This window comes from Streptomyces sp. NBC_01296, from assembly GCF_035984415.1.
Taxonomy (GTDB): domain Bacteria; phylum Actinomycetota; class Actinomycetes; order Streptomycetales; family Streptomycetaceae; genus Streptomyces.
The window spans coordinates 7,669,545-7,782,628 of the sequence record NZ_CP130720.1 but is presented as its reverse complement, the minus strand read 5'-3'; the positions used below and the strand labels follow the sequence as shown (position 1 = coordinate 7,782,628).

The following is a 113,084-nucleotide window of genomic DNA, read 5'->3' as shown; positions in this document are numbered from 1 at the left end:
CGCGGCGTCGGTTGACGGGGCGGCCGGGTGAGAGTGATCTGGCGGACGAGCTGTTGGAAGCAGGCGAGCGCGGCGACGGCGGGAAGGGTCGCCGCGGCCTCGGCGGCGAACGTTCTCGGCGCCTGGGCCACGCACAGGAGCGTGGCCAAGGTGGAGAACAACAGGACGATGGACCAGGAGTGGATGGCGCGGCGCTGATGCAGGGCTGCCCTGAGGATGGACAGGGAGGCGACCATCCAGGGTCCGTAGATGAGCAGCGGCCACCAGCCGACCACGTCGTGGGCGGTGCGGGGCGCGGCACTGTGCTGAAGGGCATCGCAGATGGCAAGGCCGCTGAGGACGCTCACGACGGCGGCGATGAGTGCGACCAACACGGCTGTGCACAGGCTGCCCGTTCGCAGCAGGGCCACTGCCGGCGCCTTCGCCGCGACGGTCCGGCGGTGCGCGCCGGGCGGTGCTGCCGCCGGCAGCCCGATGACGCCCGGAGGTCCGGCTGCCAGCCCGGTGGTGCTCATCATGTCGTTCGCTTCGTCGAAGATGCCCCGGTCGAAGGGCTCCGCCTGGCCGGCGGCCATGCTCCCTTGGAGGAGGCAGGCGAGCTCCTCCGCCGGATCCCATGTGCTGTTCCCGTGGTCAAGTCCGAACGGCGGGTGCCCCGTGGCGACGTGCTGTTCGGGTTCCGGTACCGGCCGAAAGATGTGGGCATCCGGCTGGGTGGGGAAGCCGTTCCAGTCGTGATGACCGTACGGTTCATACACGGGGGCCCTGCCTCACTTGGCCGTCGGTGCACATTCCGGACGTCCCGGATGCAGCCACGTCTTGCGACCGTCGGTTGAACTCGTGATGGATCTTGCTGATCGCCTTCAGGAAATCCTCAAAGATTGAGGACGAGTAATTCAGCTCGATTTTCCGACCTTCATGATGCAGGGACGCGTTCTCACCCTGGGTGCGATCGGATGAAGCCGGTGTGAATGTCCACTTACCCATCCGGGCGACGCCGGGGCGAACGGGGAGAGCCTCCTCGTTGGTATGCCGACGGAAGATTGCGTCGATGTTTGCTGTTGTCATAGTCCAACCAACGCTCCCGACCCCGGGCGGGGTGTGAGCCATGCGGGTGATGGTGGTGAGGCGAACGAGTGGTGACTGTTTCCGTTCATCATTTCTGCACTCGCGTCGAACCCGTCAGGACCGCTTGGCGCATCTCGCCAGCGGCACATCCCCGCAGCTCAGATGGGTGACGGCACGGTTTGGGCCGGATGCTGCAGAGGAGGCGACCACGCCGCCCGGACTCCTGCTCGAGTGGGCTGCGGCACGCCCCGGGCGGGGTCGGCGATCCGCCGTTCGGTCGGGCCGCCACGCGCCCGTGCGCCCCGCCGGGGCGCCGGGCGCCTGATGTTAATCGGAAATTACTGCAACCCGACAGACTGCTGCACATGGCTGCAATGAGACGGCTGGGCATAACTCTGCATATGCCGCTGCGTTATGTCGAAATGTTGCTGAGGGCTCGACCGAGGGCCCGCTGTGTGAATCCGTCACCCTAAAGGACCCGCTGTGGCAGACGTGTTGATTAAGTTTGTGCTGATCTGTGCAGTACTAGGTGCGTTCTGGAGCGCATTGGCATCGTCGGGGGTGGGCCGAATGCGACAGAGGGACGTCCTCGAACTGAGGCGCCAGCAACATTTCAAGTACGTCCTGGCCCGGAATGCGAATGCACCCTGGCTCTCCCACCAGGAAGTCCCGGCGGTTGCCGCGCCCGTGCGAGGACCCGCCGGCAGTGCGGCGTGCGCCGCCTGCGGAGCCCTGTCCGGTTGGGAAGGCAGTGTTCCCGGCTGAGCGCCTTCGCTGCCCACCGCTCACGAGGATCGGGTGTGGAGCCGCATGGTGTCGCGGATGAACCGGCGGCTCTGTTCGAGGCTGAGCGCTTGCGCTTGGAGGTGGTCGTACATGAGGTGGTAGGGCAGGCGGTCCGCGGGCTTCTCCAGGTAGAGGTTGCTGGTGAAGCGCTCCAAATACACGACTCCCGCGTCACTGTCGGGGAACGTGAGGATGCAGAACTGCCCCGAGGCACCGGGGTGGGCTCCTGCGGTGTGGGGAAGGACCTGCACGGTGATGTGCGGCTGGGCACCGAGGCGGTTCAGATGTTCGAGCTGTTCGCACATGACGTCGGCGGTGCCGACGGCGCGGTGTAATGCCGATTCGTCCAGGACGACCCATAAACGGAACGGACGGGCGGGGTGGTGGGCGCGATGCTGGCGCCGTAGCCGCACCTCCAGACGGGTGGCGGCCTGCTCGGCTGTGATGTGAGGGTGCCTCGATGACCGCGGCGGCGTAGGCGGGGGTCTGCAGCAGGCCCGGGATCACCAGCGGATCGTACGAGTGGATGGAGGCGGCCTCCGTCTCCATCCCGATGAACACGCTGTAGGGGGACGTCGCCGCAGGCGACCCACCAGCCCTGCCGGCCCGACTCCTTCGCCATCCGCATCAGCGAGGCGACGAGCGACTGGTCGGTGACCTCGTAGAGCTCACACAGATCACGCACGTCACGGGGGTTGATGGCGCGACGGCCCTCTCCAGAAGGCTGATCTTGGACTGCGACACCAGTAGCCGACCCGCCACCGGTTGGGACGTCATGCCCGCGGCACGGCGCATCTGGCGAAGCTCCGCGCCCAGCCGGCGCCTTCTGACGGTGGGGCTTCCGCTCTCCGCCATGGGTGGTGCTACCTCCAACTGCCGGACGTCACACGGAAATACACAACCCCAGGCAAGCGGCAAAAGCATTCTGCATAGCCGAACCGACGAGGAGAACAACCAGATCTCGAAGATCACCTGTCCGGCTCAAGGGGCCCGGCCGCAGTGATGCCCTCGAGGTCAGGCGGCCCGGCGGGCCCGCGCCGAGCGCCGCCGGGTGTCCGGGACACGGACGCTGATGCCCACGGCGACCCGGCCCGTCCGAGTCTGCGCCGCGATGAAGATCGGGCAAGGGCCCCGGTAGGCCGTAGGGGGTATGCACGCATCCGTACAGCCCGCCCTCATGGGTGTTGGGCAGGCACGGGCGGATGACGGCGTTAGCGTCGGCTGCGGCGATCATCAGCGCCGCGGAGGACCCGGACATGCCTGGCAGGGCATCGCTCGTGGCCCATGGAAACGCCACTTCGGTGTCGTGTACTGCAGGAGGTCGTGATGTCGGGTAGCTCGGTACCGGCGGCGCCGGAACAGGGGAACACGGTGCGAGGTCGAGGGGGCGGGGGTTCCTGGTGGGCGCTGCTGCGGTCCTGGGTGACGGGGCTGGCGGTACTGGCCGGGGTGATCGTCCCCCTCGCCGCGGCAACACCCGCCACCGCGCAAACCAGAACCCTCGCCTACGTCACCAACAACGCCGCGGACACCGTGTCGGTGATCGACACCGCCACCAACACCGTCACCGCCACCATCAACGTCGGCAGCGACCCCGAGGGCGTGGCGGTCACGCCGGACGGCACCCGCGCCTACGTCACCAACTCCGGCGGCTCCACCGTGTCGGTGATCGACACCGCCACCAACACCGTCACCACCACCATCAACGTCGGCACCTTCCCCCAAGGTGTGGCGGTCACCCCGGACGGCACCCGCGCCTACGTCACCAACTCCGGCGGCGGCACCGTGTCGGTGATCGAGACCGCCACCAACACCGTCACCGCCACCGTCGACGTCGGCGAGGACCCTCGTGGTGTGGCGGTGGGATCCAGCGTCTACGTCGCCAATCCCGGCTCGGACACCGTGTCGGTGATCGACATCGCGGCCAACACCGTCACCGCCACCATCGACGTCGGCACCTTCCCCCAAGGTGTGGCGGTCAATCCGGACTCCGCCTACGTCACCAACATGAACGACGCCACCGTGTCGGTGATCGACACCGCCGGCAACACCGTCGACGCCACCATCGACGTCGGCGACTCCCCCCTGGGGGTGGCGGCAGCCCTGGTCGGCGGCGCCAACGTCTACGTCACCAACGCCACCTCGCCGGGCACCGTTTCGGTGATCGACTCCGCCACCAACACCGTCACCGCCACCATCCCCGTCGGCTCCCTACCCCAGGGGGTGGCGGTCACCCCGGACACGACCCGCGTCTACGTCACCAACGTCGGCTCGGACACGGTGTCGGTGATCGACACCGCCACCAATGCCGTCACCGCCACCATCGATGTCGGCGAAAGCCCCGTCGGCGTGGCGATCGGGACCGTCCCCGAGCTGGAGCAGCCGCGGACCCCGACCACACTGACGCTGAAGGCGGAGAAGAAGGAGGGCAAGGGCAAGGACAGGCCGGGTGTCCTGGGCGTTGGCGACTTCACCCTGAAGGCCAGGCTGACCGCCGGAGGCGAGCCCGTGGAGGGCAAGCGGATCGAGTTCACCACCGACTCCACCCCGCTGTGCACCGACACGACGGACAGCAGGGGCCATGCCATCTGCAACGTCCCGCGCAGGTATGACAGCGAAGCCTGCTACACCGCCACCTTCGCCGGCGATGACACCCACGGCCCGTCCACCGTCACCGCCTGCGCGAAGAACCAGTACGGCAAACCCCACCACGACGGGGACCAGCTCGACCACAGCAGCATGCATGGTCTGACGCAGGCCCCCGCTGCCTCAACAGCCCATCCCACCATCCGGCACGACCACTGAGCTTGTCGTTCCATCCGGAATGAACACCCGCCATGCCTCCATGGCCGCGTCAGCGGTCGTGGAGGCATGGGGACGGTTGAGGTGCGGGTCACAGGAGGTGTGGTCTGATGGCGTCGGCCCCGGCTGCCCTGCGCACCAACCCGCTGCAGACCCAGTACACCGGGGACTGGCGGATCGTCGGCTTCTACGTGATCGGGAACCTGTTCCTCCTGGCGTGCTCAACGAGGCCCAGGCGCGAAGGCTGACCGGTTTGGCCGCGCCACGGCTCGGAACATGACGATCGGCCGGCACCGCGAGCGGGGCGTGGCCATGGGTCTCAGCCGGACGACGCCGCACGTGCTCCAGCTGCCGCTCCACGCATGCTTGGCGGGGAATGCACTGCGAAGCTGACCGGCAAGCTGCTCGTCCCCGCCCGCGGTGCGCTCGAGTATGAGTGCGGATCTGGCGTCGGGACGAGCTAGGGGTGCAATGGCGGGCACAGAAGTGGAACGGGAGCGGTCCGTCTCCGTCTCCGTCTCCACCAACAGCGTCAGCGCGCGGGACGGCTTCGAGTGGTGGAGCGGGATGGTCAGCGAGGCGGTCATGCCGGTGTCCATCACCAGCGAGTACACCGACCGCTTCAGAGGAGCGGCGACGTCGCTTCGGCTGCCGCAGGCCGAGGTGTCCTCGTTCTCGTTCTCGCCGATGTCGGCCGAACGAACACCCGCGCACGTCCGGCGTTCCGATCCGGAGTGCTACTTCCTCTTCCTGGTCCACGGCAGCCCGATCGGGCTGGAACAGCGCCGCAGCAATACCCTGCTCGAGGCGGGGGACATGGCCCTGTTCGATACGTCTCACCCTCTGGCCTGCGAGTTCGAGGATCACCGCCGGCAGTCGCGGGTCACCCTGCTCCGGCTCTCGAGGACCGACCTGCCGCTGCCGCATGACCGGGCCGACAGGCTGCTGGGCACCCGTCTGTCCTCCCGAACCGGATCGGGTGCGCTCCTCGCCGGCTACCTGAGCGGTCTGCGCGAGAACGCTGACCACTGCGACGCCGAGGAGCTGCAACGTCTGGGCTCCGTAGGGGTCGATCTGGCCACCGTCTTCCTCGCCGGGCAGCTGGATCGTCCCCCCGTCCTCCCCGCCGAGACGCGCCAACAAGCCCTGCTCGCCAGGATTCAGGCCTTCATCGACCACAACCTGGCCGATCCCGACTTGGCCCCGGCCACCATCGCGGCTCACCACCACATCTCTGTACGCCTCCTGCACCGGTTGTTCCAGCAGGAGCCGAAGACCGTCAGGGCCACGATCCGCCGAAGCCGCCTCGAACGCAGCCGGGCGGACCTCGCCGACGTGCGGCTCGGTCACCGGAGCATCGGCGAGACCGCTGCCCGGTGGGGTTTCCGCGACCAGGCGGACTTCTCCCGCGCGTTTCGCCTTGCGTACGGAACGACTCCCAGCGACTTCCGGCGGACAGCACGCTTCGGCCAGTGCCCCCGCGGTGGTCCAGCATCCGGGAGCCCGCCGAATCGTTCACAGGACTGAGAACGGACAACAGCCGGACGAAGGGAACCACCGTGGAGAAGAACGCCTGGGACGTCACCGGGGAGCTTGCCGTCTTCCTCGACGAGGCAGCCGCCCATGTCCCCGCCGAGCAGCGCCGGGTCTTGCAGGTGCTCAAGATCGGGGAGGAGTTCGGCGAAGCCGCCCAGGCCGTCATCGGTGCCACCGGCACCAACCCGCGCAAGGGCCGGTCGCACACGTGGCGGGACGTGGAGTCGGAGGTGTGCGACGTACTGGTGACAGCGATGGTCGCGCTGCACCGACTCGGCGTTGCGGACCCGGCCGCGCTGTTCACCGCGCACCTGGAGAAGACCGCCGCCCGGACCCTGGCTGCCCGGGAGGCCTGAGCATGTGGATTCCCCGGGAGGAGTGGATCAAGACGCTGCCGCGGACGATCGTGGCCTCGTGCGTCGTGATGCTGGACCGGGACGGCCGTGTCTTCCTCCTGCGATACGGCCCCGGCCGGCCGGCCGCGGGGCAGTGGTGGCTCCCGGGCGGGATGCTCGACCACGGCGAGGACCCGTGGGCGGCTGCCCGGCGGGAGATGAGCGAGGAGACCGGGGCCGAGCTGGACGAGGTACCCCGGCTGATCGGCACTGACCATCGCGCCGATGTCGAGAACACCGGCCCCGTGATCGACTACTTCTTCCACGGCGGCGTCTACACCGGCGAGCAGCCCATCCGCCTGAGCCCCGAGCACGACCTCCACGCCTTCAGGCACCTGGACGAGCTGCAGGACACGCCTCTCGCCGCTCGCCTCCAGACGCTGACCGCCCTCCACACCGCCGCCCGGTCCGGCACTGCGGTCTACCTCCGTGAGGGGAGCCCGCTACGACCGTGATCCGGACCAGGACCGGGGCGACCATCCCGAGCCGCGCTCGTGGTGGCCGCCCGGCGCAGGCGCGCCGACTTCGTGTGCAGACAAAAGTCCGCCGCTCCGCGTTCGAGATCGTGGCAGCATGTGCCGCATGACGACGACCAGAAAGGCCCGTGCCGCGTAGACGGCCGGGACACCTCCGCCAGCGCGGGACACACGCTGCGAGGCCGTGCATCGACGGTCTCTCCCGGCGCGCGGTGGCGGAGATCGCCCGCCTCGAAGACACCCGGAACTACCTGCAGCCAGGAGACACAGCCCTGGCCCTGGGCCGGTGGAAGCAGTACGTGCGCAGCCCCAAGCAGCAGCTGTGGGACGAATGCGAGTGGGGCAATGTGCACTGGTACTGCTGCGGCAACCCCCTGGAAGGCCGCGCTCTCCTCGACCGCGTGCTCCTGGCCATGACACCCCGGAACGCCCGCGAACTCCGGGCAGTCCTCGGCAAGTACGACGCACTCTGGATCACCCCCTACCCCCGTCTCGCGGATCGAGGTTGAGGAGGCGCTCCCCCTCGGCGCACCAACGGTACGGGTGAAGACGTTGAGTTCGCCGTGGTTGTTGCGCACGACGCCTGGGGACGTGGGCACCCTCCTTCCCGCTCCATCCCCGTCGTTGGGGGTGTGGCGGACCTGGCAGGGTGTCCGTCATGAGCTCAGAGCCCGCGCATCCCGAACCGGTACGCCACCACGACCACGGCATGTGGCTCGTCCAGTTCACCGACCGGGTGCTCGTGGTCTGCCCGAGGTGCGGTGGCCGCGCGCTCGTCGCGCCTCGGCCCGACCTTCCCGCGCCGAAGTACTTCAGCGCTCTGCTCTTCCAGCCCCGCCGCCTGACCTGTGGCGGCTGCGGTGCGGTCGCCGACTGGACGGCCGAGCAGCGGGGCACCGGGCTGGTCGGCGCGGTGCCCGGGGGTACCGAAGACCCCTTCTTCCGGCGGCCGCTCTGGCTGCAGACCCGCTGTGCGGGACGGATTCTCTGGGCCTACAACGAGGAGCACGTCGACGCCCTCGCCGCCTACGTGGGCGCCCGGCTGCGCGAGCGCCATGCCTCCCCCACGATGGCGATGTTCGCCCGTCTGCCGGCCTGGATGAAGTCCGCGTCGCGCCGTGACGAGGTGCTGGCCGGCCTGGCGTCCCTCCGGGCCCTCGCCGATCCGTCGGCCCCCGCCGACCGCTCCGACGCTGCGCACGAACGTGGCGACCGGCCGCGCCACCACGGCAGCCTGCTCTTCCGCGGCGGCCCGTACTAGAGGTGCATCCTCCGGATCGCCCCGCCCTTCACACCGGGTCGGCGTCGGTCGGCCGCCCGCAGTTGCCTCATGCGGGAGCGTTGCCTCGGATGGCAACGACCCGGTGGGGCCGGTCCAGCCCGCTGGTCTGGACCCAACCCCGGCCGACCGCATGACCGGCAGCGATCAGGCTCTCCGGCTGTCCCTTCGGTGCCAGATTCTGGTTGTAGCTCTGGCACAAGCCCTCTCCGGTGTCGGCGAACAAGTACCGGCGTGCGTAGAGCTGTCCGGCGTGTTCCCACTCGTGGCGCACGATCGGCTTGCGCAGGATGGCCTCGAACCAGGCGGCCGCGCACTCGCCGAGTTCCTGGGGGGAGCCGGTCGCCTCCATCGCCAAGCCGGTCGGCCGGTCGGGGAGGAAGTAGAGCTGGTTGTGGAGGTCACCGCGGACGGTGGAGCCGCCCAGGTGCACGCCGACGTCCACCAGCGACACCCGAGCATGGTCATCACTCAGCGCTACAACCGCCAGAAGCCTCGAGTCGTCGTCAGGGCGACCGATCCAGCTGTGGGCATACGGGACGGTCCACGATGCGGCCGACGTGCGGAGCGCTGCGGCGAAGGCGCGCTCGGTCTCGTCGAAACCGAACTCGTCGTCAGGGTCGTCGATCTCGAACCACGGGTTTTCAGCGGGATCTAACGAGGAACCCCGGGCCTTCAGGCCCGGGAGGAATCGCTTCTCTGGATTGCTCTGACGTGCAGGTTACATCGGACGTTTCTGCTGCTCGATGTACTCCTTGATGACGGACAGGGGCGCTCCGCCGCAGGAAGCTGCGAAGTATGAGGGTGACCAGAAGTGTGCTCCCCACAGGTACTTGCGGATGTGTTCGGGGTGCTCCTGGCGGAGCCTGCGGGCGGAGACGCCCTTGAGGGAGCCGACCAGTTTGGAGATGGAGACTTTCGGCGGGTAGTGCACCAGCAGGTGCACGTGGTCGCGTTCGCCGTTGAACTCGACCAGCTCGGTTTCGAAGTCGGCGCAGACGGACCGCATGACTTCTTCACAGCGTCGAAGGATCTCGTCGGTGAAGGGTCCACGCCGGTACTTGGGTGTGAAGACCAAGTGGGCGTGGAGGGTGTGGGTGACCGTACGGCCCCTGCGAATATTGGGATTTGGCTCCCAGCGTGGGGACATAGATCAATGGTAGTAGGATGTCCGCGATGTCCGCATGAAGATCGTCGTGCAGGTGAAGCTGATGCCGGATGCCTTACAGGCAACGGCCATCGGTGCGACCCTGCGCGTGGTCAACGAACGGGCCAACTGGGTGTCCGCCGTGGCGTTCGAGCACGGCGTGCCGCGTGAGTACGAACTGCGGAAGCACACCTACGCGGAGCTGAAAGCTTCCGGTCTTGGGGCGCAGGCTGCCCAGCACGTGATCAAGAAGACCCGCGACGCTTACACCACGTTGAAGGCGAACATCCGGGCGGGGAATCTCGGCAGGCCCGGATCGAAGCGCAGGGTCAAAGCGGAGTCGAAGCCGGTCACGTTCCGTCCGGATTCGGCTCAGCCGTATGACGACCGGTGTCTGTCGTGGCAGTACGACGCGCGGACCGTCAGTATCTGGACCACAGCGGGACGGCTCAAAAGCGTCCGCTTTACCTGCTCCGCAGGCGCACTCAAGACGCTTCGCGAGTACCGCAATGGCGAGTCGGACCTGATCGAACGCGACGGCGCGTTCTACCTGATCGCCGTGTGCGAGGTCCCCGAGGCCCAGGTCAACGAGAATCCGTCCGGGTTTATCGGTGTGGACCTCGGCATCGTCAACATCGCCACCACATCCACCGGCTACCGGGCCGCCGGGCGCGGCCTGAACCGGCACCGCAACCGGCAGCTCGAACTACGCCGCAAGCTCCAGGCCAAAGGCACCAAGTCTGCCAAACGCCGGCTCAAGCACCGCAGCCGCAAAGAGGCCCGGCACGCGGCGAACATCAATCACGTCATCTCGAAGAAGATCGTCTCCGCCGCTGAACGCACCGGCCGCGGTATTGCCCTGGAAGACCTCACGGGCATCCGCGACCGGGTACGGCTCCGCAAGGACCAGCGGGCACCACTGCACTCGTGGAGCTTCCACCAGCTCGGCCGGTTCATCGCCTACAAGGCGCTGCGGGCCGGGGTGCCGCTGGTGTACGTCGACCCGGCGTACACCAGCCAGCAGTGCTCCGAGTGCGGCCACATCGACCGGAAAAACCGAGTCGACCAGGCAACGTTCGCCTGCCGGTCCTGCGGGATCGTGCTGAACGCGGACGACAACGCGTCCCACAACATCGACCGCAAAGGCGAAGCTGCGTGGACCGCGGGGCGTGAGTCACGCGTCCCGGCCACCTCATAGGTGGTCTGGACGGAGGAGACAACCCGGCAGCCAGTCGGCCTCTACCTCCAAGCCCGGTCGTTTACGGCCGGGTCAAGTTGACGCACGGTGGTCACTGTAGGACGCGCCTGCCTCCCACGGACTGGCTGGCCCTGCGAACGCCGCCCTGGTCCACGATGGCGTCGACTCCGACGGAATGCGTCCCGACGTGCGCACCGCGCGATGGTTGCGCACGATGGGTTACGGGACCGGTGCGTCATGGAGACCTGGTCCCACAGCCGAGAGAGAGGCGGCGCAATGAGCAGCACGCCGAGTACTACGCCGAGCGCTACCAGCAGAGCCTGGGCATCGGGCGGTACGACGTTCGCAGGCGTCGTGATGATCGTCACCGGTATCTTCGGCATCATCGAAGGCATCGTCGCCATCGCCAACGACGAGGTGTACCAGCGCGTCGGGAACTACACCTTCAAGTTCGACCTGACGGCCTGGGGCTGGATCCATCTCATCGTGGGCATCCTCGTGGTCTGCGCCGGCGCGGCGATCCTCAAGGGCTGGGAGGCCGGCCGGTACGCCGGTATCGCTCTGACCAGCCTGTACGTGATCCTGCACTTCATGTGGCTGCCGTACCAGCCACTCTGGTCGATCATCGCCATCGCCATCGGCGTGTTCGTCATCTGGGCCCTGTGCACCGACGTCCCGCGGACGGCGAAGCCCTGACGGTGTGACGGCGCCAGCCGAACTCGGGCGCCCCGGCGCCCCGCTGACTGCCGCTACGATCCTGCCGGTACGCGTGTGTCGAACCGGCAAGGGGAGCAGAGACAGCATGACGATTCACCGGCCGGGCCGGCCCGGAGACCTGCCCGCGGCGGAACTGCTCTGGGCGCGGTGGGCGTTCGTCGCCGTACTCGAGGCGACCACCGAGGCGGAGAGCCGAGGAATCCACCGCACCGGCCACTGGATCGACGGCGCCGGGCTCCGTCTCGACGACGCCGGCTGCACGTGGTGGACCCTGGCCCGGATGGGCCAGGGTCGTTTCGTGCTCTACGGCGAGGACGAGTCGAGCGGCGTCAAGTGGCACGAGCCCCCCGTCGACATGCTGGCGCAGGCCCCGGACTGGCTCCCGTACGAAACCCTGCGCGACCTGCTCGAGGGCTGGGAGCTGGGCTGCGTCTACTGGTACGAGAACGGCGCCTGGGCCCGCGCACCGTACCCCGAGAGCCTCGAGGACGACGGCCTGGACTGCGGGATGAGCCGTTTCGTGGATCGCGAGGAGGTCCTCTGGCTGCTGGCCGGCCACGGGCCGGCCGTGAAGGGGCTCCTGGAGGCCGCGGAGGACTACCGGCTGACGCCCGAGGCGCTGGATCAGCTGGTCGCCGAGACCGGGAACGCCCGGCGCGACGAGGACTGGGACCTGCCCGCCGTGCACCGCGCACTGGACCTCGCCGGCCTCACGGCCGGCGCCGTCCCGGCCTCGTAGAGCCGGCCTCGCCGTCACCCGAACGGCCCAGTCCGCACGGCGTGCAGGACGTCCTGCGATCCCGCACCCTTGACGGGAGAGGTGAGAACAGTGACCAGTCCGACTCCGGCCCAGTTCCGGGCCCTCCACGGAGACATGGGGCGGTGGCAGGCCGTCGACTTCGACATCTACGAGCACCTCGTCGAGAACCAGTACGCCGTCGGCCCGAAGACCCCGCCGGAACCCTCCGACCAGGCTGCGGCCCGCCGGGACCCCCACCCGCCGACCGGGTTCAGGCCGGCCTAACCCGGCCAGCGCGCCCTCAGGGCGCGGGGTTGACCGGTAGGCGCGGGGCGGCGAGCCGCCGGACGCCGCGGACCAGCCCGTACGTCCCGAGGGCCGCCCCCGGGACGGCCGTGACGGCGACCAGGGCCCACTCCACCGCGTAGTGCACGGCCTGCGTGGGCGTCCGGTCGAAAGTGATCATCGGGCCCCAGGTGTAGTAACCCCAGATCATCAGCAACTGAGAGAGCACGGCACGGACCACGGCGTGCACCGCCGTGGGGGCGGTGGCCGCCACGGCGACCACGATGAGGGCGTACGGCACGTACCCGGATGCGAAGCGGCTCGCCGCGGTCACGTTCAGCCCGTCGCCGTCACCCGCGACGGCGATCCACGCGGACAGGGCTCCCGCGGCCAGGCCGACGGCCACCGTGACGGCCGTCCGCTGCACGCCCCTCTTCATCCGCTTCTCCTCAGCTGCCGCCCGCGTTCCCGTTCGCCTCCACCTTCGGTTCCGCGTATGCGCGCAGAATGACCGGACTATGACCGTTTCGTCACGACGGGAAGGGTCAGGCCGCCAGCTGGTCCGCGCGCTTCGCCTCACGGCGCCGCAGCGCATCCTCGTCCGTGTCCGCGTCGTACGTCACCAGCTTCGGCAGCAGTACGGACAGGGCCGCCACCGCCGCCACGCACATCAGGCCGCCGCTCCAGAACGCCGGCCGGGTGCCCGTCCAGCCGGCCACGCTGCCCGCGCGGACCTGGCCCAGCTGCGGGCCCACGCTGTACGACAGCACCTCGATGCCGGCCAGCCGCCCGCGCAGCTCCTCGGGGATGGTCTGGTTCCAGATCGTCGCCCGGCCCAGGCCGCTCAGCATGTCGCCGGCCCCGGCCACCGCGAGGCACACCAGCACCACCCGGATGTCGGTGAACCAGCCGGCCCCCGCGATCGCCGCGCCCCAGACCACGGCTCCGAACACCACGAAGAGGCCGTGCCGCCGCACCCGCGAGGTCCAGCCGCTCGTCATCCCGAGGACCAGGGAGCCCACGGCGCCCGCGGAGTACATCAGGCCCAGCGCCCACACCGCGTCGAGCTCGTCCGCGAGGAAGGGGAAGATCGTGTTCGGGAAGGCGAAGAACATCGCCGCGAGGTCCACGGCGTACGTGCCCAGCAGCACCGGCCGGCTCCACGCGTAGCGCGCCCCCTCGGCGATCCCGCGCAGCGAGGGCCGTTCCGCGTCGGGCGACGGCGGCGCCGGGGTCAGCCGGGTGCACAGCACGACGGACAGCCCGAAGCCGCCGACCGTGATGGCATAGGCCGCCGGGTAGCCGGCGTAGGCGACGACCAGCCCGGCGAGCGCCGGTCCGGCGATCGCGCCGATCTGGTAGCGCAGCGCGTTGAGGGCGGCGGCCGCGGTCTGCTGCTCGTGCGGCACGATCCGAGCCATCATCGAGTCCAGGGCCGGGCGCTGCAGCCCGGCCAGCGCCGAGACACCGGCCGCGACCACGTACAGGGGCCACAGCAGCGGGTGCGGCAGCAGGGCGTTCACGAGCAGGACGAGGGCCAGCACCCCGAGCCCGGCCTCGCTCAGCAGGATCATCCGGCGCCGGTCGATCGCGTCGGCGAGGGCCCCGCCGTACAGGCCGAAGACCACCAGCGGGACGAGTTCCACCGCGCCCATCGCGCCGACCGCGAGCGGCGAGTCCGTCAGGTGCTTGATCTGGAGGGGAAGGGCGATCATCGCCATGAAGGACGTGAAGAACGTGACGGCGCCCTGGAAGAACAGCAGACGGAAATCGCGGCTGGAACGCCACGGGGCGAGGTCGGGAAGCAAGCCGGACAAACGGGTGGTACTCACAACGGATCATCGTGCGTGACCGGCCCGCACCCGGGCAACGGTTTTTCCCGCGCCCGGGCCCCTGTCACGTCACATCACGTCACCTCACCTCGCATCACATCGTTCCTGCTCCCAGGTGCTGCCACAGGAAGGTGTAAGCGAGCGCCTGGTTGGCGGCGGCCTGTTCGTTGTCGCTCGCTCCGCCGTGACCGCCGCCGGTGTTCTCGTGGAACAGCACCCGGTGGCCCAGTTCCCGCAGCCGGGCGGCCGTCTTGCGGGCGTGGCCGGGGTGGACCCGGTCGTCGCGGGTGGAGGTCATCAGGAGCAGGGGCGGGTACGGCCGGTCCGCGGACAGGTTGTGGTACGGGGAAAGGGCTTCGAGGTGGGGCCGGTCGGCTTCGCTCTCGGGGTCCCCGTACTCGGCGATCCAGGACGCCCCGGCGAGCAGCCGGTGGTAGCGGAGCATGTCGAGCAGGGGCACCTTGGCGACGACCGCGCCGAACAGCTCCGGGTGGCGGACGAGCATGGCGCCCATGAGCAGGCCGCCGTTGCTGGCGCCCGTGATGCCGAGCCGGTCGGGGGTGGTGATGCCCCGGGCGGTGAGGTCGGCGGCGACGGCGGCGAAGTCCTCGAAGGCCCGGACCCGGTTCGCACCGAGGGCGGCCCGGTGCCACGCGGGGCCGTATTCGGCGCCGCCGCGGATGTTGGCGACCGCGTACGTACCGCCGCGGGCGAGCCAGGCCCGGCCGGTGAGCGGGCTGTAGTACGGGGTCTGCTGGTCCCGGAAGCCGCCGTACCCGTAGAGCAGCGCGGGCCCCGGCCGCTCCTGGCCGGCCGGGCCGACGACGAAGTACGGGACCTGCGTGCCGTCGGCGGAGGTCGCGAAGAACTGCCGGACCGACAGGCCGCGGGCGTCGAAGCGGGTGGGGGCCTGCTTGAGCGGCTCGGTGTCGGCGCCGATGTGCCCGTACGTGAGGGTGGAGGGCTGCAGGAAGCCGTCGACGTTGAGGAAGTACTCGTCGCTGACGTCCGGGTCGGTGTCGGTGACGGTCGCCGAGGACAGCGCCGGTACGTCGGCCAGCGGCCGTCTGCTCCAGCCGTCCGGGCCGGGGGTGAGGACCTCGATGCGGGTCGCGACGTCGGCGAGCGTCTCCAGGATCAGGTGGTGGCGGGTCCAGCTGTGCCCGGCCAGCGCGGTGCGCTCGTCCGGCGCGAACAGCACGTGCGCGGTGCGGTCCCCGGCGAGGAAGGCCTCGAAGTCGAAGGCGAGGAGCGAGCCGGCCGGATGCCCCAGCCACGAGGACTTCGGGGTGACGATCAGCCACTGCCGGTACGCGTACTTCCCGGCGTCGTCCGGCACGTCGATCCTGACGAGCCGGTCGCCGTCGGCGAGGAGGTGGAGCTCGTCGTGGAAGAAGTCGGTGGAGCGGGAGACGAAGGCGCGCTCGTGGCCGGGGGTCGCGTCGTGCCAGCCGGAGGCGGACACGTCCCCCGCCTCGGCCTCGAAGACGAGCTCGGCGTCCGCCGGGGCGGTGCCCCTGCGCCAGCGCCGGACCGTACGGGGATAGCCGGAGGCGGTCAGCGAGCCCGGTCCGCAGTCGGTGCCGAGGAAGACGGTGTCCTCGTCGATCCAACCGATCCGGGTCTTCGCCTCCGCGACCTCGAAGCCGCCGTCGACGAAGGTGCGGTCCTCGAGGTCGAACTCGCGGACCACGACGGCGTCGGAGCCGTCCCGGGACAGCTGGACCAGCGCCCGCCGGTAGTCGGGGTGGCGCACCCGGGCGCCAGCCCACACCCACTCCTCGCCCTCCTGTGCGGCGAGGGCGTCGATGTCGAGGAGCACCTCCCAGGCGGGGTCGTCCTTGCGGTACTGCTCCAGCGTCGTACGCCGCCACACGCCCTTCGGGCGGTCCGCGTCCCGCCAGAAGTTGTAGAGGTGCGCCGCGCGGCGGACGGTGTACGGGATGCGGTCGGCGTCGTCGAGGGCCTCGCGCAGCTCGGCGCGCAGCGCCTCGAAGCGCGGGTCTGTGGTGAGCGCGGCGGCGGTCTCCGCGTTCCGCTCCCCCACCCAGGCCAGCGCGGCCTCGCCCTCGACGTCTTCCAGCCACAGGAAACGATCTTCAACAGTCACCCCATGATTGTGCAGCCCCGCCGGGCCGTCCAAAGCCGCGGCCCGGAGGACGGGGGCGCCGCAGCGGGGTGGCGGCGGGGCCGGTCATGCCGACAGGGGCCGGTCGTGGGCGCCGACGGGGGCGGGCAGGGCCGTCGAGCCGGTGAGGTAGCGGTCCACGGCGGCGGCCGCCGCCCGGCCCTCCGCGATGGCCCACACCACCAGGGACTGGCCGCGTCCCGCGTCACCCGCCACGAAGACCCCGTCGGGCAGGCGGGAGGGCCGCTCCGGGGGCTTGCCCCACGCCGGCGGCACGCCCGGGGCCGGCGCCTCGGCCCACGGCGGCGTCCTGACGTGCGGGGCTGCCCCGCCCGGCGACGGGGATCCGTCCGAGGGCGAGGTCGAGGTGGAGGGCGAGGGCGACGGCTCGCCGAGGGCCGCGAAATCCGCGTCCCGCGCGAAGTTGCCCCGGCCGTCCCGGGTGAGCCCGAGCTGCTCGGCGAGCCCGCAGGCCCGCTCGGGACCCGAGAACCCGAGCGCCAGCAGGACCAGCCCGGCCTCCAGCACCCGCTCGGTGCCCGGCATCGGCCTCCTCCCGGCGGGCTCGACGGCGGTCAGGTGCAGGGCGCGTACCCGGCCCTCCGCATCGCCTTCGAAGTGCATGGTCGCGCTGGAGAAGACCCGGGGATCGGTGCCGTGGCGTCCGCGCGCCTCCTCGTGGGCGTGGGAGATCCGGTACACCTGCGGGTGCACCAGCGGCCAGGGCTCGGCGTCGGTCCGGTCCGGGCCGGGCTCGGGGCGGATGTCGAGCTGGACCACCGACAGCGCTCCCTGCCGCAGGGCGGTGCCCAGGCAGTCCGAGCCGGTGTCCCCGCCGCCGACGATCACCACGTGCCGGCCCTCGGCCGTGATCGCGGGCGTTGCCAGGTCGCCCTCGCCGACCCGGTTGGCGCAGGTCAGGTAGTCCATGGCCTGGTGGATGCCGTGCAGCTCGCGGCCCGGCGCGGCCAGTTCCCGGCGCTCCGCGGCCCCGACGGCGACGACGACCGCGTCATGGCGCCGTCGTATTTCGGCCGCCGATGTCCGGCCGCCGATGTCCGCGTCCGTACGGAAGACCGTGCCCTCGGCCCGCATCTGGGCGATCCGCCGGTCCAGGTGCGTCTTCTCCATCTTGAACGCGGGGATGCCGTAGCGGAGCAGACCCCCGAGGCGGTCGTCCCGTTCGTAGACGACGACGGTGTGCCCGGCCCGGGTCAGCTGCTGGGCCGTGGCGAGCCCGGCCGGGCCGGAGCCGATGACGGCGACGGTCTGCCCGCTGAGCCTGCCGGGCGGCGCCGGCGGGGTGTATCCGAGCTCCCAGGCCTGGTCGGCGATGGTCTGCTCGACGTTCTTGATGGTCACCGGGTCGGCGTTGATCGCCAGTACGCAGGCGTCCTCGCAGGGGGCCGGGCAGAGCCGGCCGGTGAACTCGGGGAAGTTGTTGGTGGCGTGCAGCCGCTCGGCCGCGGCCCGCCAGTCGCCGTGCGCCGCGTACGCGTTCCACTCGGGGATGAGGTTGCCCAGCGGGCAGCCGCCGTGGCAGAAGGGCACCCCGCAGTCCATGCAGCGGTTGGCCTGCTCGGACACCAGGGGCAGCAGCGTCTGCCCGGCGTGCACCTCGCGCCAGTCGTCGAGCCGCTGGTCGGCGGGGCGTGACGGGACGGGGTTCCGGGGGGTCCGGAGGAACCCGTACGGGTCGGTCATACGCCGCCTCCCTGGTCACAGGCGGATACGGCGGTCAGACCAGGTTACGCCGGGTTCCGGGCTCCCGTGGTGGCGAGGAATTCCGTGGTGGCCGCCAGGAACCGCTCGGGGTCGTCGAGCCACGGGGCGTGTCCGGCTCCGGGCTGGACGAGGAGCCGGGCGTGCGGGAACAGGGCGGCGTATTCGACGGCGGCGGACTGCGGCAGCGATACGTCGAACTCGCCCGCGAGGACGAGCACGGGGGCGTCGAGCCCTGCGAGTGCCTTACGGGTGGTGTCGGGGTCGAAGGCGCCTTCGCCGGCGTAGGCGGCCGTGGCCTCGGCGTTCTTCTGGACCTCGTCGGCGGCATCGTAGGCGCGGGCTGCGTCGTCCCAACGGCCGTGCAGGAACGGTGCGATCGCCTGCCAGCTGTCCGCACTCCCCTGGCCTGCGACGACGGCCTCCAGGGCCGCGTACGCCGCCGGGTACCAGGGCTCGTCCCGGCGCAGGCGGGCGGTCGCGATCCGGCTCTCGCCGGTGATCGTGATGCCGACGCCCATGACGCTCGGGGTGAGCATGACGAGCCTCCCGACCCGCTCGGGGTGTCGGCCGGTGTACAGGGCCGCCAGGTTCGCGCCGGCCGAGTGCGCGAGGAGGTCCATCCGGTCGAGGCCGAGGTGCGCGCGCAAGGCCTCGACGTCCTCGACCTGCCGGTCGCAGCGGTAGGAGCCGGTGTCGGCGGGCACCTCGGAGCGGCCGGTGCCCCGGAGATCGAGCATGATCAGCTGTCGGTGCGCGGGGAGCCCGCCGAGCTGTCCGAGGTACGCGGAGTCCCGCATCGGCCCGCCGGGAAGGCAGACGAGCGGGGGCCCGTCCCCGAAGACGTGGTAGGCGAGCAGCGTTCCGTCAGGGGCGGTGAAAGTAGGCATGGGGCCAGACCCTGCCAGCGCCCACGGCACCCGGCAACCGGGTTTCCCCTGCGGCGGACCGGGCCCAGCCGGTCGAGCCGGTCGAGCCGTCCCGTGGTGCCCGCCGAGTCGAGCCCCGGTGCCTGGCCGAGCCGCCCCGGGGCGATAATCGCCCGACGAGACGATGCCCAGGGGGCCACCGTGTCCACATCCCGTCAATTCTTCGCCGCTTACGATGCGCTGCTCGCCCGCTGGCCGAACGGCGCCGCCGATATCGACGTTCCGACCCCGTACGGCACGACCCGCGTCCACGCGTACGGGCCCGCCGAGGCCGCTCCGCTTCTCCTCCTGCACGGCGGCGGCTCCACCGGCGCCGTGTGGTTCGCCAACGCCGCGGCGCTCGGCGCGCACCACCGGGTGCTCGCCGTCGACATCCTCGGCGACGCCGGCCGCAGCGTGCGCGCGGGCCGCCCGCTGCGCACCACCGCCGACCTGATGGCCTGGCTGGACGCGCTCCTCGACGGACTCGGCGCCCGGCGCGTCAGCCTGCTGGGCCATTCGTACGGTGCCTGGATCGCCCTGACGTACGCCCTGCACGCGGCGCAGCGGGTCGACCGGCTGGTGCTCCTCGACCCGACCCAGTGCTTCGCCGGCTACCGGCCCGGTTTCCTGCTCCGCTCACTGCCCGTCCTGGTACGCCCGACGGAGGCGCGCGTGCTCGGCTACCTCGACCGCGAGACGGCCGGCACGGACACGGACCCGGACTGGAAGCGGCTCTTCGCGCTGGCGGCCTCGGATTTCGCGGACCGCAAGCTGATCGTCGGCCGGCGCCCGGACCCCAGGGCGCTCGCCGCCCCGCTGCTGGTCCTCCTCGCAGGCCGCAGCGGCGCCCACGATCCGGAGAAGGTCGCGGCCCGCGCCCGCGCGGCCGTACCGCACGCCCGGATCGAGACGCTCCCGCACCTCAGCCACTACGCGCTGCCCACGGCGGCGCCGACGCAGACGAACCGCCTGATCTCCGAGTTCCTCACGGCAGCCGGCCGGCCTTGACCGGCCCGGAGCTCAGTCCAGGTCGAGGTGGTAGGCCCCGGCCGCGGCATCGGCGAACAGGGTGAACTGGACCCGGGGGCCCGGCTCGCCGCCGTGGCCGGCCTCGCCCTCGCCCTCGCCGTCGAGGTCCACCTCGACCGGCTCGGCGTCCACGAGGACGTACTCCCCGTAGCCCTCGAAGTCCCCGGGGCCGTCCGCGACACCGATGTGGATCGGCGTCTCGTCGGGCAGCGCCGCCAGCACCTCGCGGAGCCGGCCAGCGGTCCACACCTGCGGATTGTGATCGAACATCTCAGCCATGCGGCGACATTAGAGCGCGAAGGGTGCACCGGGGCCACGGCGCGCCGAATCGTTTCCCGCATCCGCGGCGACCGTCACCCGGAGTGCCTCCAGAGGCCGCCCAGGTGCGCGTGGAGGACGTCCTGCGCCTCGTACGGGGTGAGGTGGCCGATGAGGACGTGCGCGGTGAGGCCGTCCGCGAGGGCGAGGAGGGTACGGGCCTCGCGCTGCGCATCGAGGGACGCGGCGCGGCCGGCGTCCTCCGCCGCCTCCGCGATGAGCTGCGCGAACGACTGCTGCAGGGCTGCGTAGTTCGCCTTCAGCGTCCCGGCGAGCGGCTCGCTGACCGCCGCCTGCGCGACGAAGGCCAGCCAGACCCTGGCCTCGGCCCGGTGCTCCTCCCGCAGCAGCGAGACCTCGGTGGCCGCGTGGCCCAGGGCGGTGCCGGCCGACTGGGCCGGGCTCCTGACGAGCCGGGCCCGTACCCGCTCGCGGACACGTTCGCCGACGTACCCGAGGGCGAACACGAGCATCTCGTCCTTGGTGCGGAAGCACCGCTGCACGGCGCCCATCGACACCTGCGCGCGGGCGGCGACATCGCGCAGGGTCACGCCTTCGAGCCCGCTTTCGTCGGCAAGGCGGCAGACGGCCTCGGCGATGAGGCGTCGTCGGCCCTCGTGATCCACCTGTCTGGGCATGCCCGGTCTCCTCACACCCGCCGCATTGTCGTACGGCCGACTTTATTCGATGCGGCCGCATCGGTTCCCGGGCTACTGTTCCGATGCAACTGCATCGGAACATGAACAGAGAGGGTTCACGCCATGCCGGATCCCTTGTGGAAGCTGTCGGCCGCAGCTCAGGCGGAGGCCGTTCGCCGTGCGGACGTGTCGGCCGTGGAGCTGGTCGACAGCCATCTGGACCGCATCGCCGAGGTCAACCCGCAGGTGAACGCGGTCACTCAGCTCCTGGCCGAGCGCGCACGCGCGGCCGCGGCGCACACCGACCGGCTGCGGGCCGAGGGTGTGGCGCTGGGCCCGCTCGCGGGTGTGCCGTTCACGGTGAAGGAGACCACCGCCGTCGAAGGCGCGGCGACCACCTTCGGCACCCCGCGCTTCCGCGATCTGGTGGCCCCGGCCGACGCACTCCCGGTGGCCCGGCTGCGCGCGGCGGGGGCCATCCCGATCGGGCACGCCAACGTACCCACCCTGATCCTGGCCGGGATGCACACGCGCAGCGAGCTGTTCGGAGACACGGTCAACCCGTGGGACCGCACCCGGACCCCGGGCGGCAGCAGCGGGGGCGATGCGGTGGCCGTCGCCACGGGCATGGCGGCGCTCGGCCTCGGCAACGACTCGGGCGGATCGGTGCGCATCCCGGCCCAGTTCTGCGGTGTGGCGGGGCTGAAGCCGTCCACGGGCCGGTTCCCGGCGGACCAGCGCGTCCTCGGCCCGGACGACCCCGGCCCGGCGTCCCAGATGCTCGTCACCGACGGGCCGCTCGCGCGGTCGGTGGGCGACCTGCGGTTGGCGTACGGGGTTCTGGCCGGGACCGATCCGCGCGATCCGCGGGCCGTGCCGGTACCCCTCCACGGGGAACCGCTGCCCGGGCCGGTGAAGGTCGCCGTGGTGGCGGACCCGGGCGGGCAGGGCGTGCACCCCGCGGTGCGCGCAGCCGTGGCGGCCGCCGCCGGCGCGCTGCGCGATGCCGGGTACGACGTGCGCGAAGTGGCGGACGTACCGCGCATGGCCGAGGCCCTCGAGGCGTACGGCCGGATCGCCGTGACCGAGTTCGCCCCGAGCTGGCCGGTGGTGCGCACGCTGCTCGGCGCAGGCGGGGACCGGTACATCGCGATGATGATGGAGCGGACCCCGCCCGCGAGCGCGGAAGAGCTCGTGGAACTGATGGGCAGGTGGCTGAACATCCGCCGCTCATGGGCGGAATTCCTGTACGAGTACCCGCTGCTGCTCGGCCCCGTGTTCACCGAACCGCCGGTCGAGCCGGGGCTGGAGTCGCGCGACAGGCCGGGCCGCGACCGGGTCGGGACGGGCATGCGCCTGTGCACCGTGACCAGCTTCGTGGGCGTGCCGGCCGTGGCCGTGCCGACGGGGGTGGTCGACGGGCTCCCGTGCGGGGTCCAGATCGTCGGGCGCGCGTTCCGGGAGGACCTGTGCCTGGACGCCGCCCAGGCGGTCGAGGACCGGCTCGGCGTGCTCACGCCCGTGGACCCGCGGGGGTGACGGCGGTCCCGGGGGCGTCAGAGGCCTCCGGTGTGGAGCAGGCGGTTCGGGGTTTCGGCCGGGACGCCGGTCAGGACGTCGCGTGCGGCCTGCTCGGTGAGCCAGGTGCGGACCTGGGCGGGCGTCGCGGTGGGGTGCGCGGAGAGGTAGAGGGCGGCGACGCCGGCGACGTGCGGGGCGGCCCATGAGGTGGCGGCGGAGTCACTGGTGGCGGTGGCGCCGCCCGCGACCGCGGAGGTGATCTTCTCGGCGGGGGCGTAGAGGTCCACGCAGCGGCCGTAGTCGGAGCCGAAGCCGTCCCCGTCGGTCCAGTGGCGGTCGTCGGCGGTCGCGGCGGCGACGACGATGGCGCCGTGGGCGCCTGCCGGGGAGTGGCCGCAGGCGTCGGCGTTGAAGTTGCCGGCGGCGACGACCGTGGTGATCCCCGCCTCGACCATGTGCTGAACGGCGGTGTCGACGGCCGCGGAACGGGTCTTGAGGTTGAGGGACATGTTCACCACGGCCGGGCGCTGGGCGTGGGCGGTCACCCATTCCACGGCCTTCACGATGGACTCCTCCGGCGTGGTGCCCGCGCCCGTGCCCGGGGAGACGTCCTTGGTGTGAGGGCCGCTGCCCTCCTCGCAGGCGATCCCCTGGACGCGCACGATGCTCGACTTCGGGGCGACGCCGTACGTACTGCCGCCGATGATGCCCGCGACGAACGTGCCGTGGCCCAGTCCCTCGCCGTCGAAGCAGTCACCGGCGTCCGGATCCCCGACGAAGTCGGCGCCGAGGGCCGCGCGGCCGCCGAACTCCGCGTGCTTGACCTCCAGCCCGGTGTCGATCACGTACACGTGCACTCCGCTGCCCTCGGAGCCCACGGTGAACTTCCCGTCGAGCGGGCGGGTGCGCTGGTCGATCCGGTCGAGGTTCCACGGGACTCCGGTGCGTACGACGGGTTGCGCCGTCGCCGAGCCGGACGGGCCGGGACTGCCCTTGGGGGGAGCGGCCGTGGGCAGCGGCGTACCGGACGGGGCCCCGGACGGCTTGGCCGCGCCGGACCCCGGGCCGCCGCCGGGCACGGGCCCCTCGTCCGGCGAGCACGCCGAGAGCCCCAGCGCCGCAACCGCCACGGCTCCTGCGAGCATCGCCCTGCTCCTGTGCCCACGCCTACGCCCACGCCTCATGACCAGCCCCCTGTCTCCCTGCGGCTTCACGCCGTCGAGGGCGGAGACGTACGCTACGCCCGCGCCGGTTGCCGCGCCGCGGGATTCCGTTTTCGGCCGTGCACGCCCCCGCCTGTCAGCCGTTCAGGGTCTTCATCAGCTCCGGCGCGTAGCGGTCGCCGCAGACCACTCCGTGCGGGGCCACCGCATCGATGGCGGCCAGGTCCGCGTCCGTGATCGTCACCGCGGTGGCGGCGATGTTCTCCTCCAGGTACCGGCGGCGCTTGGTGCCCGGGATCGGGACGGCGCCCCGGTTCAGGGTCCAGGCCAGGGCCAGCTGCGAGGGGGTGACGCCCTTCTCCGAGGCGAGGCGGCGCACTTGGTCGACGACGGCCAGGTTGCGGCCGAAGTTCTCGCCCTGGAAGCGGGGGTCCGTACGGCGGAAGTCGTCCGCCGCGAAATCGTCCGGGGTGGTGATCGCGCCCGACAGGAAGCCCCGGCCGAGCGGCGAGTACGCGACCAGCCCGATGCCGAGCTCGCGCAGGGTGTCGAGGACGCCGTCGTACTCGATGCCGCGCTCGAAGAGGCTGTACTCGGTCTGCACTGCGGCGAGCGGGTGGACGGCGTGGGCGCGGGCGATGGTGGCGGGCGCGGCCTCGCACAGGCCGATGTGGCGGACCTTGCCGGCGGCGACGAGCTCGGCCATGGCTCCGACGCTCTCCTCGATCGGGACGTCCGGGTCGACGCGGTGCAGGTAGTACAGGTCGATGTGATCGGTGCCGAGGTGGCGCAGGGAGCGGTCGGCCGAGCGGCGGATGTACTCGGGGGTCGCGTTGTGGCCGCGGAGCGCGCCCTCGTCGGTGAACTCGATGCCCGTCTTCGTGGCGACCACGGCGGCGTCGCGGCGGCCGGCGAGGGCCTTGCCGAGGAGCTGTTCGTTCAGGAAGGGGCCGTAGCCCTCGGCGGTGTCGAGCAGGGTGACGCCCAGCTCCAGAGCGCGGTCGATGGTGGCGAGCGACTCGGTCTCGTCGGTGGCTCCGTAGTGGGCGCTCATGCCCATCAGGCCGAGGCCTTCGGCGCCGACCTCAAGTCCCTGACCGCCCAATGCGCGGATCTCCATGGTGATTCCTCTTCCGAAGTAAGTAACTAACCGGATAGTTCGACTATGGACCCGGCTCGCGCCGTATGTCAATAACCAGATAGTTACTTGCTAGGCTGCGCCCATGGCACGGGATTCCAGCGCGACCAAGGCACGCCTGCTCGACGCGGCCTTCTCCGAATTCGCCGCGTACGGCATCGCCGGCGCGCGCGTCGACCGCATCGCCGAGGCCGCGCAGGCGAACAAGCGGCTCATCTACGTCTACTACGGCAACAAGGAGCAGCTCTTCGACGCCGTGCTCCAGCGGGCACTGGAGACGGGTGCGGAGTCCGTCCCCTTCGACGCCGGGGACCTCCCGGGTTACGCGGGCGCCGTCTTCGACCACCTCGTCGCGCAGCCCTCGCTGATGCGGCTCGTGCTGTGGAAGCAGCTGGAGCGGCCCGGCGCCACGGACACGGAGGCGGAGTCGTACCGCGGCAAGATCGCGGTGGTGGAAGAGGCGCAGAAGGCGGGGCGCGTCGACGCCTCGCTGGACCCTGCCGACGTCCTCACCCTGGTGATGGGCCTGTCCCAGGCCTGGTTCGCCGCGGTGGGCGGCCCCGCGGCGGGTGGCTCGGACACCGGCTGGGCGCCCGAGCGGCTCGCCGGCCACCGCGCGGCGGTGGTCGAGTCCGTACGCCGCATCACGACTGCGCCGTAGGCCCCGTAGTAGGCCTTGCGCCAGGCCCCGTCGCAGGCCCTGCCGCCGAAGCAGCGCCGGCAGGGCGCCGCCGCCTCGCCGCCGTTCGAGGCCGGGGCGGCAGCCCGCGGCCTCGCGGCGGACCCGTCGGCACGGTGGCCTGCGCCGGCCCGCCCGGCACCGGCCCCGAGGGCGGCCCGGACCCCGCGGCGATCGGCCGCGACGGGAGCCGCCGGGCCCCCCGGCTGTCTACGCCGGCGGCGGTGTCAGGATCATGCCGATGAGGTGGTCGAGGGCCGCCTCCGCGTCCGGGCCCTCCAGCTGGACCTCGGGGGCCGCGCCGGGGGCCGTCCGGCGCAGTTCCAGCCAGCCCAGGTAGGCCGCGTACCCGGCGAGGGCGCGATGACGGGCCTCCCGGGGCCCGAAACCCAGTCCGCCGAAGATCTCCGCCAGGAAGTCCAGCCGGGTCCGGGTGACCCGGGCGACGACCTCGGCGACCGCAGGGTGGGCGGTGTGCGCGACGAGGGCCGGTTCCAGTCCGGCGATCTCCTCGGTGCCCAGCGCGAGGGCGAACAGCATCCGCGCCCGGGTCCACTGATCGCCCTCGTCCCGGACGGCGGTGATGACCTCCGCAGTGGCGCGCCGCTCCCACGTCTCCAGGGCGGCCACGAGCAGGGCCTCCCGGTTCTCGAAGTGCCAGTAGAAACTGCCGCGAGTGACCGCGAGTTCGCGGGCGAGCACGTCCACCGCCACCGCCGCGAGACCGCCCCGGGCCAGCGCGCGGAGCGCCGCCGCCGTCCACTCCTCCTTGGTCACTCTCCCCTTGGCCATGTTCCGTACAGTACTGTACGGAACATCCATACAGAGATGTACGGAACTGGGGAGAGGGTGCCGGCATGAGCTCCATGACCAGGCAGGACGATGCGGAGCACACGGGAGCCGGGGTGCGGGGTGCGGCGGTGGCGGCGGCCGGGGGGCTGCTCGCCGCGGGCGCCCTGCATGTGGTGTGGGTGTTCTCCCCGTGGCCGCTGGACTCGCGGGCCGAGTTCGCGGCCGCGGTGGTCGGGGTGGAGGAGGCGCAGCTGCCGTCCGGGCCGCTGACGCTCGCGGTGGCGGGCGCACTGGGCGCCGCGGCCGGGCTGGTGGCGACCGGGGCCCGGCCGGCGAGCCGGTTCGGCCGGTCCCGGCCGGTACGGGCCGGGCTGTGGGCGGTGTCCGGAGCAATGGCGGCGCGCGGGCTCGGCGGACTGGCGGGCTCCGGGCTCGGACTGTGGTCCAAGCCGGACGAGTTCCGCCACTGGGACCTGCGGCTGTATTCGCCGCTGTGCGTCGCGCTGGGCGGGCTCACCGGGTACGTGGCCCTGCGCACCCGGCGCCGCCGCGCCTGACCGGGGAGCGGCGCGGCCGCGCACGACCGCCGGACCGGGCGGCGAACCCGCCGCGGCAGGACCGCGCGGCGGCCGGTCCCGCCGCGCCGGGCCGCGAACGGGTCTGGAGCCGTTCGCGGCTCCGCCCACAGCCGGACCGGCCGCCGCGCGGCGGCGAAGCAACTGCGGGGCGGACTGCGAACGTCCCCGACCAGGCGCCCCGGACCGGGAGCCGGAAGGCCGCGAGGCCACTGCGCCGGGGCCACCACGGCGGGGCCACGGACAGCCCGCGGACCGGCTGTGGGCGGGGCCGCGGCCGGCAGCAGCGCGCCCGCGGACCGGCTGCGGCGGGGCCTGCTCGTCCGGCAGGCCACGCCCGCGCGGCAGCGCCCGTCTGCGCGCCTGCGTCAGACGGTCGGCACGGCCGCCGTCCGCGCCCGGGCCAGGATGGCCTCCGTGTCCACGCCCGTCGGGAGGGTGCCGTACGCGCCGCCGTGTTCGCCGCCCAGGCGGGAGGCGCAGAAGGCCTCGGCGACGGCGCCCGGGGCGTGGCGCAGCAGCAGCGACGCCTGGAAGGTCAGGGCCATCGTCTCCGTGAGCTGCCGGGCCCGGTACTCGGCTTCGGCGGGGTCGGCCAGCTGCTTCTGGAGACCGGCCACCGCCGCGTCCAGATGCCGGTCGGCGCCCGCCGCCCGGCCGACCTCCTCGAAGAAGGCCTCGACGGTCTCGGGCTGCCGGGCCATGGCCCGCAGCGAGTCCAGGGCCGCGACGTTCCCGGAGCCCTCCCAGATCGACGACAGCGGGGCCTCCCGGTAGAGCCGGGGCATGCCGGAGTCCTCGATGTAGCCGTTGCCGCCCAGGCATTCGAGGGCCTCGGCGGCATGCCCGGGGGCGCGCTTGCAGACCCAGTACTTGGTGACGGCCAGCCCCAGCCGGCGCAGCAGCGCCTCGTCCTGGTTGCCCTGGGCGACCCGGTCCGTGGCGCCCGCGAGGCGCAGGGCGACGGCGGTCGCCGCCTCGGATTCGAGGGCGAGGTCCGCGAGGACGTTGCGCATCAGCGGCTGGTCGATGAGCGCCTTGCCGAACGCCCGCCGGTGGGTGGCGTGGTGGACGGCGCGGATGACTCCGAGCCGCATGCCGGACGCCCCGCCGAGCACACAGTCGAGGCGGGTCATGTTGACCATCTCGATGATGGTCGCGACGCCGCGCCCCTCCTCCCCCACCAGCCAGCCGAAGGCCTCGTCGTACTCGATCTCGGCGGAGGCGTTGGACCGGTTGCCGAGCTTGTCCTTGAGGCGCTGGAGCAGCAGCCGGTTCCGGCTGCCGTCCGGCAGCACCCGCGGCAGCAGGAAGCAGGACAGCCCTCCCGGGGCCTGAGCCAGCGTCAGGAAGACGTCCGACATGGGCGCGGAGGTGAACCACTTGTGCCCGGTCAGCCGGTAGGTGCCGTCCGGGGCCGGGACCGCCGTCGTGGTGTTGGCGCGTACGTCGGAGCCGCCCTGCTTCTCGGTCATCGACATGCCCGCGATCAGGCCCTGCTTGGTGTCCGGCCGGCGCAGTCCGAAGTCGTACGTGCGGGAGGCGAGCAGCGGCTCCAGCCATGCGGCGAGCTCCGGGGTCGCTCGCAGCGCGGGTACGGCGGCGTACGTCATGGACACCGGGCAGGAGTGTCCCGCCTCGACCTGGCCCCAGACGAGGAACTTCGCGGCCCGCGCGACATGCGCTCCGGCCCGGTCGTCCGCCCAGGGCGCGGCGTGCAGCCCGTGGGAGACCGCGGTGCCCATCAGCTCGTGCCAGTACGGGTGGAACTCCACCTCGTCGATGCGGTGGCCGTAGCGGTCGTGGGTGCGCAGCACCGGCGGGTTCTCGTTCACCACGCGGCCCCACTCCGCGGCCTGCTCGGAACCGGCCAGGGCGCCGAGGCGGTGGATCTCGGGTATCGCCCATGCGGCGCCCTCGCGGGCGACCGCCTCCAGCAGGGCCGGGTCTGCGGCGGCGTCGTAACCGTGATGCGGGGGCACCTGGTTGGTGACCTCATGCGTCTGCGGCATCGTGTCCTCCAAGGGCACGCAGGGTGAAGGTGATCAGGCCGGGGATGACGTCCCCCGGGGCCGCGTCCCCGTCGGCCAGCGGGCCGACGAGCGCTTCGGCGATCGCTCCGACGAGTGCGGCAGCCGTCAACTCGGGTGACTGCGGCGGGAGTTCTCCGCAGGCCACCCCCGCGGCGATCTGCTGCGCGTACACGTCGCGGAACGCCCGGCGGAAGACGAGGCGTTCGGTGTCGACGGCGGGGTCGGCGGGCTCCGCGAGCAGGGCGAAGGCCCGGCGCGGGGCCTGCAGCGCGCGGTACGCGAAGGTCTCGACGGCGGCGGCCACCCGCTGCGCCGCGCTGCCCGGGCGGTCGGTAGCGGCTGCCACCGCCTCCAGCTCGCGGGCCACCAGGGTCCGGAAGAGGGCGGCGGCCAGCTCGGACTTGCCGGAGAACGACTGGTACACGCTGCCGGTGGAGATTCCGGCTTCGGCCGCGATGGCGGCGACCGAGCAGCCGCCGTACCCCTCACGGGAGAGCAGGTGAACGGCGGCCTCGAGCACCCGGTCGCGCCGGGCGTCGAGGCGGGCCTGTACGGCTGGGGGGCGACGGTAGGGCATGGAAGGATTGAAGCACCGATTCATTGCTTCACGCCAGACCTGGACGGGGCGGGATGGGGACTGCGATCTAGCGGGCGAGGGTCGCCGGGGTGGGCCCGTCCGGGCGGACCGTGATGCCGTACGCGGCCTTGGTCGGGACGGAGTGGAAGCTCGGGGTGTGGGCGGGCAGCAGGTGCTCGAGGAGGACGGTCGACTCGCGGAGCGCGAACTGCAGGCCGAGGCAGGCGCGGGGGCCGATGCCGAAGGGGAGGTACGAGCCCGGGTGGGTGGGCCGGCCGTCGGGGGCGGTGAAGCGCCGGGGGTCGAAGTGCTCGGGGTCCGGCCACAGTTCGGGGTCGCGGTGCGTGAGGTACGGGCAGACCACCACGTCGGAGCCCGCTTCGACGGCGTGCCCGGCCAGGGTGTCGGCCTCGGCCGCGTACCGGGGCAGGATCCAGGCGGACGGGTACAGCCGGAGCGTCTCGTGGACCAGGGCCTGGACGGCCCGGCGGCGTTCCGCCGAGCCCGGGGCGCCTGCGGCGAGGGCCTGTTCGCGCGCCGCGGGGTGCCGGTCGAGAAGCAGGTAGAGCCAGGTCAGGGTGGTGGCGGTGGTCTCGTGGCCGGCGACGAGCAGCGTGATCAGCTCGTCGCGGATCAGGCGGTCGGTGTACTCGGGCCGCTCGGCCGCCGCGCCGAGCAGGATGTGCAGGAGACCCGGGCCGTCCGGTCCGTACGCGCCGCCGCGGGCGGCCTCGATGGCGCGGTGCGCCACGGCGTCGATCCTGGCGAGGTCCCCGGCGACGGCCTCCCGGGCGTCGCCGGCGTCGGCCGGCAGCGTCGGCAGGGCGGCCACCACGGTGGCCACCGAGTTCAGTTCGTGCTCGGTGGCGGAGTCGAGGGGGTGTCCGGTGAGGGAGCGCCAGATGGTGTCCAGGGCGAAGCTGCGCATCTCCCGGCCGACGTCGAGCGTCTGCCCCGTCCGGGCGTACCCGGCCCAGCGCGCGGCGGTGGCCCGGGCGGCCTCCGCGATCCGCTGCTCGTAGCGGCGCATCCCGGTGCCGGTGAACTGGGATTGCAGCAGCCGCCGTTGGCTCTTCCAGGCCGCGCCGGTGGCGGCGAGCACGCCGTCGCCGATCAGCAGGCGGGCCCGATGGGAGCGTTTGACGTACCGGTCCGGGTGCAGGGCCAGGACGTGCTGGACCGCCTGGGGATCGGTGACCAGGACGGTGGGGTCGGGCCCGAGGCGGAACGCGGCGACGCCGCCGAGCCGTTCGCGCACCACGGCCAGCAGATCGACCAGTTCGGCCCCGTCGGAGCGCCACTGCTCCACGACCGCCGGGTCCAGCTCGGGGACCGGCCGCAGTCCCGTACGGGCAGCGGGCGGGCGGGGGTTGAAGCCGGCTTCGGTGGCCACGGGTCTTCTCCTGTTGACGGAGCATTGACCTCACGGACTGTACGGGAGTGGAAGCGTCTCGTGACAGTCCGCCTGCGGTGGCCGTGGGGCGGCCGGTAAGATCACCTGCTCATGGACACCGGTGCAGGACACGAGTTGACCGCCGTCCCGCCCGGGCAGGTGACGCTGTCGGACCGGCGGACACGGCGCAGCTGGTCCGTCGAGCTCCTGCCGTACGAGCTCGGGGCCCTCCCCGTCACGCAGGCGCTGTACGCGGAGGTCACCGGCCTGCGGCCGAGCAGCTCCCGCGGGGACCGGCTGCCCGTCGAGGGCGTGTCCTGGTGGGAGGCGGTGCGGTTCTGCAACGCCCTGTCCGAGCGTGACGGGCTGGCCCCGGCGTACCGCCTCGACGACGACGGCGACGCCGTCGACTGGGACACCTCCGCCGACGGTTACCGGCTGCCGACCGAGGCCGAGTGGGAGCACGCCTGCCGGGCCGGTACGGCCGGGCCCCGCTACGGAGCGCTCGACGAGATCGCCTGGTACCGCGGCAACTCGGACGAGCGCATCCACACCGTGGGCGGCAAACGGCCCAACCCGTGGGGCCTCCACGACATGCTAGGCAATGTCTGGGACTGGTGCTGGGACGTCTACGACGCCGAGGTCTACGGCAGTTACCGGGTGTTGCGCGGCGGCGGCTGGTTCGACGAGCACTGGAGCTGCCGGGCCTCCGCCCGCCGGCGCAGCCATCCGACGTTCCGGGTGGACGACGTGGGCTTCCGCCTCGCCCGCTCCGTCACCGGCTGATCCGCCCCTGCCGAGCGGCCCGCGGCACGCGGGTCACCGTACGACCCTCGGCAGGCGCAGGCTCAGCAGCACCGTCAGGGCGACCATGCCGAGCTGCACCAGCAGCGTGACGGCGAGTGCGTCCCGCATGCCCATCGACGGGGCGAGTGCCAGGAACAGGCTGCCCAGGGTCGCGACGCCGAGGGCGAGCGCGGACTGCTGGGTGGTGATCATGACACCGCCGCCCACGCCGGCCCGGTCGGCCGGTACGTCCGAGAGCATCAGCCGCATCAGCACGGGCAGTTGGAGTCCCTGGCCGAGGCCTGCGACGGCCACGCCCGGGGCGAGCGAAGCCGGCCCGAGGTCCGGCCAGCCGCGCAGGAACGTGAGGAGGATCAGGGCGACACCGACGGCCTGGAGGACGCCGCCCGCGGTGACGACCCGGCTGCCGAACCGGCCGACCAGCCGCGGCCCGGCGAGGGAGGCCGCGAAGAAGGCCACCGCCATGGGCACGAGCGCGAGCCCCGCGGCCACCGGCCCCATCCGCAGGCCCTGTTGGAGCACCACCGCGATGACGAACATGAATCCGCTGAAGCCGATCGAGAACGGCACCACGAGGATCAGGCCCCTGCGCAGCGACTGCAGGCGCAGCAGGCTCGGCGGCACGAGCGGGGTGCGTCCGAGCCGGTCGGCGCGGCGTTCGGTGAGGTAGAACGCCGTGGCGGCGAACGGGAAGACCGCGAGCGACACCCACGTCCACAGCGGCCAGCCGGCGGCCCGGCCCTCGGTCAGCGGCAGCAGCAGGGACACCAGGGACAGGGCGAGCAGCAGCGTTCCCGGGACGTCGACCGAGGCCGGGCGGTCCGAGCGGGTCTCCGGAACGGCCCGGACGGCGAGCACCAGCCCGAGGATCACCACCGGCACGTTGACCAGGAACACCGAGCGCCAGCCGGAGCCGGCGACGTCGGCGGCGACCAGGACGCCGCCCAGGATCTGCCCGGCGACCATGGACAGCCCGGCGGTGGCCCCGTACAGGCTCATCGCCCGCGCCCGCCGCGGGCCCTGGGTGGTGGCCTGGATGGTGGCCAGCACCTGCGGCAGCATCAGCGCGGCCGCCGCGCCCTGTGCCACGCGCGCCGCGACCAGGGTCCACGCCGTGGGTGCGATCCCGCAGGCGAGCGAGGTGACGCCGAAGGCCGCCATGCCGATCAGGAAGAGCCGGCGCCGTCCGGCCATGTCGCCGAGGCGGCCGCCGAGGACGAGGAGGACGGCGTACGCGACGCCGTAGCCGCCGACGATCAGTTCCAGCGTGGCGGGGCCGGCCGCGAGGTCGCTGTCGATGGCGGGGAGCGCCACGTTGACGATGAAGAAGTCGATCAGGGGCAGGGCTGCGCCCAGCAGCACGGTGAACAGCCCGAGCGGGCCCATCGCCGCGTGGGCGGGGCCGGGGGCCGGACCGGAGGCCGGACCGGAGGCCGGGCGGCCCGTCGGGGCGGACGGGGAGGGACGGAGGGTGCGTACGGTTGCTTCGCTCACACCGGAAACGATCGCCCCGTACTCAGCCTGGTACCAGAGTCTCCTTATCCTGGTACAAGGACTACCTGGCAACGGGATGAGCGGTGCGGCACCCTGGTTGCATGACCACTGTGGCACCGGAGAGCGACGTACGCCGGCACGAGCTGGCCGAATTCCTGCGCAGCCGCCGGGAGCGGATCACCCCCGAGCAGGTGGGGCTGCCGCGCGGCCGCCGCCGGCGCACCCCGGGGCTGCGCCGCGAGGAGGTCGCCCAGCTGTCCGCCGTCGGTGTCACCTGGTACACCTGGCTGGAGCAGGCCCGCGAGATCCAGGTCTCCCCGCAGGTCCTGGACGCGCTGGCGCGCGCCCTGCTGCTGGACTCCAGTGAGCGTACGCATCTGTTCGCGCTGGCCGGCAGCCTCGATCCGGCCCCGCACGCGCCGTGCCCGAGCGTGACCCCGGCGCTGCGGGCGATGCTCGACCGGCTCGGGCCGATCCCGGCCTGCATCCAGAACAGCCGGTACGACATCCTCGCGTACAACGCCACGTACGGACGGCTGCTGTGCGACCTGGACGCGCTGCCGCCCGAGGACCGCAACTGCCTGTGGCTGACCTTCACCCACGCGGACTGGCGGGCGTCCCTCGTCGACGTCGGCGAGGTGAACCGCAACATCGCCGCCAAGTTCCGGGCGGCGATGGCGGAGCACCTCGCCGAGCCGGCCTGGAAGGCCCTGCTGGCGCGGCTGGAGGCGGGGTCGGCGGAGTTCCGGGAGGTGTGGGCCCGGCACGAGGTGGTGGGCCAGGGCGGCAGGACGAAGTACATCCGCAACGCGCACGTCGGTCTGCTGCACCTGGAGCACACCAATCTGTGGCTCGGGCCGGGGGCGGGCCCGCGCCTGGTGACGATGGTGCCGGTCGACGAGGAGAGCCGCGCCCGCCTGGAGCGCCTGGAGCGGCTGGAACACCTCGAGCCCGCCGCGGTCTGAGGCACCCCGCCCGCCCTCGCGCCCGCCCGCCCCGAGCCCGCCCGCTCTCGCGCCCGCGGCTACGGCTGCTCGGCCAGCCCCTCGGGCAGCCGGCCCGTGTGGACCACGCCGAGGGTCTGGGTGGCGCGGGTCAGGGCGACGTAGAGGTCGCTCGGCTCGTGGTCCGCGGGCTCCACGACGATCACCGAGTCGAACTCCAGCCCCTTGGCCTGGCGCGGGTCCAGCAGGACGACCGTACGGGTGAGGTCCGGCTCCTCCCCCGCCCGTACGCCGGGCAGCGCAGCGGCGAGGGCCTCGTGGAGCGGGCGCGGCGCGATCACTGCCAGCCGGCCGCCCCGGCCCTCGGCCGGGGCGCCGCTGCGCACCGCTTCCGCGACCGTGCGGGCGAGGTCGTCCGTCGCCCGCACCCAGGGCCGCTGCCCCGTGGAGCGCACCGAGCGCGGCGGCTCGAATCCGGGGTGGCGGGCCCGGAGCACGGCGGCCGCGAGGTCCATGATCTCCGCGGGTGTACGGTAGTTGACGCCGAGGCGAACGAGCTCGAAGCGGTCCCCGACGTACGGCTCCAGGATCCGCTTCCACGATCCGCAGCCGGCCTCGTCACCGGTCTGGGCCGGGTCGCCCACCAGTGTCATGGAGCGGGTGGGGCAGCGCCGCATCAGCAACCGCCAGGCCATCTGGGACAGTTCCTGCGCCTCGTCCACGATGACGTGCCCGAAGGCCCAGGTGCGGTCGGCGGCGGCCCGCTCGGCCGCGCTGCGGTGGTCGGCCTCCTCGTGCCGCTCCGCCATCCGCTCGGCGTCGATGATGTCGTGCGCGGCGAGGAACTCGTTCTCCATGTCCTCGAATTCGTACGACTCGGAGCCCTGCGACAGGTCCAGGACGCCCTGCGCGTACGCGATGCGTTCCAGCCGCTCCCGCTCCTCGGCGGCGCGCTGCGCGCTGTCGTCGATGCCGAGCAGCTCGGCGGCCTCGTCGAGCAGCGGAATGTCGGCGGGCGTCCAGTCGTCCGTCGTGCGCCGGATCAACTCGGCGTCACGGGTGGGAAGATGGGTGGGGTCGGCGAGGAAGTCGGCGATCAACTGCCGGGGCGTGAGGGGCGGCCAGAGGCCGTCGATCGCGGCGTGCACCCCGGCGCTGGTGGCGATCTCCTTGCCGAGCTGTGCGATGTCGTCGGGTCCCAGCAGGTTGGGGCCGCCGTACGGATCGGCGCCGAGCCGGTCGGCGAGCTGCTCCGTGAGGGCGTCGATGACGCGGAACGCGAAGTACGGGCGGGCCAGGTTGTGGGGCAGCCCGGTGGCGCGCGCCCGGTCCCTGGCCTCGTGCGCCATGGTCCGGTCCAGCAGCAGGGTGCCGTAGTCGTCGTGGTCGATCTCCACGGCCGGTTCCGGGAGCACCGCGCTGTCCTCGCCGCTGCCCGCGGGCACGGTCTCCGGCAGCGCCTGCCGGTCGCGTACGACGCGCGCGAGGACCTCGGCCATCTCCGCGCGACCCTTCACGGCGGCGGCGCCGGGCCGGTCGCTGCCGGTCGCCCGGACGCCGGGGAACAGCTCGCCGAGGGTCGAGAGGAGGACGCCGGTCTCGCCGAGGGCGGGGAGCACCTCGCCGATGTAGCCGAGGAACGCCGGGCCCGGGCCGACGATCAGCACGCCGCGCTTGGCGAGCAGCTCCCGGTGCTCGTAGAGGAGGTAGGCGGCCCGGTGCAGGGCGACGGCCGTCTTGCCGGTTCCCGGGCCGCCCTCCACCACGAGGACTCCGCGGTGGGGCGAGCGGATGATGTGGTCCTGCTCGGCCTGGATGGTCTGCACGATGTCGTGCATGCGGCCGGTGCGGGCGGCGTCGAGCGCGGCGAGCAGGACGGCGTCCGCGTCGGCCCCCTCGTGGCCCGTGCGCGCGGTGTCGGCGAGGTCGAGGATCTCGTCGTGGAGGGCCGTGACCTCCCGTCCGCGGGTGGTGATGTGGCGGCGCCGGCGCAGGCCCATGGGGAAGTGCCCGGTGGCGAGGTAGAACGGACGCGCGACCTCGGCCCGCCAATCGAGGACGAGAGGTGTGCGGTCCGCGTCGTCCTGCCGGATTCCGATTCGGCCGATGTGGTGGTCCTCTCCGTCGGAGAACTCGAGCCGGCCGAAACACAGACCGTTCTCGCCCGCGTTCAGCGCGGAAAGCAGACCGGACTGCTCGGCGACGAGAACATCCCGCTCCAGGCGCGCCTGAAGTCCGTTCCCCGTCGCGGCCAGCGCCCGCCGGACGGCATGTTCGGCCTGGTCACGCAGGTCGTCGAGGCGCGCATAGAGCTCGTCGATGAATTGCTGCTCATTACGGAATTCCACGGTTGACAATTCCACTCCCGACCCGATACGATGTCCTCGTAAAGCTTCTTCACGCACTGCTGTCATCAGGGCGTGAAACATCAAATATACGCAGGCGAATACCCCGGCCGTCAATTGGTCCGGGGTATTTTTCGTATCGCGGCCACCGCGGCACTCGGGCGCTCGCTATCGTGCGGGTGCGCCGCCCATCATGCGGAGCATCGACCGCCCGCCGGTACGGAAGAACCTCCACAGCAGTGCCGCGGCGAGCAGCAGGAACACGATGTTCAGCCAGGTCGTGTAGTTCCAGCTCACGCCCTCCATCGGGATCTGCGCGTCCTCCCGGTCGGGAATCAGGCCGAGTGCGCCGAAGCCGAGCTCCACCGCGTAGCCCGCGAGCACCATGGCCGGGTAGAAGGTGCCGAGCAGGAAGAGGGCCATCCGCCGCCCGTAGTACTTCCGGTAGATGTTGAGGATCGGCAGGATCAGCAGGTCGGCGAAGATGAAGGCGACGACACCGCCGAAACTGATGCCGCCCTTCCACAGCACCACGGCGAGCGGGACGTTGCCGATGGAGCAGACGAACGAGGCGATCGCGACCAGCGGGCCGATGATCGGGCCCCACACCTTCGACGCGAGCGGATGCCCCTCGAAGAAGAACGACTGCCAGAAGGAGTCCGGGACCCAGGCGGCGATCGCCCCGGCGATGAGCAGGCCGATCACCAGGTCCCGCAGGATCGCGGCCCACTCCATGACGAAGATGTGCGCGGTCGAGGTGTAGCCCTCCCCGGACAGCAGCCGCCGGGTGAAGGAGCCCTCGCGCTGCACGGACATGTCCATCGCCGCATGGCCCTCCATCGATCCGGAGAGCCCCCGCTCCGCCTGCTCGCGCGCTTGGCGCAGCAGCCCCTCGCGCAGGAACAGCCGGAAGAGCACCGCCAGCACGATGATCATGATGGGGCCGCCGACGAACTCCGCCAGGGTGAACTGCCAGCCCAGCAGCAGGGCCAGGATGACTCCGAGTTCGACGACCAGGTTGGTGGAGGCGATCTCGAAGGCCATCGCGGCGGTGAAGTCGGCGCCCTTGCGCAACAGCGACCGCGCGAGCGCGACGGCGGCGTAGGAGCAGGAGGACGACGCCGCGCCGAGCCCGGCCGCGACGGCGAGGGTCCGCGGATGATCGTCACCGAGCAGGGAGACGATGGTGGACTTGTGCACCACGGCCTGGACGACCGCGGACAGGCCGAACCCCAGGATCAGCGCCCAGGTGATCTCCCAGGTCATCGCACCGGTGATCGACAGTGCGTGCAGGATCGCGTCCATGCCCCTCGGCCCTCCTTCCGTGGCTGCGGGGCGCCACCCTAGGCCGGACCCCCGGCGCTCCTGCGCGCGACAGCGTGGAGGGCGGCCCCTGTCACCCGGACGGCTCACCCGTCAGGCTTTCGGCGCCGTGCACTGCTTTGGTGGACACAAGAGCTGTCCACCACATGGAGCACTCTCATGTATGAAATGCAGGTCGGTGAGGCGGCCACAGGGCCTGGCCTCGTATGGCACGTCGTCGCCCGTGACCGCCGGGCCACCCTGTGCGGACGCCCCCTCCAGCCGGGCGGCAACGCCGAAACGGACCACCACTGCGGGCCGTGCATGACGGCCTTCCAACACGTCATGCAGGAAGGCTCCGCCGAGTCCTGACAGTGGGGGTGATCAACCGCCGCACACCACGCTTCCGCCGCGGGCGCCGGACCGATGGGAGGTCCACACGCCGGCGGCGGCGGCATCCGACGCCCCGGGGCGCGAACCGCCCCGGAGCACGACACCGGGCTCCGGGGAGTGTCTTGCCCTCCCCACACACCGCCTCAAAGCGATCCTTATGGGCCAACCGGCCTGCTACGGTACCCACTTATAGATGCGGCGGCGTCGCAGCCTCAGCGGGCCGCCCGAACTGCTCAGGGGTGCCGCCATGAAGACGATCGGACTGCTCGGAGGAATGAGCTGGGAATCGACGGCCGAGTACTACCGGCTGTTGAACGAGCTCACCCGTGACCGCCTCGGGGGGCTGCACTCGGCCCGCTGCGTGCTGTACTCGGTGGACTTCGCGGAGATCGAGCAGCTGCAGGCCGAGGGCCGGTGGGCGGAGGCCGGCGAGGTGCTGGCAGCAGCCGCCCAGCGGCTGGAAGCCGCCGGTGCGGACCTCGTGCTCATCTGCACGAACACCATGCACAAGGTCGCCGACCGCGTCCAGGAGGGCATCTCGGTGCCCCTGCTGCACCTCGCCGACGCCACCGCCGACGCCGTGAAGGCGGCGGGCCTGTCCCGGGTCGGCCTGCTGGGGACCGCGTTCACGATGGAGCAGGACTTCTACCGCGGCCGACTCGCGGCGGGCGGACTCGAGGTGTGCGTCCCGGATGCCGACGGGCGGGCGCTCGTGCACCGGGTGATCTACGAGGAGCTGTGCCTGGGCCTCGTCCGCGAGGAGTCGCGGGCCGCCTACCAGCAGGTCATCAAGGACCTCGTGGCCGCCGGCGCCCAGGGGATCATCCTGGGCTGCACCGAGATCGAGCTGCTCATCGGCGCCGCGGACAGCCCCGTACCGGTCTTCCCCACCGCGCGGATCCACGCCGAAGCCGCCGTCGAGGCGGCTTTGTCGACGTGAACCCATCCTGCGGGCCATGCGGCGCCGCTCGCTGCGGTACGGCTACGACGGCGGCTGCCTGCGACCATCCTCGACCGGTCATACCGTGATCTGATACGAGGATGCAGGCCGCGAAGGCGGCGGTACGGACCCGGGCGGACCCATGGGCACACCTCAGACGGGCGCGAACGCGGTCCCGGACGGCCACGCGGCCGAAGGCCGCCACGCCGACTGGCTGGAACTCTTCTTCGACCTCGTCTTCGTCGCGCTCGCCGCCCAGCTCTCGCACCGGCTGCACGGCGATCCCGGCCTGCGCGACTTCGCCGTGTTCCTGGCGCTCTACTTCCCGCCCTGGTGGCTGTGGATCAACCTCACGGTCTCGGCGAACATCTTCGTGGACAACGGCCCCCGCCGCAGGCTGCTGATGCTGTCCGCCATGCTCTGCATCGCCGTCATGGCCGCCTCCGTGCCCGAGGCCGACACGGACCGCGGATCCGTCTACGCCCTCGGGTACGCCGGCACCCGGCTGGTGCTGCTCGCGCTGTGGTGGCCGGCCACCAAGTACCCCGAGCCCCTGCGCGTCCCGCGCTGGCGCCCCCTCAGCTACTGCCTGGCGTCGGGCCTGCTGTGGGCCGCCTCCGCCGCGGTGTCCGCACCCTGGCAGTACGTGGTCTGGGCGGTGCTCATCGCCGCCGAGATGGCGCTGCTCCTGACCGCGCGCGGCCGCCGGATGCCCGCCCGCCTGGACACCGGGCACATCGTCGAGCGGGTCGGACTGTTCGTCATCATCGTGCTCGGCGAATCCGTGATCGCGCTGGTGACCTCCGCCGACCACACCTGGACCCTGCAGGCCGGGGTCGTCGGCGTCCTCGGCTTCGTGCTGCTCGCCGCGCTCTGGTGGTCGTACTTCGACTTCGGCTCGACCTCGGCCGAACTGATGCTCGCCAAGGCCGACGACCAGCAGGCCTATCTCCTCGCCCGGGACATCGGCGGCTTCCTGCACTTCTTCGTGACCGCGGGCGTGCTCTGCATGGCCGCGGGCCTGGCCACCGCCGTCGAGGAGGCCGACCACGCCCGTCTGCCGACCGGCGCGGTGTGGGCCCTGGCCGGCGGCCTGGCCCTCTACCACGCGGCCCACGCCTGCATCGCGCTGCGCTACGGCCGCCCGCCGGCCTCCGTCGCGCTCTGGGCGGTTCCGGGCATCTGCATCCCGCTGCTCGTCGTCCTGGGCGCCGGTCACCTCACGCCGTGGCTGGTCGTCCTGCTGCTGGCCGCCGAGGCGATCGTGCACCTGCTGTACGCGCGCAAGATGCTGCGCCGCCGCCTCGCGGCGGCAGCCGCCCCCACGCGGTAACCCCTTACGCCGGGCCGCCCGCCGGCTCCACGGGAAGGAGGTCCGGGCGCTTGGCCGTACGGGCGTCCCCGGAGGAGCGGCCGCGCAGACGTCGGCCCAGCCAGGGCCCCAGGAACGCGGCGGCCCAGCGCAGTTCGGCGAGGACCGTGGGCGGGGCGGCCGCGGCCGCGGCCGGGGGCAGGGGGTGCGTCCAGGAGTCGTCGCTGCCCGGCAGGCCGAGGGCGTGGGCGAGCGAGGCGGCGATCCGCTGGTGCCCGAGCGGGCTGGCATGCAGCCGGTCGGCGCTCCACAGGCGGGGGTCGGTGACCACGGGATGGTGTCCCGTCTCGACGACGACCACACCGTGGCGGCCGGCGGCCGCGCGGATCCGGTCGTTGAGGGCGCTGACCCGCGGGGTGAGCGGGCGGGCGAGCGGCGTGATCCGTGCGAGGTCCGGGAAGGTCACCGTGGCGACGCGGGCGCCCTGGGCGGTGAGCGCACCGAACATCGCCTCGAGGTGGCCGGCGACCTCGTCGGCGTCGAACCGCGGCCGCAGTATGTCGTTGACCCCGGCGACCACGGTGGCCAGGTCCGGGCGCAGGGCGAGGGCCGGTGCGAGCTGCTCGGCGCGGACCTGCCCGGCGAGGCGGCCGCGGACGGCCAGGTTGGCGTACCGCAGACCGGGACCGTGGAGCGCGAGGTGCTCGGCCAGGCGGTCGGCCAGCCCGCGCAGGCCGGTCGTGTCGTCGCCGTCGCCGACGCCCTCGGTCTGGCTGTCGCCCAGGGCGACGTAGCGCAGGTACTGCTGCTCAGCGCCCGGCACGGGCCGCCTCCCGCTCCCGCAGGACCGCGATCGTACGCGTGCACCAGTCGCGGTTGCCGCGCTCGAAGGCGAGGCCGCGCAGGCAGGTCAGATAGGGGCCGACACGGTCGCCGCAGCGCAGGAAGTCCTCCTCGGTGCGGTCGCCGCGCATCGTGCGCAGCAGACCGGTGAACAGGTCGACCTTGGCCTGGGCGAAGGCGGCGCGCTCGGTGAGCTGCGCGACGAGCGTCGCGGTGTCGACGTGGTCGGCGGCCTGGACCTTGACGACCAGGTCGTCGCGGATGGAGGAGGGCTTGGCGGCGGAGGCGGTGAACTGCTCCAGCTCGGCGAGGCCCGCGCCGGTGACGGTGAACAGGCGCTTGTTGGGCCGGGTGTCCTGGACCACTTCCCGGCCCGTGATCAGCCCGTCCTTCTCCAGGCGGGCCAGCTCCGCGTAGAGCTGCTGCGGGAGCGCGTGCCAGAAGTTGGCCACACCGAGGTCGAACGCCTTGGCCAGTTGGTACCCGCTCAGCTCCTCGTCCAGCAGTGCCGCCAGTACGGCGTGGCGCAAAGCCATCGGATCGCCTCCTTCTCGCCCTGTTTCCTGTGGCCCCTGTCCATGGACACCCTCCGCATGATACTCAAGAAACTGACTAATCATATTGATGAGTAGACGTAGCCGAGCATGCCGAGCATCAGGGAGAAGCCGTGACCGCAGCAGACCGCTTCCGCGCCGCCGTCGAGAGCAGTGACACCGCCGCCCTGGAGGCCCTGTTCACCGAGGACGTCCGCCTGTACAGCCCCGTGAAGTTCACGCCGTTCGAGGGCCGGCCGATGGTGCTGGGGCTCTTCGGGGTGCTGCTGCGCACGTTCGAGGACTTCCGCTACGTCGGGCAGTTCGCCGGCACCGCCGAGACGAGCGTGGACGGCACGGTGTCCCCGTCGGAGGTCCTGCTCTTCCGCGCGACGGTGAACGGCAAGGCGATCCACGGCATCGACCTGCTGCACTACGCCGACGACGGCAGGATCAAGGAGTTCACCGTGATGGTGAGGCCCCAGTCCGCGGTGCACGCCCTGGGCGAGGCGGTACTCGCCGGCCTGGTCGCCGACGGCCTGACCCCGGCCTGACCGACAAGACATCCCTTAGGCTCACCGGGGCCAACTCCCGTACGCATGCCCGGAGGAACCGGTGGACATCCGCTCGGCCCAGCAGCTCGCCTGGGACAACAAGCTCGCGAAGGGTTTCAACACCACTGACGTGGCATTGGAGTTCGGGCTGCTGACGGCCGAGGTCGGGGAGGCGTTCACCGCCTGGCGCAAGAAACTGCCCGACCTCGGGGAGGAGCTCGCGGACGTGGTCCTGTACGTCGCGGCGCTGGCCGAGATGAACGGCATCGACCTGGAGTCCGAGGTGGAGCGGAAGCTGGCCAAGAACCGCGACCGCGTCTACGTCCGGGACGAGCGGGGCGTCCTGCACCGCGTCGAGGCCGCGGGCGGAGCGGGCGACGGGGCGCGGGGTCATCGATGACCGCCCCCGCGCGAGTGGCGCTGGCCACCTCGGCCATGGGGCTGGCCTTCGACGCCGACCTGCCGCTGATGCTCGAAGCGCTGCGCGCCCGCGGGGTCGATGCCGTGGCGGCGCCCTGGGATGCCCAGGGCTTCGACTGGTCGCAGTGCGCCGCCGTGGTCATCAGGTCCACCTGGGACTACGCCGAGCGGTGGCCGGAGTACCTGGCCTGGGCGGACGCGGTGCAGGGTGCGACGCGGCTCGACAATCCGGCCGGGCTCGTGCGCTGGAACACCGACAAGCGGTACCTCGGGGAGCTCGCCGGCTGCGGCGTGCCCGTGGTGCCGACCCGGTTCATCGCACCCGGCGAGGCCCTCGTCCTGCCCGAGCACGGCCAGTTCGTCGTCAAGCCGGCCGTCTCGGCCGGCTCGCGCGACACCGCGCGGTACGCGGAGCACCACCACGATCTGGCGGCCGGGCACGTCGCGGCGCTGCACGCCGCCGGATCCACGGCGATGGTGCAGCCGTACCTGTCCCGGATCGACGAGGGCGAGCGGGCGCTCGTCTTCCTCGGCGGCGTCTTCAGCCACGCGCTGCGCAAGGGCCCGGTGCTGACCGATGTCGGGGTCGTCGACAACGACCGCGCGCCGCATCCGGATCTGGTCCCGCACCGGGCGTCCACGGCCGAACTGGCCCTGGCCGGGGCGGCGCTGGCGGCCGTTCCCGGCGCCCGGCCCCTGCTGTTCGCGCGGGTCGACATCGCGACGGCGGACGACGGTACGCCGGTCCTGATGGAGCTGGAGCTCGTGGAGCCCAACCTCTTCATGGCCCACAGCGAACACGGGCTACGGCGCTTCGCCGACCTCGTCCGCGAGCGCGCCGCAGCCGATCACTGACGCGGTTCGGAGTCGGGTCCGGGGCCGTGCCACCTGATGTGGGCCGCGACGGGCAGGTGGTCGCTTCCCGTCGCGGGCAGCGCCCGGATCCGGGTGACGGCCGCCGCGCGGGTCATGACCTGGTCGATCCGGGCCACCGGCAGCGCCGCGGGCCAGCTGAACGCGAAGTCCCGGCTGGGCGGGTCCATCTGCGCGGCGACCGGATCCAGCCCGCGGTCGTCCACCGTGCTGTTGAGGTCCCCGAGCAGGATCAGCGGGTCCGTGCGCTCCGCGGCGATCGCGGCGCCGAGCAGTGCGGCGCTCTCGTCCCGCCGTACGGAGCCGAACCCGTGCGCCGGGGCGAGGCGCACCGAGGGCAAGTGTGCGACGTACACGGCGACTTCGCCGTTCGGCGTACGGGCGGTGGCCCGCAGCCCGCGGTTCCAGCCCTCCCCCACGCCCGTCGGGCGGATGTCCACCGGCCGCACCTGCGCCAGCGGGTGCTTCGACCAGAGTCCGACCGTGCCCTCCACCGCGTGGTACGGATACTCCGGCGCGAGCACCGCCTCGAACGCCGGCGCGGCGGCGGGCGTCAGCTCCTCCAGGGCGATGAGATCGGCCCGGGTCGCGGCCAGGGCGCGCGCGGTGCCCGCCGGATCGGGGTTTTCGTCGCTGACGTTGTGCTGGACCGCGAGGAGGTCGGGGGTCCGGTCGTCGCCGGGGAGCAGGAAGGCGCCGAAGAGGCCGAGCCAGGCGGCTGCGGGCAGCAGCACCGCGCAGGCGGCCACGGCCGAGCGGCGCAGCAGCGCCAGGGCCAGCAGGACGGGCACGGCCAGGCCGAGCCAGGGCAGGAACGTCTCCAGCAGGCTGCCGGGGCGGCCCGCCGTATCGGGCACCGCGCCGTGGAAGACCAGCAGGGACGCGAGAAGGACCGCGAGCCCGGCGAGCACCCGCCCCCGCCCGCGCCACGACCCCTGCCACCGCCACGGCCACCGCCATGACCACTGCTTCCCCACGCGCCCTGCTCCCGATCGGTTCGCCGTCCCCCGCATCGTCGCCACTCGCACGACGCCGCTCGGTACGACGACGCCGCGCGCGGTGATCCGGTTCCCGCGGCCCGTCACCCCGCCGGCGGGCGGTCGGGAGCCGCGCTGACCCGGGCCAGGACGAGGACCGTGTCGTCGGTGGCCGTGTCGGGCAGCAGGTTCGCGAGGATGCGGTCGGCCGCCTCCTCCAGCGAGCCCAGGGGCGCGCGCAGCTGCTCGCGCAGTGCGTCCACGCCGGTGTCGATGTCCTGACCGCGGGCCTCGACGAGGCCGTCGGTGTACAGGGCCACGGTGGCGCCCTCGGGGAGCTCGATCTCGACCGACCGGTACGGGACGCCGCCCACCCCGAGCGGCACCCCGAGCACGTCGCCGATGGTGTGCACCGTCCCGTCCCGGTGGCGTACCAGGGGTGGGGTGTGGCCGGCGTTGGCGATGCGGGCGCGGCCCGTGTGGGGGTCGTAGAGCAGGTACAGGCAGGTCGCCCATTCGATGCCGGCCTCCTGGGCGCAGACGTCGAGTTCCTGGAGCAGGGCCGCGGGCTCCGCGGTGTGCCGGGCGAGGGTCTTCGCGGTGATCCGCAGCCTGCCCATGGCCGCGGCGGCGGGCACGCCGTGTCCCATCACGTCGCCGACCACGAGGGCGACCCGGTCGCCGGACAGGGCGATCGCGTCGTACCAGTCGCCGCCGACCTCGGTGACGCGGCTGCCGGGCAGGTAGCGGTGGCTGATGTCCACGTACGGGCCGCCGGCGGGAGCGCTGGGCAGCAGGGCCCGCTGGAGGGTGAGGGCGATGTCCTGGACCCTGCTGTACAGCCGGGCGTTGTCCAGGCACAGCGCGGCCCGGGAAGCCAGTTCGCCTGCGAGGCCGAGGTCCTCTTCGGCGAAGGCCGGGCGGGCGGCGGAGCGGCCGAACATGGCGATGCCCTGCACCGTGCCGCGGGCGATGAGCGGTGCCATGAGAATGCAGGTCAGCCCGCTGTCCAGCAGGAGCTGAGCGCGCTCCTGGTGGACGACGGTCCGGGTCGCGAAGTCCTCGTCGACCGTGAAGCAGAGCGGGCGGCCCGTGCTCAGCATCTGGTGGGTGTTGGAGCCCGGCGGGTACGTGACCTCCTCCAGGCCGCTCACGAGTTCGACGGCGGGCTCGGGGAGGGTGGTGCCGGAGGCGATCCGGCGGGTGGCCACCGGCAGCGCCGGGTCGAACGCCACGGTCTCGTCCATCCACTCCACGAGTTCGACGACGCAGGCGTCGCAGAATTCCGGGACGACCGCTTCGACCAGCTCGCGCGCGGTGGTGTTCAGGTCCAGGGCGGTGCCGATGCCCGCCGCCGCCCGGTCGAGCAGGGCCAGGCGCTGCCGGGCTGCCGTGGCCTCCAGGATGGCCTGCTCGCGGTCGGTGACGTCCAACAGCAGTCCGCCCACCCCGCGCCGGGTGTCGCCCGCGCCGCTGAGCGGGAAGAAGCTGACCGAGCGCACCTGGTCGCGGTCGGGGTGGCCCGGTGTGCGCAGCCCGACGAGGGTGCCGATCACGGTCCGGCCCTCCTGGGCCACGGACCGCAGCATGCGCTGGTACTCCCCGCCGTCCGAGGTGATCATGATGTCCGCCATCCGGCGGCCCAGGTGCGCGTCGAGCGGGACCCCGTCCATGTCGGCCAGTGCCTGGTTGAGGTGGACGTAGCGCAGTTCCTCGTCCAGCATGACCAGGCCGATCGGGCAGGTCTCGAAGAGGGCGTCGAGGAAGGACAGGTTCGTCTTCACCCGGTCCAGCTCGTCGCCCCGGCTGGCCAGCCCCAGCACCACGGAGCGGCCCGTGGAGCCGGTCATCGGGAAGACCCGGAAGCCGCAGTCGAACACCGTGCCGTCCCGGTGCAGTGCGGGCAGCCGTACGCGCCAGTAGCCGAGGGCGCGGGCGCGCTCCGCGAGGTGTGCGGCCCCACCGGGACCTTCGCCGGGGGCCGGCTCGGGGAAGAGGACCGCCGCGGGCCGCGACAGCACCGACCGGGCCTCGTGTCCGAAGAGGCTCTGCGCGCCGGGGCCCCAGTAGCAGACCCGGTCCTCGTCGTCGATGCCGAAGACGGCCACCACCACGTGTTCCAGCAAGGACCCCGGTTCGGACCGAATCGGGCCGGGATCCACCGCGCCCCCCAGCCGGTCCGATGGCATCGGCAGGCCCCCTTCTGCGCACGGCTCGCGCGCGTGGCTGACCGGAGCCCGCGTGGCGGACACGGGCTGCCTCCTCAATTCTGCCCGCCATCGGGGCGGAGGACATCACGGCGACGCACGGGAGCGGGCCGGTGACCTCCGGTGACGCCTGGGCCGCCGCCGCGGGCGTGCGCGGGTGCGGGTGGCGCGCGGGTGCGGGTGGGCCGGGCCCCGGGCAGCATCGTGTCCAGGAGGAGACGCCCATGACGCAGACCGAACCCCGTGCCGAGCTGGACGAGCGCTACAGCGACCCGAAGGCCGAGCCCGTCGCCTGGCGGCAGGCCGTGGCCCGCCTCGCGGCCGCCGAGGTGTACTGGCTGACCACCGTACGGCCCGACGCGCGCCCCCACGTGACGCCGCTGATCGGGGTGTGGGCCGACGGCGCGCTGCACTTCTGCACCGGCGAACCGGAGCGCAAGGCGAGGAACCTGTCCGAGAACCCGGCGGTGGTCCTCACCACCGGGTGCAACACGCTCGACTCCGGCTACGACCTGGTCGTCGAGGGCGATGCCGTCCGCGTCGAGGACGAGGCGCGGCTGCGCACGCTGGCCGCCGCGTGGGAGGCGAAGTACGGGGCCACCTGGCACTTCGACGTCCGGGACGGGGCGTTCGTCAACCCGGAGGCGGGCCGGGCCCTCGTCTTCGCCGTCGCGCCCCGGACGGCTTTCGGCTTCGGCAAGGGCGATCCGTACAGCCAGACCCGCTGGCGCTTCTCGCCTCCTCTCCCGAGTTGACCACGGTCCGGCAACCGGGCAGGTCACGGCCGGTTTCCCGGCCGGGCCGCCGATGGGCAACGGGCAACCCGTCGACCCCCGCGGGCAGCCGGGCAAGGCTGATGTCGTCAGCACGTCAGCACCGAGGCAACCCAACAGGGGGACAAGATGCGCAAGATGATCCGCGGCGCCGCCGCGCTCGCCACCGCCGCCGCGGCCGTCGTGGCACTGGGCGGCGCGGCCGACGCCAAGCCTGCCGACGACTGGGCCGGTTGTCCGTACGGGGCGGTCTGCATCTACCCGCAGGACCAGAACCCGGCCGTCAAGCCGAGCCAGATCTTCTACAGCTACGGAGCCCACAACCTCAGCAACCAGTACGGCAACCACTGGGTCCTCAACAACCAGTACGGCGGAGCCACCGCCAGCCTGTGCACCGGCTCCAACGGCGTCGGCTGCGGGTCCCGCATCGCCGAGGGGACGGGCGTCTACGCCGACCTCGGGCCGATCAACTCCATCACCCTCAACCGGCCGTAACCGAGCACCTGTTCACACGGCCTTCCGGATCCGCCGGCCGCGGCGGCTCCGGAAGGCCGCTGTGCTGCGCGGTTTTGCGCCACGCCGGGCAGAACGCGCGCTCCGCCGTCCGACCCCCGCGGTAGCCTGGGACCTTCCATCTCACAACCTGGGCGCGCAGTGCCATGGGGGATGCCGTGGGGGACCCGGACCGCGGACGCAACATCGATCACCAGCACGATTCACCTGGAGCCACCGAGGCCGCCCCGGCCACCGAAGGCTCCGGCACGTCCTTTCCCACCCGGCTGCGGCAGCTGCGGGTGCAGCGCGGCCTGTCGCTGGCCGACCTGGCCCGCAGGACGCACTACAGCAAGGGCTACCTGAGCAAGATCGAGACCGGCGCCAAGCGGGTCACCCGCGATGTCGCGCTCCGCTGCGACCAGGTACTGGAGGCCGGGGGCGCCCTGTTACGGCTGGTCCCGGAGGCGGAAGTCCCCAGGGCCCGGGCGGGATCGGGCACGGGCGGGGGCGCCGGCGGCGAAGGTGCGGCCGGCCCGCAGTCGGCGGGCGAGTGCCCCTACCGCGGCCTCGCCGCCTTCACCTCGCGGGACGCGGGCCGGTTCTTCGGCCGCGACCGGGTGACCGCCGCCCTGGTCGAGCGGGTCTTCGAACGGATCGGCAGCGGCCCGCTGATGCTCGTGGGCCGGTCGGGCGCCGGCAAGTCGTCCCTGCTCAGCGCGGGTCTCGTAGCGGCCCTGCGGCGCACCGGCGGATTCCCGATGGCGGGCGCCGACGGCTGGCCGGTCGTACGGTTCACACCGACCGCCCATCCGCTCCAGGAACTGCTGGACTGCACCGCGAAGGTGCTCGGCGGCGATCTCGGCCTCACCGCAGGGGAGCTGCGCGACCGGCCGCAGCGGCTGCTCGAGGCCGTCAACAGCTTGGCGGGCGACACCCCTTCGGAAGCCCGGGAACACCGGCTGCCCACCGTACGGCCGGTATTGCTCGTCGACCAGTTCGAGGAACTTTTCACCCTCTGCTCCGACGAGGACGAGCGGCGCGGCTTCGTCCGCGTCCTGTGCGCCCTGGCCGCATCGGAGCCGGGGCCGACGGCGTACGACCCGGCCGTCGTGGTGCTCGGCGTCCGGGCCGACTTCTCCGGCAGCTGCCTGGACGTTCCCGAACTGGCCCCGGTCTTCACCAACGGGCTGTTCGTCCTGCCCCCGATGTCCGTGGCGGAGCTGCGCGAGTCGATCACGCGCCCGGCGGAGCTCGCCGGGCTCACGCTCGAGCCGGGCCTGGTCCCCCTGCTGCTGCGGGACGCGGGCCTGCGCGAGGAGCCCGGGACACCGGCCGCGGCGGGCGGGCCGGGGGACACGCCGTCCGGTGCCCTGCCGCTGGTGTCCCACGCGCTGATGGCCACCTGGCAGCGGCGCGAGGGGGCCACCCTGACCGTCGCGGGCTACGAGGACACGGGCGGGATCCGGGGTGCGGTCGCGCACACGGCCGAGAGTGCGTTCGCCCGCCTGTACCCGGCCGAGCAGCGGACGATCCGCCGCATCCTGATGGCGCTGGTCCATGTCGCCGACGGCGCGGGGGCGACGCGGCGGCGAACGGACCGGACCGCGCTGATGGAGCAGCTGGCCGATGCGGACCGGGCCGCGGCGGCCCTCGACGCGTTCGTACGGGCCCGGCTGATCACGATGGACAGCGACACCGTCGAGATCACCCACGAGGCCCTGCTGCACGCCTGGCCGCGACTGCGCGGCTGGATCCACGCCGACCGCGATGGGCTGCTGGTCCACCGGCAACTGGCCCAGGCCGCCGAGGAGTGGGAGCGCGAGGGCCGCGATCCGTCCGTCCTGTACCGCGGGACCCGGCTGGAGAGCGCCCGGGCCTGGGCCGACGAGCTCGACGGCAGGAGCCGGATCAGCCCCCGGGAGGCGGCCTTCCTCCGCGCGAGCCGGGCCGCGCAGGACGCCCGGCAGACGCAGGCCAGGCGCCAGGTCCGGCTCCAGCAGCGGATGCTGGCCATGCTCGTCGGCCTGCTGGCGCTGGCCCTGACGGCCGGGGCGCTGGCGTACCAGCAGCGGGCGGGCGCGCTCGGCCAGGAGCGCATCGCCCGTTCGCAGGCCCTCGCCGTGCAGTCCACCTCCCTCGCCGCCGGCCAGCCCGAGGCCTCGATGCGGCTCGCGGAGGAGGCGTACCGCACGGCGGCGACGCCCCAGGCACGGGGCGCGCTGCTGAGCGCGCAGGCCCAGCCGTTCCTGGCCCGCCTGGGCGGGCACAGCGGCCCGGTCAACGCGGTGGCCTTCGCCCCGGGGAACCGGCTGCTGGCGAGCGCCGGTTCCGACGGGAAGGTGCTGCTGCGGCGGGTCGCGGACCGGCGGACGACGGTGACCCTGACCATGCCGGGCCGGGTGCGCGCGGTCGCCTTCGGCCCCGACGGCCGCACCCTCGCGGCCACGTCCACGGACGGGCCGGTACGGCTGTGGGACACGGAGGGACACGGACTCGCGGTGCTCCCCGCGCAGACGGCGGACGCCCGCGCCGTGGCCTTCGCGCCCGACGGGCACGCGCTCGCCGTGGCGGGCGCCGACGGGACGGTCCGGCTGTGGGATCCCGCGGGCGGCGGCGCGGCGGTGGCGGTGCTGACCGGCCACACCGGGAGGGTCAACGCCCTGGCGTACGCGCCGGACGGCAGGGCGCTGGTGTCGGCGGGCGCCGACCAGACCGTACGGCTGTGGGACCCGGTGGCGGCCCGTCAGCTCGCCGTCCTCGAGGGGCACACCGGTGAGGTGCTGGGCGTGGCGTTCGCGCCGGACGGGCGGACGGTGGCCTCCGGGGGCGTCGACCGGACCGTACGGCTGTGGGACGTGGCCGAGGGCCGGACGACGGCGACGCTCACGGGCCACAACGACGACATCAACGCGGTCGCCTACACCCCGGACGGCGCCACGGTCGTCAGCGCGAGCGGAGACGGCACCACCCGGCTGTGGGACGTGCGCAGTGGCCGGCTGACCTCGACGCTGGCCGGGCACACCGACTACGTGCTCGCCGTCGCGGTGGACTCGGGCGGCACGATGCTGGCCACCGCCGCCTTCGACCAGTCGGTGGTGCTCTGGGACCTGCGCGGTCCGGTCCTGACCCCGCGCCCGTTCACGGAGATCTGGCACGCCGCGTACAGCCCGGACGGGAAGCTGCTGGCCACGGCCGACGCCGATCACACGGTGCTGCTGTGGGACGTGGCCGGGCGGCGGGTGGTCGCGGCGTTCGCGGGCCACACCGAGACGGTGTTCTCGGTGGCCTTCTCCCCCGACGGGAAGCTGCTGGCGTCGGCGGGCTCCGACGGGACGGTCCGGCTGTGGGACGTGGCCTCGCGCACGGCCCTGGGGACGCTGACCGGGCACAGCGGTCCGGTGTTCGCCGTGGCCTTCTCCCCCGACGGGAAGCTGCTGGCGTCGGCCGGTTCCGACACTACGGTGCGGCTGTGGGACGTGACTTCCCGTACGGCCCTGGGCACGCTCACCGGCCATACGGATTTCGCGAACGACGTGGTGTTCAGCCCGGACGGCCACACCCTGGCGAGCGCCGGAGACGATCTGACGGTACGTCTGTGGGACGTGCCCGGGCGGCGGCCGCTGGCCACGCTCACCGGTCACGCGGGTGCGGTACGGGCCGTCGCGTTCAGCCCGGACGGGCGGACGCTGGCGAGCAGCGGCAACGACGGCACCGTACGGCTGTGGGACGCCCGGCGGTTCGAGGCCGGGGCCGTGCTGACGGGCCACACCGGCTCCGCCCGCGCCGTCGCGTTCTCCCCCGACGGCCGGACGCTGGCCAGCAGCGGCAACGACCGTACGGTGCGGCTGTGGGACGTGGCCGGGCGGCGACTGTGGGCCGCCCTGACGGGCCACACCAGCGCGGTGTGGGGCGTGGTTTTCTCCCCCGACGGGCGGACGGTGGCCAGCAGCAGCAACGACGGCACGGTGCGGCTGTGGAACCCGGACCTCCGGACCCGGCTGGCGGAGATCTGCCGGCTGCACGCGGGCGACGGCGCCGCGCGGTGCGCCGAAGAGCCCTGACCGGCGGGGGGTTTCCCAGGGGTTTCCCGTTGCCCGTCCGGTTGGGGCGCCGCCGTGCCCTCGACCCGGGGAGGCGGTGGCCCGCAGGCTCGTTCCGTCTGCGGCACACGCCAACGGCCGCCCCCACCGGGGCGCTTCCCCGCGGCAACGAGAATCGAGGGATCCCGCATGCTTCGCCGGTCCGGTCTCATCGGCACACTCATCGCACTCCTGGTCTGCCTCCTGTGGCCCCCCGCGTCGGCGGCGGCCGCCGACGGCTCGTGCCGGGTCCTGGCCCCGGGGGCGTCCGCCGCCGCCGAGCGGGCCGTCGGCGCCGCCTGCGCCCAGGTCGCCGCCGACGTCTGGTACACGTGGGGCGGCGGCCACGGTCCGCAGCCCGGGGCCACGTACGGGCAGGTGGACCCTACAGATCCGGCCAGCGAACACGATCCCGAGCGGCTCGGCTTCGACTGCTCGGGACTGGTCCGCCACGCCTACGCCGAGGCCACCGGGTCGGACATCCTGAACGGGGTCGCCAGCGCCCAGTACTACACGCACCACGCGGCCGGCCGCTTCACCGCAGCCGACGGCCTGGCCCCGCTGCTCCCCGGCGATCTGCTGGTGTGGGGCACCTCCCAGGACCTGCACCACATCGCGATCTACCTGGGCGCGGGCAAGATGGCGGAGGCCCGGCAGTCCGGCACGAAACTGATGGTCAGCGACGTCCGGCTGAACAACGGTTACTACGGGGCGGTGCGGATCGACCCCGGTCCGGTGACCGGGCACGTGTTCCGGACCTGGGGCACCGGAGTCTGGACCAAGGCCCAGCCGTCCACCGCGGCCGCGCGCGTCTACGCCTTCCCGGGGCCGACGACGATCCGCGTCGAGTGCCAGAAGCACGCGGAGAAGGTCACCTCCGACGGCTACACCAACGACGCCTGGTCCTATCTGCCCGACTACAAGGCGTGGGTCACCAACATCTACATCCAGGGCGCCGCGTGGCTGGAAAACGTCCCTACCTGCACGTTCTGAGGCGGCAGGTATCCGGCCACACTCGTCCGGCACGTACGATCGCAGGCCGCGACCTTGATCACCGCCCCGCGGCGGCGAGTCCGCGAACGCGAAACCCTTCCCGTCACTCTGCAGTTGAGGAACAACGTGCGCCTGCCTCTCGATCGACGCCTGACTCTCAGTGCCGCCCTGCTCGCCGTGCTCGCCGGTGTGGTGCCCGCGACCGCCGCCGAGGCGGCGGCGGGCCCGTCCTCCGCGCAGGCGGCGCAGACCGCCGCGCCCGCGCCGAAGCCCGATCTCGAGGCCGTGACGCAGGCGTTGAAGAACACCACTGCGGTCGGTGCGCCCGGCGCCATGGTCCGCATCACCGGTTCCGGTGCTCCGCTGACCAGTGCGGTGGGTGTACAGGACCGGACCACGGGCGCGCCCATGGACATCAACGGCCGTTTCCGGATCGGCAGCGTCACCAAGACGTTCTCCAGCGTCGTACTGCTCCAGCTGGTGGACGAGGGCAAGATCAGCCTGGACGCCCCGGTCAACCAGTACCTGCCCGGCCTGTTGCCCGACGACCGGATCACGGTCCGTCACCTGCTCACCCACCGCAGCGGGTTGGCGGACTACACGAACGCCATGTTCGACAAGACCGTGCCCGGTTTCGAGGCCGTCCGGAACAAGGTCTTCACCTACCAGGAGCTGGTCGCCCTCTCGCTGCGCGAGCCGCGCACGACCGAGCCGGGCGTCTCGTACAAGTACTCCAACACCAACTTCGTGGTCGTCGGCATGCTCATCGAGAAGGCCACCGGGCACGGCGTGGCCAAGGAGTACGAGCGCCGCATCATCAAGCCGCTGAAGCTGAAGAACACCTCGTACGTGCACCCCTCCACGGCGATCAAGGGTGCGCACCTGCACGGCTACCTCCACCCGGACGAGGCCGGGGCGCCTCTGGTCGACTCCACCGAGCAGACGGTGTCCTGGGCACAGTCCGCGGGTGCCATGATCTCGAGCACCGCCGATCTGAACACCTTCATGTCGGCGCTGCTCGGCGGCAAGCTGCTGGCGCCGCGCATGCTCGACGCCATGATCGCCATGACGCCGACGGACACCACGAACACCCGGTTCTACGGACTGGGCCTGCGTCGCTACGACCTGTCGTGCGGGACGTCGGTGTACGGGCACACGGGCACGGTCCAGGGCTTCTACACCTACGCCTTCGCCACGCGTGACGGAAAGCGCAGCCTCGCCGCGGTGGCGAACACCTCGAACAAGGGTGAGGCGAACACGGCCCTGGGCGGCACGCTCGAGGGCGCGTTCTGCGGGAAGAAGGCGCCGGCGGCCCCCACCGCCCAGCGCAGCTTCGCGCTGATCCCGCAGCTGACCGCGGCCCCGGCCGAGCAGGACCTCCCGGAGCACGGCTCGCGCTGACCCCGGCAGCCGGTGCCGCTCGGCGGTCCCCTGCCGAGCGGCACCTCCGTTCCGGGGCGGTGGCGATCAGGTGGCCCGGAGCCGGGGCGGGAGCCTCGGCGAGGTGCGGCGGCCGGGCCGCGCCGGGCGGGCAGCGGCCGTCAGGGCGCGGATCCGGTCGGTGAAGTCCGGGTCGGGCAGCGGCAGTTCGAGGTCGTCGTCGACGTAGCTGACGGCGGCGGAGACGTACTCCATGACGGCCTTGACCGTGCTCGAGCCGCGCTTCGACCCGCCTCCGCTGGGCCGCAGCGCCCGCAGGACGCGCAAGGTGGTGGGCAGGCTCGCATCGGCCGCGAGGTTCCGCTGCGCACCGTCGAAGACCACGGTGGCCGCGTCCGGTGCGTCCGCCCCGCCCGGCGCGTCCGGTGCATCCGCCGGGTGTCGGGGGGCGGCGGACGGGGTCGTCTGGCGCCGCCACCAGACGGCTTCGTGGTTCTCGCCGAGCGCGAGGTGGTGGAGGTACAGGCAGTACGAGGCGATCGAGTCTCCGGCGCCGGCGGCGTACTGCCACCAGAAGCGGGCGGAGTCCTCCGCGTCGGTGAGCAGCAGGATGCAGCCCAGGACGCGCGCACCGGAGGGCTCGGGCAGCTTGTTCGTGAGGAAGTCGCCCAGCGCGGCGACGGCGGCTCCGGTGACGGCCGTTTCGCACAGCGCCCGGAGGTCGCGCGCGGCTCCCCGCATGTCCTTGTGCGGTTCGGCCCCCGTCGCGCCGGGCGCCCGTGTGCCCGGCACGTGGTGCGGTGCGCCGCGGGTGTCGGCGATGTCGGCGGGCGCGTGCGCGCTGTCGTGGAGGCGGGCGCGGGCCAGCAGTTGGTCAATGGTCGAGGTCACCGGAGACCTCCTCCTCGGTGGTGGTGTCCGGATACAGGGCGGCGTGCAGGTTGCGCTTGGCGTGCCGCGCGGTGGACCGCACGGCGGCGAGGGAGACGCCCAGTTCGTCCGCCGCCCGGGCGTCCTCCAGCCCGCACAGGTACAGCAGGACGATGACGTCCCGCTGGAGCGGCGCCAGGTCCGCGACGGCCCGGAACAGGGCCATGGACTCCTCGACCTGGCCGATCGGGTCCGGCGCGAGACCCAGGGCCACCGTGTCGAAGGCGGCTTCGAGGAGGGAGGCGCGGCCGTTGTCCTTCGGTGCGCGTTCGAGCACGGTCTGGCGCAGGATCGGCCACGCGAACCGCTCGGGGTTCTCGCTGGCGAGTGCGTCGTGCCACAGCATCAGCAGCAGGGTGAAGACGTCGTCGACGGCCTTGCGGACGAGGCCGGGGCGGCGCAGGAACGCCGAGGCGTAGCAGGTGTAGTGCGGGTGGTGCATCTGCCGGAAGGCCAGGTAGTCCAGGGGGACCGAGGTGGCCCGGGTGCGGTGGCGGGCGCCGCCCTCGTGGAGGCAGTCCTTGATCCACGAGGTGCGCTTGCCGAGGTCCCGCGCGGCCAGCACCCAGCGCAGCCGCATCGTGTCGTACGCGACGCCGGGCCGGTCCAGCGCGAGGAGCACCGTGCGGACGAAGACCCAGCGGGGATAGCGGCCGACGGCCCGCAGCAGTTCGGAGATGTGCCCCTTGGGCCGGCCGGTGCGCGCCTGGAGCTCGTCCAGGGTCACTCCCCTGCCGTGGATGGCGTCGCGCAGCGGCTCCAGCCAGGCGCGGTGCGCCGCTCCGGTGCCCTCGGCGATGGGTCCCAGCCGGCGGCCCGGTTTGCCGCGGCCCTGGGGGACGTCCTGGGGTGCCGAGTGGAGGTTCATCCCCGCGGCTCCTCGTCCCGGTCGGGCACCTGTACGGAGGGCCGCTCGCGGCGGCTCTCGGCAAGTCCCGTGCCCGCCTGAACGATCTGCTGCACGCCCAGCGCGACCGACGGGATCAGTGCCGTGACGGCTGCGACGGGCTGTCCCGCCACCACCATCACCACACTGAATGCGAAGATCGCTAAGAGCGCCACCACGGTGACGATCATCCGGTTGTTCTTCATCGCGCCGTCCTCTGGCTGTGTGCGCCATGGTTGATGTCTGTTCGGGATGCGGCTCTGGCGTTGCTGACGCCCCCCTTCGAGAGCCGAGGCAAGCATGGAGTGAACAGAGTTGGACAGGTGCGAAAAAAGCAGAACGGGGAACAATCAGAACCGGATATCCGCCCGCTTCAGGCGGAGTCCAGCGGAAGGCGGGCCACCAGACGTGCGCCGGCCGGGGCGTCCTCGACCGTGAGGGAGCCGCCCAGCCGGGTGGCGATGTCGCGGGCTATGGCCAGGCCCAGGCCGGAACCTCCCTCGTCGCGGCTGCGGGCGTCGTCGAGGCGGGTGAACCGTTCGAAGACCCGCTCCCGGTCGGCTGCCGGGATGCCCGGCCCGTCGTCGCACACCTCGAGCACGGCGGTACGCCGGGCCGCGTCGACCCGCAGGAGGAGCCGGACCCGCCCGTCGGCGTGACGCTGGGCGTTGTCCAGCAGGTTGGTGACGAGCCGGGAGAGCCACAGCGTGCTGCCGCGCACGGTGGCCTCGGGAGCGATCTCCATGTCGACGGGGATCCGGTCCCGCCTGCGCGAGCGGGCCGCCTCGCGGGCGACGTCCGCGAGGTCGACGGCTGCTGCCGGGGGCGGTTCCCCGGTGTCCAGGCGGGCCAGCAGGAGCAGGTCGGCGGCGAGGTCCTGCAGTCGTACGGTGTCCTCCAGGGCCCCGCTGACCAGTTCGCCCCACAGCGCGGGATCGGGGTGGGCCTGGGCGACCTCCAGCTGGGTGCGCAGCACCGTGATCGGGCTGCGCAGTTCGTGCGAGGCGTCGGCGATGAACCGGCGCTGGCGGATTCCGGCGGCTTCCAGCCGGTCCAGGGTGGTGTTCATGGTGACGGCGAGCCGGGCGATCTCGTCCTGGCTGCGCGGTACCGGCACCCGGCGGTGCAGGTCGCGGTCGCTGATCTCGGCGACCTCGGCGCGGATCGCCTCGACGGGGCGCAGCGCCCAGCCGGTCACCCGCCAGGTGACCAGTGCGACGGTGAGCACGAGCAGTGGTACTCCGACGGCCAGCGCGCCGGTGATGACGTCGTCGGCGGCGTCGGCCTGCCGCAGCGAGGTCCCCGCGTACACGGTGACCAGTCCCTCCCCGGTGACGGTGGTGACCTGGACGACGCGATGGCGGCGGTCGCCGCGCGCCGGACCCTCCTTCCAGGTGCGGCGGACCGTGCCGGGTTTGCCCGGGCGGGCCGGGGAGAGGGCGGGGCGGCCGGCGAGGTTGGGGCTCGCCGCCAGGACGCGGCCGTCGGCGTCGACGACCTGCAGGAAGTCGGTGTCGCGCCCGGGTGCCAGTACGGTGTCGAGCCGGCCGGCGGCCGCCAGCCCGGCGGTGGACAGGGCTTGGCGCTCGGCATCGGCCTGGGCGTCCCGCATCAGGTTGCCGTCCAGCATCCCGAGCAGGGCGAAGGAGGCCGCGCCGAGGGCGAGGGCGACCACGGTGGAGGCGCCGAGCGTGGCCCGCGCGCGGACGGACCGGGGGCGCAGGCGCCGCGCGGTGCAGCGGATCCGGCGCAGGGCGCTGCGTCGGACACCGCCGAGGGAGCGGGCGGCGGCGCCGGTCTTCGGTTCAGCCACCGTCGGCCGCCAGCCGGTAGCCGGCGCCGCGGACGGTCTCCACGGCGGCCCGGCCGAAGGGAGCGTCGATCTTCCGGCGCAGGGCGCTGACGTGGACCTCGACGACGTTCAGGTCGCCCTCGTAGGCGGCGTCCCAGACGTGCTCCAGTATCTCCCGCTTGGGCACGACCTCCCCGGCCCGCCGGGCCAGGTACACGAGGACCGCGAACTCGCGCGAGGTCAGCCGGGCTTCGGTACCGGCCCGCGTGCACCGCTGCCCGGCCGGGTCGATCACCAGGTCGCCGAACTCCATGACCTGCGGGCTGCGGCGGCCGGTGCGCCGGATGAGGGCGCGCAGCCGGGCGACCAGGACCACGTAGGAGAAGGGCTTGGAGAGGAAGTCGTCCGCGCCGGTGTCGAGGGCCTCCGCCTCGTCGTACTCGCCGTCCTTGGCGGTGAGCATCAAGATCCCCGACTCGCAGCCGCTCGCGCGCAGCCGGGCGCAGACCCGGTAGCCGTTGAGCCCGGGCAGCATGATGTCGAGCACGATGGCGTCATAATCGTGCTCGCCGGCCAGCCACAGGCCCTGCGGGCCGTCGTGGGCGACGTCCACGGAGAAGCCCTCGGCCTGCAGACCCCGCTGCAGGGCTGCGGCGAGCCGCCGTTCGTCCTCGACCACCAGTACGCGCATGGGGACAAGGTTCTCAGGTCGCGCCGACGGCTTGCTGAAGAGGTCTTCAGGTGGCTTCAGCGGGGCTTCAGCATCGGGCGCGCAGGATCTGCCGAGCCGGGCAGGGTGCTCGGAGAACGCGAGGAGCATACCGATGACTCAGTCCAGTCCCCAGCCCCCCGAGCCGCCCGCGGGCCCGGGCGAGGCCAAGGCCGACGCGACCGCGACCGGTACGGTGGCGGGTCGCCGCGGCCGGCTGGCCCGGCTGGCCCGTGAGGGGCGCACGCGATGGGTCGCCCTCGGGCTGGTCGTCCTGATCGGCGGCGGGGCGGCCGCGGTGGCGGCTGCCGAGCACGGCCACCGGGAGCACATGCGGGACGGCTTCGCCCTCAAGGTCCGCGAGCACGGGCGTGCGGGGATGCCGGCACAGGGCCCGATGGGCCCGAAGGGCCCGAAGCTGCACAAGGGCGCCGAGCCCGAGGTCGTCGACGGCGACCGCGGCCTCACGGGCCGGGGACCGGGCGGCCGCGGGCCGGGAGGCCGGGCGGACGGATCCGCCAAGGGCGCCCCGGTGCCGCTGCCCGCGCTGGCGGCGGCCCAGGCCGTCGAGAAGGCCACGGCCGCCGTGGAGGGCGGCAAGCTCGAATCGCTGCGCGCCGTCGCGCAGCAGGGCGGCGGCAGCGCCTGGCTGGCCGTGGTCCTCGGTCCCGACGGGGTCCGGCACGCCGTGACCCTGGCCGGCGCCGACGGCACGGTCACCGGCAACACCGTGGCCGGGAAGGGACCGCTCGGTCCCCGCTGACCGGGCGCCCGGCCGTCCGTTCCGCCGCGGCGGGGCGGACGGCGGGCCGGCAGTCGGTCCGCCCCCGGTGGGACGTCTGCCGTCACGCTCCCCCGGAGTGCAGCGAGTCCAGCACGGCGAGGTCCTCGGCGGACAGCCGCAGGGCGCCGGCGGCCACATTGGCCGTGAGGTGGTCCGGGTCGCCGGTTCCGGGGATGGCCAGGACGTGCGGTCCGCGGTGCAGGGTCCAGGCCAGCCGGATCTCGGCGGGGCCCGCCCCGTGGGCGCGGGCCACGGCGAGCACCTGCGGGTGCTCGGCGCCGCTCGCGCCCGCTTCGCGCCCCGCACCGGCGATCGAGTAGAACGGCACGAAGGCCACGCCCTGCTCGCCGCAGGTGCGCAGGAAGGCCTCCTGCTCGGGCCGGGCGCCGAGCCCGTACAGGTTCTGTACGCAGACCACCGGCGCGATGGCCCGGGCCTCGGCGAGGTGTTCGGGCTGCACGTTGGACAGGCCGAGGTGGCGGATGAGCCCGGCCTCGCGCAGCTCGGCCAGGGCGCCGAAGCGCTCGGCGATCGAATCGGTCCCGACGATGCGCAGGTTCACCACGTCGAGGTGGTCGCGGCCGAGCTGGCGCAGGTTCTCCTCGACCTGGCCGCGCAGCTGCTCCGGGGTGGCGTGCGGCAGCCACTGCCCGGACGGGCCTCGGCCGGGGCCGACCTTGGTGGTGATGACGAGGTCGTCCGGGTACGGTGCCAGAGCCTGGTTGATCAGCTCGTTGGCGGAGCGCAGCGGGGAGAAGTAGAAGGCGGCGGTGTCGATGTGGTTGACGCCGAGCTCGACGGCGCGGCGCAGTACGCCGATCGCCCGGCCGCGGTCGCTGGGGGCGGCGCCGGGGGCGAACGCCGGGCCGTTCTGGGTCAGTCGCATCGCGCCGAAGCCGATGCGGTTCACTTCGAGGTCGCCGAGTTTCCAGGTGCCCGAGGCGGCCGCGGTGATCGTCTGAGTGGTCATGCCGGAATGATCTCCGCACAGTAGGCTCGAGGCCATTGATTCAGGCATGGGTGAATCCAAGGGGTGGTCCTCCTGGCGGAGTTGGCGTTCTCGGCGGGCGATCTGGCGCAGATGCGGTTCGCCGTCTCGCCGTTGTGGGAGGTGGTGACCAGCTTCCGGCGGCTGCTGAACGACGGCGCCGTCTCGCCCGTGTACCGGCCGTGGGCGGAGCAGGTACGGCCCCGGCTGGCGGCCGCCGGGCTGGACCGGGGCTGGCTCGCCGAGCTGATCCCGCCCAAGGGGTACGTACCCCACTTCCTCAACCCTGCGCCCGCCGGACCGGCCCCCGCCCTGGCGGCGGAGCTGGCCGGGGTCCTGGCCGCTGCCGCCGACCCGGTCCGCCGCAACCTCGACCACCTGCGCTACCACCAGGGCCCGCTCGGGCCCCGGGCCCGGGCCCTGCACGCGGACCCGCAGGCCCGGCTGCCCCGGCTGGCGGAGGAGATCGAGGCGTACTGGAAGCTCGCGCTCGCCCCGTACTGGGCCCGGATCCGCTCGGTGCTGGAGGCCGACGTCTTCCACCGGGCCCGGCAGGCCGCCGAGCAGGGTGCCGGCCAGGTCATCAACGAGCTGCACAGTGCGGTGCAGTGGGACGACAACACCCTGCGGCTGGTGCGCCGGACCCGGCCCCTGTCCCGGGAGACGGCGGGCAGGGGGCTGCTGCTGGTGCCCTCGGCCTTCCTCGGGCCGGGCCTGCTGACCCGGATGACGCCGCCGGATCCGCCGCAGCTCGCCTATCCGGCCCGCGGGGTGGGGTCGCTGTGGGCCTCGCGGCCGCCGACCGGGAAGGCCGAGGCCCTCGCCGCCGTGCTCGGCCGTTCGCGGACCCTGCTGCTGACGGAGCTCGCGGCGCCCGCCTCGACCACCGAGCTGGCCCGCCGTACGGGGCTCTCGGCGGCGGGGGTGTCCCAGAACCTGACCGCGCTGCGCGACGCGGGCCTGGTCAGCGCGCACCGTGCGGGCCGCTCGGTGCTGTACGCCCGCACTGCGGTCGCCGAGACGCTCCTCGACGCCTGTGCCTAGAAGGGCTTGGTGGGGAGGTATTTGCCGTCGAGGGTGATGACGGCGCGCTCGCCGCCTTCGGGGTCCGCGACCTTCCTGACGTCCAGCTTGAAGTTGATCGCGCTGATGATGCCGTCGCCGAACTGCTCGTGGACCAGGGCCTTGAGGGTGGTGCCGTAGACCTGGAGCATCTCGTGGAAGCGGTAGACGGTCGGGTCGGTCGGGATGCCGCCGGGGATCGAGCCCCGGGTCGGGATCGTCTGCAGGAGCAGCGCCGCGTCGGCGTCGAGGCCGAGGAGCTCGGCGACGGCTTCGGCGGAGGCGGCCGGCAGGGGGTGCTGGCCGAGTACCGCGGCGGTGACGAAGGCGACCGACAGGCCGGCCGCGTCGGCGATCTGCTGCCAGGTGAGGTCCTTGCGGATCTTGGCGTCAACGGCGGCGGCGGCCAGGGCCTGGCGGGCGGAGGGGTCGAACTGGGCGTGGATCACGGGAGGTTCCCTTTCTGGGGTGGAGTGGCGGGAAGGGCGGATTCAGGCCGCGAGGGCGGCGGACCGGCCGGAGGCGGGATCGATCCGCTCGACCGTGCCGGTGGGGATGTCGTAGACCCAGCCGTGCAGGGTGACGGCGTCCGCGGCCAGGGCGCGGGCCACCGCGGGGTGCGTGGCGAGGTGCGCGAGCTGCGCGGCGACGTTGTTGCGGATCAGTGCCTCGACGCCGTCCTGCGGCGTCCCGGTGGGCGCCGCGTGGCGCAGCCAGCCGGCGATGGCGGGCAGCTCCGCCAGGTCCTGGCCGGCGGCGAGTGCGGTCATGGCGCCGCAGGCGGAGTGTCCGCAGACCACGATGTCGCGGACGCCGAGGACGGCGAGCGCGTACTCGATGCTGGCCGCGACCCCGTCAATGCCGTCGCCGCCGTCGCCGCCGTCGGCTGCGGCCGCACGGGCCGGTACGAGGTTGCCGGCGGTCCGGATGACGAACAGCTCGCCAGGCTCCCGCTGGGTGATCAGCTCCGGGACGACGCGGGCGTCGGAGCAGCTGATGAAGAGCGTGTGCGGCCGGTGGGTGGTCGCCAGGCGGGCGAAGAGCTCCGCCTTGGCCGGGAAGACGTCCTGCTGAAAGTGCGCGACGCCCTCGGCGAGGTCTTGCACGGTCACTCCCTTCGGTGGTGCCCGCCCTGGTCGGGCTGACGAGATCCACCCTGCATGACCTGTACCTATAGTGTCCAAGACGCACTATTCATGATCTGTATTGGTGACATCTATAGTGGTGCCCATGCCTCTGGAACTGCGCCATCTCCGCTATCTGCTGGCCGTGGCAGAACACGGCAGCTTCACCCGCGCCGCCGAGGAGCTGCACCTCTCGCAGCCCACGCTGTCGCAGCAGATCAAGCAGCTGGAGCGGACCGTGGGGGTCCGGCTGCTGGACCGTACGGGACGCGCCGTACGCCTGACCGACGCGGGCGCGGCCTTCGTCCCGTACGCGCGCCGCGCACTCCAGGACCTGGCCGCCGCCGAGCGGGCCGTCCTGGACGTGGCGGACCTCTCCCGCGGCAGCCTGCGCCTCGCCATGACGCCGACGTTCACCGCGTACCTGCTCGGCCCGCTGGCCGCGGAACTCCATGCCCGGCACCCCGGAATCACCCTGAACGTCAAGGAGATGACGCAGGATCGGCTGGAGTCGGCGCTGCTGGCCGATGCCGTGGACCTGGGCATCGCCTTCCGGGGCGCGCACCTGCCCGGCGTCGGCGCCACCGACCTGTTCACCGAGTCCCTCGGCCTGGTGGTCGGCCCCGCCCACCCGCACGCCGGGCGCAGCGAGCCCCTGCCGGTGTCCGAACTCGCCGCGTGCCCGCTCGCGTTGCTCAGCGGCGACTTCGCGACCCGGACCCACATCGACGCGTACTTCCACCGGCACCGGGTCGCACCGCCGATCGCGGTGGAGGCCAACTCCATCAGCGCCCTCACCGAGATCGTCCGGCGCACCGGGCTCGCCACGGTGCTCCCCGACGCCCTCACCCGCGACCACACCCCGCTGCACCCCGTCGCGCTCGCCCCCGCCCTCCCCGCGCGGACCGTGGTCCTGCTGCGCCGCGAGAGCGCGTACGAGAGCGCCGCCTCCCGCGCCTTCGCCTCGCTGGCCCGGCAGTGGGCGGACGGCTGACACCGCGCTCAGGCCGCGAACACCAGCGCCACTTCGGCGGCGTACGCCCGGAGCAGGGGTTCCCGCGCAGCCGGGTCGGCGGCGGGGCCGGGCAGCAGGCGGCGGGCCTCGTCCTCGGTGGCGTGGCTCAGCAGCCAGGCGCGGGCCCAGGCCGGGTCGGCGGACCGGTCGGCGCTGCGGATGCGCGCCTCCGCGGCGGCGTAGGCGGCGCCGGGCACCCGGGCGGCGATGACCGGGAACACGTGCTGCTCCTCGGCTTCGATGTGCTCGGCCAGCAGATCCCGCTGGTCGGCGAGGAGCCCGGCCAGCCGCCGGGCGTGGCGGCCGGGTTCGGCGGCGAAGCGGTCCGCGGCCGCGTCGCAGGCGGCCTGGAGCGCGTCGAGCGCCTCGTGGTCGTGGAGGAAGCGCACGATGCCGGCCACCGCATCGGCCGCGTCGGGTACCGCGTCCAGGACCACCGGCCACAGGATCTCGTCCTCGCCGCGGTGGTGGCCGCGTACGACGGAGTGGTAGCGGTGCACGTAGCGGGCGACGGCCTCCGCCCGCGCGGGCCCGGCCGGTTCCGCGGCCGCGGCGAGAGCGGCGAGCAGCCGGGCGAGGCGCTCGATGTCGGCCAGGATCGCGCGGTGGGCGAGCCGGATGCCGGTGAGGTCCGCGGCTGCCGCAGGGTCGTACCGCCGTGCGGGGGTGCCGTGTTCGCTGTCCATGCGCACGACTGTGCACGCTCCCCCTCTGCGTCCGGTCAACGTTCGATGAACGCCGCCCGTCCGCTGCGGCATAGGCTCGGGGATCCGTGCCGTCACCACCTCGGGAGAACCGACCATGCCGCCCACCGGTCCGCAGTCCGTCGACCGCGCGCTGGCGATCCTCGACGCCGTGGCCGACGCGGCCGGGCCGGTCAGCGCCAAGGCGCTGGCACGCCGGACGGGGTGCTCCCTGTCCACCGCGTACCACCTGCTGGCCCCGCTGACCGCACGCGGGTACCTCGTCCGCACCGCGCAGGGATTCGGGCTGGGACCGCGCATCCCCGGGCTGCACCGGAGCCTGCTGCGGCAGCTGGAGCCCGCGCCGCGCATGGCCGATCTGCTGGCCCGGCTGCGGCGCGCCACCGGCGCCGAGGCGTACCACACCGCCTACCGGGGCGGCCTGATCACCGTCGTCGACACCACCGCCCCGGTCACGGACGCGGCGAACCCGTTCACCCCCGGGCGGGAGACCCGGGCGCACGCCACCGCGCACGGCAAGGCGCTGCTCGCCGAGCTGCCCCGGCCGCTGCGGCGGCGGTACCTGGCCGAGCACGGAATGGCCCGCCTGACCGGGGCCACCATCACCAGCGCCGAACTGCTGGAGGCGGAGCTGTCCCGGGTCCGGTGGCAGGGTTTCGCCCTCTCCGTCGGGGAGGCCGATCCCTCGTACACCTGCCTGGCCGTCGCCCTGCCGCGCGGGAGCGGCGGCGACGGCGACGGCGACGCGGTGCAGGCCCTGTCGGTGTCCCTGCCGACCGGGGAGTTCCGGCGGCGCCCGCAGGAGATCCGCAGCGCGCTCGCGCAGGCCGCGGCGGACTGCGGGTGAGGACGCCCGGCAGGCCGTTTTCCGACCCTGTCGGAAATACGGCGCGATGGGGATGCGCGGCCCGCGGCGGCCTGCCAGGCTGGTCGGCATGATCTTCATCGCCGTCAGGTTCGACGTCCGTCCGGAGCACAGCGACAACTGGCTCACCCTCGTCGACGCGTTCACCCGAGCCACCCGCAACGAGCCGGGCAACCTCTTCTACGACTGGTCGCGCAGCGTCGACGACCCCCACAAGTACACGCTCCTGGAAGCCTTCACCGACGCCGAGGCGGGCGCCGCGCACGTCGCGTCCGACCACTTCAAGGCCGGTATGGAGACCCTCGCGGGCGCCATCGCCAGCACGCCGGAGATCATCCACGTCGAGGTGCCCGGCCAGGGCTGGAGCGCCATGGCCGAGCTGTCCCCCCGCAACTGAACCGCGCCGTTCGGCCCGGCTGCTAGGAGGAGACCTCCAGCAGGCGGGCCGCCGTCTCGCGCATCTCGACCTTGCGGATCTTCCCGGTCACCGTCATCGGGAACTCGTCCACGACGTGCACGTACCGCGGGATCTTGAAATGGGCCAGCCGTCCGTCGCAGAAGGCACGGACGGCGGCCGCGGTCAGCGGCTCCGCTCCCTCGCGCATCCGCACCCACGCCATCAGCTCCTCCCCGTACTTGGGGTCGGGGACGCCGATGACCTGGACGTCCAGCACGTCCGGATGGGCGTGGAGGAACTCCTCGATCTCGCGCGGGTACACGTTCTCCCCGCCGCGGATCACCATGTCCTTGATGCGCCCGGTGATGCTGAGATAGCCGTCCCCGTCCATCACCGCCAGGTCTCCGGTGTGCATCCAGCGCGCGGCGTCGACGGCCTCGGCGGTGCGCTCCGGCTCGCCCCAGTAACCGAGCATCACCGAGTAGCCGCGGGTGCACAGCTCCCCCGGCTCGCCGCGGGGCACGGTCCGTCCGGACTGCGGATCGACCACCTTGACCTCCAGGTGCGGTCCGACGCGGCCGACGGTGGACACCCTGCGCTCGACCGAGTCGTCGGCCCGGGTCTGCGTCGAGACCGGCGAGGTCTCCGTCATCCCGTAGCAGATGGACACCTCGCGCATGCCCATCCGCTCGATGACCTCCTTCATCACCTCGACCGGGCACGGCGAGCCCGCCATGATCCCCGTACGCAGGCCGGACAGGTCGTACGCGTCGAAGCCGGGCGCGGCCAGCTCGGCGATGAACATGGTGGGGACCCCGTACAGGGAGGTGCAGGACTCCGCCTCGACCGCGGCGAGGGTGGCCTCCGGATCGAACGACGGCGCCGGGATGACCATCGCAGCGCCGTGGCTGGTGCAGGCGAGGTTGCCCATGACCATGCCGAAGCAGTGGTAGAACGGCACCGGGATGCAGACCCGGTCCTGCTCGGTGTAGTGGCACAACTCGCCGACGAAGAAGCCGTTGTTGAGGATGTTGTGGTGCGACAGGGTCGCACCCTTGGGGAAGCCGGTGGTTCCCGAGGTGTACTGGATGTTGATCGGGTCGTCCGGGCTGAGCCCGGCCCCCGCCCGTACGAGCTCGGCCGGGTCGCCCCGGCGTCCCTGCTCGAGCAGGGACGTCCACCGCGGCCCGTCCAGCAGGACCGTGAACTCCAGCTCCGGGCAGTGCGGCCGCACCTCCTCGATCATCCCGGCGTAGTCGGAGGTCTTGAAGCGCTCCGCCGCGACGAGCAGCCGGATCCCGGACTGCCGCAGGACGTACTCCAACTCGTGCGTACGGTAAGCCGGGTTGACGGTGACGAGGATCGCCCCGATCTTGGCGGTGGCGTACTGCACCAGCGTCCACTCGGCGCGGTTGGGCGCCCAGATACCGACCCGGTCCCCCTTGACGATGCCCAGGTCCAACAGGCCCAGCGCGAGGGCGTCGACATCGGCGGCGAGCTGCGCGTACGTCCACCTGCGCCCGGCGGCGACGTCGACGAGGGCGTCGCGGTCGGGGAACCGGCGGACGGTGCGGTCCAGGTTCTCGCCGATCGTGTCGCCCAGCAGCGGCACTTCGAAGACCCCGGATGCATAACTCGACGACGCGGTGCTCGACGCGGCAGACACACGTACCTCCTGGACTCGGTGGCGAGGCGGGGCCCGGCGGGCCGGCGCCCTCCTCATGATCCTCTCCGTCCGGAACCCCGGCCACCCTCGCGGCGCCGTTCCCCCGAAGGGTGTTCCCCGTTCAGCCTTCTGTGTTCAGCGCAGACAGCCGACGATCTTCACGGAAACCTCCGCGCTGCCGGTGAGTCCGGCCGCCGGATCGGTGGCGCTGAACACCAGCTTGTACGTTCCGTCGGGCAGCAGCGGGACGAGGAAGCGGCCGGAGGCGCCCGCGCCCAGCGTCACCGGCCCGTTCGGCCCGGTGATCCGCCAGCTCGTGTACTGCGGGTCGGTGACGGGCTGGTTGCCCGGGCGGGTCCGGGCCGTCCCGGCGAACGACTCCTCGCAGCCGCGCCTCAGTTGTCCGCCGGCGCCGGGCTGCTGGATGCTCACCGTCGGTGCCTGCGGCTGCTGGCGGGTCGGCGAACTGCCCTGCGACGGGGTGGCCGGCCGACTCGGGCCGCCCGTGGTCGGGGTGCCCGGGCTGTTGGGGCTGCCGGGCGTGGGAGACGTACCGGGCGAGGCGGTCGGGCTCGTCGTGGGCGAGGCGCCGGGGGTCGGGGCCGAGGGTGAGGCGGAGCCCGTGCCGCCGGTCGCGCCCGGCAGCGGGTCGAGTGCGTGCGGCAGTTCCGGCCGGGTGACGACGGGCGGCGAGGGGGCCTTGGCCGGCTCGGTGGGCTTGGCGTCGATCGTGGCGCAGACCGCGCTGGCGACCATCTCCTGGCTGTCGGGCACGGCCAGGGCGCGCAGTACCTGGTCGTCGGGGCCCCGGCCGTGTGTGTCGAAGTAACCGTTGCCGGTGAGCGTCTCGCGGTCGCTGTGCTCGATCCAGACCGAGTTGTAATAGTCGAGACCGGCCTTCTGCTGGTTCCTGCCGGTGACGTGCCAGGCCTTCACCTTGCTGCCCGAGGACTCACCGGCAGCCGGTGCGTCGGTCGGCGCGTACAGCCAGCCGTCGCCGAAGAAGCGCGTCGGGGCCTGGGGGGAGGTTTCCTCGTTCTCGGCGGGGAACTGGAAGCCTCCGCCGACCACCAGCTTCCCCTTCGGGCAGGACACGACGCCGGACGCGCTGCCGCCTGCGGCCACCGCCACCTTCGTCGTGGCCACGGACACGTCCTTGAGCCGGACACAGATCGGCCGGACCGTGACCGCGTAGTTCGCCTCCGGGGGCTGCGGATCCTCGATCCGGGTCTGGTGCTCGATGTACTCGGACGTGCGGAGCGGGAACACACCGGTACTCAGCCGGGATCCCGGGTTGAGCATGACGCGGGGCAAGGGCTGGGCACCCGCGATGGCCGATTGCGTGGTCAGGGTGTCGAGCGGAACCGGCGCGACGGCGCGGCCCGTCAGGGTGCGGCCCGCCCGGAACTCGGTGCCCAGCGAGGTGAAGCCGCCGGGGCAGGACAGCGAGGGGGAGGCGTTGTGCGCCGCGTCGCGGAACGGCCCGCCGATCGTGAGGTCGTGGATGGCCCCGCCGACGCTGTCGGTGCCCATCTTGTCCCGCCGGTCGTGGTAGGCATGCGCAGTCTGGGACCAGTCGGCGTCCCCGCGGAACTCCGGTTTCGCGTTGATGCACAGGGCGTACGAGGTGAGCGTGGCGGGCGCGTCGTCCGGGTTGTAGGCGGCCGTCAGCCAGGCGTCGCCCACGAAGAGACTGCTCGTGGCGAAGCCGGTGCCGGTGACCGCGTACCCGCCGCCGAGCGCCTTCTCGTGCGCCTGGCACGGGGCGATCGCGGCCTGCTCGCCGCGCGCCGGGACCGACACCGAGGCGCTGCGCTGCACCACGACCAGCTGCGGGCCGCCGTTGACCGCCCAGACGCCGACCCCGACGGCGCCGGACACCACCAGGGCACCTGCGGCCGCCACCGCGGCCGTCTTGGCGGTGATCACGCTGCCCAGCTTCGCGAGAACTCCAGAGCCCATCGTCGATGCCCCTCCCCCGGCCGCAGGTGCGGCGCCTCCCCGCAGCTGCGGGGCGTGGGCAATGTAGCGCTGCGTGCGATACACGTCACAGAGGCCTGAAGTATCGGTTCTGCTACGGACTTCCCGGGCGGAGGCAAAGCCGCCCCCGGCCCGGGAGGGGGTGGCACTACTGCCACCCCCGAAGCGGATGGCAGTGGTATCGAGGGGCGGGGGGCCGGCGCGGGACGATCAAGGGGACCTGCCGGACCCCAGGGGGAGTTCAGACATGCACGTGTTCAAGAAGCCTGCCCGATGGCTCGCGGCCGCCGCCTGCGGGCTGCTCGCCGCAGCCGTCCTGCCCGTCGGCCACGCGAGCGCCGCGCCCGCCGGCGCGGGCGGCGGGAACAGCCCGCGGACACCCGGCCGCTACCTGCACCAGCAGCTCGACTGGCAGCCCTGTCCGGGCGGCGCGCTGGAGTGCGCCTCGATGTCCGTCCCGCGGGACTGGTACCACCCGGACTCCGGACCGGGCCTGACGATCGCGGTCTCCCGCCACCGCGCGGCCGATCCGGCGAAGCGCCGGGGCGTGCTCATGATGGCGGCCGGCGGCCCCGGGGCCTCGGGGCTCCTGCGGCCGGCCCGGCTCGCCTCGTACAGCCCGAAGCTGGCGGAGGTGTACGACATCGTCGGCTTCGACCAGCGCGGTGTGGGCGCGAGTTCGAAGGTGGTCTGCGCGGACCAGGACAAGGTCGACGCCATGTTCGGCGGCGGCGATCTGCGCGACCGGTCGGCGACCGCCGTCCGGCAGACCCTCGACCGCGCCCGGGACTTCGTACGGGACTGCGAGCGCAACTCGGGCGGGCTGCTGCCGTACATCACCACCGATCAGGCCGTGCACGACATGGACCTGTACCGATCGCTGCTCGGCGCGGAGAAGATCTCGTACTACGGGCCCTCGTACGCCAGCTTCCTCGGGGCGTACTACGCGACCGAGTTCCCCCGCCGCGTGGAGCGGGTCGTCCTCGACAGCAACGTCGACTTCACCGGGGACTGGCAGTCCTTCCTGACGGGGCAGCCGATGAGTTTCCAGCGCCGGTTCGAGCAGGACTTCCTGCCGTGGCTCGCGAAGAACGACGCCACGTACCACCAGGGGCGCACCCCCGAGGAGGCGCAGGCCTCGTACGAGCGGCTGCGGGCCGCGCTGCACGACCGGCCGCTGGACGTCGAGGGAACGGTCATCACGCCCGACCACCTGGATGCGGCGACAACGAGCGCCCTGTACAACACCGACCAGTTCGCCGGCCTCGCCTCGCTCCTCGGCTTCCTGGAACATCCGGACCAGGCGCCGGCGGAGACGAGGAAGGCCGTCGCGGGGCAGCTGAAGCACGTCATGGGCGCGGACTTCGTCGCCGACTTCACCGCGGTCACCTGCGGCGACACCCCGTGGAACCGCGACAGCCGGTACTGGGTGAAGGAGAGCGCCGAGGCCACGCGTACCCATCCCCTGGCCGGGGCACGGGAGTTGACGTACGCGGCGGTCTGCGCGAACTGGCCGCGCTCCAAGGCGCCGCGCATCAAGGTCACCGGCGAGGGGCTGCCTCCGGTGCTGATGCTCAACTCGAAGAACGATCCGGCGACGTACTACGAGGCCGCCGTACGCGCCCACCGGGGGCTGGCGGGATCGCGCCTGGTCACCGTCGAGGGCGGCGACCACGGGCAGTTCCAGAACCGCAACGCGTGCGTCGACGCGTACGTCGAGGGCTATCTGCTGGAGGGCACCCTGCCGGCCGGCGACACCACGTGCCCGGCGGCGCGGGGCTGATCCGCACAGCCGGGGTACGGCGGCGCCGTCATTCCTCGATGGCGCCGCCGGTCCGGCGCAGGTGCCGGCGGAAGGTGTACGAGGGGTCGGCCTCGCGCAGGACCAGGTAGTCGGCGAACGCCGTCTGGCTGCGCAGGGTGTCGCCCGAGCGGATCCGGCGGGCCTGTTCGCGCTCGGTCTCCCGGATCCGGAGCGCGGTGTCCAGCACCTCCTCCACCCGGTCGGCGGCGACGAACAGCACACCGTCCGCATCGCCGAAGACGAAGTCCCAGCCACCCACCAGATGCGGCCCGAACCGGGCGGTGACCAGCGCCTCGGGCTCGCGTTCGTCCAGCCGTACCGGACCGGGCGGGTGGCTTCCGTAGCTGAACACGGGCAGGCCGATCTCGGCCAGCTCGGGCGTGTCGCGGTGCAGCCCCCACACCACGAGGCCCGCCACGCCCGCCGTCTCGGCCTCGAGCACGGCGAGGTCGCCCACGCAGGCCTCGTCCGACCGTCCGCCGTTGTCGATGACCAGGACGTCGCCCGGCTCGGCGGATCCGTACGCCTCCAAGAACACGTCGACGCTGCCGTAGTGGCGGACCGGGAGCGCGCGTCCGGCGAGCCGGTGTTCCGGCAGCACCGCGCGGATGCCGGGCGGTGCTACGCGCAGCGGCACGCCGATGCGGACGCAGGCATCGGCCACGAGCGGCGTGGACAGGTCGGTGAAGGCCTTCAGCATGCCGATCCCCTTCTCTCCCGGATCTCCCGGATCTCCCGAACGGACGGCTCGGGTCAGCCACCACCCCCATGGTGCCTGCCCGACCGCCCTGGGCGCCGGGTTCGCGGTGCGGCGTCACGGGATGTCGGCATCAGGGGATGTCGGTGTCCGAGGGCCCGGCCTCGTAGGTGTGCGGCTCGTCGCCCTGCCACTCCACGAGTGCGGAGCCGCCGAGGACCACATCGTCGGGATCGGGTACCCCGGCCCGGCGCAGGAACTCGATCACGTCGGCGTCATTGAAGGCCATGCCGAGGACCGTGTCCTGCCCGCCGGCGCGCAGGGAGATCCGGCGGCCCCCGGCAGGGGCGATCGGGTGGACGAGGATCGGCGCATGGTGCATGGGCCCAGCCTCCGCCGGGACGGGCGGGGCCGCATCCGGACGACGCGGCCCCGTCCGCCGTCCGGCTACCGGAGGTCCGCGGTGACCGGCAGGGCCCGCAGGGCGTGGAAGCGGAACGTGCTCGTCCAGGGGAGCTCCGCCACGGGGCGGGCCGGGCGGAGCCCGGGCAGCCGGTCGAGGAGGGCGCCCAGCGCGAGCGTGATCTGCAGGCGGGCCAGCGGCGCGCCGAGGCAGTAGTGCAGCCCGTGGCCGAGCGCGAGGTGGGCCTTGTCCTCCCGGTCGATGTCGAAGCGGTCGGAGTCCGGGTGGCGGGCCGGGTCGCGGTGTGCCGAGGCCAGGCAGAACAGGACCGTGTCGCCGGCCGGGATGCGGACGCCGCCGATCTCCACCGGCTCGGTCGGGAAGCGGCGGATGGCCGTCTGGTTGGGCCCTGCGTACCGCAGCAGCTCCTCGACGGCTTCGGGGAGCCGGGCGGGGTCGGCGCGCAGGGCGGCGAGCTGGTCCGGGTGGGTGAGCAGGGTGAGGACCCCGCCGGAGACGACGTGCTGGACGGTCTCGCCGCCGGCCATCAGGATCAGGAAGGCGAGCGAGACCAGCTCGTCCTCGGTGAGCCGGTCCTCCTCGTCGCGCGCCGCGATCAGGCTCGAGAGCATGTCGTCGCCGGGGCGGGCGCGCCGCTGCGCCACCAGGTCGACGAGGAACCGGTGGACGTGGCCGATGGCCGCGACGAGCTCCTCCTTCGAGCGCGGGGCGAGCAGGGTGGCGACCCAGTCGGAGAACCGGTCCTGGTCGGGGGCGGGGACGTGCAGCAGTGCGCCGATGGTCCGCAGCGGCAGCGGTCTGGCGAACTCGGCGACCAGGTCGGCCTCGCCGGAGCGGGCGATCCGGTCGGCGAGCCGGGTGGTCAGCTCGTCGACGGACTCCTGGATGTCGGCGCGCAGCAGCTCGACGTGCCGGGCGGTGAAGCCCTTCGACACGAGGCGGCGCAGCCGCAGGTGGTCCTCCGGGTCGATGTTGAGGAGGTTGCTGTCGAGGGCCGGCGGGAGGGAGAAGCCGCTGAACCCGGTCGTCGAATGCCGCTTGTTGACGGAGAAGCGGGGGTCGGCGAGCCCGGCCCGTACGTCCGACGCGTGGGTGACCAGCCAGACCGGGGAGCCGTCGGGCAGCGCGACGCGGTGCACCGGCCCGGTGGCGCGCAGGCGCGCGTAGACGGCGTGGGGGTCGCGTGCGAACGACGCGTCGAAGGGGCACGGGAGGGGTGGCGTGGTGGTGGTTGCCGCGTTCTGGGTCATGCCTCGTCCTGTTCCTCGTCCTGTGCCGGTGCCGGTACCGGTGGCCCGTGCCGGTTCGCGCCGGAGGTCACTCGGCGCCGATGCGGCCGCCGAGCCACTCCATCGCGGGCGGGATCTCCCGCCTCCACGTGTTGAAGCCGTGCCCGCCGTGGTCGAGGGTGATCGACGAGACGCGCGCCGGCGCCTTCACCTTCTCGATGAACTTCTGCGTCGGCTTGTAGTTCCCCTCGCCCTGCTGGGAGGTCGCCACCAGGAAGGAGGACTTGCCCTGCGGCAGGTTGTCCAGGCTCCACAGCAGGTCGGATCGTTTCTCCTCGGCGGTGTTCCCGTGGAACAGATCGCCGGAGTCCTCGTCTATCTCCGGCTTGTAGTCCGCCGAGAGACCCACCCCGGCCGCATAGTGCTCCGGGTGCTCCAACGCGACCTTCAGTGCGCAGTAACCCCCCGTGGAATCCCCCATGATGGCCCAGTTCGAGGGCGAGGTGCCGACGCGGTAGGCGCCGGAGATCGCCTTGGGCAGGTCCGTACCGAAGAAGGTCTCGCTGAGCGGGCCGCCCGGCACGTCGATGCACTGGGTGTTGCGGGTGGGCACGACCGAGGGCTGCATCATGACCATGATCATCGGCGGCATCTTCTTCTGCTTGGCGAGCTTCCACGCCGTCTTCGGGTAGTCCAGCCCCTTGAGCAGGTTCTGCGCCATCCCCGGGAATCCGGTGAGCACGACGGTGGCCGGGAACCTCCTGTTCTCGTTCCCCTTCTGGAAGTACTCCGGCGGCAGGTACACGTACGCCTGGACGGCGGCCTTGGACCGCTCGCCCTGCACCGTGACCTTCTCGATCTCGCCGCCCACGTGCGGTGTTCCGCCGCCGGGCACGTCCGTCGGCTGCCGGCCGAGGAGCCGCACCCCCGAGCCTGCCTGCGCGCCCTCGCCCATGGGGGGCATCGGCCGTTCCACACCGGCCAGGTCCGCCCAGGAACCGTAGAGGAGGAAGGTCCGGTTGGCCGTGAGGCCGATCGAGGCGAGCAGCAGCACCTGCAGCGTCAGCACCACGCCGACCCGGCCGAACACCGTCCGCCGGCCCCGGCCGCCGAGGCGTGGCCACTGCCACACTGCGGACGCGAAGGCCAGCAGCGTGGCGAGTACGACGACGATCAGGAGCATGCCGCTTGTCAGACTCACGAATCAGGGGAACTCTCTGCGTGGTGTCGGCACGGACCGGCCGGTCCGGCGGCGCCGCCGGTGCGTGCGCACAGGGCTAGAGAGCAACGGGAGCCGATCCGTTCCACGCCTTTCCCTGGGACCGGAGCCATCCGGCCAATCTGTTGACATGGGCCTGACATTTCAAGGTCCCTGTGGGACCTTCCCCGGCGTGTCTCGAAAGCTCTCTCCCCCGGCCATGACGGAAACCGCCCCCGACGGCCGGGCGCACGCCGGCGAGGCCCCCCAGGGCCCCGCTTCACACCCCACGAGGACGTGGCGAAGAGGAGCGACAGGATGAAGATCTCGACATGGCCGGGCGTGACCGCCCTGGCAGCAGCAGTGATCGTCGGCGGAGCGACGTCGGCGACGGCCCTCGGCCCCACGGCCGACCAGCAGGTCGACGGCGTCATCGTCGTCGCCGGCAACACCTGTACGTGGACCAACGCGCACACCAGCGCCAACCCCCCGAGCGCACTGAGCGTCGACCGCACCACCATCAACGCACCGGGCGGCAACCTCGGCTGCAGCGGCAGCATCACCGCCTCCCTCAACAACAACCCCGCGTTCACCTTCGACGACGCCGCCGGCCTCGCCAGGACGGACGCCATCGACATCACGGGCAAGCAGAGCTTCATCTCCTGCCGTTACAAGGCCACGAACATCACGTGGAACCGTGACGGAGCCACGCGCAAGTACGTCAACCAGGCCTTCACCGCGACCAAGACCTCGGGCAGCTTCCTGTGCCCCGGCTCGGTCACGACGGCGGCCGGGGACGCCTCGATGCTCTTCCACTGATCCCGTACCCGCCGCAGCCCCGCCCGGGGCTGCGGCACACCGGCTTCGACGCGGGTCAGGGCCGGATCTCGAGGGTGCAGCACTTGACGCTGCCGCCGCCCTTGAGGAGTTCGGACAGGTCCATCCCGATCGGGTGGAAGCCGCGCTCGCGCAGCCGGAGGGCCAGCCCCTCGGCCGCCTCGGGGAGCACCACGTTCAGGCCGTCGCTGACGGCGTTCAGCCCGAACACGGCGGCGTCCTCGGCAGATACGAGCAGCGCGTCGGGGAAGAGCGTCTCCAGGAGGGCGCGGCTGCCGGGGGCGAAAGCCTCCGGGTGGTACATGATCTCGTCACCGTCGAGGACGGCGAGCGCCGTGTCGAGGTGGTAGTAGCGCGGGTCCACCAGCTCCAGGCTGATGACGGGCCGGCCGAAGAAGGCCTCCGCCTCCTGGTGGCTGCGTTCGTCGCTGCGGAAGCCGTGGCCGGCCAGGACGAAGCCTGCGGTGACCAGGAAGTCGCCCTCCCCCTCGTTGACGTACTCCGGGTCGTGCAGCTCGGTGAAGCCGTTCTCGCGGAACCAGTCCAGGTACGCCGGCCCTTCGGGGATCCGCTCGGCGTTGCGGAAGCGGGCGCCGAGGACGCGGCCGTCGACGACGGTGGCCCCGTTGGCGGCGTAGACCATGTCGGGCAGGCCCGGCACGGGGTCGATCAGCTCGACGGTGTGCCCGAGCTCGCGGTACAGCTCGCGCAGCCGCTCCCACTGGAGGACGGCCAGGTCGGTGTCGACCGGCTTCTCCGGGTCCATCCAGGGGTTGATCGCGTAGACCACCTCGAAGTGGGAGGGGCGGCACATCAGGTACCGGCGCAGGCGCTGCTCGCGCGGCCGGGCGGCGGGCATCGGGGCAGAGTTCATGGTCGCTCCCGGGTGGGGGCCACGGTGGTGGCGGGTGTGAGGGGCAGTCTTTCGAGCCGAGCCTGCGGGCCCCGGGCGAACGCCAGGTGAAGGCGGCACGGCCGGCGGGCGCGCAGTGGACGAGCTCCACCCGCCGCCGCGCAGCCGCCCGGGTCGCCCCCGGCAATCGCTGCCGGGGGCGGGCGGGTCGGGCCGGGCAGCCCCGCGGGTCAGGCCGGGCAGATGCCGCGTTCGTGGTCGACGGTGGCCGTCGCGCCGGAGTACTGCCACTGCGGGGTCAGGAGCTGTGCGGCGAGCTGCCCGGCCGCCGTCGGGCTCTCCACCACGTATCCGAAGTCCTGGAGCCACGACGGGTAGAGGTTCTTGGAGCCGATGTAGAAGGCCGAGTCGTCCACGGAGACCACCTTGTGGTGCTGCGCGTACGGGTGGCCGTCGGCCCACCTCGGGCTCTGCGCGCTGCGGAACGTGGCCAGCTGGAGGTTCGAGCACAGCGCGGCCCTGGCCGCGCCCTGGTCGCCGGTCAACAGGGCGAGGCGGTCGCGCAGGGTGTCGCTGATCTCCGAGAGCGACTTGATCTGCGAGTAGCCTCCGCTGCCGACGGCGCCGCGGTTGGCGGGATCGCTGACGACGATGCGGACCTTCACGCCGGCGGCCATCCGGGCGGCGAGGGCGTCGTACACGCGGATGTCGTAGCGGGGCAGCGGCGGGCAGGTCGCGTTGACGTCCTGCTGGGAGATCTCGATGTGCCGGTTCGCGCTGGAGATCAGCGTCCTCAGGGCGCTCTCCTCCGGGTTGACCGTGTCGTAGTCGCGGTCGGCGTTGGTGTTGTCGTGCAGGCCGACGACGCACTTGGTGTCGGGGGCGCTCGGCAGGGCGGGGCGGAAGGCCGAGGAGGGGTCGTTGCGCTTGATTCCGACGCCGAGTCCGCCGACGGCGATGGCCGGTACGCTGCCCGGGCTCGCCGCAGGCTCGGCCGCAGCGTCGTCGCGGGCCAGCGTGGGCATGCACCCGGCGCCGTTGGACGAGGCGAACCAGACGCTGCCGATGCTGCCCTTGTTCCGGCAGGTCCAGGACCACAGCTCGTCCAGGTAGCGGCCGGCGGACGCGGCGGCCGGCCCGCGCAGGGCGAGGTCGACGTCGGCGACCGGGTGGGCGGTCTCCAGGTAGTCGCCCTTCCAGCTGTTGATGCCGCCGGTGATCACGGACCGGCCGTCGACCACGAGGAGCTTGGAGTGGTTCCACGAGAACGCCGTCTTCGAGGTCGTCATCGAAGCGACGTTCAGGTCGATGTCGCGGGCGTCCGCGCCCAGCCTGGCGACGAGCTCGTCACGGTATTTCGACGGCATCACATTCAGGTGGTAGAGCGGCGCGGCACCGACCAGCACGCGCACCTTGAGCCTGTTCCCGCGCGCGGCCGCGGACTTGAGACCCGCCACGACGGCGTCCTGGAACGCGCCGTCGGGTAACGGTGCGAGAGTCGATATGTCGACGGTCTGCGTCGCCTGGGAGATGTTCTCCGTCATCTTCGAGAGGAGCCGCTCGGTTCCCGGCCGTGCCGTGCAGGTGTCGTCGCCCCAGCAGCCGGGGGTCTGCAGCAGCCAGTCGGCGCCGCCGGGAGTCGAGGCGTCCAGGATATTGCCGCCGGTGCGTTCCCACACCTGGCCTTCGAGGCCGGGGGAAACCTGGCGGAGCGTCTGCTCCACCGCATCGAGGTGGGGCGCCGGGGTGGCGGCGGGTCCTGAGCCGGCCGCCGCGGCGGCCGAGGCCGGGACGGCGGTGAACAGGGCCAGCAGGACCGCCGACACCGCTGCGCGGGCGGCGGGAGCGGACGGGCGGGGAAGGGAATGGCGGTGCAATGTGACTTCCTTGCAAGAGGGATCGCCGTCGCCGCGTGGGGGCGACCGGCCAGATCAACTCGCGGAAGTTACCACCGGGTCGGAAGCGCCCGGAATTCCCGCTCATCGGATTCGGCCACCTCGGCGGCGGCGGGCGCAGCAGGGCTCAGAGCCGGGCCGAACTGGCCGGATTGGACAAGTGGTCGATGGAACGACCACGATGATGCGCACTAGATCGCGGCCGCTCAGGGGGGCAGAACCGCCCATATGGTGATACTCCTCCGATCGTTGCGCTACGTCCCCGTTTCCGACACCGGAGAGTTTCAGCCATGAGCTTCGGCGACCCGAACAACCCGTACGGCCAGCAGCCCCCGCAGGGTCAGCCCGGTTACCCGCAGCAGGCCCCCCAGGGCGTGCCGCCGCAGTACGGCTACCCGCAGCAGCCTCCGCAGGGCGTCCCCCCGCAGCAGTACGGCTACCCGCAGCAGACCCCGCCTCCGTACGGCGCGTACCCGCCGCCCGGGATGCCCGGCATGCCCGGCTCGGGCATGCCGCCGCTCGCCCACTGGGGCCAGCGCTTCGGCGCGTACCTGCTCGACCTCCTGATCATCGCGGGTCCGATGTATGCGCTGGGGTTCATCGACATCGCCACCGCGGACAACTCGGCCACGGCCGAGCCCGGCATCTTCTTCACGATCGGCGTGCTGTACGCGATCGGCATGGGTTTCTTCCAGCTGTACAAGGAGGGCTCCACCGGTCAGACGACCGGCAAGAAGGTCCTCGGCATCAGCGTGCGCCGCGAGGCCGACGGCAACACCCTCGGCTTCGGCATGGCGTTCGTCCGCAAGCTGGCCCACGCCCTCGACAGCTTCGCCTGCTACGTCGGCTGGCTGTGGCCGCTGTGGGACGAGAAGAAGCAGACCTTCGCCGACAAGGTGTGCAGCACCGTCGTCATCACGGTCCCCAAGGGCTGAGGCCGCCCCTCTCCCCCTTCTCCCCACCCGGCAGCGGAGCTCCTCCGTTGCCGGGTGGGCGCGTTTGCGGCCCCGGAATCCGGGCGCGCCGGCCGATGAACACACTTTCTCCAGAAGGCTGGTTGGATAGCGGAGCTGTCCAAGAACGGGGTCGTGGCACTCGCCGAGGAAGGGCACAAGAGATGCGGCTGGCAGAGCTGAGCGAGCGGAGCGGCGTCTCCGCCTCGACCATCAAGTACTACCTGCGGGAAGGGCTGTTGCCGCCCGGACGGAGGGTCGGCGCGACGACGGCCGAGTACGACGAGGGACACCTGCGCAGGCTGCGGCTGATATGCGCACTGCTCCAGGTCGGCAGGATCCCGGTGGCGACGGCCCGGGAAGTGCTCCGCCACATCGACGACGACTCCCTGGGCCGGTCGATCCGCCTCGGCGCCGCCCTGTGGGCGCTGCCGCACGGGCCCGAACCGGACGAGGGGGACGAGGCGGTGGCCGCCGCGCACCGGGAGGTGGACCGGCTGCTCGACATGCTGGGCTGGACGACCGCCCGGGAGCTCGGCTCCCTCTCCCCCGTCCACCGGTCGCTGGTGGTGGCGGTGGCCTCGCTCATCCGGCTCGGCTATCCCTGGCATGCAGAACTGATGGCCCCGTACGCCGAGTTGATGCACCAGGCGGCGATCCGAGACCTGGATTTCGTGGAGACGCATCCCTCCGAGGCCGAGAAGGTCGAGACCGCGGTGGCGGCGACCGTGCTGTTCCAGCCGGTGATGAAGGCACTGCACCGGCTGGCCCAGGAGGAGGAGTCGTTCCGGCGGTACGGCCTGTGAGTCGGGGGCGGGACCACGGCTCACAGGCCGTACCACCAGGCCCCTCCCGGCCGACGCGCTACGAAGGCGCCGCCAGCGCCGCCCTCAACCGCCGTGCCTGGGTGACGAGTTGCGAGGAGCCGGTCCGCGTCGCGGCCCCGGCCAGCCCCGCCGGGACGGGACCGCGCGCACCGCAGCGCTCCACACAGTCCGCGGCCACCGCCAGCAGCTCGCCCGTGCCCCGCGCGGCCGCGCCCACCGCCAGCAGCGGCGCCAGCGCCTCCGCGAGCACCGCCCAGGTGGTGGCGTACGCACCGGTGGCGGCGGCCGCACGCGCCGCCTCGGCCAGCCGGCTGGGCTTCACCGTGCCCAGACCGAGCAGTTCGGCCAGATCCCGCCCGACCCTCGGGGCGTCCAACTCGCCGCGGGCCGCGAGGAGCAGCAGTGCCTCCACGGCCGCGCGGCGGTCCTCCGCATGGCCCGCGCCGAGACCGGTCGCCACCGCCAGGTGCAGGGCGGGGCCCGCCGGTCCGCCCAGCTCCGCCAGCCGCGGCAGCGGCGCTCCCGCGCCGCGCTCCCGGGCCGTGGCGCCCGCGGTCACCTCGGGCAGCAGCCAGGCCGCCTGCGTCTCGCGGTCCTCGGGCAGGACGGCCTGCTGGACGAGGCCGCCCTCGCACGCGCGGGAGCAGCTGCGGCCCGGCTCGGCGAGCGCCAGGTCCAGCCTGCGGAACGCCGCCGGGAACTCCTGCCGGACGACACACCGCTCCCGGGGCTCGAGCACGATCTGCCGGGCCGCCGCCGCGGGCCGGTCCCACCAGAGGTGGCCGGCCTGCAGGTCCGGTGCCGCCGCCGGGACCGTCACGCGGCGCAGCACCGCGGGCGGTTCGCCCGCACCCGTGAGCCAGGCCGCCAGCCGGTCGCCCTCGGGGGTGCGGAGTGCGGCCGCCGCGGGCGCGGCTGCGGGGTCGCGCCGTACGCGCAGCAGCGCCTGGGCGAAGTCGGCCGGGGCGGGCTCCGCGCCGGTCCGCCGGTACGCCGCGAGCCGTACGAGGAGCTCCTCGGGCTCCAGGGAGCCCGTCTCCCAGGTGGGGGTGGCGAGCAGGAAGGGCAGCGGGTCGGTGAGGACGCGGTACGCGGCCTCCGCCACCCGGGAGGCCGTCACGGCGCTCAGCGCGGCGTGGACGCACTCCGGCCGGCAGCCGTCGCCGCGCGGGCCACGGTCCGGTCGCAGGTCGTGCGCGCGGACCCGGCCGAGCACCGCGGCCGCCATCGGCTCCAGCCCGGACAGCCGCTCCGGATCCACCGGCCGGCCGCCCCCGGGATGCCACCAGCGGCCGCCGAGGACCGGGCGCAGAGCTTCGGCCAGGGCGGCGCGGTCGTGGTGGGCGTGCCGGACGAGGCCGTCGAGGGCGGACTCGAACGCGGCGGCGCTCTGTTCCCCGCACGTGACGGAGGCCGCCACCAGGTCGGCGGTCCCGGCGAGCGTCGGGGGTTCGGCGGCGAGGCGGCGGCGTACCGGCGCCGGGGGCAGGACCTCCTCGTACGCCGGCTCCGCGCAACTGCCGCCCGCGGACCCGAGCAGCTGCGCGGCGGCGCGCCGGTGCACGGGGCTCAACGTGCCGATGTGGAGGGCGAGTTCCCGGCGCAGTCCCCGGTCGCCGGGCCGCAGGTGCCGCACGAGCAGGCCGAGGGCGCGCTCCTGCAGGGCGGTGTCCTCGTGCCCGAAGGCGCCGGCGACGGTGGGCAGCACCGCGTGCCGGGCGGCCGGATCGCGCCGTAAGGCCTGCCCCAGGAGCACCAGTTGGGCGCGTACGAGCTTCTTCTCCGGTCGGCGGAGCACGGCGCAGGACATCTGCGCGAGCTGCTGCGCCGGCAGCTCGCCCGCCCCGGACAGCCGGGCGAGCACCTGCTGGGCGTGTCCGGCGAGCGGCGACGGCCCGTCGGCGGCCATCGCGATCCAGTCGGCCGTGCGCTCCCGCTCCTCGGCCGGGGTGAGCTCGAGGCGCTCCAGCATGGCGAGGAAGAACTTCAGCTGGTTCTGCCGGCCGCCGCGCAGCAGGCGTGCGACGCAGCCGTCGACCAGGACGCGGCGCTCGATGATCCCCTCCTGCGCGAGCGCGGCCAGTTCGGACGGCCAGTGGTTCGGGGCCGTCGGATCACTGCACCAGTGGAGCGCCTCGGGGGATTCGGCCGTCACGAAGAGCTGGGGCACCAGCTGGCGTGCGTACGGATCCTGGCGCAGGACGATCGACAGCGGGCTGTGCGTGGAGCGGGCACGGTCCATGGTGAAGATGGACCGGACCCAGCCGTGCACGAACGCGTCGGTGGTGGGGACGGGGCAGCCGGAGAGCCGGACCAGCTCCCGGATCAGCGGATAGTCCGCCTCGGCGGTCGCGGGGCGGTCGGCGAGGCGGTGGGCGAGGTCGCCGAGCCAGCCGGGGTCGCGGTCGGCGAGCACGTCGAGCAGCAGTCCGGTGGGCGCCTGCTGCCCGTCGCGCAGATCGGGCGCGCCGATCCAGGAGGCCGCGGCGGCCGCGCCGGTGTGGCAGCCGGCGCCCGCGACGAGCAGGCCGGAGCGGATGCGGTCGCGCTCCTGCCAGTGGTTCCAGTCCCAGCCGCGTATCTCGCGGCGCAGATCGGCGAGTCGGGTCAGCAGCTCCCGGCGCTCGGGCGGCGTGAGCGGCTTGAGCAGGCGGGGGATCAGGTCGGTGCGGCCTTCGCGGACCGCCTCGAGCATCGGGTCCATCGGGTCCATCAGGCTCATCGGGCTCCTCCGGTGATGGTTCCTGGGGTGGTGACGGCCTCGCGCCGCACCGTGCGCTGCGCTGCGCCGTACGGACGGCGGTGCGTGCGGGGCGTGGGTGTGGGTCTGCGTGTGGGCGTGCTTGGTGGGGTGCGTGCACGGGACTCGGCGGCCACGGTAATCCGGCCCGCCCGCGGCAGCTGCCGGCGCAGGCCCCCGGCTGGCCGATTCCCGGTCCTGGCGGCGGTGTTCGCCCGGGGACGACGGCGGCGGTGGCGTCCGGGTCCGGGGTGGCCGCGCGGGCGCGGGCGCCGAGCAGCCGGGGTGGTGGCGGTCGGCGCGCCGGGAAATCGTAGGGCCGTTACGCGGAATGCGCCCGGCGCCGGCGCCTGCCTCGTCATCTGTCGCCCGCGTCCGTGGCGGCGCCGGACCCGGGACCCGGCGGCGCAACCCGGCCGGGCCTGGGCGCTCCCGTCGGGATCCCGCTGTCCCGGCCGCCATCGGGAGCCGTGGCCGGACGCCCCCTGACCGGCGCGAACCGAGGGGCACGGCCCGGGCCGCGACCGGGCTCACTCCCCCGGCGGTATCCCTCCGGGGGACCGCCCGGCCGGGCCGGCGACGGCCCGTCACCTCCTCGCCCCCGGTGGCGTTATGGGGCTGCCGCCCTGCGGGGCCACCGACCCGGGAGGACCTCCGATGCCACGATCCGACCGGCCCCGGCCGTCCGGCCGCCCGGGGCTCCGGGCCCTCCTCGCGCTGCTGGTCCTGGCGGCCGCCCCGGGCGGGGCCGCCGCGCTGCCCGTCACCCCGTCGGCGGATCCCGCCGCGGCCGCCCCGGTACGCAACGGCGTCCCCGCCGCCCGGGCCGCGCTGCGGCGGCTGCTGCCCCGGCACGCCGGCCAGTTCACCCTCCTGCCCGGTACCCGCGGCGCCGACGGCCAGGACGGCTTCACGGTGTCCGGCCGGGCCGGGGCCGTCGTCGTCCGGGGCAGTACGCCGGCGACCGTGCTGACGGGGGTCGGCTGGTACCTGCGGCACGTCGCCCACGTGGACATCGGCTGGCCGGGCGACAGCCTGGGCGCCCTCCCGGAGGTCCTGCCCGGTGTCCCGCAGCCGGTCACCCGCAGCGCCCTGGTGCGCCACCGGTACGCCCTCAACGACACCGACGACGGTTACGCGGGCGCGTACCGCACGTGGGAGGAGCGCCGGCGGCAGATCGACCTGCTCGCCCTGCACGGCATCAACGAGGTGCTGGTCCAGGTCGGCGCGGAGTACCCGTACTACGCGGCCCTGCAGCGGTACGGGTACACCGCGGCGGAACTGCGCGCATGGATCCCGGGCCCCGCGCACCAGAGCTGGTGGCTGCTGCAGAACCTGAGCGGGTTCGGGGGTCCGGTCAGCGGGCAGCTGATCGAGGAGCGGGCGGCGCTCGGCGCTCGGGTCGCCGACGAGCTGCGCGCCCTCGGCATGACCCCGGTCCTGCCCGGCTTCTTCGGCACGGTGCCGCCCGGCTTCGCCGACCGCAACCCCGGCGCACGGGTACGGCCCCAGGGCACCTGGGAGGGGTTCATCCGGCCCGACTGGCTGGATCCCGTCGGGCCGGTGTTCGCCGCGCTCGCGGCCGACTACTACGCGGCGCAGCGCGCCCGGTTCGGCGACAGCGCGATGTACCGGATGAGCCCGCTGCACGAGGGCGGGAAGGCGGCGTCGGTCGATGTGAAGGCGGCCGCGGGCGCCGTGCAGAAGGCCCTCGACACGGCCCGTCCGGGGGCGCTCTGGGCCGTGCTGGGCTGGCAGGACGATCCGACCGGGGAACTGCTCTCCGGGGTGGACACCTCCCGGATGCTGATCGTGGACGGGATGTCCGAGCGCTGTGAGAAGCCGGACCGCGAGACCTCCTGGGCGCACACCCCGTACGCGCTGGGCACGATCCACAACTTCGGCGGGCACACGACGGTCGGGGCCAACACCTCCGTCTGGATCGAGCGGTTCGGCGCGGGGCGGGCGAAGCCGGACAGCGCGCTGACCGGCATCGCGTACATGCCGGAGGCCGCCGGGACGGACCCGGCGGCGTTCGCGCTGTTCACCGATCTCGCCTGGGAGCCCGGGCCGATCGACCGGCGGGCGTGGTTCGCCGCGTACGCGCGCAGCCGTTACGGCGGCGCGGACGCGTACGCGGAGGCCGCCTGGGAGGCGCTGCGGAGGGGTCCCTACAGCACCGGGACGGACTCCGCGCAGCCCCAGGACAGCCTGTTCACGGCCCGCCCGAGCCTGACGGCGAACAAGGCGAGCGCCTGGGCGCCCGGGGGGATGCGCTACCCGGCGGCGTCGGTGCGCAGCGCGCTGGACGCGCTGCTCGAGGTCGCGCCCGGGCTGCGCCGTTCGAGCGCGTACCGCTACGACCTGGTGGACACCGCGCGCCAGGCACTCGCCAACCATGCGCGGGTGCTGCTGCCGCAGATCAGGGGCGCGTACCAGGCCGGGTACCTGGGCCGGTTCCGTCTGCTGGTGGAGGAGTGGCAGCGCGACGAGCGGCTGCTGGCGGCCGTCACCGGATCCGACCGGAACTTCCTGTTCGGCCGGTGGACGGCCGGCGCCCGGTCCTGGGGGGTCAACGACGCGGAGCGCGACCGCTACGAGTACGACGTCCGCTCCCTGGTGACCACCTGGGGCACGCGTACCGCCAGCGAGCCGCCGTTCTCGCTGCACGACTACGCGAACCGCGAATGGGCGGGGCTGCTGGAGGAGTTCTACGCGCCGCGCTGGGCCCGGTACTTCGCCTCGCTGGACCGGGCCCTGGTCTCGGGTGAGGCGCCGGAGGCGATCGACTGGTACGCCGTCGAGGAGGCCTGGGCGCTCCGTACGGGCTCCCGTCCGACGGAGCCGAGCGGGGATCCGTACGCACTCGCGCGCGCCGTCGCGGACGCGCTGCCGCCCGCGGACGCGCGGACCTGAGGCTTCCGGTCGTCAGTCCCCCGGCCTGCGGGGGGCGAGCCGTTCGACGACCTCGGCCAGATCCTCGCACACCTGCTCGATCTTCAGGCGGATGTTGTTCTGTTCGGTGACCATCGCGGACAGCAGGAGCGCGGTCAGGGCCGCCGAGCCGTTGAGCGCCTGGAGGTTGACCATGATCTCGAAGAGGGTGTGGCCGGCGAACGGTCCGGCCTGATCGGTCGCCGCCGAGATCACCACGACGGACGTGATCAGGACGCAGGGCGCGCTGCCGGCCAGCTGGAAGCGCACGGCCGCCCAGATCAGCAGCGGGAAGACGAGGAAGAGCAGCGACAGGGAGCTCCGTGAGGCCATGAACGCGCCGACCCCGATGGCGACGGTCAGCGCCACCGCCTCGGCGGCGCGGTAGGCGTCCTGCGACATCCGGACCGTGGGCAGGACGAGCAGCACCGGGGTCAGCACGAGCACCCCCATCGCATCGCCGGCCCACCACGCCGACCACACCGGCCAGAATCCGCCCAGCGCCAGGTCGCCGGTGGCCACCAGCACCCCGGTGCCGATGGACGCGCTGATCAGCATCGGCACGAGCCCGCCCAGGAAGACCAGGGCCAGGCCGTCCCGCAGCCGGTCGATCTCGTTGCGGAAGCCCACGCGGCGCAGCAGCAGGTACGCGCACAACGGCGCGAGGGTGTTCCCCAGGACGATCCCGGCGTCCTCGATCCGGAAACTGCCGAGGTGTTCGATGGCGAGATACGCCCCGAGGGCGATCCCCGGCCAGATCCGCGGACCGAACCACAGCAGGGCGGCGACCGCGATGCCCGTGGGCAGCCACAGGGGCGTGACCACCGCGCCCTCGACGACCACGCGCAGCATGAGGCCGATCAGTCCTGAGACGTAGTAGGCGGCGGCGACGGCGAGGATCCCGAGAAGTGTTCCTGTGAGACGTCGCCATTCCTCGGTGCGCACCACAGCATCAGACAACAGCCGCCGCCTCCGGGCGGAACATGACACGCGCTACCGGCGCGGGGGCCCTGCCGCGTCGTGGCTGAGGACGAGCACCGCCGCGTCGTCGGCGTGGCCGGTGGAGTCGGCCACCTTCATGATCTCGGCGGCGATCTCGTCGGGATCGGCGCCCGCCGCCTCCCGGACCACCCGGGCCACGCGGGCCAGTCCGACGTCGATCGGGAACGAGGGCCCTTCGACGACGCCGTCGGTGAGCAGCACGATGGAGCCCGCCTGGTCCAGCCGGCGCCGGGTGACCGCGTACCCCGCACCGGGCTCCACCCCCAGCGGGAGGCCGCCCTCGTCGTCGGTGATGCCGTACCGGCCGTCGACCGTGGCCCAGACGGAGGGCACGTGTCCGGCCCGGGCGCTCTCGAGCTCCCAGGTCTCGGGGTCGAAGCGGAGCAGGGTGCAGGTCGCGAAGAGTTCGCAGTCCAGCGACAGCAGTACGTCGTTGGCCCGGCTCAGCACCTCCCCCGGGTCCTCGACGACGGCGGACACCGCGCGCAGGCCGACGCGGACCTGCCCCATGAAGGCGGCGGCCTCGACATCGTGGCCCTGTACGTCGCCGATGGAGAAGGCGAGGGCGCCTTCGGGCAGCGGGAAGCCGTCGTACCAGTCGCCGCCGATGTCCAGGCCGTGCCGGGCGGGCACGTAGCGGGCCGCGCTGCGCAGCCCGGGCAGGGCGGGCAGCGCGGCCGGCAGCATCTCCCGCTGCAGCGCCTCGGCGAGCTCCACCCGGGCCTGCTGCATCTCCGCCCCGGCGCGGACCCTGGCGGTGAGCCGGCCCAGCGTGGTCAGCAGGTCGTCGGCGCTCACCGACTTCGGGGGACGGCGCGGGGTCATGGACCGCTCCCGGGTGCATCCATACGTCCCGTCCCTGCTCTCGGCTCTCGGCTCCCGCCGCGCACGGTGCGCACCCTGCGCCGAAACCCGAGCACATCATATTTCCGGCCTCCGGGGGCCGCGACAGATGCCGCCCGCCCACCCGGCCGCCGGGCCGGGTGGCTGCAGGTCGGCCGACCACAGGGCGTGAGCTATGTTTGAAGACGAGTGACATGAGAGGGAGGCCCATCGGTGTCATCGGGGCAGCAGGCACGCGCACAGGCGGCTGCGATCACGCCGAGTGGGCAGGCGCCGCCGGTCCATGAGCGCGCCCCCGGCGACCGGGTACGGGCCCTGTTCGACGGCCACCGGCTCTCCCCCGGGCAGCGGCGCATCGCCCAGTACCTGATCGACCACCTCACCGAGGCCGCGTTCTTGTCGATCACCGAGCTCGCGGAGCGGGTGGGCGTCAGCCAGCCGTCGGTGACCCGCTTCGCCACCGCCCTCGGGTTCAGCGGCTACCCGGCCCTGCGCGACGCCCTCCAGCCGATGGCGCTGAGCGCCGTCGCGGGCTCCCCGGAGAGCAGCGAGCAGTTCCGCCGCAACGAGCTCCAGGCGGCCGTGGACGCCGAGATCGCGAACCTGGAGAGCGTACGGCGGCTGCTCGCCGACACCGACCAGGTGCTCGACATCGGTCGCGAGCTGGCCCGCTCGGTGCCGCTGACGGTCCTGGGCCTGCGGATCTCCGTCTCGCTCGCGGAGTACTTCGCCTACGCGGCACGGCGCATCCACCCCGATGTCCGTCTGGTGACACGTGGAGGCAGCGTCGCCTACGACGCCCTGCTCCAGTCCCGCGAGGCCGGCGGGACGTGGGCGCTCGCCTTCGCCATGCCCCGGCACGCCAAGGAGACCCTGGCGGCGCTGCGGGCCGCCCGCAGCACCGGGCTGAAGATCGCGCTGATCACCGACACCACGCTGGGCCCGATGGTGGACGAGGCGGACGTGGCACTGACCGCGGGGACCGGGGCGCGGCTGGTGTTCGACTCGTACGCGGCGCCGGGGATGCTCTCCGCGGCCCTGCTGCAGGCGATGGCCGACGCAGATCCCGAGCGGACGCAGGCGCGTCTCGAGGGGTACGAGCAGGTCGCCGACCAGCACGGATTCTTCCTGTAAGACCGATTTTCAACCGGTACGAGGCAGTCCACTTTCACGACGTCTGCACGTATGTAATTTTTCATTCTCTTGTTTACTCGACGGTATATATGTTTACTAAGCAGCGCGCCGGATCCACCAGACGCCAAGGAGAGCGACCCCACGCCCTCCCAGAACGGGCACCCGCGCGGAACGCTCCTCCTCACGTTCCGCCTCGGTGCCGGTTCCCGGCACTGGGATCCACCAGAGCGCTTGTGGCGGCCTCGGTCAACCCCTGGGCCGAGGCCGCCCGCCAACGTCTCGATCAGAGTTCGACACCATTCGGAAGCGACGAGAATGCGCCAGACGGTCTCCACCACGCTCAGCCCGGACTGGCCTTGCCAGGTCAAGGCCCCCGGTACCCACGACTGGGAACGCACGGCCATGCGCTGGCTGCGGGACCTGCTCCCGGCCCGCTACGGCAGCTACTCGACGCTGACCCGCAGCCCCGTCCTCCTCACCCGGCACGCCCAGCTCCAGCTCCAGCACGAGATGCGCGCGGTCCGGGTCGCCCTGGAGACCAGCCGCGCCGAACTGCCCTCGATGGGCGTGGCCGAGTCCGTCATCGAGAACTCGATCCGGATGTACGCCGTCGAGCTCCAGCAGCTGGGCCGGCTCTCCCGCGCGGTGCGCCTCGTCGGTGACGCGCTGCGCGTCACGTCGAGCTGACGCGCCGGTTGCCGCGTCACACCCAGTTGACCTGCGCCCGGTTCAGCAGGGGGTCGTCCACCAGCTCCCACAGCGGGACCGCGTAGTTCCCGAAGCCGTAGCGGCCACCGTAGTGCAGGCCGAGGACACGGTGGTCGACCAGGTCGAAGACCGGCGAGCCGCTGTTGCCGCCCAGCGTGGAGCAGTCGTGCTTCACCGTGAGCTCGCCGGGAACCAGCCCCGTCGTCGTACCGGGCTGCAGGCGCTTCACGTTGTAGACGTCCATGAAGATGCGGCGCATGGCCTCCGGTTCGTTGCGGCGGCCGTCCTCCGCCGGGTAGCCGATCACGTACACCGGCCGGCCGGGCACGTCGGCGGGCGGATCGGCCGCCACCGCCACCGGGGTCGCCGGAGCGCGGCCGCCCCGGGCGGTGTCGATGCGCAGCAGGGCCATGTCGACGTCGGGGTGGATGCCCACCACCTCGGTGACCGCGAACTCCAGCGAGCCGTCGCCGGGAACGGCGGCCAGCTCCTCGGCCAGGTCCAGCCGCGCGCTCATGCCGGGCCGGAACGTCCAGCCCGCTCCGTCGCCCGTGGCGAACTCGACGGCCACATGGCGGTTCGTCATCACGACGTCGGGGCCGACGAGGAACGCGGTGCCCAGCCAGTCCAGACTGGCGTGTCCCGTGACCTCCACCCTGCCCACCCGGGCGATGGACTCCCGGATGGCGGCGCGGTGGCCCTCGAGCACCACCCAGTCGCCCTGCTGGGCGGGGAAGTCCTGGCCCTGGACCAGCAGGGCGGGCCGGCCTTCGAGGAGGACGATCGCCTCGACGCCGAAGTACTCGTCGTCGTCGACCTCGTCGGCCCGTCCGGCGGCGAGCTTCTCCAGCCCGCTGACGCCCGCGTTCAGCACCCTCGCCCGCTCGCGGCGGGCGAACTCGCCGATCTGCCCGGCCGGGGCCCGGTCCGCGGGGAGGCTCTCCGAGGACTCGGGGATCTCCGCGTCCTCGTCCGCCTTCAGTCCCCGGCGCACCCGTTCGGCGACCTCGCGCAGATCCCGGAAGACCTGCTCGGGACCGGTCGCCACCGGTGAGCTGCCGCTGCCGCCCATCTCATGCCTCCTCAGGCCGGCCCTGCTGCGCCGGCGCCGACTGCGCCGCCGTGATCTCGTCGTGGACCTGCGGGCTGTGCTCCCGCAGGTGCCGCATGACGCTGCTCATCTGGGTGCCGACGTTGACGAACGCGGTGGTCTTGCCCTGGAAGTTGACGTCCTCGACGCGCCGCGTCCCGCGGTGGAGCGCGACCACCTGCCAGTCGTCGGTGAAGACGGGCGATCCGGAGGAGCCGCCCCGGGTGTCGGTGAAGTAGCGCACGTCGTTCTCGTTCGCCTCGTAGACGAGGTTGTTGCGCAGGGCGACCCGCTTCGGCTGGCCGCCGGGGTGCTGGATGATGTTGACCGCCACCGGCTCCCCGGCGACCGTCAACGGCTCGGTGGCCACCCGCAGAGCGGCCCGCAGCGGCTGGCCCGTGAGCCGCAGGACCGCGTAGTCGAGGGCCTCGTCCCAGGCGACCAGGCCGCTGGCGGCCACCTCCTCGGTCTCCGTGTCGTCCGCGCCGTAGTCGAAGCGCGAGCGGGAGTTCTGCGCCTGCAGCTGGAGGTCCGCGGGATCCACGACGGCGCGGTCGGTGGCACTGCGGGTCCGGGCGTTCACCACGTGGTGGTTGGTGACGAGCAGGTCCGGGGCGATGAGCCAGCCCGTCCCCGAGTGCGGGAAACCGTTCGGCTGGAGCGGGGCGCCGGCCTGGTACGGCAGGACCTTGATCCGGGCGACCGCCCTGCCCGCCTCCTCGCCGCCTTGCAGGAACTCGAAGGGCACCGTGTCGTCCCGGTGGATGATCTCTTCCTTCGTCTCCCCGGCGGGCAGCCCGGCCGGCACGTCGGGCTCACCGGCGGCGTCGCGCGCCACCTCGTCCAGGGCCTTCTGGAAGACGGCGAGCGGGCCGGCCTCCACGGTCTGGGCGACGGCGTTGCGGAGCCAGATCTCCAGCGGTACCGAGCCGTCGACCAGCCGCTCCACGCGGTTCATCTCGTTCAGGTCCGAGTGCACCTGCATGCCGGGGGCGGCGATCAGCGGCAGCGTGCCCCGGTACTTGGGCATGATGCCGTCGAGGAGCAGCCGGCGTACCAACGGATCGGCGAGCCCGGCCTCCAGCGAGGCGTCGACCAGCCGGACGATTTCCTCGGAGGGGAGATACGCGTCGCTCATACGGGTTCAGGCCGCTCGCGGGCCGTTCCTTTCGCCTGTTTCGGCTGTGCGGTCCGGCGCCGACGGCGCAGGGCCGGGGGTGCCCGCACCCATCGCGGCCGCCACGCCGGAGACGAGTGCGCCGCTGTGGTCGTGCAGCACGAGGAGCCGCCTGGCGAGCGCATCGAGGGTGCCCCGGTCGCGGGCCTCACGGAGCATGGCGGCCATGGAGGGCGGTGGCGGGGTCGGGGGCAGCTGCTGCTGCACGGGCCGGGCCTGCGGTACGGGGCCGACGGCGTTCTCGAGGATCTTCGCGAGGGCGAACCGCAGCTCGGGCTGCTCCGCCAGTACGCGCACGATCGTGTCCGCGAGCGCGTCCAGGGCCCCGTCGTCGGTGTCCGGCAGTCCCACGACCTCCAGGGTGTGGCCGAGCGCGGCCGGATCGTGCCGGGACACCTCGGCCGCGACGGCCCGGACCAGGACCGGCTGCTCGGCCAGCGCCTCGTCGGGCAGCTGCCTCAGCTGCCGGGCGAGGCGACGGTCGGCGTCCGAGTCGCCTTTGCGCGAGGCGGCCAGCCGGGCCCGGGCCAGCGTGGCTCCCATGGCGTCGAAGTCACGGCCGAGTCCGGTCGCGAGGTCCTCCGCCTCGGCAAGGTCGCGTTCGGCCTCCTGCAGGTCGCCGTCCTCCTCCGCGAGGCGGGCGGAGAGCAGCAGCAGGTCCAGCTGCGCATCGACGTCGCCCGCCCCCTCCGCGCGGTCGACGGCCTCCTGCGCCGTGTTCCTGGCCTCCGTACGGCGTCCGCTGCGGGCCAGGGTCTCGACGAGCAGCGGGTCGAGGGGACTGCCCGGGGTCCAGGGGCGGCGTTCGGCGAGCCGGGCAGCGGCCTCGTCGGTGTAGCCCTGCGCCAGCAGGTCCTCGATCTCGCGTGCAGCGTTGCGCTCCCAGTCCTCCTGGTCGGCGTCGTGCAGTGCCTCCTCGGGGATGTGCCCGCCGAGGCGGCCGGTCAGGAAGGCTGCCGACCGGGGCGCCATGTCCTGGTCCGCGCGGTCGAGGTAGCGCTCGACGCCGGGCTCCCAGCACTGCTCCACGGAGCGGGGGTTCTCGTTCAGGCGCAGCCGGTGGTAGATCTCCTCGGCGCGGGCCTCGAGCCCCTCGCGGGCCGCGTAGTACTTCACCGCGCGCTGCCCGACCGTACGCATCATGTCGGTGCGCGCGGTGTCCGACAGGCGCAGCATGATGGCCCGCAGGTCGGAGCGGTGCCGCAGGGCGCCCGGGCCGGCCGGTTCCATCAGGTCGAGCCGGGCCAGTCGGCCGAAGAGGCGGCGCGCCTGCTCCGGGGAGTCCACGTCCAGTCCGCACGCCGGGGCCAGGACGTCCTTGATGAGCTCGGGGGTGATGGTGCGCAGCGCCAGGCCCGCCTGCGCGAGGACGCGAGCCTCCACATCGGCGATGTGCTTGAGGATGCGGTCGTACAGGATCCCCTGGACGAGCATCTGGTCGACCTTGCGGTAGAAGTACCGGCGCCGGGCGGGCAGGCTCTCGACCAGCTCGCCGAGCGACCCGGCCTCCTGGCCGGCGAGCACGGCCGCCTGCGCGGCCAGCTTCAGGCTGAGCGGGTGGCCGCCGACCCGCTCGGCCAAGGCCCGGGCCACGCCCTCGTCCTCGATCCCGCTGGACATGAGGAGGTCCACGGCGGCGTCCGGTTCGAGGTCGCCGAGCGCGATCGTCTTCGGTTCCACGGCCTGCGCCGGGTGGTGGACGCCGGCCCGTCCGGCGACGATGAACCGCAGCCGCGGATACCCCTCGCGGAGGACCGACCAGATGGCCCACATACGGCCGAGTACGGGGTTCGCGCGGTACTGGGCCTCCTCGAACGAGTCGATCACGATCACCAGCGGCGGGCCGCCCTCGGGGCCGCCGCCCGCCGCCGCCACCGCCTCGACGAGGCATGCGCCGACCCGGCGGACCAGGTCCGTCTCACGGGCGCGCGCCCGGCTGTGGAACTGTTCGGCGGCTCCGCGCCCGGCTCCCGAGCGGGTGGTGGAGAGCCGGTACATCTCGTCGACGGTGTTCTGCTCCTCCCGCTGGGTGCGGGCGGTCTCCTCGCACTCGCCGGCCAGTGCGTCGAACGCGTCGCGGTGCTCGGGGTACTGGATGCCGAGCTGCCGGGCGATGTCGGCGACCAGGGTGACCGGCTCGTGGACCGAGAGCGTGGGCCGCTCGAAGTCGACATAGGCGAAGGGGAAGTCCGCGGGGAGGTCGATCAGGAACCTGGCGAGCAGGGTGCTCTTCCCCATGCCGCCCAGCCCGTGGATGAGCAGGGGGGGATCCTTGACGAGTTCCCTGACGGGTTCGCGGACGGAGCCGTCGGCGGAGTCGGCGCCGCCCGGGGGCGGGGCCGCGGGCTCGGAGGCCGGGGGCAGCCCGACGTACGCCCGCAGCTCGTCCAGCTCGGCGGCGCGCCCGCAGAACCTGCCTCTGACCAGGCGTTCGAGCGGCTGGCGCAGTCGGGCGCGCTCCAGCAGCTGCTGGACGTGCTCGGGGTCCGGTATCCCGCTCGTGTGCGGGATCTGCACGAGCCACAGCACCGCCTGGAGGATGTCGGCGAGCCCCTCGACATCCTGCTCGCCGAGGGCCGGCGGCGCACCGGAGAGGTAGGCGAGCGCGAACCGCTCCGGTCCGGGGCCCTCGGGCACCTGGCCGAGGTTGGCCTCCAGGCCGAGGCGTGCGGCCTCCGGGCCGGCCATGCCGCGCAGTGCCGCCTCGCGGACCTCCTGCTTGAGGACCCAGCCGGCCCGGGGCTGCGTGCCGAGGGTCGTGCAGTCGTGGACGAGTTCCAGCGGCGCCCGGCCGCTGCTCTCCCCCTCGCCGGGCAGCCGCAGCTGCGTGGGTTCGAACCCGGAGAGCAGGCTTGCGGCCTCCCGGTACGCCCTGCGGCGGTCCGGGACGGCGGGCTCGGGCTCGTGCTGCGCGGCGAGCAGCTCCCCGTGCAGCCGGGCGGCGAAGTCCTCGCCGGACCCCGGCGAGAGGTAGAGGCGTACGGTCAGTTCGGCCGCCGTGCACATCTTCCGCATGTAGCTGTCGTCCCCCGGCAGCTGCGCCGCTTCGAGGACCGTCGCCACGGCCACGTCGGTCAGTGCCTCGATCCCGGCCGCGTCCCGCGGCTCGGCCGTGTCCCCCGATGCGGGCGTCTGGGCGAAGAAGGTCCGGAAGAAGGCGTGCAGATCGTCGGGACCGGCGACCCGCGCCGTGTCCCGGTACACGTTGTTGCGGACGTCGTAGGGCAGCTGGCGCATCGTCGGCCCGTACCCCAGCAGTACGAGCCGGGGCACGGTCTCCTCCTGCACGGGCGCGTACTCGTAGACGGCGAGGGCCAGCCGGCCGATGCAGTCCCAGACGTCGGAGTTGGGGTCGAGCTTGTCGCACTCGTCGAGGACGAGCCAGAACCGCTCGTCCGCGGCCGTGGCGCGGCTGACGATCCGGTGGACGGCGTCGTCGACCCACGACAGTGGATCGTTCAACTGTGTCGTGTTCAACGGCGAGATGCCGGGGTCGTGGTCCCCGACGAACTCGGCCAGCCGCCGGATCAGCTGGGCGGCGGTCGAGGCGCGCGACAGCGTCACCCGCACCGGGCGGAATCCGCAGTGCTGGCCGAGGTACCGGATCAGGCTGTAGGTGTACGAGCGCCCGCTGTCGGCCTCGCCGTCGACCACCAGCACGGTCATCTCGGGGTCGGTGATGAATTCCCGCAGGCGTGCCCGCAGGTCGGCGCGGTCGATGAACACCTCGGTGCCGTTCTTGAGCACGCCGGCGAGCAAGTAGTCCGGGGCGGAAGCGTGCACGTTCGCGTCCTCGAGCAGCCTGGCCCGGAACCTGTCGGCCTCCGTGCCGGCCGGCAGGGAGCTCAGCTGGTCGAGGCTGACCAGGACGTCGAGCAGGCGGAGCTGCGCCGCGATGTCCTTCCGCGAGGCGCGGACCAGCGTGACGGCGTTCTCCCCGCTCTTGTTGGTCAGCGCGAGACCGCCGATGAATTCCGGGGGGAACCCGTTCTGGGCGAGCCTGTCGTGCGGGTCCGGAGTGTCGAGGAAGTATTCGGACACCCACTTGGTGACGAGGCCCCATTCCGTTTCGGTGAGCGGCATACCGCACCTACCCGGCCACCCTTGACGGGCGGCAGACGGATTTGATTGCTATCTGTCATGGTTTCACCCGGTCTGTTGTGTGGCAAGGCGGCCGGTCGCGGAGCGACCGCCGGTCGACCGGCGGGCTGCAGGCGTCGCGCGCGTTGCTCCGGCCGCCGCGCCCGATCGGGCGTCGCTGCGCGCCGCGCGGTTCGGCGGACCCTCTGCCGCGGAACCCATGCCCGAGGTGTCGCCCCATCCGGCGCCACCGTGCCCACCCCACCCGAGGAGGACCTCATGCCCGCAGGCGTGTCCATCCACGTAGGACTCAACAACGTCGACCCCCGCAAGTACGACGGCTGGGACGGACAGCTCATGGCGTGCGAGAACGACGCCCGCGACATGGCCGAACTGGCCCGCGGCGCCGGGTTCGACGACACCGTGATCCTGACGAAGGAAGCCACCGTCGACACCGTCACCGCCGCACTGCGCAAGGCGGCCGGGAAGCTCGGGGACGGGGACATCCTGCTCCTGACCTACTCGGGCCACGGCGGCCAGATGCCCGACAGCGAGGGCGACGAGCCGGACGAGCTCGACGAGACGCTCGTGTTCTTCGACCGCCAGTTCCTCGACGACGAGCTGCACCGGGAGTTCCAGCGGTTCCACAAGGACGTCCGGATCATCACCTTCCTCGACTGCTGCCACAGCGGCACCGCCACCGAACTGATCGACACCCCGGCCCCGGGGGATGCGGTCCGCCTCATGCCGGTGCTGAAGCAGCAGCAGATCTTCGAGCGGGACAAGGCGTTCTTCCAGGGCCTCCAGCGCGAGCTGAGGGGTACGAACGGCAACGGCGGGGAACCCGGCGTCGTGCTCATCTCCGCCTGCCAGGACGACCAGGTCGCCCTGGACGGCAGCGTCAACGGCAAGTTCACCGAGACCCTGCTCAAGGTCTGGAACGGCGGGGACTTCAGCGGCGACTACGAGACCTTCCACCGCGACATCAAGAAGCGCATGCCCCGCACGCAGATCCCGAACTTCTTCACGACGGGCAGCCCCGACACGCAGTTCCTCGGCCAGAAGCCCTTCACGATCTGAGGATCAGTTCGGTCACCGAACTGATTTGCTACGGTGGGCCCATGACGCTCCCCCGCGACTACCGCGGCCAGTCCTGCTCGCTCTCCCGCGCCATGGAGGTCGTCGGCGAGCGGTGGACCCTGCTGATCGTGCGGGACGCCTTCTTCGGAGTCCGGCGGTTCGGTGACTTCGCCGCCCACCTCGGCATCCCGCGCGCGGTCCTCACCGACCGGCTCGCCGGTCTCACCGGGGCCGGGGTGCTGGCCCGCGTACCCGGGGACGGCCGGCGCGAGGTGTACGCCCTCACGGACAAGGGGGTCCGCCTCTGGCCGGCCGTCCGTGCGCTGTCCCTCTGGGGCGAGGAGCACCGGCCCGCACCCGGCGGGCCGCGCCGGGTCTTCCTGCACGCCGCCGACGACGCCCCGGTGGCCGTCGAGGGGCGCTGCACCGGCTGCCACGCACCCGTCGAGGTCGCCGACCTGCTCGTGGCGCCCGGGCCCGGACTGCCGCCGCCGTCCGCCGATGACGATCCCGTCACCGCGGCCCTGCACCGACCGCACCGGCTCCTGCAGCCGCTGCCCCTCACGAAAGGCTCTCCCGTATGAGAATCCTGACAGTCGGCGCGGGCGCCGCAGGCGGCTGGTTCGGCGCCCGCCTCGCCGATGCCGGGCAGGACGTCACCTTCCTGGTCCGCCCTGAGCGTGCGGCCGCGCTGCGCGAGCGCGGGCTGCGGGTCACGGGCCTCGGCGAAGACCTCACCCTCACCCCGCAGTTGGTGACCGCCGACGCGCTGTCGCACCCGTACGACCTCGTCCTGCTCTCGGTGAAGTCCACGGCGCTCGACCGCGCGGCGAAGGACCTGGCCCCCGCGGTCGGCCCGCGGACCGCGATCCTGCCGCTGCTCAACGGCATGGCCCATCTCGACCACCTCATAGGCCACTTCGGTGGCGCGCCGGTCCTCGGTGGCGTGGCCAAGGTGGTCACCACCATGAACGAGCACGGCGACATCGTGCGCATGGCCCCGCCGTCCACGCTGCTCACCGGTGAACTCGACGGCCGGGCCTCCGCCCGCGTGGACGCCGTACGCGCCCTGCTGACCGGGGCGGGCATCGACAGCCCCGAGACCCCGGACGTCGTCGCCGCGATGTGGCACAAGTGGGTCTTCATCACCACCCTCGCGGCCGTCACCTGCCTGGCGCGCGGCTCCGTCGGCGAGGTCGCCGCCGTTCCCGGCGGCGCCGGTCTCGGGCCGGCCGTACTCGCGGAGGCCGCGGCCGTCTCCGCCGCCGCGGGCCATCCCGTACCGGAGGCCGAACTCGCCTTCACCACCCGGACGGTGACCACGCCCGGCTCCCCGCTCACGCCGTCGATGTACCGGGACCTGGCCGCCGGGCGTCCCACGGAGGTGGAGCACGTCTTCGGCGACCTGGTCGCCCGGGCCCGCGCGCTCGCCGTGCCCACCCCGCTGCTGGACCTCGCCACCCTGCAACTGCGGGTGCACCAGCGGCGCGCGGTGCAGCCCCGCAACGGCGGGTGACCTCTGGCGCACTCCGTCGTTGAACACGGCGGTCAAGCGAAGTGCACCAGCGAAGTCCCGGGTCTCCCCGCGAGGCCCGGGACTTCGTGTGCCGCCCCCTGCCGGTCCGGGTCAGATGAGGCCGTTGTCCCGGGCGTGGAGGGCGGCCTGGGTACGGTCGCGCAGGCCCAGCCGGCTCAGGACGCGGGAGATGTGGTTCTTGACGGTGCCCTCGCCGAGGTAGAGGCGGGAGGCGATCTCCTTGTTCGTGGCCCCGGCCGAGATGGGGCGGAGCACTTCCGTCTCCCGGGGCGTGAGCAGCTCGGGGGACGGGAGCCCGGCCGCCAGGTTGGCGACGACCGTCTGGTCGAACTGGGCGACCCCCGCTGGGCGAGGCGTACGGCCCGGGCCAGCTCGGCGGCGGGCAGGTTCTTCAGGAGGTAGCCGACCGCGCCGGCCTTCAGCGCCCGGGTGACGTACTCGTCGTCATCGTCGCGGCCGGCTACCCGGCGGACTCCGAAAAGCAGTGGGGCTACCACTACACCCACCAGTGGGACCTCCTCCAGCGCGTGGTCCGCGAGGAGCTCGACCCCGGCTACGACGGCGCCGGGCAGGGCGGCACCCCGCTCTGCCCGGCGGGAACCGGTCCCGGCTGCGACACGGACTACGACTACGCCTCGCGCCCGGAGTCGGTGCACCGGGCGGTCGAGCGGGTCTCCCTGACCGGGAAGATCCAGCGCCCGCTGATCAGCATCCAGGGCACGCTCGACGCGCTGACCCCGCCGGCCACGTTCGGTGACGTGTACGACCGGATGGTCACCGCCGCCGGGCGCGCCGCTGCACCGATATGTCCACGTCGACGGCGGTGCGCACACCGACGGGCTGGTCGTGCTCGACAAGGAGCGGCTGAAGCCGATGCTGCCGTCCTTCGTCGCGGCCTTCGGCGAGCTGGAGGCCTGGGCCCGCCCCACCACCCTCTCCTGACCCGCGCCAGGCGGCCCGACTCGGCCCTGGGAACCGAACCCGCTGGTCAGGGGGGACGGGGGGTGACAGACTGAAACGGCTTCAGGTCAACCCAGGAGGACAACATGGCAGAAGAGTCGGACACCCCGCAGGGCGAATCGGCGGCCGAAGAGGCCAAGCGCAAGTTCCGGGAGGCCCTTGACCGCAACGCCCGCAGTGCCCATGCACAGCAGGCTCACCAGAGCCGGGCGAAGATCCAGGGCGCCAGCGGTGGCGCCGGCGGCAAGAACAAGAAGACCCGCCGCAAGACGGGCTGACCTACCGCGGTCTCCACGGCGATGCCCTGAAGATGTCGGACAAGGGGGCCGCCTCCAGCTCACAGAGCCGGAGGCGGCCCCCTTTGCGCACTGGGCCACTCGGGTGACAGGCAATAACCAACCCCGCCGACGGCAGTTGATCAGCTCGTCCCGCCGGGGGCAGCCATCCCAATGCAACAGTGCGACAGAAGGAAACCTCCTCATGCTCAAGAAGATCATGGCCACCACTGCGGTCACCGCCTCCGTGCTGGGCCTCGGCGCCGCGGTAGCCGCCCCGGCGATGGCGATCGGCAACGACAACGGCGTCACCACGATCAACGGCAACGAGGCCTCGCAGATCTACGGCAACCAGCAGACCGAGGGCGCGATGAGCCCGCAGCTCAGCCTGGTCCAGGGCTCCCTCAACAAGCTCTGCGTCGGCCTGCCGGCCAAGGTCAACGCCCAGTCCCTGGTGGCGGTCCTCGCCAACATCGGCGTCCAGGACATCAACGTCCTGCACAACCCGATGAACCAGCAGTGCACCGAGAACTCCACCCAGGCCAAGGGCGACGAGCCGCTCTCGCACATCCTGGACAACATCCCGGTCCTCTCGGGCAACGGCGCCGCCTTCAGCTAGTCGCCCCTCGACGACCGGCAGGGCCCGTGCGCGCGATGGCGCGTACGGGCCCTGCCCGTTTGCCCGGCGCTGCCCGTTTGCCCGAAAGCGATAAAAGCTGGTCTAGACCTTGACAGGTCCAGACCAGTTCGCTTCAGTGGCGGTACTTGCCCCCCACGGCAACTCCCCCCACTGAAGGAGCAGTTACGTGATACGTGCGCTTCGCCGCCGCGCCCTCGCCCTGGCCGCAGCCGCTGCCGCCACCGCCGGCCTCGCGGTCGTCCTCCCCACCTCCTCCGCCTCCGCGGCCGCGGCCTGCGTCACCCCGTGGGCCTCGTCCGCCGTCTACACCAACGGCATGGGCGCCTCCTACAGCGGGCACAACTGGCAGGCCAAGTGGTGGACCCAGGGCGAGACGCCCGGCACCACCGGACAGTGGGGCGTCTGGTCCGACCTCGGCACCTGCGGCGGTGGCGGCGGCCAGGACCCGAACCCCGGCAACCCGTCCGGATTCGTCGTCTCCGAGGCCCAGTTCAACCAGATGTTCCCGAACCGGAATTCCTTCTACACGTACAACGGCCTCGTCTCGGCCCTGTCGGCGTACCCCGCCTTCGCCAACACCGGTGACGACACCGTCAAGCGGCGCGAGGCGGCCGCCTTCCTGGCGAACGTCTCGCACGAGACGGGCGGGCTGGTGTACATCGTCGAGCAGAACACCGCCAACTACCCCCACTACTGCGACGCGAGCCAGCCCTACGGCTGTCCCGCCGGACAGGCCGCCTACTACGGCCGCGGACCGATCCAGCTCAGCTGGAACTTCAACTACAAGGCGGCCGGCGACGCGCTCGGCATCAACCTGCTCGCCAACCCCTACCTCGTGGAGCAGGATCCGGCCGTCGCCATGAAGACGGCCTTGTGGTACTGGAACACCCAGAACGGCCCGGGCACGATGACCGCCCACGCCGCCATGGTGGGCGGAGCCGGCTTCGGCGAGACGATCCGCTCCATCAACGGCTCCCTCGAGTGCAACGGCGGCAACCCCGCCCAGGTCCAGAGCCGGATCAACGCGTACCAGAGCTTCACGCAGATCCTGGGCGTGACGCCGGGCAACAACCTCGGCTGCTGACTCGTCGGGCCACCGCCCTGCGCCCCTCAGCGGGTGCGCAGGGCGGTGGCCAGCTGGGCTCGGGAGCGTACGTCGAGCTTCTGGTAGATCCGGGTCAGCCGGGCCTCGACCGTCTTGACGCTGACGAAGAGCTTCGCGGCCGCCTCCTGGTTGCTGGCGCCCTCGGCGACGAGCAGGGCGAGCCGGGTCTCCGCCTCCGTCAGGGCGGCCAGGGCCATGGCCGTACCGCCCCCGCCGGGCGCCGGTTCCCGGTGCTCGGCGGCGAGTTCCGCCCAGGGCTTCGCGCCGGCCGCGGCGAACACCTCGGCCGCCGCCCGCAACGCGGCGCGGGCCGGGGCGCGCCTGCGGCGGCGCCGTTCCACCCGGGCCAGGGCGAGCAGCGTACGGCCGCGCTCCACCGGGAGCTGGAGCGCGCCGAACCGGTCGGCCGTGGCCTGCAGCAGGTGCACGGCGGCCTCGGCGTCGCCGTGTGCGGACAGGCACAGCCCGCGGGCCCGGTCGAGTGCGGCCACCACCGTGGTGCGCCCCAGACCGAGGGCGACCGTACGGACGGCGCCGAGCAGTTCCGCGGCCTCGTCGGGCGCGTCCGCGGCCACCAGGGCCTCGGCCAGCTCTCCGTGCCAGCGCAGGATCGAGGGGTCGACGACCTGCTGGGCCGCCTCCAGTCCGGCCACCCGGCGCAGGGTGGCCACGGCCTTCGCGGCCTCCCCCGTCGCCAGCTCGGTCAGGCCGAGTGCGTACAGGCTGCGCGAGAGGAACACCTGGTCGTGCTCCTCCTCGGAGGCCTGGATGCCGCGCCGGGCGTATCCGGCGGCGCGCGCGAAGCTGCCGCCCATGGCCTCGGCCATCGCGGCGGCGTACCAGGCGGGGCCCGGCGAGAGGCCCGCCTCGATGGTCAGGTCCAGGGCGCGGCGGGCGTGCGCGGACGCGATCGTGCACCGGCCGCGCCGCAGTTCGACCTCGGTGAGGCTGCGCAGCACCTCGAAGACGTCCTCCGCGGATCCGGTGCGCCGGACGGCGGGCAGCAGGACGAGCAGCTGGCGCCGGGCGTCGGCGAGGCGGTCGTCGAAGAGGGCGTGGCGGACGGCGAGGTACTGCGGCGCGTTGCGCATGCCGAGCGGCACCTCGGGGGCGGGCAGGGCCAGGGCCTCGGCCAGGATGTCCTCGGCGTCCGGGTCCCCGAGGATGCGGCCCATGCGGGCCCGTACGGTCAGCGCCATGGCCTCGGCGACCTGGTCGCCGCCGCGGGCGGCGAGGCGGCCGGCCTCGGCCGCGGCGTCGCGGGAGCGGACGGGGTCGCCGTCGCTGAGGTTGTACTTCGTGGCGATCCGCAGCTGCACGGCCGCCTGGAGGGCGGGGTCGCCCGCGGCGTCGTCCATGGCGTACGCGAAGGTCTCGTCGAGGGCGGCGAGGGCCTGCCCCGCGGCGTCGATCACGGCGAGGCGGGCGCGTACCCGGTCGGCGGGCGAGGCGTCGCGGGCCAGTACGGCGCGGGTGGCGCGGCGTGCGAGATCGGCGCGGCCGGCCCAGCCGGCGTCCTCGGCGGCGGCGACGAGGCGGGCCAGTTCGTCCCCGGGCCGGTTGGTCGGCGTACGTTCGGCCGCGAGCAGGCCGAGTTCGGCGGCCAGGGCGCGCTTGCCTCGTCTCCGGCAGGCCGCGGCGGCCTCGGTGATCTCGGCGGCGAGCCATTCGTCGGGGGTGTCCACGGCCAGCGCCCGGTGCCGTACGGCCTGGACGGGGTCGTCGACGGCGGCGGCGAGAGCGGCGTGTCCGGCGGCGCGTTCGGGCCAGCCGGCGTCGGCGGCCAGGGCCATCGGCAGGGCGCCTGCGGTGAACGCGACCGCGCCGTCCTCCCCCACGCAGACCAGCGCGGCCCGTTCCGCCTCGGCGAGCTCGGCCTCGGCGTCGGGCCGGCCGGCCCGGCGCAGCAGGGCGGTCGTCGGGCGGGCCGCGAGGGCGGCGAGCAGCAGGGTGCGGCGGGCGCGGGCCGGGGCTCCGGCGAGGAGCCGGCGGGCGACCTCGCGGGCCTGGCCGGACAGGGGCAGGGGGTCGGCGTGGTGGGCGCTGGCGTCGCGGGCCTCGGCGGCCTCGGCGAGGGAGTGGCCGAGGGCGAGGGCGAGGCGGGGGTTTCCGCCGCTGGCCTGGTGGATGCGGCCGGCGAGCCGGGCGGGCAGGCCGTGGCGGGCGAGGAGTTCGGCCACCTCGTCGGCGCCGAGCGGGGGGACCCGGATCTCGGGGGTGCCGGGGCCGCACAGGGGGCCGCCGACGGGGGCGCCGCCCTGGACGCACTCGGCCACGAGGACCCGTACGCGGGGCGGGGTCAGGCGCAGGGCGAAGCGGAGCAGATCGGTGCTTTCCGCGTCCAGCCACTGGGCGTTGTCGAGGACGAGCAGGACGGGGGTGCGGGCGGCGAGGGTGCGGAGCACCTCGACGACGGCGAGGCGCAGCGCGACGTGGTCGCGGCCGGCCCGGGGTGCGTCGGCCTCGCGGCGCAGGAGGGCGATGGCGGTGCGCTGGGGTCCGGAGAGCCGTTCGAGCGCGGCGCACGGGACGGAGGCGAGGAGGGCTGCGGCGGAGGCCTCCGGTATCCACTGGTCGGCGGCCTCGGGGGCGAGGCGGAGCACGGTCTCGTGGCGGGTCGCGGCCGCGGCCGCGACGGCGCCCGCCACCTCGGTCTTGCCCGCGCCGGCGGGTCCGGTGAGGAGCGCCCGCCCGTGCGCGGTCAGCGCGCGTTCGACCGCCTTGATCAGTTCACCGTGTCCGACGGTCGTGTCAGCGTTCCCCGTCGCCGCCACCACGCACAGCCACCAGCCTCTCGGTCCCCACTCTGTGCCTCTCCTGTGAGAGGCGACAATACGAGGTCGGATGCCGGGTGGACACGGATTGTGACGCAGAATTCAGTCAGCTGTCAGGAAACGGCTGCGGACCTGCCGATACGAGGTGTATCAGCAGGTCCGCGGGCTCAAAGGTCCGTACTATCGGGCTTTCAGAAGCCGAGGCTCCAGGCGTCGATGAAGCCGGTGTCGCCGCCGGCGTTGTCGTTGACGCGGAGCTTCCAGATGCCGTTCGCGACCTCCGAGGAGGCGTTCACGGTGTACTGCTGGTTGATGTTGTCGGTGCCGCCGCCGGCGCGGTTGGACAGCGTGTAGACGCTGCCGTCCGGGGCGACCAGGTCGACCTTCAGGTCGCCGATGTAGGTGTGCTTGATGTCGACGTTGACCTTCAGCGCGGCCGGGGCGTTGCCCGCGACTCCGCTGACCGTGATCGGGCTCTCGACGGTGGTGTTGTCGAGGATGTTCACGTTCGTGGTGTTCTCGAAGCCCGTGGCGGGCGCCGAGGTCACGGCGTTGACGGTGGCGGCCGCGTCGGCGAGACCGGCGCCGCAGCCGCCGGTGCAGGTGCCGGCGAGCGGGCGGGCGTTGGCCTTGATGGCCGCCTCGACCTGGGCCGGGGTCAGCGAGGGCTTGGCGGCGACGACGAGCGCGGCGAGGCCCGCGATGTGCGGGGCGGCCATGCTGGTGCCCTGGTAGGGCTTGTAGATCTCCGAGCCGGGGGTGGTGGCGCCGTCGTTCAGCGTGGAGAGGATGCCGTTCTCGGGGGTGGTGACGGTGCCGGGCGTGTCGGTGGCGCGGCGGGTCTCACCGCCCGGGGCGGAGACGTCGACCTTGCTGCCGTAGTTGGAGTAGAACGAGCGGTCGCCGGTGCGGTTGGTGGCGGCCACGGAGACCACGTTGTTGCAGCTGGCGGGCGAGAAGCCGGCCGCGTCCGCGTTGCTGTTGCCGGCGGCGACCACGACCGTGGTGCCACGGGCGACGGCCGCGTTGATGGCGTTCTGGTAGGTGGTGGTGCAGGCGCCGGAGCCGCCGAGGCTCATGTTGATGACCTTGGCGGGGGTGGCGTTCGCCGGGATGCCCGCGACGGTGCCGCCGGACGCCCAGGTGATGGCGTCGACGATGTCGGAGGTGGTGCCGCCGCACTTGCCCAGCACGCGGACGGGCTGGATCTTCGCGTTGTACGCGATGCCCGCGACGCCCTTGGCGTTGTTGGTGGCGGCGGCGATGGTGCCCGCGACGTGGGTGCCGTGCCAGGAGGAGCCGCTGGCCGTGGAGCCGGTGCCGCACTCGCCGGCCGCGCTCCAGTCGCCCTGGTCGGCCGGGTTGTTGTCGCGGCCGTTGCCGTCGCGGGCGGCGGTGGCGTCGGAGATGAAGTCGTAGCCGGCGACGATGTTCGGGGCCACGTCGGAGTGGGCCACGTAGCCGGTGTCGATCACGGCGACGGTCACGCCGGAGCCGGTGGTCTTGTCCCAGGCTGCCGGAACGTTCATGCCGGCGGTGGGCTCGAAGAGGTCCCACTGCTTGGCGTACTCGGTGTCGTTCGGGGTGGCCATCGCGTAGGCGCGGGAGTCCACCTCCACGTACGCGACGTCCGGGTCGGCACGGAACTGGGCCATCACGTCGGCCGCCGCGGCGGGGGCGACGGAGCCGCCGAGGTTGACGAGGGCGGCACCGGTGCCGAGGCGGCGGTCGAACTTCGCCTTCTTGTTGCCGGCCTTCTTGCCCTTGGCGGTGGCGTCGTCGGCCGCGGCCTTGTTGGAACTGGCCTCGGTGGCCGAGGACTTGTAGCCGACGATCAGGTTCTGCACCGGCGCGGCGGCGGCGGAAGCGGGCGCGCCCGCGGCCGGGAGGGTGGAGGCGGCCGGGGCCGGCGCGGGCTCCGCACCGGCCAGGGCCACGGAAGCGGTGGCGGAGCCGGCGAGCAGGGTGACGGACATCGCCACCACGGATATGAGCCTGCGTCTCGTTGCGTGCACGGTGTTCCCTTCGCGGGCCGTTTCCGGGCAAGCCGGAGCGGGCGGTTGGAGCTGTGTGGGAGGTGAACCGGCGGCTACGGGGCCGGGGACGGGTTGGTCACGCCCGTCCCGGCCACCGCTGCTCGCCGCGTTGCCCCGGCCGCTTCGGCGGGGCAGGGGCAACGGCGGTGCGGGCGATCTCCCCGGCCGTACGGCTTCACACCATGTGGGGTTGGCGCGGGGTCCGTTCGGGGTGGGAGAGATCGCCGGTGGGCAGACAGTAGGCAACGCGAGGATGAACCCGATACCGGGAAAACCCTTGTCCACCCCCCTGACGCCCCCCTACACCTCCCGGGGACCCTATCTCCCGCCCCTCAGGACCCTCCCGCGGGGGTGCCCGTACGGCGCGGGCCGACCACACCTCGAGGCGGCCTCCGGCAGCAGCCGCAGAGCGGGGATGGGGCAAAGCCGAACATGTCAGCCCGAACTCGGGCGATACTCCTGTCCACAGCGCAGCACTGCCTGTCCCGGGTCACGGGTCAGGCCGTGCAGGGCTGCGTTCGCTCGAGGTCCTGTGCGCCGCGGCGCGGCCTCAGCGGGTCGGGCACACGCTGCCGACCGACTTGCGCTCGTCTTCGGTGAGGACCCGGTTGACGGACCGGCAGATCTCCTCGATCGACGCGTCGGGATCGCGGACGACCCACAACCGCACCGTTCCGTCCTTGCTGCCACTGGCGAGGGTGCCGGAGCTGAACATCACCGAGCCCACCACGGCGGTGTGGCCGGACAGCCTGCTGCGGACCTTGCGCGTGGCCACGTGCCACAACCACACGTCCGAGTCGTCGCCGCCGGTGGCGAGCGTTTGCCCGTCCTTGCTGAACGCCACCGCATGCACCGGGTACGTGGAGCGCGGCAGGGTGCCGAGATGCCCGCCGGTGTTCCCGTCCCACAACTTCACGGTGCCGTCGAGGCTGCCCGTGGCCAGGGTGCGGCCATCGGGGCTGAACGCCACCGAGCCCACCTCGTCGGTGTGGCCGGACAACGTCCTGAGGAGCTTGCCGGTCTGCGCATCCCACAACCGCACCGAGCCGTCGGTGCTGCCGGTGGCAACGATGTGCCCGTCGGGGCGGAACGCCACCGAGCGCACCGGCTTGCCGGTGCGGACGGACAGCGTTCTGAGGAGCTTGCCGGACTCCCCGTCCCACAACCGCACCGTCTTGTCGTCACTGCCGCTCGCGAGCGTGCCGTCCCTGCTGAACGCCACCGAGCGCACCGCGCCGGTATGGCCCGACAGCGCGCGGGCCGTGCCGGAGTCCAGGTCCCACAACCGCACCGCCCTGTCGTCACCGCCACTGGCGAGGGTGCGCCCGTCCGGGCCGAACGCCACCGCCCGCACCGGCGCGCCGAGGCCCGGCAGCGTTCTGAGGAGGCTGCCGGACTTCCCGTCCCACAACCGCACGGTCTTGTCTTCGCTGCCGGTCGCGAGCTCGCTCCCGTCCGGACTGAACGCGACCGACCACACCGGACCGGTATGACCGGACAGCGGGGGGCGGCTCATGTCCGTGTCCGTGTCCCACAGGCGCACCGTCTTGTCGTCACCGCCGCTCGCGAGCGTGCCGTCCGCGCTGAACGCCACCGACCACACCCCGTCGCCGTGGCCGAGCAGCGGGGGGCGGCTCGCGCCTGTTCGCACGTCCCACAACCGCACCGTGCGGTCGGAGTTGCCCGTGGCGAGAGTGCGCCCGTCCGGGCTGAACGCCACCGACCACACGCCGTCGCCGTGGCCGGACAGCGGGGGGCGGCTCGTGCCTGCACGCACGTCCCAGAACCGCAGCGAGCCGTCGAGGCTGCCCGTCGCGAGAGTGCGCCCGTCGGGGCTGAACGCCACCGACTCCACCGGTCCGGTGTGGCCGGACAGCGTACGCGCCGTACCGGCGCCCACGTCCCACAACCGCACCATGCCGTCCTCACCGCCGCTGGCGAGCGTGCCGTCCCGGCCGAACGCGACCGAGACCACCGGTCCGGTGTGGCCGCGCAGCGTACGCGCCGTACCGGTGGCCATGTCCCACAACCGCACCGTCCCGTCCTCACCGCCGCTGGCGAGCGAGCCGTCCCGGCCGAACGCCACCGACCGCACCGCGCCGGTATGGCCGGACAGCGTTCTGCGCAGCGCACCGGTCTGCGCATCCCACAACCGCACCGTCCTGTCGCCACTGCCGGTGGCGAGCGTGCGACCGTCCGCGCTGAACGCCACCGAACGCACCACGCCGCGGTGGCCGGACAGCGGGGGGCGGCTCGTGCCCGCGTCCACATCCCACAACCGCACCGTCCTGTCGGTACTGCCGGTGGCGAGTGTGTGCCCGTCGGGGCTGAACGCCACCGACCACACCGGTCCCGTGTGGTCGGACAAGCGCCGCCGCAACGGGAGGGCGGCGGCAACGTCCAGACTCTTGATCGATTCGAGGGTCCGCCTCGCGCGGTACGCCTTGACGGCCAGCAGCGCGGCAAGGTCGGGGTTGTCGGTGATGAGCGTGCCGGACTGGGCGGCCAGCTCGCGGGAGAGGGCCGTACGGCGTTGGACCTCGGCCGCCCGCCACTCCTGGACGGCTACGCCCACGGCGACGAGCGCCATGACGAGCAGGGCGGTGAGGACCACGATGGTGATCTTGCTGCGCCGGATGACGGCCAGCTGGCGCTGCTGGCTCGCCATGAGGAAGTCCCAGATGTCGCGCGGCAGACGGCGTTGCTGCTGCCACTCCAGGCCTTCGGCGAGCGCTGTTCCCCCGAGCAGGTCCCCCGGATCGCTCCTCTTCTTCCAGCGTTCCTGCCGTTCGCGGGTGCCCTCGAGCCAATCCTGGAAGCGGTGGTCCTGGCTGACCCACTCGCGCAGCGTGCCCCAGTCCTGGATGAGCGCGTCGTGGATCAGCTCGGCGACCGGCGGGCCGGCAGGTGTGTCGGCGCCGCCGGGAGTGCGGGGCGTGTGCGTGGTGATGATGCGGTAGCCGGTGAGGGCGTCCAGCACCTCGTCGAAGGCCTCGCCGGCGTCGGGGCCGGCGTGGGGGTCGGCTGCCAGGTCGCGCAGTTCGTGCAAGGGGACCTGCGCGCGGATGGCGGGAATGTGGTGGGCGGGGTCGGCCGGCCGCACCAGGGAGGTCAGGATCCGCTGCGCGATGAGCCGGTGGTCGGGGGGCAGCCGGTTGAGGGCCGTCTCGCACCACGTGGTCATGCTGCCCCTGACTCCGCCGATGCGCCGGTACGCCTCGTGCGTGAGGTATCCGTCCCGGCGCCTCTGCCAGAGCTGGCTGAGCGTCAGCTCCAGTAGGGGCAGCGCGGTGACGGGTGCCTCGCGGGTCGCAGCGCCCTCGGGCGCGATGTCCAGGACGTCGCTGATGATCTCCTCGGGCAGCCCGTGCTCGAAATGGGCTCCCAGGTCCTCGGCGGGCTTGGTGATGATGTCGTGCAGGTCTTCCTGGCTCAGCGCACTCGGTACGTTGAGGAGCCCCGGCATCGCCGCCTCCACGATCCGGGCCAGGGCCGCCAGCTGGGGGTAGAAGTCGTCGCGCATGACCAGGATCACGCTGAGCTCGGCCTGCGACTTCACCGCTTCGGCGATCTGGTCCGTCGCGGCCTGGCGGTGTGCGTGCTGCCTGCCGTTGCCGGACGGGGCGAGCAGTTCCTCGAACTGGTCGATGACCAGGACGACGCGCTCGTGGACGGGTTCGGCCTCGAGCCTGCGGGTGACGGCTGCGGCGACCCCCGCGGTGGCGGCCCCCGGCAGCCCGGCGCGCTCGATTTCGAGCAGCAGGTTCTGCCGCGGCCGGGCGATGACGTGCAGCCAGTGGTCGCTGCCGGGCAGTCCGCCGTCGGCCAGCACGGGCAGGACGCCGGCTTCGACCAAGGAGGACTTGCCCGAACCGGAGGGCCCGAGCAGCAGGGTCACCCGCCGGTGCCGGGCGAGGCTCGCGATGACCTGGCGTACGGCGTCCTTCCGGCCCTCGAACCAGCGGGCCTGCTCTGCGCTGAACGGCTCCAGCCCCTGGTAGGGGCACCTGTCCTGCTCCACCAGATCGGGCCAGACCCCGCGCAGGACCCGTACGGGGGTGACGTAGGCGATGCCCAGCCCCCGCTCGTGCACGTCCGGGGCGGTGATCTCGGTGAGCATGCCGATGACCAGGCCGGTCTTGGTGTCGAGGATCGGCCCGCCGCTGAACCCGGTGGTCAGGTCGTTGGCGTCGGTCAGCTGGAGGCGCTCGCTCCTGCCCTCGACGGCCGCCAGCAAGGGGCCGGCCACGCCGTAGCCCCAGTGCCCGCCCGGCGGGGCTTGGGCGGGGAACCCGAACGAGAGCACCTTGTGGCCCTCGCTGCCTGCGGCAGGGCCCAGCGCAACCGGCTCCACGTCCGGCAGGGCCCTGCTCAGGCGGACGACGGCCACGTCCTCGTCCTGCGGAGCCCGCCACGGCTCCTCGAGGACCTGTCCCTCCACCCGGGGCGCGCCGGCCGCCTGCGGGAAGACCAGCCGTACGCTCCCGCCGGGCCCGGATCCGGCCCCGGTGACGACGTGCGCGCAGGTGACCAGGATGTCCTTGGCCACCAGGAAGCCCGCGCCGGCCACCGTCCCGTCGGCGCCGAGGATCTGGGCCACCGCGGGCGAGAGTCCCGCTCCCGGCGTGTGGTCGCTCTGCGACCCCCCGGTGGCATCCGGCCCCTCGGCAGCGCTGTCCACCCGGGTCAGCCCGCGCTGCCGTCCGGGCCCGGCCGGGCGGCGCCGGATGCCTTCCATGCGACCGTCACGTTCAAGTGGCAGCCGGCGCCGGTCTTGGTGATCACCGCCCCGGCCTCGAAGGCGAGGTCCACGCCGAATCCGACGACGATCTCGTCGGGCTGCGCTTTGCGCAGTTGCTCGAGCGTGGCGCGGACCGCCTCCGTGATCGGAACCAGAGCCTCTTGCAGCGTCTTTGGCAGGTCGTGGATGGCGTCGCTGAGGCGACCGGCCTTCACCGGCCCCTCCAACGCCTCCGATCCGGCCCGGGCCTCGATCAGAAGACCGCGCCCGCCGTCCAAGGGAATCCGAGCCAGAGGTGCCACAACTCCTCCTCCACCCGCGCTGTTGGGCTGAGGCCGCTCATGGCCGCGAACGGGACGGCGGTGGCGTCGGGTGTCGGCGGCACATGCGATCGACCGATCGACGCGCGCGTACGAGCCCGCTGCCGGGTCGTGACCATCATCTTCGGAACCGGGCACGGGCCGCATCCCGGGCTGCGCCGTACGGGGCCGGAGCCCGGTCAGGGCCGCGGCTGCGGCTGCGGCTGCGGCTGCGGTTCGTGGTGCCTGCGGAAGTAGGTCCAGCTGGTCTCGTTGGGTTCGGTCCACTTCTCCGGGGCGTGCGCGTACTCGGGGTGGTGGGCGGCGATGTGGGCGCGGGTGCGTTCCGGCACCTCGGCGTAGGAGGCGAGCTTGCGGCCCCGGCAGTGGTAGGTGAGTCCGCCCGGGCTCTGGCCCCGTTCCATCCAGGGGAGCCACGGGGACATCCGCATCCAGGACATGGTGCACGGGACGCCGGGCTCGTCGGTGCTCAGCACCGAGCGCGGCGCGAAGAACTGGAAGAGCTCCAGGGCCTTGTACGTGTCGTCGGCGGAGTTCAGCGGGTACTCGGCGACCGGCAGCGGCGAGGGGTAGGCGAGCGGGATCTCCAGGCTGAAGCAGACCTGGTCCCCGAGCTCGGTCAGCGGGACCGGGAACGGCCGCAGCCGCAGATTGGCCGGATCGTTCCAGATGTGGATCACCGGCTTGCCCTCCCAGGTGTCCAGGATCTCCCGGGTCTGCGGATCCAGGTAGAACGCGGCCTCCCTGGTGAGCAGTTGGAAGCCGCCGGTCTCCGGGTCCTCGACGAGGCGGGCGACGTTGACGCCTTCGAAGCCGAAGAGGCGCCGATAGGGCTGGTCGGGGGCCCAGGAGTGGACGTCCCCGGACCACCAGAAGGTCACCTCGGCGCCGTCGAGCGAGGCGCGGGTGCGGGCGAACGCGTGCAGGAGCTCAGCGGGTGTCATGCCGGGTACTGTGCGCGGTCGCCGCCGACCGGGCAAGCGCCCGGGCGACCGGCCGGCCGACATGCGGATGCAGGTTGACGCTGCGGCGCGCAGCGGCGACCGTGACCCGCATGCGGAACGAACGCCGACTGCTCACACTGCTCGTCTGCCTGGTGCTCGGCATCGGGCTGACCGCCGCCGTGCTGGGCGCTGCCCGGGTGGCGAGCCCTGACGGGACGCCGCATTCCGGGATGAACTCCCGTGACTACGTGGACATACAGGACGTACGTCCCGGCCCCCGCGAGCCGTCGGCCGGGCCCGACGCCTCGACGGGCACCGTGACGGTGGACTGCGGACACAACGAGGAGCGCCACTACAACGAGGACAACCTGGTCGTGTCGCCGGGACTGCGCTCGGGCGCCCACCACACCCACGCGTACGTGGGGAACCTGTCCACGGACGCGATGTCGACCGATGCCTCCCTGTCCGCCGCCGCGACCAGCTGCCGCGGCGGCGACCGGTCCACGTACTACTGGCCCGTCCTGCGCCGGCTGGACCGGGCGGGCAGCCACCCTCACGAGGGCTCCGCCGGGCACGGCAACTCGGGCGAGATCCTGCCCGAGGCGGCGGTCTCCGTGGAGTTCCGGGGCAGTCCGGTGGGCAAGGTCGTGCCGATGCCGCGCTTCCTGCGCGCGATGACCGGCGACGCGGTCGCGTACACCGCCGCGAGCGACGCCGATGTCCGCGCCCGCTGGGGCTGTTCCGGTTCCCCCGACCGGTTCACCACCCGCTACCCGCGCTGCCCCGCCGGCGAACGCCTCACCC

Annotated in this window: 100 protein-coding genes and 1 pseudogene (2 of these 101 cut by a window edge); 48 read left to right on the top strand and 53 right to left on the bottom strand. The window is 72.9% G+C overall.

Annotated features, from left to right (window positions below; genetic code table 11):
* Both OG299_RS35450 and OG299_RS35445 read right to left on the bottom strand, forming a co-directional pair.
* Nucleotides 1-575: the 5' portion of a hypothetical protein gene (locus OG299_RS35450; protein WP_266632339.1), read on the bottom strand. It extends 52 nt beyond the left edge of the window; the window shows 575 of its 627 coding nt (coding positions 1-575); the start codon lies at nt 573-575; its stop codon lies off the left edge, out of view.
* A gap of 1,278 nt (nt 576-1,853) precedes the next feature.
* Nucleotides 1,854-2,709: pseudogene (locus OG299_RS35445) on the bottom strand (helix-turn-helix domain-containing protein).
* A gap of 516 nt (nt 2,710-3,225) precedes the next feature.
* Here OG299_RS35445 and OG299_RS35440 point away from each other — a divergent pair.
* The 7 genes from OG299_RS35440 (at nt 3,226) to OG299_RS35410 (ending at nt 8,324) form a co-directional block, all read left to right on the top strand.
* The gene (locus OG299_RS35440; RefSeq protein WP_327363728.1) at nt 3,226-4,659 is read left to right on the top strand and encodes a cytochrome D1 domain-containing protein; all 1,434 of its coding nucleotides are present in this window, start codon (nt 3,226-3,228) and stop codon (nt 4,657-4,659) included.
* A gap of 107 nt (nt 4,660-4,766) precedes the next feature.
* Nucleotides 4,767-4,904, top strand: coding sequence for a hypothetical protein (locus OG299_RS35435; RefSeq protein ID WP_327363727.1), 138 nt, complete (start codon nt 4,767-4,769; stop codon nt 4,902-4,904).
* A 184-nt stretch (nt 4,905-5,088) separates the two neighbouring features.
* On the top strand, nt 5,089-6,183 hold the full coding sequence (locus OG299_RS35430; protein WP_327363726.1) for an AraC-like ligand-binding domain-containing protein: 1,095 nt from the start codon (nt 5,089-5,091) through the stop codon (nt 6,181-6,183).
* A 32-nt stretch (nt 6,184-6,215) separates the two neighbouring features.
* Nucleotides 6,216-6,548, top strand: a complete 333-nt coding sequence (locus OG299_RS35425) for a MazG-like family protein (RefSeq protein ID WP_327363725.1) — start codon at nt 6,216-6,218, stop codon at nt 6,546-6,548.
* 2 nt (nt 6,549-6,550) lie between these two features.
* The gene (locus OG299_RS35420; RefSeq protein WP_327363724.1) at nt 6,551-7,042 is read left to right on the top strand and encodes an NUDIX hydrolase; all 492 of its coding nucleotides are present in this window, start codon (nt 6,551-6,553) and stop codon (nt 7,040-7,042) included.
* A 233-nt stretch (nt 7,043-7,275) separates the two neighbouring features.
* Nucleotides 7,276-7,572: a hypothetical protein gene (locus tag OG299_RS35415; protein ID WP_327363723.1), complete on the top strand. Its 297-nt coding sequence runs from the start codon at nt 7,276-7,278 to the stop codon at nt 7,570-7,572.
* 149 nt (nt 7,573-7,721) lie between these two features.
* Nucleotides 7,722-8,324, top strand: coding sequence for a hypothetical protein (locus OG299_RS35410; protein WP_327363722.1), 603 nt, complete (start codon nt 7,722-7,724; stop codon nt 8,322-8,324).
* A gap of 67 nt (nt 8,325-8,391) precedes the next feature.
* On the opposite strand, the gene OG299_RS35405 is transcribed toward OG299_RS35410, so the two are convergent.
* Nucleotides 8,392-8,796, bottom strand: coding sequence for a hypothetical protein (locus OG299_RS35405; RefSeq protein WP_327363721.1), 405 nt, complete (start codon nt 8,794-8,796; stop codon nt 8,392-8,394).
* A gap of 267 nt (nt 8,797-9,063) precedes the next feature.
* A complete protein-coding gene (gene tnpA, locus OG299_RS35400; protein ID WP_327363720.1) occupies nt 9,064-9,492 on the bottom strand; it encodes an IS200/IS605 family transposase in 429 nt (142 codons plus the stop codon).
* A 34-nt stretch (nt 9,493-9,526) separates the two neighbouring features.
* Between tnpA and OG299_RS35395 the strand changes: the two genes are divergently transcribed.
* From OG299_RS35395 to OG299_RS35380, 4 genes are all read left to right on the top strand, one after another.
* Nucleotides 9,527-10,687, top strand: coding sequence for an RNA-guided endonuclease InsQ/TnpB family protein (locus tag OG299_RS35395; RefSeq protein WP_327363718.1), 1,161 nt, complete (start codon nt 9,527-9,529; stop codon nt 10,685-10,687).
* A 357-nt stretch (nt 10,688-11,044) separates the two neighbouring features.
* On the top strand, nt 11,045-11,383 hold the full coding sequence (locus OG299_RS35390) for a DUF7144 family membrane protein (protein WP_266632323.1): 339 nt from the start codon (nt 11,045-11,047) through the stop codon (nt 11,381-11,383).
* 106 nt (nt 11,384-11,489) lie between these two features.
* Nucleotides 11,490-12,143: a hypothetical protein gene (locus tag OG299_RS35385; RefSeq protein WP_327363717.1), complete on the top strand. Its 654-nt coding sequence runs from the start codon at nt 11,490-11,492 to the stop codon at nt 12,141-12,143.
* A gap of 90 nt (nt 12,144-12,233) precedes the next feature.
* The gene (locus OG299_RS35380) at nt 12,234-12,428 is read left to right on the top strand and encodes a hypothetical protein (protein ID WP_266632320.1); all 195 of its coding nucleotides are present in this window, start codon (nt 12,234-12,236) and stop codon (nt 12,426-12,428) included.
* 16 nt (nt 12,429-12,444) lie between these two features.
* Here the strand turns inward: OG299_RS35380 and OG299_RS35375 are convergent, their stop codons facing one another.
* From OG299_RS35375 to OG299_RS35355, 5 genes are all read right to left on the bottom strand, one after another.
* On the bottom strand, nt 12,445-12,867 hold the full coding sequence (locus tag OG299_RS35375) for a hypothetical protein (RefSeq protein WP_327363716.1): 423 nt from the start codon (nt 12,865-12,867) through the stop codon (nt 12,445-12,447).
* A 106-nt stretch (nt 12,868-12,973) separates the two neighbouring features.
* Nucleotides 12,974-14,260 (bottom strand): MFS transporter, encoded by a 1,287-nt coding sequence (locus OG299_RS35370; protein ID WP_327363715.1) that lies wholly within the window; start codon nt 14,258-14,260, stop codon nt 12,974-12,976.
* 94 nt (nt 14,261-14,354) lie between these two features.
* The gene (locus OG299_RS35365; protein WP_327363714.1) at nt 14,355-16,370 is read right to left on the bottom strand and encodes a prolyl oligopeptidase family serine peptidase; all 2,016 of its coding nucleotides are present in this window, start codon (nt 16,368-16,370) and stop codon (nt 14,355-14,357) included.
* An 84-nt stretch (nt 16,371-16,454) separates the two neighbouring features.
* Complete coding sequence (locus OG299_RS35360; RefSeq protein WP_327363713.1) at nt 16,455-18,092, bottom strand: glutamate synthase subunit beta; 1,638 nt, start codon at nt 18,090-18,092, stop codon at nt 16,455-16,457.
* Nucleotides 18,093-18,136: 44 nt separating this feature from the next.
* The gene (locus OG299_RS35355; RefSeq protein ID WP_327363712.1) at nt 18,137-19,000 is read right to left on the bottom strand and encodes an alpha/beta fold hydrolase; all 864 of its coding nucleotides are present in this window, start codon (nt 18,998-19,000) and stop codon (nt 18,137-18,139) included.
* 180 nt (nt 19,001-19,180) lie between these two features.
* On the opposite strand from OG299_RS35355, the gene OG299_RS35350 reads away from it, so the two are divergent.
* Nucleotides 19,181-20,029, top strand: a complete 849-nt coding sequence (locus OG299_RS35350; protein WP_327363711.1) for an alpha/beta fold hydrolase — start codon at nt 19,181-19,183, stop codon at nt 20,027-20,029.
* A gap of 12 nt (nt 20,030-20,041) precedes the next feature.
* Here the strand turns inward: OG299_RS35350 and OG299_RS35345 are convergent, their stop codons facing one another.
* The gene (locus OG299_RS35345; RefSeq protein WP_327363710.1) at nt 20,042-20,329 is read right to left on the bottom strand and encodes a DUF6225 family protein; all 288 of its coding nucleotides are present in this window, start codon (nt 20,327-20,329) and stop codon (nt 20,042-20,044) included.
* 74 nt (nt 20,330-20,403) lie between these two features.
* Complete coding sequence (locus OG299_RS35340; protein ID WP_327363709.1) at nt 20,404-21,006, bottom strand: TetR/AcrR family transcriptional regulator; 603 nt, start codon at nt 21,004-21,006, stop codon at nt 20,404-20,406.
* A gap of 123 nt (nt 21,007-21,129) precedes the next feature.
* Here OG299_RS35340 and OG299_RS35335 point away from each other — a divergent pair, with 123 nt between their 5' ends.
* On the top strand, nt 21,130-22,545 hold the full coding sequence (locus OG299_RS35335) for an amidase (RefSeq protein WP_266632305.1): 1,416 nt from the start codon (nt 21,130-21,132) through the stop codon (nt 22,543-22,545).
* Between the two features lie 17 nt (nt 22,546-22,562).
* Here the strand turns inward: OG299_RS35335 and OG299_RS35330 are convergent, their stop codons facing one another.
* Both OG299_RS35330 and OG299_RS35325 read right to left on the bottom strand, forming a co-directional pair.
* Complete coding sequence (locus OG299_RS35330) at nt 22,563-23,672, bottom strand: S8 family peptidase (RefSeq protein WP_327363708.1); 1,110 nt, start codon at nt 23,670-23,672, stop codon at nt 22,563-22,565.
* 154 nt (nt 23,673-23,826) lie between these two features.
* Nucleotides 23,827-24,810 carry an aldo/keto reductase gene (locus tag OG299_RS35325; RefSeq protein ID WP_327363707.1) on the bottom strand — a complete coding sequence of 328 codons (984 nt, stop codon included), beginning with the start codon at nt 24,808-24,810 and terminating at the stop codon, nt 23,827-23,829.
* A gap of 103 nt (nt 24,811-24,913) precedes the next feature.
* On the opposite strand from OG299_RS35325, the gene OG299_RS35320 reads away from it, so the two are divergent.
* Nucleotides 24,914-25,489, top strand: coding sequence for a TetR/AcrR family transcriptional regulator (locus tag OG299_RS35320; protein WP_266632300.1), 576 nt, complete (start codon nt 24,914-24,916; stop codon nt 25,487-25,489).
* 228 nt (nt 25,490-25,717) lie between these two features.
* Here OG299_RS35320 and OG299_RS35315 read toward each other — a convergent pair whose 3' ends face one another.
* On the bottom strand, nt 25,718-26,299 hold the full coding sequence (locus OG299_RS35315; RefSeq protein ID WP_327363706.1) for a TetR/AcrR family transcriptional regulator: 582 nt from the start codon (nt 26,297-26,299) through the stop codon (nt 25,718-25,720).
* 65 nt (nt 26,300-26,364) lie between these two features.
* Between OG299_RS35315 and OG299_RS35310 the strand changes: the two genes are divergently transcribed.
* A complete protein-coding gene (locus tag OG299_RS35310; RefSeq protein ID WP_327363705.1) occupies nt 26,365-26,856 on the top strand; it encodes a DUF3995 domain-containing protein in 492 nt (163 codons plus the stop codon).
* Nucleotides 26,857-27,242: 386 nt separating this feature from the next.
* Here OG299_RS35310 and OG299_RS35305 read toward each other — a convergent pair whose 3' ends face one another.
* The 3 genes from OG299_RS35305 to OG299_RS35295 form a co-directional block, all read right to left on the bottom strand.
* A complete protein-coding gene (locus tag OG299_RS35305; RefSeq protein WP_327363704.1) occupies nt 27,243-28,886 on the bottom strand; it encodes an isovaleryl-CoA dehydrogenase in 1,644 nt (547 codons plus the stop codon).
* Complete coding sequence (locus tag OG299_RS35300; RefSeq protein ID WP_327363703.1) at nt 28,870-29,484, bottom strand: TetR/AcrR family transcriptional regulator; 615 nt, start codon at nt 29,482-29,484, stop codon at nt 28,870-28,872. Before OG299_RS35300 ends, OG299_RS35305 begins: the two co-directional genes overlap by 17 nt.
* Nucleotides 29,485-29,551: 67 nt before the next feature.
* Nucleotides 29,552-30,877 (bottom strand): cytochrome P450, encoded by a 1,326-nt coding sequence (locus tag OG299_RS35295; protein WP_327363702.1) that lies wholly within the window; start codon nt 30,875-30,877, stop codon nt 29,552-29,554.
* A 111-nt stretch (nt 30,878-30,988) separates the two neighbouring features.
* Here OG299_RS35295 and OG299_RS35290 point away from each other — a divergent pair, with 111 nt between their 5' ends.
* Nucleotides 30,989-31,663 (top strand): formylglycine-generating enzyme family protein, encoded by a 675-nt coding sequence (locus tag OG299_RS35290; protein ID WP_266632288.1) that lies wholly within the window; start codon nt 30,989-30,991, stop codon nt 31,661-31,663.
* 33 nt (nt 31,664-31,696) lie between these two features.
* Here the strand turns inward: OG299_RS35290 and OG299_RS35285 are convergent, their stop codons facing one another.
* Complete coding sequence (locus tag OG299_RS35285; protein ID WP_327364660.1) at nt 31,697-33,070, bottom strand: MFS transporter; 1,374 nt, start codon at nt 33,068-33,070, stop codon at nt 31,697-31,699.
* Nucleotides 33,071-33,279: 209 nt separating this feature from the next.
* Between OG299_RS35285 and OG299_RS35280 the strand changes: the two genes are divergently transcribed.
* Entirely contained in the window at nt 33,280-34,143 is an 864-nt protein-coding gene (locus OG299_RS35280; RefSeq protein ID WP_327363701.1) for an MmyB family transcriptional regulator, read from the top strand.
* 59 nt (nt 34,144-34,202) lie between these two features.
* Here the strand turns inward: OG299_RS35280 and OG299_RS35275 are convergent, their stop codons facing one another.
* Complete coding sequence (locus OG299_RS35275) at nt 34,203-36,536, bottom strand: HelD family protein (RefSeq protein ID WP_327363700.1); 2,334 nt, start codon at nt 36,534-36,536, stop codon at nt 34,203-34,205.
* Between the two features lie 99 nt (nt 36,537-36,635).
* Nucleotides 36,636-37,772 (bottom strand): permease, encoded by a 1,137-nt coding sequence (locus OG299_RS35270; protein WP_327363699.1) that lies wholly within the window; start codon nt 37,770-37,772, stop codon nt 36,636-36,638.
* A gap of 177 nt (nt 37,773-37,949) precedes the next feature.
* Between OG299_RS35270 and OG299_RS35265 the strand changes: the two genes are divergently transcribed.
* The 3 genes from OG299_RS35265 (at nt 37,950) to OG299_RS35255 (ending at nt 40,435) form a co-directional block, all read left to right on the top strand.
* Nucleotides 37,950-38,141 (top strand): hypothetical protein, encoded by a 192-nt coding sequence (locus OG299_RS35265; protein WP_327363698.1) that lies wholly within the window; start codon nt 37,950-37,952, stop codon nt 38,139-38,141.
* Between the two features lie 268 nt (nt 38,142-38,409).
* A complete protein-coding gene (locus tag OG299_RS35260) occupies nt 38,410-39,102 on the top strand; it encodes an aspartate/glutamate racemase family protein (RefSeq protein ID WP_327363697.1) in 693 nt (230 codons plus the stop codon).
* A 142-nt stretch (nt 39,103-39,244) separates the two neighbouring features.
* Nucleotides 39,245-40,435, top strand: a complete 1,191-nt coding sequence (locus OG299_RS35255; protein WP_327363696.1) for a low temperature requirement protein A — start codon at nt 39,245-39,247, stop codon at nt 40,433-40,435.
* A gap of 4 nt (nt 40,436-40,439) precedes the next feature.
* Here the strand turns inward: OG299_RS35255 and OG299_RS35250 are convergent, their stop codons facing one another.
* Both OG299_RS35250 and OG299_RS35245 read right to left on the bottom strand, forming a co-directional pair.
* Nucleotides 40,440-41,237: an SGNH/GDSL hydrolase family protein gene (locus OG299_RS35250; RefSeq protein ID WP_327363695.1), complete on the bottom strand. Its 798-nt coding sequence runs from the start codon at nt 41,235-41,237 to the stop codon at nt 40,440-40,442.
* Nucleotides 41,224-41,793, bottom strand: coding sequence for a PadR family transcriptional regulator (locus OG299_RS35245; RefSeq protein WP_266632277.1), 570 nt, complete (start codon nt 41,791-41,793; stop codon nt 41,224-41,226). The genes OG299_RS35250 and OG299_RS35245 overlap by 14 nt, the downstream gene beginning before the upstream one ends.
* 131 nt (nt 41,794-41,924) lie before the next feature.
* Between OG299_RS35245 and OG299_RS35240 the strand changes: the two genes are divergently transcribed.
* From OG299_RS35240 to OG299_RS35230, 3 genes are all read left to right on the top strand, one after another.
* Nucleotides 41,925-42,344: a nuclear transport factor 2 family protein gene (locus OG299_RS35240; protein ID WP_266632276.1), complete on the top strand. Its 420-nt coding sequence runs from the start codon at nt 41,925-41,927 to the stop codon at nt 42,342-42,344.
* Between the two features lie 61 nt (nt 42,345-42,405).
* Entirely contained in the window at nt 42,406-42,744 is a 339-nt protein-coding gene (locus OG299_RS35235) for a MazG-like family protein (RefSeq protein ID WP_266632275.1), read from the top strand.
* On the top strand, nt 42,741-43,619 hold the full coding sequence (locus OG299_RS35230; RefSeq protein WP_327363694.1) for an ATP-grasp domain-containing protein: 879 nt from the start codon (nt 42,741-42,743) through the stop codon (nt 43,617-43,619). The genes OG299_RS35235 and OG299_RS35230 overlap by 4 nt, the downstream gene beginning before the upstream one ends.
* On the opposite strand, the gene OG299_RS35225 is transcribed toward OG299_RS35230, so the two are convergent.
* Together OG299_RS35225 and OG299_RS35220 are read right to left on the bottom strand one after the other, a co-directional pair.
* Nucleotides 43,613-44,650, bottom strand: coding sequence for an endonuclease/exonuclease/phosphatase family protein (locus OG299_RS35225; protein WP_405706603.1), 1,038 nt, complete (start codon nt 44,648-44,650; stop codon nt 43,613-43,615). The genes OG299_RS35230 and OG299_RS35225 overlap by 7 nt on opposite strands.
* 68 nt (nt 44,651-44,718) lie before the next feature.
* A complete protein-coding gene (locus OG299_RS35220; RefSeq protein WP_266632273.1) occupies nt 44,719-46,740 on the bottom strand; it encodes a SpoIIE family protein phosphatase in 2,022 nt (673 codons plus the stop codon).
* A 305-nt stretch (nt 46,741-47,045) separates the two neighbouring features.
* Between OG299_RS35220 and OG299_RS35215 the strand changes: the two genes are divergently transcribed.
* The 5 genes from OG299_RS35215 (at nt 47,046) to OG299_RS35195 (ending at nt 54,562) form a co-directional block, all read left to right on the top strand.
* The gene (locus OG299_RS35215) at nt 47,046-47,576 is read left to right on the top strand and encodes a pyridoxamine 5'-phosphate oxidase family protein (protein ID WP_266632271.1); all 531 of its coding nucleotides are present in this window, start codon (nt 47,046-47,048) and stop codon (nt 47,574-47,576) included.
* A gap of 147 nt (nt 47,577-47,723) precedes the next feature.
* Nucleotides 47,724-48,089 carry a hypothetical protein gene (locus tag OG299_RS35210; protein WP_266632269.1) on the top strand — a complete coding sequence of 122 codons (366 nt, stop codon included), beginning with the start codon at nt 47,724-47,726 and terminating at the stop codon, nt 48,087-48,089.
* A gap of 164 nt (nt 48,090-48,253) precedes the next feature.
* Nucleotides 48,254-52,150 (top strand): nSTAND1 domain-containing NTPase, encoded by a 3,897-nt coding sequence (locus OG299_RS35205; protein ID WP_327363692.1) that lies wholly within the window; start codon nt 48,254-48,256, stop codon nt 52,148-52,150.
* 168 nt (nt 52,151-52,318) lie between these two features.
* A complete protein-coding gene (locus tag OG299_RS35200) occupies nt 52,319-53,161 on the top strand; it encodes an NlpC/P60 family protein (protein WP_266632265.1) in 843 nt (280 codons plus the stop codon).
* A 132-nt stretch (nt 53,162-53,293) separates the two neighbouring features.
* Entirely contained in the window at nt 53,294-54,562 is a 1,269-nt protein-coding gene (locus OG299_RS35195; protein WP_327364659.1) for a serine hydrolase domain-containing protein, read from the top strand.
* A 66-nt stretch (nt 54,563-54,628) separates the two neighbouring features.
* On the opposite strand, the gene OG299_RS35190 is transcribed toward OG299_RS35195, so the two are convergent.
* The 5 genes from OG299_RS35190 to OG299_RS35170 form a co-directional block, all read right to left on the bottom strand.
* Complete coding sequence (locus tag OG299_RS35190; protein ID WP_327363691.1) at nt 54,629-55,432, bottom strand: hypothetical protein; 804 nt, start codon at nt 55,430-55,432, stop codon at nt 54,629-54,631.
* A complete protein-coding gene (locus OG299_RS35185; RefSeq protein ID WP_266632261.1) occupies nt 55,416-56,339 on the bottom strand; it encodes a sigma-70 family RNA polymerase sigma factor in 924 nt (307 codons plus the stop codon). The genes OG299_RS35190 and OG299_RS35185 overlap by 17 nt, the downstream gene beginning before the upstream one ends.
* Entirely contained in the window at nt 56,336-56,563 is a 228-nt protein-coding gene (locus tag OG299_RS35180) for a hypothetical protein (protein WP_266632259.1), read from the bottom strand. Before OG299_RS35180 ends, OG299_RS35185 begins: the two co-directional genes overlap by 4 nt.
* A 167-nt stretch (nt 56,564-56,730) precedes the next feature.
* Entirely contained in the window at nt 56,731-58,170 is a 1,440-nt protein-coding gene (locus OG299_RS35175; protein ID WP_405704516.1) for an ATP-binding protein, read from the bottom strand.
* Entirely contained in the window at nt 58,163-58,840 is a 678-nt protein-coding gene (locus tag OG299_RS35170) for a response regulator transcription factor (protein WP_266632257.1), read from the bottom strand. The genes OG299_RS35175 and OG299_RS35170 overlap by 8 nt, the downstream gene beginning before the upstream one ends.
* A 133-nt stretch (nt 58,841-58,973) precedes the next feature.
* Here OG299_RS35170 and OG299_RS35165 point away from each other — a divergent pair, with 133 nt between their 5' ends.
* Nucleotides 58,974-59,621 carry a hypothetical protein gene (locus OG299_RS35165; protein ID WP_266632255.1) on the top strand — a complete coding sequence of 216 codons (648 nt, stop codon included), beginning with the start codon at nt 58,974-58,976 and terminating at the stop codon, nt 59,619-59,621.
* Nucleotides 59,622-59,703: 82 nt separating this feature from the next.
* Here the strand turns inward: OG299_RS35165 and OG299_RS35160 are convergent, their stop codons facing one another.
* Nucleotides 59,704-60,612, bottom strand: coding sequence for an oxidoreductase (locus tag OG299_RS35160; RefSeq protein WP_327363690.1), 909 nt, complete (start codon nt 60,610-60,612; stop codon nt 59,704-59,706).
* Nucleotides 60,613-60,723: 111 nt separating this feature from the next.
* Between OG299_RS35160 and OG299_RS35155 the strand changes: the two genes are divergently transcribed.
* Nucleotides 60,724-61,674: an ArsR/SmtB family transcription factor gene (locus OG299_RS35155; RefSeq protein WP_327364658.1), complete on the top strand. Its 951-nt coding sequence runs from the start codon at nt 60,724-60,726 to the stop codon at nt 61,672-61,674.
* On the opposite strand, the gene cynS is transcribed toward OG299_RS35155, so the two are convergent.
* Together cynS and OG299_RS35145 are read right to left on the bottom strand one after the other, a co-directional pair.
* Nucleotides 61,671-62,141, bottom strand: coding sequence for a cyanase (gene cynS / locus OG299_RS35150; protein WP_266632251.1), 471 nt, complete (start codon nt 62,139-62,141; stop codon nt 61,671-61,673). The two genes, OG299_RS35155 and cynS, sit on opposite strands and share 4 nt — an antisense overlap.
* Nucleotides 62,142-62,183: 42 nt before the next feature.
* On the bottom strand, nt 62,184-62,798 hold the full coding sequence (locus tag OG299_RS35145; RefSeq protein WP_327363689.1) for a carbonic anhydrase: 615 nt from the start codon (nt 62,796-62,798) through the stop codon (nt 62,184-62,186).
* 124 nt (nt 62,799-62,922) lie between these two features.
* Between OG299_RS35145 and cynR the strand changes: the two genes are divergently transcribed.
* Nucleotides 62,923-63,810, top strand: coding sequence for a transcriptional regulator CynR (cynR, locus tag OG299_RS35140; protein ID WP_327363688.1), 888 nt, complete (start codon nt 62,923-62,925; stop codon nt 63,808-63,810).
* An 8-nt stretch (nt 63,811-63,818) separates the two neighbouring features.
* On the opposite strand, the gene OG299_RS35135 is transcribed toward cynR, so the two are convergent.
* Complete coding sequence (locus tag OG299_RS35135; RefSeq protein ID WP_327363687.1) at nt 63,819-64,517, bottom strand: hemerythrin domain-containing protein; 699 nt, start codon at nt 64,515-64,517, stop codon at nt 63,819-63,821.
* A 115-nt stretch (nt 64,518-64,632) separates the two neighbouring features.
* On the opposite strand from OG299_RS35135, the gene OG299_RS35130 reads away from it, so the two are divergent.
* Entirely contained in the window at nt 64,633-65,382 is a 750-nt protein-coding gene (locus tag OG299_RS35130) for an IclR family transcriptional regulator (protein WP_327363686.1), read from the top strand.
* A gap of 88 nt (nt 65,383-65,470) precedes the next feature.
* The gene (locus OG299_RS35125) at nt 65,471-65,797 is read left to right on the top strand and encodes a putative quinol monooxygenase (RefSeq protein WP_266632241.1); all 327 of its coding nucleotides are present in this window, start codon (nt 65,471-65,473) and stop codon (nt 65,795-65,797) included.
* A 22-nt stretch (nt 65,798-65,819) separates the two neighbouring features.
* Here the strand turns inward: OG299_RS35125 and OG299_RS35120 are convergent, their stop codons facing one another.
* A complete protein-coding gene (locus OG299_RS35120; protein ID WP_405704509.1) occupies nt 65,820-67,463 on the bottom strand; it encodes an AMP-binding protein in 1,644 nt (547 codons plus the stop codon).
* Between the two features lie 135 nt (nt 67,464-67,598).
* The gene (locus OG299_RS35115; protein WP_327363684.1) at nt 67,599-69,425 is read right to left on the bottom strand and encodes a chromosomal replication initiator protein DnaA; all 1,827 of its coding nucleotides are present in this window, start codon (nt 69,423-69,425) and stop codon (nt 67,599-67,601) included.
* Nucleotides 69,426-69,690: 265 nt separating this feature from the next.
* Between OG299_RS35115 and OG299_RS35110 the strand changes: the two genes are divergently transcribed.
* Complete coding sequence (locus OG299_RS35110) at nt 69,691-71,226, top strand: alpha/beta hydrolase (RefSeq protein WP_327363683.1); 1,536 nt, start codon at nt 69,691-69,693, stop codon at nt 71,224-71,226.
* Nucleotides 71,227-71,254: 28 nt separating this feature from the next.
* On the opposite strand, the gene OG299_RS35105 is transcribed toward OG299_RS35110, so the two are convergent.
* The 4 genes from OG299_RS35105 to OG299_RS35090 form a co-directional block, all read right to left on the bottom strand.
* On the bottom strand, nt 71,255-71,947 hold the full coding sequence (locus OG299_RS35105) for an RraA family protein (RefSeq protein ID WP_266632233.1): 693 nt from the start codon (nt 71,945-71,947) through the stop codon (nt 71,255-71,257).
* Between the two features lie 130 nt (nt 71,948-72,077).
* On the bottom strand, nt 72,078-72,326 hold the full coding sequence (locus OG299_RS35100) for a hypothetical protein (protein WP_327363682.1): 249 nt from the start codon (nt 72,324-72,326) through the stop codon (nt 72,078-72,080).
* Nucleotides 72,327-72,391: 65 nt separating this feature from the next.
* Nucleotides 72,392-73,618 carry a cytochrome P450 family protein gene (locus tag OG299_RS35095; RefSeq protein WP_327363681.1) on the bottom strand — a complete coding sequence of 409 codons (1,227 nt, stop codon included), beginning with the start codon at nt 73,616-73,618 and terminating at the stop codon, nt 72,392-72,394.
* 67 nt (nt 73,619-73,685) lie between these two features.
* Nucleotides 73,686-74,798, bottom strand: a complete 1,113-nt coding sequence (locus tag OG299_RS35090) for an alpha/beta hydrolase (RefSeq protein ID WP_327363680.1) — start codon at nt 74,796-74,798, stop codon at nt 73,686-73,688.
* 315 nt (nt 74,799-75,113) lie between these two features.
* On the opposite strand from OG299_RS35090, the gene OG299_RS35085 reads away from it, so the two are divergent.
* Nucleotides 75,114-75,614, top strand: coding sequence for a hypothetical protein (locus OG299_RS35085; RefSeq protein ID WP_266632225.1), 501 nt, complete (start codon nt 75,114-75,116; stop codon nt 75,612-75,614).
* A 55-nt stretch (nt 75,615-75,669) separates the two neighbouring features.
* Here OG299_RS35085 and ddaH read toward each other — a convergent pair whose 3' ends face one another.
* On the bottom strand, nt 75,670-76,506 hold the full coding sequence (ddaH, locus tag OG299_RS35080) for a dimethylargininase (RefSeq protein WP_327363679.1): 837 nt from the start codon (nt 76,504-76,506) through the stop codon (nt 75,670-75,672).
* 209 nt (nt 76,507-76,715) lie between these two features.
* Complete coding sequence (locus OG299_RS35075; RefSeq protein WP_327363678.1) at nt 76,716-78,362, bottom strand: phospholipase D-like domain-containing protein; 1,647 nt, start codon at nt 78,360-78,362, stop codon at nt 76,716-76,718.
* Nucleotides 78,363-78,670: 308 nt separating this feature from the next.
* On the opposite strand from OG299_RS35075, the gene OG299_RS35070 reads away from it, so the two are divergent.
* Together OG299_RS35070 and OG299_RS35065 are read left to right on the top strand one after the other, a co-directional pair.
* On the top strand, nt 78,671-79,315 hold the full coding sequence (locus OG299_RS35070) for an RDD family protein (protein WP_266632219.1): 645 nt from the start codon (nt 78,671-78,673) through the stop codon (nt 79,313-79,315).
* A gap of 182 nt (nt 79,316-79,497) precedes the next feature.
* Complete coding sequence (locus OG299_RS35065; RefSeq protein ID WP_327363677.1) at nt 79,498-80,139, top strand: MerR family transcriptional regulator; 642 nt, start codon at nt 79,498-79,500, stop codon at nt 80,137-80,139.
* Between the two features lie 58 nt (nt 80,140-80,197).
* Here OG299_RS35065 and OG299_RS35060 read toward each other — a convergent pair whose 3' ends face one another.
* Nucleotides 80,198-82,882: a DUF6493 family protein gene (locus OG299_RS35060; RefSeq protein WP_327363676.1), complete on the bottom strand. Its 2,685-nt coding sequence runs from the start codon at nt 82,880-82,882 to the stop codon at nt 80,198-80,200.
* 675 nt (nt 82,883-83,557) lie between these two features.
* Here OG299_RS35060 and OG299_RS35055 point away from each other — a divergent pair.
* On the top strand, nt 83,558-85,816 hold the full coding sequence (locus OG299_RS35055; RefSeq protein ID WP_327363675.1) for an alpha-N-acetylglucosaminidase: 2,259 nt from the start codon (nt 83,558-83,560) through the stop codon (nt 85,814-85,816).
* Between the two features lie 12 nt (nt 85,817-85,828).
* On the opposite strand, the gene OG299_RS35050 is transcribed toward OG299_RS35055, so the two are convergent.
* Together OG299_RS35050 and OG299_RS35045 are read right to left on the bottom strand one after the other, a co-directional pair.
* On the bottom strand, nt 85,829-86,782 hold the full coding sequence (locus tag OG299_RS35050) for an MASE1 domain-containing protein (RefSeq protein ID WP_405706597.1): 954 nt from the start codon (nt 86,780-86,782) through the stop codon (nt 85,829-85,831).
* Between the two features lie 45 nt (nt 86,783-86,827).
* A complete protein-coding gene (locus OG299_RS35045; protein WP_266632209.1) occupies nt 86,828-87,661 on the bottom strand; it encodes a PP2C family protein-serine/threonine phosphatase in 834 nt (277 codons plus the stop codon).
* A gap of 231 nt (nt 87,662-87,892) precedes the next feature.
* On the opposite strand from OG299_RS35045, the gene OG299_RS35040 reads away from it, so the two are divergent.
* Together OG299_RS35040 and OG299_RS35035 are read left to right on the top strand one after the other, a co-directional pair.
* Nucleotides 87,893-88,813, top strand: coding sequence for a MurR/RpiR family transcriptional regulator (locus tag OG299_RS35040; protein ID WP_266632207.1), 921 nt, complete (start codon nt 87,893-87,895; stop codon nt 88,811-88,813).
* 315 nt (nt 88,814-89,128) lie between these two features.
* Nucleotides 89,129-89,500, top strand: a complete 372-nt coding sequence (locus tag OG299_RS35035) for a hypothetical protein (protein WP_266632205.1) — start codon at nt 89,129-89,131, stop codon at nt 89,498-89,500.
* Between the two features lie 16 nt (nt 89,501-89,516).
* Here the strand turns inward: OG299_RS35035 and OG299_RS35030 are convergent, their stop codons facing one another.
* The 3 genes from OG299_RS35030 to OG299_RS35020 are packed head-to-tail and all read right to left on the bottom strand — an operon-like array spanning nt 89,517 to nt 95,871.
* Nucleotides 89,517-90,593, bottom strand: coding sequence for a trypsin-like serine peptidase (locus OG299_RS35030; RefSeq protein ID WP_327363674.1), 1,077 nt, complete (start codon nt 90,591-90,593; stop codon nt 89,517-89,519).
* 1 nt (nt 90,594) lies between these two features.
* Nucleotides 90,595-91,749 carry a trypsin-like peptidase domain-containing protein gene (locus tag OG299_RS35025; protein ID WP_327363673.1) on the bottom strand — a complete coding sequence of 385 codons (1,155 nt, stop codon included), beginning with the start codon at nt 91,747-91,749 and terminating at the stop codon, nt 90,595-90,597.
* 6 nt (nt 91,750-91,755) lie between these two features.
* Nucleotides 91,756-95,871 (bottom strand): hypothetical protein, encoded by a 4,116-nt coding sequence (locus OG299_RS35020; RefSeq protein WP_327363672.1) that lies wholly within the window; start codon nt 95,869-95,871, stop codon nt 91,756-91,758.
* A 276-nt stretch (nt 95,872-96,147) separates the two neighbouring features.
* On the opposite strand from OG299_RS35020, the gene OG299_RS35015 reads away from it, so the two are divergent.
* The 3 genes from OG299_RS35015 to OG299_RS35005 are packed head-to-tail and all read left to right on the top strand — an operon-like array spanning nt 96,148 to nt 98,464.
* Complete coding sequence (locus tag OG299_RS35015) at nt 96,148-96,948, top strand: caspase family protein (protein ID WP_266632197.1); 801 nt, start codon at nt 96,148-96,150, stop codon at nt 96,946-96,948.
* A gap of 41 nt (nt 96,949-96,989) precedes the next feature.
* Nucleotides 96,990-97,532, top strand: a complete 543-nt coding sequence (locus OG299_RS35010; protein WP_266632195.1) for a winged helix-turn-helix transcriptional regulator — start codon at nt 96,990-96,992, stop codon at nt 97,530-97,532.
* On the top strand, nt 97,529-98,464 hold the full coding sequence (locus OG299_RS35005; RefSeq protein WP_327363671.1) for a ketopantoate reductase family protein: 936 nt from the start codon (nt 97,529-97,531) through the stop codon (nt 98,462-98,464). The genes OG299_RS35010 and OG299_RS35005 overlap by 4 nt, the downstream gene beginning before the upstream one ends.
* Nucleotides 98,465-98,575: 111 nt before the next feature.
* On the opposite strand, the gene OG299_RS35000 is transcribed toward OG299_RS35005, so the two are convergent.
* Entirely contained in the window at nt 98,576-98,740 is a 165-nt protein-coding gene (locus OG299_RS35000) for a response regulator transcription factor (protein ID WP_327363670.1), read from the bottom strand.
* Nucleotides 98,741-99,238: 498 nt separating this feature from the next.
* Between OG299_RS35000 and OG299_RS34995 the strand changes: the two genes are divergently transcribed.
* The 4 genes from OG299_RS34995 (at nt 99,239) to OG299_RS34980 (ending at nt 101,444) form a co-directional block, all read left to right on the top strand.
* Complete coding sequence (locus OG299_RS34995) at nt 99,239-99,427, top strand: hypothetical protein (protein WP_327363669.1); 189 nt, start codon at nt 99,239-99,241, stop codon at nt 99,425-99,427.
* 104 nt (nt 99,428-99,531) lie between these two features.
* Nucleotides 99,532-99,723, top strand: a complete 192-nt coding sequence (locus OG299_RS34990; protein WP_266632185.1) for a DUF5302 domain-containing protein — start codon at nt 99,532-99,534, stop codon at nt 99,721-99,723.
* A gap of 202 nt (nt 99,724-99,925) precedes the next feature.
* Entirely contained in the window at nt 99,926-100,339 is a 414-nt protein-coding gene (locus OG299_RS34985; RefSeq protein WP_266632183.1) for a rodlin, read from the top strand.
* Between the two features lie 220 nt (nt 100,340-100,559).
* Complete coding sequence (locus OG299_RS34980) at nt 100,560-101,444, top strand: glycoside hydrolase family 19 protein (RefSeq protein WP_266633767.1); 885 nt, start codon at nt 100,560-100,562, stop codon at nt 101,442-101,444.
* A gap of 26 nt (nt 101,445-101,470) precedes the next feature.
* On the opposite strand, the gene OG299_RS34975 is transcribed toward OG299_RS34980, so the two are convergent.
* From OG299_RS34975 to OG299_RS34955, 5 genes are all read right to left on the bottom strand, one after another.
* Nucleotides 101,471-104,242 (bottom strand): LuxR family transcriptional regulator, encoded by a 2,772-nt coding sequence (locus OG299_RS34975; protein ID WP_266632181.1) that lies wholly within the window; start codon nt 104,240-104,242, stop codon nt 101,471-101,473.
* 188 nt (nt 104,243-104,430) lie between these two features.
* Nucleotides 104,431-106,215: a S8 family serine peptidase gene (locus OG299_RS34970; RefSeq protein ID WP_327364657.1), complete on the bottom strand. Its 1,785-nt coding sequence runs from the start codon at nt 106,213-106,215 to the stop codon at nt 104,431-104,433.
* 610 nt (nt 106,216-106,825) lie between these two features.
* On the bottom strand, nt 106,826-111,013 hold the full coding sequence (locus tag OG299_RS34965) for an nSTAND1 domain-containing NTPase (RefSeq protein ID WP_327363668.1): 4,188 nt from the start codon (nt 111,011-111,013) through the stop codon (nt 106,826-106,828).
* Nucleotides 110,962-111,318, bottom strand: coding sequence for a CU044_2847 family protein (locus tag OG299_RS34960; RefSeq protein ID WP_327363667.1), 357 nt, complete (start codon nt 111,316-111,318; stop codon nt 110,962-110,964). The genes OG299_RS34965 and OG299_RS34960 overlap by 52 nt, the downstream gene beginning before the upstream one ends.
* A 197-nt stretch (nt 111,319-111,515) precedes the next feature.
* Nucleotides 111,516-112,280: a DUF1838 family protein gene (locus OG299_RS34955; RefSeq protein ID WP_327363666.1), complete on the bottom strand. Its 765-nt coding sequence runs from the start codon at nt 112,278-112,280 to the stop codon at nt 111,516-111,518.
* A gap of 110 nt (nt 112,281-112,390) precedes the next feature.
* On the opposite strand from OG299_RS34955, the gene OG299_RS34950 reads away from it, so the two are divergent.
* Nucleotides 112,391-113,084 carry the 5' portion of a DUF1996 domain-containing protein gene (locus OG299_RS34950; RefSeq protein ID WP_266632173.1) on the top strand. 299 nt of this gene lie beyond the right edge of the window, so the window shows 694 of its 993 coding nt (coding positions 1-694); the start codon lies at nt 112,391-112,393; its stop codon lies off the right edge, out of view.

Bases quoted from the DNA above. Each gene is read 5' to 3' on its own strand.
- OG299_RS35160 (WP_327363690.1), bottom strand. From the start codon at position 60,612: ATGACCACTCAGACGATCACCGCGGCCGCCTCGGGCACCTGGAAACTC.
- OG299_RS34985 (WP_266632183.1), top strand. From the start codon at position 99,926: ATGCTCAAGAAGATCATGGCCACCACTGCGGTCACCGCCTCCGTGCTG.
- OG299_RS35360 (WP_327363713.1), bottom strand. From the start codon at position 18,092: ATGACCGACCCGTACGGGTTCCTCCGGACCCCCCGGAACCCCGTCCCG.
- OG299_RS35285 (WP_327364660.1), bottom strand. From the start codon at position 33,070: ATGGGCCCGCTCGGGCTGTTCACCGTGCTGCTGGGCGCAGCCCTGCCC.
- OG299_RS35430 (WP_327363726.1), top strand. From the start codon at position 5,089: ATGAGTGCGGATCTGGCGTCGGGACGAGCTAGGGGTGCAATGGCGGGC.
- ddaH (WP_327363679.1), bottom strand. From the start codon at position 76,506: ATGAACTCTGCCCCGATGCCCGCCGCCCGGCCGCGCGAGCAGCGCCTG.
- OG299_RS35065 (WP_327363677.1), top strand. From the start codon at position 79,498: ATGCGGCTGGCAGAGCTGAGCGAGCGGAGCGGCGTCTCCGCCTCGACC.
- OG299_RS35340 (WP_327363709.1), bottom strand. From the start codon at position 21,006: ATGCCCAGACAGGTGGATCACGAGGGCCGACGACGCCTCATCGCCGAG.
- OG299_RS35205 (WP_327363692.1), top strand. From the start codon at position 48,254: ATGGGGGATGCCGTGGGGGACCCGGACCGCGGACGCAACATCGATCAC.
- OG299_RS35310 (WP_327363705.1), top strand. From the start codon at position 26,365: ATGAGCTCCATGACCAGGCAGGACGATGCGGAGCACACGGGAGCCGGG.
- OG299_RS35300 (WP_327363703.1), bottom strand. From the start codon at position 29,484: ATGCCCTACCGTCGCCCCCCAGCCGTACAGGCCCGCCTCGACGCCCGG.
- OG299_RS35185 (WP_266632261.1), bottom strand. From the start codon at position 56,339: ATGAACCTCCACTCGGCACCCCAGGACGTCCCCCAGGGCCGCGGCAAA.
- OG299_RS35420 (WP_327363724.1), top strand. From the start codon at position 6,551: ATGTGGATTCCCCGGGAGGAGTGGATCAAGACGCTGCCGCGGACGATC.
- OG299_RS35020 (WP_327363672.1), bottom strand. From the start codon at position 95,871: ATGCCGCTCACCGAAACGGAATGGGGCCTCGTCACCAAGTGGGTGTCC.
- OG299_RS35395 (WP_327363718.1), top strand. From the start codon at position 9,527: ATGAAGATCGTCGTGCAGGTGAAGCTGATGCCGGATGCCTTACAGGCA.
- OG299_RS35125 (WP_266632241.1), top strand. From the start codon at position 65,471: ATGATCTTCATCGCCGTCAGGTTCGACGTCCGTCCGGAGCACAGCGAC.
- OG299_RS35325 (WP_327363707.1), bottom strand. From the start codon at position 24,810: ATGGAGATCCGCGCATTGGGCGGTCAGGGACTTGAGGTCGGCGCCGAA.
- OG299_RS35215 (WP_266632271.1), top strand. From the start codon at position 47,046: ATGACGCAGACCGAACCCCGTGCCGAGCTGGACGAGCGCTACAGCGAC.
- OG299_RS35010 (WP_266632195.1), top strand. From the start codon at position 96,990: ATGACGCTCCCCCGCGACTACCGCGGCCAGTCCTGCTCGCTCTCCCGC.
- OG299_RS35225 (WP_405706603.1), bottom strand. From the start codon at position 44,650: ATGCGGGGGACGGCGAACCGATCGGGAGCAGGGCGCGTGGGGAAGCAG.
- OG299_RS35265 (WP_327363698.1), top strand. From the start codon at position 37,950: ATGTATGAAATGCAGGTCGGTGAGGCGGCCACAGGGCCTGGCCTCGTA.
- OG299_RS35035 (WP_266632205.1), top strand. From the start codon at position 89,129: ATGCGCCAGACGGTCTCCACCACGCTCAGCCCGGACTGGCCTTGCCAG.
- OG299_RS35025 (WP_327363673.1), bottom strand. From the start codon at position 91,749: ATGAGCGACGCGTATCTCCCCTCCGAGGAAATCGTCCGGCTGGTCGAC.
- OG299_RS35280 (WP_327363701.1), top strand. From the start codon at position 33,280: ATGACCACTGTGGCACCGGAGAGCGACGTACGCCGGCACGAGCTGGCC.
- OG299_RS35085 (WP_266632225.1), top strand. From the start codon at position 75,114: ATGAAGATCTCGACATGGCCGGGCGTGACCGCCCTGGCAGCAGCAGTG.
- OG299_RS35115 (WP_327363684.1), bottom strand. From the start codon at position 69,425: ATGGGCTCTGGAGTTCTCGCGAAGCTGGGCAGCGTGATCACCGCCAAG.
- OG299_RS35435 (WP_327363727.1), top strand. From the start codon at position 4,767: ATGGCGTCGGCCCCGGCTGCCCTGCGCACCAACCCGCTGCAGACCCAG.
- OG299_RS35180 (WP_266632259.1), bottom strand. From the start codon at position 56,563: ATGAAGAACAACCGGATGATCGTCACCGTGGTGGCGCTCTTAGCGATC.
- OG299_RS35385 (WP_327363717.1), top strand. From the start codon at position 11,490: ATGACGATTCACCGGCCGGGCCGGCCCGGAGACCTGCCCGCGGCGGAA.
- OG299_RS35210 (WP_266632269.1), top strand. From the start codon at position 47,724: ATGCGCAAGATGATCCGCGGCGCCGCCGCGCTCGCCACCGCCGCCGCG.
- OG299_RS34990 (WP_266632185.1), top strand. From the start codon at position 99,532: ATGGCAGAAGAGTCGGACACCCCGCAGGGCGAATCGGCGGCCGAAGAG.
- OG299_RS35320 (WP_266632300.1), top strand. From the start codon at position 24,914: ATGGCACGGGATTCCAGCGCGACCAAGGCACGCCTGCTCGACGCGGCC.
- OG299_RS35015 (WP_266632197.1), top strand. From the start codon at position 96,148: ATGCCCGCAGGCGTGTCCATCCACGTAGGACTCAACAACGTCGACCCC.
- OG299_RS34965 (WP_327363668.1), bottom strand. From the start codon at position 111,013: ATGGAAGGCATCCGGCGCCGCCCGGCCGGGCCCGGACGGCAGCGCGGG.
- OG299_RS35200 (WP_266632265.1), top strand. From the start codon at position 52,319: ATGCTTCGCCGGTCCGGTCTCATCGGCACACTCATCGCACTCCTGGTC.
- OG299_RS35060 (WP_327363676.1), bottom strand. From the start codon at position 82,882: ATGAGCCTGATGGACCCGATGGACCCGATGCTCGAGGCGGTCCGCGAA.
- OG299_RS35315 (WP_327363706.1), bottom strand. From the start codon at position 26,299: ATGGCCAAGGGGAGAGTGACCAAGGAGGAGTGGACGGCGGCGGCGCTC.
- OG299_RS35355 (WP_327363712.1), bottom strand. From the start codon at position 19,000: ATGCCTACTTTCACCGCCCCTGACGGAACGCTGCTCGCCTACCACGTC.
- OG299_RS35045 (WP_266632209.1), bottom strand. From the start codon at position 87,661: ATGACCCCGCGCCGTCCCCCGAAGTCGGTGAGCGCCGACGACCTGCTG.
- OG299_RS35330 (WP_327363708.1), bottom strand. From the start codon at position 23,672: ATGCTCGCAGGAGCCGTGGCGGTTGCGGCGCTGGGGCTCTCGGCGTGC.
- OG299_RS35275 (WP_327363700.1), bottom strand. From the start codon at position 36,536: ATGACAGCAGTGCGTGAAGAAGCTTTACGAGGACATCGTATCGGGTCG.
- OG299_RS35245 (WP_266632277.1), bottom strand. From the start codon at position 41,793: ATGGCTTTGCGCCACGCCGTACTGGCGGCACTGCTGGACGAGGAGCTG.
- OG299_RS35255 (WP_327363696.1), top strand. From the start codon at position 39,245: ATGGGCACACCTCAGACGGGCGCGAACGCGGTCCCGGACGGCCACGCG.
- OG299_RS35305 (WP_327363704.1), bottom strand. From the start codon at position 28,886: ATGCCGCAGACGCATGAGGTCACCAACCAGGTGCCCCCGCATCACGGT.
- OG299_RS35170 (WP_266632257.1), bottom strand. From the start codon at position 58,840: ATGCGCGTACTGGTGGTCGAGGACGAACGGCGGCTCGCCGCAGCCCTG.
- OG299_RS35390 (WP_266632323.1), top strand. From the start codon at position 11,045: ATGATCGTCACCGGTATCTTCGGCATCATCGAAGGCATCGTCGCCATC.
- OG299_RS35130 (WP_327363686.1), top strand. From the start codon at position 64,633: ATGCCGCCCACCGGTCCGCAGTCCGTCGACCGCGCGCTGGCGATCCTC.
- OG299_RS35260 (WP_327363697.1), top strand. From the start codon at position 38,410: ATGAAGACGATCGGACTGCTCGGAGGAATGAGCTGGGAATCGACGGCC.
- OG299_RS35410 (WP_327363722.1), top strand. From the start codon at position 7,722: ATGAGCTCAGAGCCCGCGCATCCCGAACCGGTACGCCACCACGACCAC.
- OG299_RS35290 (WP_266632288.1), top strand. From the start codon at position 30,989: ATGGACACCGGTGCAGGACACGAGTTGACCGCCGTCCCGCCCGGGCAG.
- OG299_RS34955 (WP_327363666.1), bottom strand. From the start codon at position 112,280: ATGACACCCGCTGAGCTCCTGCACGCGTTCGCCCGCACCCGCGCCTCG.
- OG299_RS34970 (WP_327364657.1), bottom strand. From the start codon at position 106,215: ATGTCCGTCACCCTGCTCGCCGGCTCCGCCACCGCTTCCGTGGCCCTG.
- OG299_RS35345 (WP_327363710.1), bottom strand. From the start codon at position 20,329: ATGGCTGAGATGTTCGATCACAATCCGCAGGTGTGGACCGCTGGCCGG.
- OG299_RS35100 (WP_327363682.1), bottom strand. From the start codon at position 72,326: ATGCACCATGCGCCGATCCTCGTCCACCCGATCGCCCCTGCCGGGGGC.
- OG299_RS35105 (WP_266632233.1), bottom strand. From the start codon at position 71,947: ATGCTGAAGGCCTTCACCGACCTGTCCACGCCGCTCGTGGCCGATGCC.
- OG299_RS35110 (WP_327363683.1), top strand. From the start codon at position 69,691: ATGCACGTGTTCAAGAAGCCTGCCCGATGGCTCGCGGCCGCCGCCTGC.
- OG299_RS35375 (WP_327363716.1), bottom strand. From the start codon at position 12,867: ATGAAGAGGGGCGTGCAGCGGACGGCCGTCACGGTGGCCGTCGGCCTG.
- OG299_RS35135 (WP_327363687.1), bottom strand. From the start codon at position 64,517: ATGGACAGCGAACACGGCACCCCCGCACGGCGGTACGACCCTGCGGCA.
- cynR (WP_327363688.1), top strand. From the start codon at position 62,923: ATGCCTCTGGAACTGCGCCATCTCCGCTATCTGCTGGCCGTGGCAGAA.
- OG299_RS35055 (WP_327363675.1), top strand. From the start codon at position 83,558: ATGCCACGATCCGACCGGCCCCGGCCGTCCGGCCGCCCGGGGCTCCGG.
- OG299_RS35070 (WP_266632219.1), top strand. From the start codon at position 78,671: ATGAGCTTCGGCGACCCGAACAACCCGTACGGCCAGCAGCCCCCGCAG.
- OG299_RS35030 (WP_327363674.1), bottom strand. From the start codon at position 90,593: ATGGGCGGCAGCGGCAGCTCACCGGTGGCGACCGGTCCCGAGCAGGTC.
- OG299_RS35095 (WP_327363681.1), bottom strand. From the start codon at position 73,618: ATGACCCAGAACGCGGCAACCACCACCACGCCACCCCTCCCGTGCCCC.
- OG299_RS35165 (WP_266632255.1), top strand. From the start codon at position 58,974: ATGACTCAGTCCAGTCCCCAGCCCCCCGAGCCGCCCGCGGGCCCGGGC.
- OG299_RS35230 (WP_327363694.1), top strand. From the start codon at position 42,741: ATGACCGCCCCCGCGCGAGTGGCGCTGGCCACCTCGGCCATGGGGCTG.
- OG299_RS35005 (WP_327363671.1), top strand. From the start codon at position 97,529: ATGAGAATCCTGACAGTCGGCGCGGGCGCCGCAGGCGGCTGGTTCGGC.
- OG299_RS35155 (WP_327364658.1), top strand. From the start codon at position 60,724: ATGCGGTTCGCCGTCTCGCCGTTGTGGGAGGTGGTGACCAGCTTCCGG.
- tnpA (WP_327363720.1), bottom strand. From the start codon at position 9,492: ATGTCCCCACGCTGGGAGCCAAATCCCAATATTCGCAGGGGCCGTACG.
- OG299_RS35335 (WP_266632305.1), top strand. From the start codon at position 21,130: ATGCCGGATCCCTTGTGGAAGCTGTCGGCCGCAGCTCAGGCGGAGGCC.
- OG299_RS35270 (WP_327363699.1), bottom strand. From the start codon at position 37,772: ATGGACGCGATCCTGCACGCACTGTCGATCACCGGTGCGATGACCTGG.